We start from the raw sequence: 115,343 nt of genomic DNA, 5'->3' as shown, positions 1-115,343 counted from the left end.
TGCGCGAAGTCGGTGAAGGTGAAGTAGTCGGCGATGGCCTCGGGGTCCGTGGGGACCTTGGAGTCGGGGTGCCGGGAGGCGAGTTCGGCCACGATGCGGGGGGAGGCCGAGCCGACGTGGTGGACGTGCAGTTCGGCCTTGGGCAGCCCCGCGATGAAGGGGTGCAGGTCGGTCATGAGGGTGCCTCCGAGGGGCGCGGTGCGGATGGAACGGGCTTCATCGTAGGCAGGACCCGCACCGCGGAAGGGGCTTGTCGCAGGCAGCGCTTAGCATGGGCCGTACGAGAGGGGGGCGCCGTATGACCGATCAGAGCCCCGAGTCGCGAGACCCCTGGGCGCCGCCGGAGCAGCCCGCGGTCGATCTGGGCAAACAGCAGGGCGGGCCGGGGGCGTCGGGGGCGCCGTCGGCACCGGGGGTGCACGACCAGCAGACCGTCACGGGGATGCCGGGGGCGGGCGGATACCCGGGCGGCTACCCGGGCGCGCCGCTGCCGGGGCAGACGCCGCCGGCCGGGACCGGGCCGATATCCGCCGGGGCGCCCGCGCCCCAGCCGGGGCAGACGCCCGCCTACGGGTACCCGGCCGAGCCGGATCCCGCGGGGTACGGATACCCCACCGCGCAGCAGCCGGTCCAGCAGCCCGGATACCAGGGCTACCCCGGTGACACGGGCTATCCCGGATACCAGGGCCATCCCGGATACCCGGGCGGCGGCGGATACCCGGCGTACCCGCCCAGGAGCAACGGCTTCGGGGTCACGGCGCTCGTGCTCGGGATCCTCGCCGTGGTCACGTGCTACTTCGGCCTGCTGTTCGGCGTTCCTGCCGTCATCTTCGGCGTGCTGGCACGTGGCAAGGCCAAGCGCGGCGAGGCGGACAACGGGGGCATGGCGCTGGCGGGCATCATCACGGGCGCGGTCGGCATCGTGCTCAGCGCCCTGTTCATCGCGCTCATCATCCTCGGCGTCATGTACGGGGACAGCAGCTCCGACACCGACTCGGACTACTTCTCCCCGTACGAGAACACACAGGTCCTCCACCGGGGTTGAGCCGCGCTCGGCGGGCACGGCGGAGGGCCGGACGGGGACGGTACGCGTCCCTGCCCGGCCCTCCGCCGTGCCGTCAGGCCAGGCGGCCGTGTCCGGCTGCCCCTGACCGAAGCCTCCAACCCTGCCCCGGTCCGAGCCCCTATCCCTATCCCTGCCCCTGCCCGGTCTCCCAGGGCCACCTGGCGTCCCGGCCGTCCTCGATCAGGGACACCATGCGGAAGGCCGCGTCGGTGAGACCGCCGAAGGTGTGCCGGTTCGAGGCTCCGGAGGGCGCGTGGCCCACCTGGTAGCCGGCGAGGTTCCAGGTGTAGACGGGGACCGTGTCCGGCACCAGGGCCGTGGGGTCGCCGCCGTAGGAGTACGTGGTCTGCTCGTCGGTGACGATCAGCACCCGGTCGTGCCCCGCGTAGTGCGCGGCCACCGCCTTCGCCGTGCAGGTGCCGCCGAGGTCCTCGAACCGTTCGAGGACCTTCAGCACCGACTCGCCCCGCCGGAAGCCGACCGCCTTGCTGGTGGAGCCGAACTGCACCAGGTCCGCGTCCTCGGCTCGCAGCGCCAGCGCCGTTCCGAAGACGGCCGCCGCGTCGGCCCGGTTGAGCTGCGAGCGGTCCGACAGCGGCGACCACATCGACCCGGACCGGTCCACCAGGACCAGCGTCCGCCCGGGCAGTGCCGGTACGTGGGCCAGGGAGTGGCCCAGCGCCCGCTCCAGCGGGTACGCCCAGCGCAGCGAGGGCGCGTGCTGGTGGGCGGCCAGGTAGCGGAAGGGGAACTGCCGGGCCCGGGCGACGGTCTCCGGGTCGGAGATCTTCGCCGCGACCCGCTCGGCCACCGCGTCCGACACCCCGGCCCCGTCGAAGTTGCGCAGGTTGCGCAGCAGCGCCATGGCGCCCATGGACGGGATGACCGCCTCCCAGGCGGCCGCGTCCGTCGGCCCCTGCAGCCAGCCGGCCAGCGCCTCCCAGGTCATGCCCGCAGTCGCGAGCCGCTCGGCGCCGTCCGCGGCGGTGACCACGGCCCGGCGCTCCGCCACCGGCAGCTCCATCAGGGCCCGGTGCGCGAGCAGGGTGCGGTTGCCCGCCGGGACCTCGGCGGTCTCGGGGTTGTGCCGGCGGTCGAGGGCGTACCGGAACAGCTCGCCCTGCCAGGGCTTGTCCGGGTCGGGGGAGGCGTGCACGAGGTTGAGCACGTCGCCGAAGCGGTAACCCCGGGAGGCGGTGTCGTACTTCAGCAGCGAGGTGCCGGAGTAGAGGCGGCGCACGGCGTCGGCGATCCCGCGCTTGACGGGCTTGGGCACGTTGCGCCCGCACGTGGCGGTCCAGTAGCCCAGCAGCTCGCCGGGCTCGTCCGCGCGCAGCAGTACGGAGTCCACGACCTGCCGGTTCGAGGGCCCCCCGGTCGCTCCGGCGTCGAGCCGCGCCTTGACGTATTCGGCGGCTCCGACGAGCGAGGCCGTCCGCATGTTGCCGTCGCGTCGCAGCCAGCCGAGCAGGCCCGCGGTCCACGCGGGGTCCTCCACGGCGAGGCCGCGCACGAGCGCGGCGAAGCGGTCGTCGCGGTCGTCGCGGGCGCCGCCGGACTCGTAAGCGGTCCGCTGCGTCACGAAGTTGGCGACGGCGAGCAGGAACAGCTCGGAGGACAGGGCGGCACCGGCCGCCCCGACGGGTGCGGCCGGTCTGCCCGATCTGTGGATGTGAGAGCTGACGGGCTCCATCCGTGATGGCCGCAGGTTGAAGCGAGCCATGTTGAATCCTCCCCCGCCCGAAGAACGGGGGATTCCTGGCTCACGCTGCCTGACGCCCCGGCGGGACGAAAGGTCTTCTGCGATCAGCGCCAGCCGGGTTGAAACCAGCCCGGAACAGCGGAAATGCGAAAAGAGGATGTGCGTGCTTGGTTCTCGTACGCACCTTCCACCCCAAGCCGTACTCCGGTGGTGAGAGGAATGTGCCGGAACCCAGAGAACGCTGGAAGCCATGCCTGGTTGTCACAGCCCCTTGGTCCGGAAGCAAGCTGGACGCGGGGTGCCGATGACGGGACTCGAACCCGCGGCCGCCCCATTAACAGTGGAAGTAAGTCTCACCTGCGCACCTGGACAAGGACACGCTAGACGCACACCCTCGCGGGCCGCGAGCGATTAAAGCCCCGCCCGCAGCCGCTCGCGCGCCTCCATGAGCGCGAACCCCAGCAGGTTCAGGCCGCGCCAGCGCGCCGGGTCCAGCGCGCGCTCGTCGTCGGCGGCCAGTCCGATGCCCCAGATCCGGTCCATCGGGCTCGCCTCCACCAGGACCCGCTCCCCGGTCGAGAGCAGGTACGAGGTCAGCGCGGGGTCCGAGCCGAACTTGTGCACGCTGCCCTCCACCACCAGCGCGAACCGCTCCCGCTCCCACACCACGTCGTCGAAGCCGCGCACCAGCCGCCCGGCCTTCTTCGCCTCGGCCGGAGTCCTGGCCTCCAGCGCCGCCCGCTCGGCTTCGGGATCTTCGAACAGGCGCGCCTTTCCAGCCATCATCCAGTGCTCGGCGGTGGCGTACCGCACGTCACCCACGGTGAACTCGGACGGCCACCACTGGCTGAAGCAGCTCGGTCCGAGCGTCCCGTCGGGCCGCGGGCGATGTCCCCAGAACGGCAGGAACTTCAGCCTTTCACCCCGGCTGACCTGCCCGATCAGTTCCTCGATCTTCTCCATGCATGCGAGTCTCGCAGGAGCACCGGACACTTCGTACGGGATTTCGGGCGCGCCTCGACACATGGTCGACCGATTCCGTCGCGTAATCAAAAGGCAACAACGGAATCACTTGGCCGAGGGGTGTACCTCTGCCAGGATCGGCACTCAATTCGAGCTGTAGCTCGAACTGTAGCTACGGAGAGCGTGAGAGCGTGATGGGCAACCGCTTCCAGGTCAAGGTCCAGGTCAAGGACCGATTCGCCGAAGGCGCGCAGTACATCGACGGGCAGCTGCGGCCCGGCACGTCAGGACGGTCACACACCGTGATCGACCCCGCCACGGGCGAGGAGGTGCTCACCTACGAGCTGGCCTCCACCGCCGACGTGGACGCCGCCGTCGCCGCCGCCAAGCGGGCCTTCCCCGGCTGGTCCGGGGCCACCCCCGGGGAGCGCTCCGACGCGCTGCACCGGCTGGCCGGCGTGCTGGCCGAGCGGGCCGAGGAGTTCGCGTACGCGGAGTCCCTCCAGTGCGGCAAGCCGGTCAAGCTGTCGACGGAGTTCGACGTACCGGGGACCATCGACAACACCGCCTTCTTCGCGGGGGCCGCACGCCACCTCCAGGGGCAGGCCGCCGGGGAGTACTCCGGGGACCACACCTCGTACGTGCGCCGCGAGGCGATCGGGGTCGTGGGCTCCATCGCGCCGTGGAACTATCCGCTGCAGATGGCCGCCTGGAAGATCCTTCCGGCGATCGCCGCGGGCAACACCATCGTCCTCAAGCCCGCCGAGCTCACCCCGCTGACCTCCCTGATGTTCGCCCAGGCGGCCAAGGAGGCGGGCCTGCCCGACGGCGTGGTCAACATCGTCACCGGCGCCGGCCGGGACGCGGGCGAGCACCTGGTCGGCCACCCGGACGTGGTCATGACCTCCTTCACCGGGTCCACCGCCATCGGCAAGCGGGTCGCGGAGATCGCCACCGCCACCGTCAAGCGGCTCCACCTGGAGCTCGGCGGCAAGGCCCCCTTCCTCGTCTTCGACGACGCCGACCTGGAGGCCGCCGCCAACGGCGCCGTCGCCGCCTCCCTGATCAACACCGGCCAGGACTGCACGGCCGCCACCCGTGCCTACGTCCAGCGCCCCCTGCACGACGCCTTCGTCGCCCGGGTCGCCGAGCTGATGGAGACCGTCCGCGTCGGAGACCCCTTCGACCCGTCGACCGACCTCGGCCCGCTGGTCTCGCACGCGCACCGCGACCGGGTCGCCGGTTTCGTCGAGCGGGCCCGTGCGTACGCCACCGTCGTCACCGGCGGTGAGATCCCGGGCGGAGAGCTCGCGGACGGCGCGTACTACCGGCCCACCCTCATCTCCGGCGCCGCCCAGGACAGCGAGGTGGTCCAGTCCGAGATCTTCGGCCCGGTCCTCGTGGTCCTGCCCTTCGACACCGACGACGAGGGCATCGCGCTGGCCAACGACACCCCGTACGGTCTCGCCGCCTCCGCCTGGAGCCGTGACGTGTACCGGGCGAACCGCGCCACCCGCGAGATCCAGGCGGGCTGCGTCTGGGTCAACGACCACATCCCGATCATCAGCGAGATGCCGCACGGGGGCTACAAGGCCAGTGGCTTCGGAAAGGACATGAGCACCTACTCCTTCGAGGAGTACACGCAGGTCAAGCACGTGATGTACGACAACACCGCGGTGGCGGCGAAGGACTGGCACCGCACGATCTTCGGGGACAGAACCTAACACTTCGCGGCTCCCGCCGCGGGGCAGTTGCCGCCCGACCAGCGGCCCGCACCCATCCCGAAAGGGCACCTCCCATGGAGCAGTTCGAGCCCGACCGCCTCTCGGCGGCGCAACTCGCCGCGATGCGGCGCAGCCTCACCACCGGGCGCGGCGCCCTCACCCGCCGCTCCGTGCTGCGCGCCTCCGGAGTCGGGGCGCTCACCCTCGGCGGCCTGTCCGCGCTCGCCGGCTGCGGCATCCCGCCGGCCAAGCGCGCGGAGGGCAACGCCGCGGCCTCCGACGACCACTCGGCGCAGGAGAAGGAGATCAACTTCTCCAACTGGACCGAGTACATGGACACCAGCGAGGACGAGAAGTCCCGTCCCACGCTGGAGGAGTTCACCAAGCGGACCGGTATCAAGGTCAAGTACACCGAGGACATCAACGACAACGTCGAGTTCTTCGGCAAGATCAAGCCCCAGCTCGCGGCCGGCCAGGACACCGGCCGCGACCTGATCGTCGTCACCGACTGGCTCGCCGCGCGCATCATCCGGCTCGGCTGGGCCCAGAAGCTGGACCCCTCCCAGCTCCCGCACGCCTACGCCAACCTGATCCCGCAGTTCCGCAGCCCCGACTGGGACCCGGGCCGCGCGTACAGCTACCCGTGGACCGGCATCAACACCGTCATCGCCTACAACACCAAGGCGACCGGCGGGAAGAAGGTCGACTCCGTCACGCAGATGCTGGACGACCCCTCCCTCAAGGGCCGCGTCGGCTTCCTCACCGAGATGCGCGACAGCGTCGGCATGACCCTGCTCGACCAGGGCAAGGACCCGGCGAACTTCACCGACGCCGACTACGACGCGGCGATCGGCCGGCTCCAGAAGGGCGTGGACAAGAAGCAGATCCGCCGCTTCACCGGAAACGACTACACCGCGGACCTCGACAAGGGCGACCTCGCAGCCTGCCTGGCCTGGGCCGGCGACGTCATCCAGCTCCAGGCCGGCAACCCGGACATCCAGTACGCGATCCCGGCGCCCGGCTACATCACCTCCAGCGACAACCTGCTGGTCCCCGTGAAGGCCCGGCACAAGGCCAACGCCGAGCGGCTCATCGACTACTACTACGAGCCCCCGGTCGCCGCCCAACTGGCCGCGTACATCAGCTACGTCTGCCCCGTCGAGGGCGTCAAGGACGAGCTGGCCAAGATCGACCCGGAGCTCGCGGACAACGTCCTGATCGTTCCCGACAAGGCGATGGCCGCCAAGTCGCACGCCTTCCGCTCCCTCACCGGTGAGGAAGAGACGGCGTACGAGGAGAAGTTCGCCAAGCTCATCGGAGCCTGACGGGTCCCGCCGCGTCCCCCGCCGGCGATGACACCCGTACCGGCACCTGCCCCTTCCACGACACACCACCGAAGGCCCAGGCCCATGACTGACAAGACCGAAGGCGGCGACGTCCGCCTCGCCGGGATCAGCAAGCACTACGGATCCTTCACCGCCGTGCACCCGCTGGATCTCACCATCCCCCAGGGGTCCTTCTTCGCCCTGCTCGGCGCCTCGGGCTGCGGGAAGACCACGACCCTGCGCATGATCGCCGGCCTGGAGGAGCCCTCCACCGGCACCGTCAGCCTCGGCGACCGCGAGGTCACGCACCTGCCGCCGTACAAGCGCCCGGTCAACACGGTCTTCCAGAGCTACGCCCTCTTCCCGCACCTCGACGTCTCGGAGAACATCGCCTTCGGGCTGCGCCGCCGCGGCATCAAGTCGGTCAAGAAGCAGGTCGACGACATGCTGGAACTGGTCCAGCTCGGCCAGTTCGCCCGGCGCAAGCCGCACCAGCTCTCCGGCGGCCAGCAGCAGCGCGTCGCAGTCGCCCGCGCGCTCATCAACCACCCGCAGGTCCTGCTCCTCGACGAGCCGCTCGGCGCCCTCGACCTCAAGCTGCGCCGCCAGATGCAGCTGGAGCTCAAGCGGATCCAGACCGAGGTCGGCATCACCTTCGTGCACGTCACGCACGACCAGGAGGAGGCCATGACCATGGCCGACACGGTCGCCGTGATGAACGGCGGCCGCGTCGAGCAGCTCGGCGCCCCCGCCGAGCTCTACGAGAACCCGAAGACGACCTTCGTGGCGAACTTCCTCGGCACCTCCAACCTCATCGAGGCCGAGGTCCTGGAAGCCGGCGCCTCCGACGTCGTCGTCTCCTCGGCCGGTACGAAGCTGCGCGTCCCGGCGGCGCGATGTTCGACCACGCCCCGCGCCGGCGGCAAGCTGCTGGTCGGGGTGCGCCCGGAGAAGATCTCCCTGGTCCACGCGGACGCCGAGGACACCATCGAGACCGGCCGCAACAAGGTCGCCGGCAAGATCGTGGCCTCCTCCTTCATCGGAGTCTCCACCCAGTTCGTCATCGACAGCCCGGTCTGCCCCGAGCTGGAGGTGTACGTCCAGAACATCGAGCGCGACGCCCGCCTCACCCCCGGCGCCGACGTGATACTGCACTGGAACCCGGACCACACGTTCGGCCTCGACGCCGCCCAGGACATCGACGCGGGCATCGAGACGGTGGGAGAGTCCGCGTGAGCACGACCGTCGCGCCGCCCCAGGCGCCCGCCCCGGCCGAGCCCCCGGTCCACAAGCCGTCCCTGAAGAAGCGCCTGATCCCGTACTGGCTGCTGCTCCCGGGCATCCTGTGGCTGCTCGTCTTCTTCGTGCTGCCGATGATCTACCAGGCCTCGACCTCGGTGCAGACCGGCTCCCTCGAAGAGGGATTCAAGGTCACCTGGCACTTCCAGACGTACTGGGACGCCTTCACCGAGTACTACCCGCAGTTCCTGCGCTCCCTGCTCTACGCCGGCACCGCGACCGCGCTCTGCCTGCTGCTGGGCTACCCGCTGGCCTACCTGATCGCCTTCAAGGCGGGCCGCTGGCGCAACCTGCTCCTGGTGCTGGTCATCGCGCCGTTCTTCACCAGCTTCCTGATCCGCACCCTCGCCTGGAAGACGATCCTGGCCGACGGCGGCCCGGTGGTCGACGTCCTCAACACGGTCGGCTTCCTGGACGTCACCAGCTGGCTCGGCATGACCGAGGGCGACCGCGTCCTCGCCACGCCGCTCGCGGTCGTCTGCGGTCTGACGTACAACTTCCTCCCCTTCATGATCCTTCCGCTCTACACCTCGCTGGAGCGCATCGACACCCGCCTCCACGAGGCGGCCGGGGACCTGTACGCCCGTCCCGCCACGGTCTTCCGCAAGGTGACCTTCCCGCTGTCCATGCCGGGCGTGGTCTCCGGGACGCTGCTCACCTTCATCCCGGCGAGCGGCGACTACGTCAACGCCGAACTGCTCGGCTCCACGGACACCCGCATGATCGGAAACGTCATCCAGTCGCAGTACCTGCGCATCCTCGACTATCCGACGGCGGCCGCGCTGTCCTTCATCCTCATGGCCATCGTGCTGGTCATGGTCACCATCTACATCCGCCGAGCGGGGACGGAGGACCTGGTCTGATGAAGAGCGCCACCACCTGGCTGCGCCGCAATCTCGTCGTGATCGCGGGGCTCGGCACGCTCGCGTACCTGATCCTGCCGAACGTCGTCGTCACGGTCTTCTCCTTCAACAACCCCACCGGGCGGTTCAACTACGCCTGGCAGGAGTTCTCCCTCGACGCGTGGAAGGACCCCTGCGGGGTCGCCGACATGTGCGGGTCCCTGTCCCTGTCGCTGCAGATCGCCCTGTGGGCCACCATCGGCGCGACCGTGCTGGGCACCGCGATCGCCTTCGCGATGGTCCGCTACCGCTTCCGCGGGCGCGGCGCGGTCAACTCGCTGATCTTCCTGCCGATGGCCATGCCCGAGATCGTGATGGCCGCGTCCCTGCTGGCCCTCTTCCTCAACATGGGCATCCAGCTCGGCTTCTGGACGATCCTGATCGCCCACGTCATGTTCTGCCTCAGCTTCGTCGTCGCCGCCGTCAAGGCCCGGGTGCTCTCCATGGACCCCCGCCTGGAGGAAGCGGCCCGCGATCTCTACGCCGGACCCGTGCAGACCTTCCTGCGCGTCACCCTGCCGATCGCGGCCCCCGGCATCGCGGCGGGCGCGCTGCTCTCCTTCGCGCTCTCCTTCGACGACTTCATCATCACCAACTTCAACTCGGGCAACACCGTCACCTTCCCCATGTTCGTGTGGGGATCGGCCCAGCGCGGTACGCCTGTACAGATCAACGTCATCGGCACCGCGATGTTCGTCATCGCGGTCCTGGTGGTGCTGGCCGGCCAGATGGTCGCCAACCGCCGCAAGAAAGCACAGCCCAAGTAACACCTGTAGGGAGTTGGAAGACATGGCCCCAGACGCCATGCGCACCGCTGCACGATCTCTTTCCGAAGCGAAGCCGGTCTCGTACTGGCTGGACGACCCCGGCAAGCCCGCCGCCGAGCCCGCCCTCACCGGGGACGAGCACTGCGACCTGCTCGTCATCGGCGGCGGCTACAGCGGCCTGTGGACCGCGCTGCTCGCCAAGGAGCGCGACCCCGCCCGGGACGTCGTACTGATCGAGGGCCACGAGGCGGGCTGGGCCGCCTCGGGCCGCAACGGCGGGTTCTGCGCCGCCTCGCTCACCCACGGCCTCGCCAACGGGATGGCCCGCTGGCCGGACGAGCTCGCCAAGCTGGAAGACCTCGGAGCGCAGAACCTCGACGCCATCGAGGAGGCGGTCGCCCGCTACGGCATCGACTGCGACTTCGAGCGCAGCGGCGAGATCGACGTGGCCACCGAGCCGCACCAGGTCGCGGAGCTCCGCGAGTTCCACGCGGAGGCCGAGCGGCTCGGCCTCGCCGGCCGCTCCGAATGGCTGGATGCGGACGCCGTACGGGCCGAGGTCGACTCCCCGACCTTCCTCGGCGGGATCTGGGACCGCGACGGCGTCGCCATGCTCAACCCGGCGAAGCTCGCCTGGGGCCTGAAGCGGGCCTGCCTCGAGCTGGGCGTACGGATCTACGAGAACACGCGCGGGCTGGACCTGACCGGCTCGGGGGAGGGGATGGCCGTGCGGACCCCGTACGGGCGGGTCTTCGCCCGCCGGGTGGCGCTGGGCACCAACATCTTCCCGTCGCTGGTCAAGCGGGTGCGCCCGCTGACCGTCCCGGTCTACGACTACGCGCTGATGACGGAGCAGCTCACCGAGGAGCAGCTCGCCTCGATCGGCTGGAAGAACCGGCAGGGCCTCGGCGACAGCGCCAACCAGTTCCACTACTTCCGGATCACCCCGGACCGGCGGATCCTGTGGGGCGGCTACGACGCGATCTACCCCTACGGCGGCAAGCTCGACGCCGAGCACGACCACCGGCCCGAGACGTACCTCAAGCTCGCCGAGCACTTCTTCACCTGCTTCCCGCAGCTGGAAGGGCTGAAATTCAGCCATGCGTGGGGCGGGGCGATCGACACCTGCTCGCGCTTCTCCGCCTTCTTCGGCACCGCCCACGCGGGCAAGGTCGCCTACGCGGCCGGCTACACCGGGCTGGGCGTCGGGGCCACCCGCTTCGGCGCCGACGTGATGCTCGACCTGCTCTCCGGGGAGAAGACCGAGCGCACCGAGCTGGAGATGGTCCGCTCCAAGCCGATGCCCTTCCCGCCCGAGCCCTTCGCCTGGACCGGCATCACGATGACGAAGTGGTCGCTGGCCCGGGCCGACCGGATGGGCGGGCACCGCAACCTGTGGCTGAAGACGCTGGACCGCTTCGGTCTCGGCTTCGACAGCTGAGGCCGCGCGGCCGGCGCCGCACCGGTGCACGGCTGCACCGGTGCACCCGCCGCACCGGTGTGCTGATCAGGTAAGCGACCTCCGCACGCCCCGGGCGTACATCGCCACCGGCAGTGTGACCTGCTTCACTGCCAAGGAGTAACGAAACCCGCGTCATACCTGCGCCCGGCCCCGCTCTCTCCTGTGAGAACGCTTCACCTCATCACAGAGAGCGGAGGCCGGGCGATGGCGATCCCGGGGGACAAGACGGCAGTGGAATGGCTGGTCTCGGTGGCGCCCGATCCGGACGCCTGCCGGTGGGAGTGGGAGCGCAACCCCCTCGGGGTCGCCCTGCTGCCCGCCGGCCGCCGGTGGGACGTGCTGATCCTGCCGGGGGAGCTGGGACACACCACCCTCGAAGTGCTGGACTCGCTGCTGGAGCGGCCCGGCCCGGTGCTCGCCGATTTCGGCGACTCCAGGCTGGGCTTTTTCGTGCCCCCGGGCACGGCGTCCCGCTGGGTCGGGACGGGCGTACGGGGAGCCGGTCACGGGACCTGGATCGTCGTCCCGTACCCCGGCCGGGCCACGGGCGGGGTCCGCTGGCTCGTGGTCCCGGACGGGCAGGGCACGCTCACCGATCCGGTGGTGCTGGAGCTCGCGATGCACGAGGCGGCGGCGCGCGTCGTGGGGCGGGGAGGCGGCACGTCTTGACAAGGGCATTGGTCTGGACCATCTTGGGCGCCGCTGTGCCTTCCCCCACCGCTTCCCCACCAGCGGCCCGGCTCCATCCCCCCATGCACCGGAGGCAGTTGTGCGCCCCACTCGTCCTGCCGGCACCACCCGCCCCGCCAGACCCACCGTCATACGCTCCGTGCTGTCCCTCCTTACCGCCGCCGCCCTCGCGGCGGCCGGCCTCCTCGCCACCGGCCAGAGCGCCGCGGCGGCGGACGCCGATCTCGTCCGCAACGGCGGCTTCGAAGCCGGCCTCGACGGCTGGAGCTGCTCGGCCGGCAGCGGAGCCGCCGTCAGCGCCCCCGTGCACGGCGGCACTTCCGCCCTCAAGGGCACCCCGGCCGGGCAGGACAACGCCCGCTGCTCCCAGACCGTCACCGTCAAGCCCGACTCCGCGTACACGCTGAGCGCCTGGGTGCAGGGTGCGTACGTCTACCTCGGCGCCACCGGCACCGGGACCACGGACCCGCAGACCTGGACGCAGACCCCGGGTGCCTGGAAGCAGCTGAGCACGAGCTTCCGTACCGGCGCGAGCACCACCTCGGTGACCGTGTACACGCAGGGCTGGTACGGCCAGCCGCCGCAGTTCACCGACGACGTGACCCTCGTCGGCCCCGACCCCGGCGGCTCCGGACCCGGCCCCCAGATCCCGGCCGCCCCCACCGGGCTCACCGCGTCGGCCTCCTCCTCCACCACCGTCGGCCTCTCCTGGGCGTCTGCCACCGGGGCCACCTCGTACAAGGTCTACCGGGACGGCGCGAACCCGACCACCGTCAGCGCCACCTCGGCGACGGTCACCGGGCTCACCGCCTCCACGACCTACTCCTTCCAGGTCAGCGCGGTCAACGCGGCCGGCGAATCCCCCAAGAGCGCGGCCGTCCCCGTGACCACGCCCAGCGGCGGCGGCAACCCCGGCAACCCGGGCCTGCCCGCCCACGCCCTGGTCGGCTACCTGCACGCCAGCTTCGCCAACGGCTCCGGCTACGTCCGGATGGCCGACGTACCCGCCTCGTGGGACGTCATCAACCTGGCCTTCGGCGAGCCCACCTCGGTCACCTCCGGTGACATCCGCTTCCAGCTCTGCCCGGTCAGCGAGTGCCCGACCGTCGAATCGGCCGCGGAGTTCAAGGCGGCCATCAAGGCCAAGCAGGCCGCCGGCAAGAAGGTCCTGATCTCCATCGGCGGCCAGAACGGCCAGGTCCAGCTGGGCACCACGGCGGCCCGCGACACCTTCGTCGCCTCCGTCGGCAAGATCATCGACGAGTACGGGCTCAACGGCCTCGACATCGACTTCGAGGGCCACTCGCTCTCCCTGGCCACGGGCGACACCGACTTCCGCGCCCCCACCACCCCGGTGATCGTCAACCTGATCTCGGCCGTGAAGACCCTGAAGGCCAAGTACGGCCCGGACTTCATCCTGACGATGGCCCCCGAGACCTTCTTCGTCCAGCTCGGCTACCAGTACTACGGATCCGGCCCCTGGGGCGGCCAGGACCCGCGCGCCGGCGCCTACCTCCCGGTCATCCACGCCCTGCGCGACGACCTCACCCTGCTCCACGTCCAGGACTACAACTCGGGCTCGATCATGGGCCTCGACAACCAGTACCACTCCATGGGCGGAGCCGACTTCCACATCGCCATGACGGACATGCTGCTCACCGGCTTCCCGGTGGCAGGCAACACCGCCCGCGTCTTCCCGGCGCTGCGCGCCGACCAGGTCGCCATCGGCCTCCCGGCCACGACCAACGCGGGCAACGGCCACACCTCCCCGGCGGAGGTCAACAAGGCACTGGACTGCCTGACGAAGAAGACGAACTGCGGGACCTACCAGACCCACGGCACCTGGCCCGCCCTGCGCGGCCTGATGACCTGGTCGATCAACTGGGACCGCTTCGGCAGCTGGGAGTTCTCGAAGAACTTCGACGCCTACTTCGGCGGCTGACCAGCGGCTGAGCGACCGTCGGACGCGGCAGGGCCGGGGCGTGCACGCCCCGGCCCTGCCGTGCTCCGCACCGCGAGCAGCAGCGGCGTGCACATCAGGAGGCTGGCCAGGACGTCCAGGGGCCAGTGGTAGCCGCGCAGGATCAGCCCCGTCGCCGTCAGGGCGGTGAGGGCGGCCGCGAGGGGGAGGGGCCAGCGGCCCCGGATGTACGGGCGCACGAGCAGGGCCGCGCCCACGTACGCCACGTACGCGGTGGCCGTGTGGCCCGAGGGGTAGTAGCCGGAGGCCCAGGGCTCCAGGGGGCCCGGCCGGCCGGTCCACTCCTTGAGCGGGACCACCAGGGCCGGCACCAGGGCCATGGCCAGCGCCGCGGTTGCCGCGCCCCGGCGGTTGCCGCGCCACGCGGCGTAGCCGGCCGCGAGGAGCAGGACGGGGACCGCGACCGGGACGTTGCCGAAGTCGGAGAGGCGCTGGGTGACCGCGTCGGGGACGGTGCGCACGAGGGCCCGGCTGAGGGCGGCGTCCGGGACCAGCAGGGGCCCGGACACGAGGACCTGCCAGGTGATCAGGGCGAAGAGCGCGACGCAGAGCGCGCCGAGGCCGTAGGGGAGAGTGGCCGGCCGCCCCGGAACAGGGGGGGTGGTTCCGGGGCGGCCGCCCGGATCGGGTTGCCGGGCGCCCCGGGGGGTTTGGGGCGAGCGGCCGTCCGATCGGTGAAGAGTGTGCGCGAACGCATGCCCAGTGCGGCGCTGGGGAAGCCCGGTACTGGTGTCGCTTCCGGTTTCCCGGGAGCGGGGTGTCTCACTCATCTGCAGAAACCGTACGGCAGCGGAAGGGGGACCGACAGCGGGAAAACGCTCCCGCCATCGGCCCCCCACACCTTCTTCACAGTGCCCGACCGTTACCCGCGGTAGTGATCGCTTGGTGATCGAGGATCGCGCCTCCGCGTTCTACCGGGCGTGTCAGACGTTCGACCGGAGTGTCGGTCGGTACGTCGATCAGAGGGTCGCGAACGCGGCCTCGATGACGTCCAGGCCCTCGTTCAGCAGGTCCTCGCCGATGACGAGCGGCGGCAGGAAGCGGAGCACGTTGCCGTAGGTGCCGCAGGTGAGGACGAGCACGCCCTCGGCGTGGCAGGCCTTGGCGAGCGCGCCGGCCGCCTCCGGGTTCGGGGTCTTGGACGCGACGTTTTCAGGAGTGTCGGTCTTGACGAGCTCGATCGCGATCATGGCGCCGCGGCCGCGGATGTCGCCGACGATGTCGTACTTCTCCTGGATCGCCGTCAGGCGGGCCTTCATGATGGACTCGATCTTCTTCGCCGCGGCGTTGAGGTCGAGCTCCTTCATGGTCTCGATGGAGCCGAGCGCACCGGCGCAGGCCACCGGGTTGCCGCCGTAGGTGCCGCCCAGGCCGCCGCCGTGCACGGAGTCCATCATCTCGGCGCGGCCGGTCACGGCGGCGAGCGGCAGGCCGCCCGCGATGCCCTTGGCGGTGGTGATGAGGTCGGGGACGATGCCCTCGTCCTCGCACGCGAACCACTGGCCGGTGCGGCAGAAGCCGGACTGGATCTCGTCGGCGACGAAGACGATGCCGTTGTCGTTGGCGAACTTCACGATCGCCGGGAGGAAGCCCTTGGCCGGCTCGATGAAGCCGCCCTCGCCGAGGACCGGCTCGATGATGATCGCGGCGACGTTCTCGGCGCCGATCTGCTTCACGATGTTGTCGATCGCCTGGGCGGCGGCCTCGGGGCCGCAGTTCTCGGCGCCGGTCGGCCAGCGGTAGCCGTAGGCGACCGGGACGCGGTAGACCTCGGGGGCGAACGGCCCGAAGCCCTGCTTGTACGGCATGTTCTTCGAGGTCAGGGCCATCGTGAGGTTCGTACGGCCGTGGTAGCCGTGGTCGAAGACGACGACGGCCTGGCGCTTGGTGTACGAACGGGCGATCTTGACGGCGTTCTCGACGGCTTCGGCGCCGGAGTTGAACAGCGCCGACTTCTTGGCGTGGTCACCCGGGGTGAGCTCGGCGAGGGCCTCGCAGACCTCCACGTAGCCCTCGTAGGGGGTGACCATGAAACAGGTGTGGGTGAAGTCGGCGAGCTGCGCGGCGGCACGGCGCACGACGGCCTCGGCGGAGGCGCCGACCGAGGTCACGGCGATGCCGGAACCGAAGTCGATCATGCGGTTGCCGTCGACGTCCTCGATGATGCCGCCACCCGCGCGGGCCGTGAAGACGGGAAGCACGGAGCCCACGCCACCGGCCACCGTCGACAGACGGCGGGCCTGCAGCTCCTGCGACTTGGGGCCGGGGATCGCGGTGACGATGCGGCGCTCCTGCGGGACAGCGGTCATAGGGGGCTCCTGGGGGGTGGGGGTGTTTTCGGACGCACTTGTGTCTTTGTCCGCAGGCTAGGCCCGGGAGGCGTGGTCCTGCATGCTCCGTTCGGGAGTGGTGCCCGCGTGTCCTTGTCCGTGACGGCCATAGGAAGGAATCCGCGCCTGTCTTGTGGATCACGACCGGGTACGGGCCGCGCGGCGGCGACGGCCACTAGATTGAGCGCGCAGCGTGGTGCAGGGCATCGCAGGGCAGTGCGGTAACGGGCAGGGGGCAGGGGTTACATGGACACCGACGGTACGCACGGCGGGGGCCGCGGCAGTTGCGGCGGCTCGCCCGGCGTGGGGGCCGGCGGGCCCCAGATCCCCCGGCCGACCGGACCGCCGCCCTCGCCGCCGCGACCGGTGATGGCCCCGCCGCCGCCCGCGTACGCACCGGGGAGCCCCGGCGCGGGCGTGGCCGGCGCTTTGCAAGGGTCTCCCTTCACCGCTTGGCTGAGCGTGCCGCGGCCGGAGGCGAAGCCCGGCATCTGGCGCTACGCCTACACCCCGGCCGCGCCGAAGCCCGAGACCACCGAGCGGGCGCTGATCGTGCGGGTCGTGGTCTCCTTCCTCGTCTTCTTCGTGTGCTGGCAAGCCTTCCTCGACGGGAACCTCCCCTTCGTCGGGTCCCCGCTCTACTACTTCACCCCGGACAGCTGGTGGGGCGGCGGCCTGGCCAACGAGCCGATCGACCACCGGGGCCAGGCGGCCCGGGAGGTCTACGTACTGCTGGTCACCGTGGGACTGCTCCTCGGCTTTGCCAAGATGGGCGGCTGGCGGACCGCCTTCGACCGGCTGATCGCCGCCCGCGGCCCCTGGTACCGCGCGCTGGGCGCCGCGGCAGGAGCCTTCACCGTCGGGCTGCTCATCGAGAGCGAGACCCTCGTGGTCTATCCGCTGGTCTTCTCGCACCTGCCGTACGCGGAGCTCGGCACGGCAGGCGGTGCGGTGATCACCTACGTCCTCTACGTACTGATCTACGCACCTGTGGTCCTCGTCTTCGCCCGCCTCGGCGGCTGGGCCACCCTGCTGGCCGGCCTCCGGGCTCCCGCCCTTCCCGCCGGTGCCCCGCACGCAGTGAGCCCGGACGGCCCGGACTCCCCGGCCGGCTGGCCACAGCTGCGGGCCGCCGGGCTGTCGGCGTCCGCGGACCGGCTGGCCGCGGAGGCCCGGGCGGGGCGCATGAACGACGTCGACCACGCGCGGATCGGTCGGGCCTGGGAGTCCGTGAAGGCCGACCCCTCGCGCCGCCCCGCCTTCGTGGAAGCCGTACAGGACAAGGGCGCGGCCGCCTGCGGCCACCCGTCGGGCGCCCGGGACCTGCCGGGCCGCACCGCCTCCCACGACCTGACCGTCGGGCAGGTCAGGCTCGGCCGGGTCACCGATGCCGAGCCCAACCCCCAAGAACGCCGCGGGACCGGGCTGGCCCTCGACCCCGGGGTGCTGGGCACCTCGGTCCTCGCCGTCGGCCCCTCGGGCTCGGGCAAGACCCACCGGCTGGTCAGGCCGGTCGTGGAGTCGCTGGCCCTCCAGGCGCTGGCCGGGAGGGCCGCCGTGATCGCTGTCGGAGCCGCAGGAGCCCAGCTCGGGCCCGACGACGCCTACGACATCGTGGTGCGCCCGGGTGACCCCGGATCCGTTCACGACCTCGACCTCTACGGCGGGACCGGGGACTCCGACGAGGCGGCCTCCTTCCTCGCCGAAGCATTCGTGGGAGACCTGCCGGGCGTCGACGTACGCCGGTCGGCAACGGCCCTCGCCCAGATCCTCGGCCCGTTCCGTGCTGCGTACGGCCGCTTTCCGGCCGTGCCCGAGCTGCGCGCGCTGCTCGAACAACTGCCTGAGGCGCTCGGGGCGCTGCGTCACGAGCTGGAGCGTTCCGGGCAGCAGGCCATGCTGCGCGAGCTCGATGCCCGGGCGCGGCAGCACGCCGCCCACGGCGACCCGGGACCCGTGCTCGCGGACAGGGTGGCGCTGCTCGACCGGCCGGCGTTCCACGGCTTCTTCGACACCGCCGGCGGTGGACGGCCCTTCTCCCTCCGCGCTCTGGGACACCCTGTGCGGGTCCGCGTGGATCTTCCGGAGCGTGGCCACCCGGATGCCTCCCGGCTGCTCGCGCGGCTGCTCCTCGCCCAGTTCAACGCGGCGGCCGCGGCCCGTGCCGACCGTTCCCTCTTCGCCTTCCTGGTTCTCGACGACGCCTCGCACACCCTCACCGCCGAGGCCGTGCGCAGCATGCAGGGGCTCCGCTCGGCCAACGCGGGAGTCCTGCTGGCGCTGCGCACCCTGGACGACGTACCCGAAGCGCTGCGTACCCCGCTCCTCGGAGCGGTCGGCTGCCGGATGGTCTTCTCCGGAATCACCACGTGGGACGGCAAGTGGTTCGCCGACGCCTGGGGAACCGAGCTGGTCGAGACGCGGGACGTCACGAGCCGTACGGTCTACGCCGACCAGCCCTTCACCCGGGCCGTGCACGCGGTGCGCAAGGTGATCACCGGCAAGGCGGTCACCACGGACGCGGTCACCGTGCGGAAGGTGGAGCGGGAACGCTGGTCGGCCTCTGCTCTCGCCAACACCGTGCCCCCCGGCCACGCCGTGCTCTCCCTCACCTCCGTCCGCGGCGAGCGGGCCGCCCCGCTGCTGGTGCGGCTCGGGGGTCAGGGCTGAGGGGGAGGACATCGCCGGGACGGGGTGAACCCGTACGGGGTGGCAGAATCAAGAGAGCCGTTCGTACGACACGGCGAAATCCGCGGTGGTGGTCCACGGCGAGAATCCTCCGTCGGCACCTCGCCGCCGCCGCACCCTCCTCCCTCTTCCTAAGGCGCCCCGGTACCCATGCCGCTCACCCTCGCCTCGCTCGTCCAGCACTCGGCGCTCAAGCTCAGCGTCCGGGCCGGGGAGGGCCGCCTCGACACCCCCGTGCGCTGGGCCCACGTCAGTGAGCTCGCCGACCCCGTCCCCTACATGGAGGGCGGGGAGCTCCTCCTCATCACCGCGATGAAGCTGGACGCGGAGGACCCCGAGGAGATGCGGCGCTACGTCCGCAGGCTCGCGGCGGCCGGGGTCGTCGGCATCGGCTTCGCCATCGGCGTGAACTACGACGCCGTGCCCGAGGCGCTCGTGGAAGCCGCCACTGCCGAGGACCTGCCGCTGCTGGAGGTGCCCCGGCGCACCCCGTTCCTCGCCATCAGCAAGGCCGTCTCCGCCGCCCTCGCCGCCGACCAGTACCGGGCCGTGACCGCGGGCTTCGAGGCGCAGCGCGAGCTGACCCGGGCCGCGCTGTCCGCCGACGGGCCCGCCGAACTGCTGACGAAGCTGGCGGCGCACGTGCACGGCTGGGCCGCCCTGTACGACACCTCGGGCGCCGTCGTCGCGGCCGCGCCCGACTGGGCCGCGCGCCGGGCCGCCCGGCTCACCCCCGACGTGGAACGCCTGCGGGAGCGCCCGGCGCCGGCCAGCGCCGTGGTCGGCGGCTCCGAGGACCGCGTCGAACTCCAGTCGCTGGGCACCGGGCGGCGGGCCCGCGGAGCCCTCGCGGTCGGCACCGGGGCCCCGCTCGGCACGGCGGAGCGGTACGCCGTGCACTCCGCGGTCGCCCTGCTGACCCTCACCACCGAACGCTCCCGCTCCCTGCACGACGCGGAGTCCCGGCTCGGCGCCGCCGTGCTGCGCATGCTGCTCGCCGGCCAGGCGGAGCACGCCCAGGCCGTGGCCGGGGACCTGTACGGGGCCCTGCTCGACGCGCCGTTCCGGATCCTCGTGGCGGAACCCGCCCTGGCCGGCACGGCCCAGCCGGAGGGCCTGGCGCTGCTGGCCGACGCCGTGGAGTCGGCGGCGGCGCGCACGGGGGAGACCCTGCTGGTGGTGTCGGAGCCGGGCCGCCTCGTGGTCCTGGCGTCCGATGGCGGATCGGCGGTCCAGGCGTGTGGGGAACACGCGGAGGCCCTGGAATCCCGGCGCGGCCGGGAAACGGGCGAGCCGGAGCCGGACGAGCTGGTCCTCGGCCTGTCGGCGCCCGCGGTGGCCTCCGGCGTGGCGGCGGCCTTCAAACAGGCCGACCAGGCCCTGGCCGTGGCCCGGCGGCGCGGCCGCCCCATGGTCGAACACGAGGACCTGGCGGCGGGCTCGGTCCTGCCGCTGCTCGCCGACGACGCGGTACGGGCCTTCGCGGACGGCACGCTGCGGGCGCTGCGCGAGCACGACGAGAAGGGCCGGGGCGACCTGGTGGCCTCCCTCCAGGCCTGGCTCTCCCGCCACGGGCAGTGGGACGCGGCGGCGGCCGACCTGGGCGTCCATCGCCACACGCTGCGCTACCGGATGCGGCGGGTGGAGGAGATCCTCGGCCGTTCCCTGGACGACCCGGACGTCCGCATGGAGCTGTGGCTCGCCCTGAAGGCCACCTCGGCCCCGACGTAACCCCGACCGGGCGCTCGGACCGGCCGCTGCGCGGGGCGGGAGCCCCTACCAGCCCTTCCACCGTTCCCCGGGCTCCGCCCGGACCCTTGCCGCGTGCGGCGCCGTTCCCGGGGGCGGAGCCCCAGGGGGTCCGGGGCGCAGCCCCGGGGAACGGGCGAAGGGCTGGTAGGGGACTCCGCCCCGCGCAGCGGGTGCCCGCACCCGCGCAGCCGGGCCGCCCGGGGCCCCGTACGAGCCCCCGGCGGGGCCCCGCACGGGCGGCGGCCGCCCCGACACTGACAAAGCGGCGCGCCGCGCCACGCACGTACTCCACGCCGGACAAACGCCGAAACCCCGGCGGAGTCCTACGGTGGAGGGGACAAGGACCCACCGCACACACTCCGAAGGGCCGGGATCAGCATGACTTCCACCCACGCCTTCTGGCTCGCCGGCCGCCAGGCCACGGGCGACGACAGCTTCGACGTCCACTCCCCGTGGGACGGCCGCCTCGTCGGTACCGTGAGCGTCCCGACCGACGCCCAGGTCGAAGAGGCCGTGGCCGCCGCGTACGCCGTGACCGCGGAGTTCTCCGCGACCCCGGCCCACGTACGCGCCGAGGCCCTGGCCCACGTCGCCCGCCGGCTCGCCGAGCGCACCGAGGAGATCGCGCTGCTGATCTCCGCCGAGAACGGCAAGCCGATCAAGTGGGCCCGCGGTGAGGTCGGCCGTGCGGTGTCCGTGTTCCGCTTCGCTTCGGAAGAGGCCCGCCGCTTCAACGGCGGAGAGGCCCAGCGCCTGGACACCGACGCCGGCGGCGTCGGCCGTCTGGCCCTGACCCGCCGCTTCGTCAAGGGTCCGGTCCTGGGCATCGCGCCCTTCAACTTCCCGCTGAACCTGTGCGCCCACAAGGTGGCCCCCGCCATCGCCGTCGGCGCGCCGATCATCCTGAAGCCGGCCCCGGCCACCCCGCTCTCCGGTCTGATCCTCGGCGAGCTGCTCGCCGAGACCGACCTGCCGGCCGGTTCCTGGTCCGTGCTGCCCGTCGCCAACGACAAGATGCCGGAGCTGGTCAAGGACGAGCGCCTGCCTGTCATCTCCTTCACCGGTTCGGACAAGGTCGGCTACGCCATCCAGCAGGCCGTGCCCCACAAGCACTGCACCCTGGAGCTCGGCGGCAACGCCGCGGCCGTGGTCCTGGAGGACTGGTCCTCGGAGGCCGACCTCGACTGGGCCGCGACCCGCATCGCGACCTTCTCGAACTATCAGGCCGGCCAGTCCTGCATCGGCGTGCAGCGCGTGATCGCCGACGCGACGGTCTACGACCGCCTCGTCGAGAAGGTCGTCGCCAAGGTCCGCGAGCAGGTCACCGGCGACCCGAACGACTCCGCCACCGACGTCGGGCCCCTCGTCTCCGAGGACGCCGCCAAGCGGGTCGAGTCCTGGGTCGACGAGGCCGTGGCCGCCGGAGCCAAGCTGCTCACGGGCGGCAAGCGCGAGGGTGCCTCGTACGAGCCCACCGTCGTCGCGGAGGTGCCCGCGGGCGTGACCCTGGCCACCGAGGAGGTCTTCGGACCGGTCCTCACCCTGCGCCGGGTCGAGAACACCGACGAGGCCTTCGCCGCCGTCAACGACTCGAAGTTCGGTCTGCAGGCCGGCGTCTTCACGCGGAACATCCAGACCGCGTTCCGCGCCCACCGCGAGCTGGAGGTCGGCGGCGTGATCGTCGGCGACGTCCCGTCCTACCGCGCCGACCAGATGCCGTACGGCGGCGTCAAGCAGTCCGGTGTGGGCCGCGAGGGCGTGCGCTACGCGATGGACGACTACACCTACGAGCGGGTCCTGGTCCTCAGCGGCCTCGACATCTGACCGAACTCGTACGGCCACCAAGCCGACGGCCGGAGCCTACTGTGCGGGGGCTCCGGCCGTCTCCTTTTGCCGCGGGGACCGCGGGACCTGTCACCCCGGGGCCCCCGGAGCCGCAGGCCGCGGACGCCGTGTGGCAGGGTCGTGAGCGCCCGCGTGCGCAGCTCCACGCCGCCGGGCGAGACGATCCCCGGCCGACGAATCGAGTCGCACGTGTCCTACCTGGTCCGCCACCGCGCCGTTGCAGACCCCGCCCTGCGCCTGGTGTGCTTCCCGCACGCGGGAGGCGGCGCGGGGTTCTTCCGCGACTGGCCCCGGCACCTGGATCCTTCGGTCGAAGTCGTGGCAGTGCGGTACCCGGGACGCGAAACCCGCATGGGCGAAGCGCTGATCCCGACGATGGACGCGCTGGTACCGCAGGTCGCCGTGGAACTCCTGGCCGAGACTCCCGTGCCCACGGTGCTGCTGGGCCACAGCATGGGCGCGGCCGTGGCGTACGAGAGCCTCCTGCGCCTCGAAGCCGCCGGGGCGGACCACGTCACGCGTCTGTGCGTCTCGGGTCGCGGACTCCCCGCTCCCACTGCCGTGCTCCCTCCGCGCACGGACGAAGAGCTGATCGCGGCCGTCACCGACCTGGGCGGTCCCCACGTGGAGGTCTGGAGCCACCCGGAACTGCGCGAGCTGTTCCTGCCGGTCATCCGCAACGACTTCCGCCTGATCGACACCTACCGCCGCCGCGAGGACGCTCCACTGCTGCGCGCGGACGTCGTGGCCCTCACGGGTGACCGCGATCCCCGCGTCACCCCGCTCGGCGCCCGGGCCTGGTCGACGGTCACCACGGGCGCCTTCGCCTCCCACGTCTTCGAGGGCGACCACTTCTACCTCGTCCCCCACGCGGAGCAGGTCGCCCACCTGGCCGTGGCCCGTCACGGCGCCTGAGCGCGCCCTGGCGTCCGAGCGCGCCCGAAGCCGAGCGCGCCCGAAGCCGTGTGCGCCGATGGGGGGACGCTCCGGACGTCCCCCTTTTACCGCCGCTTCCCCGCCGCCCGAAACGGGTACGACTCACTGGTAGCACCCACCGGTAAGCACCCCCTCTCTCGGCGGCGAGGTGAGCCCCCTCATGTCCGCAACACAGCCCGGCGACAGCGAGACCCAGCCCGCACGGCCCGTACCGCCCGCACAGCCCAAGGTGACCGAGCGCGAGGCACGGCAGGTCGCGGAAGCGGCCCGGGAACAGAACTGGCAGCGGCCGAGCTTCGCCAAGGAGCTGTTCCTCGGACGGTTCCGGCTCGACCTGATCCACCCCCACCCGCTCCCCGCCGAGGAGGACGTCCGGCGCGGGGAGGCCTTCCTGGCCAGGCTGCGGGAGTTCTGCGAGACCTCCATCGACGGGGCGCGCATCGAGCGCGAGGCGAAGATCCCCGACGAGACCGTGCGCGGGCTGAAGGAGCTCGGCGCGCTCGGCATGAAGATCGACCCGAAGTACGGGGGCCTCGGCCTCACCCAGGTGTACTACAACAAGGCGCTCGCCCTCGTCGGCTCCGTCAGCCCGGCCATCGGCGCCCTGCTCTCCGCCCACCAGTCGATCGGCGTACCGCAGCCGCTGAAGATGTTCGGCACCCAGGAGCAGAAGGACGCCTACCTGCCGCGCTGCGCGACCACCGCCATCAGCGCCTTCCTCCTCACCGAGCCGGACGTCGGCTCCGACCCGGCGCGCCTGGCCACCACGGCGGTCCCGGACGGGGAGGACGCGTACGTCCTGGACGGCGTGAAGCTCTGGACCACCAACGGGGTCGTCGCCGACCTGCTCGTCGTCATGGCCCGGGTTCCCAAGAGCGAGAACCACCGCGGCGGGATCACCGCCTTCGTCGTCGAGGCCGACTCGCCGGGCATCACCGTCGAGCACCGCAACGCCTTCATGGGCCTGCGCGGCCTGGAGAACGGCGTCACCCGCTTCCACCGGGTCAGGGTCCCCGCGGCCCAGCTCATCGGCGCCGAGGGCGCCGGCCTGAAGATCGCGCTGACCACGCTGAACACCGGCCGGCTGTCGCTGCCCGCCATGTGCGTGGGCGCGGGGAAGTGGTGCCTGAAGATCGCCCGCGAATGGTCCGGCGTACGCGAGCAGTGGGGACGTCCGGTCGGCCTGCACGAGGCCGTCGGCGCCAAGATCTCCTTCATCGCGGCCACCACCTTCGCCCTGGAGGCCGTGGTCGACCTGGCCTCCCAGATGGCCGACGAGGACCGCAACGACATCCGCATCGAGGCCGCCCTCGCCAAGCTCTACGGCTCCGAGATGGCCTGCCTGATGGCCGACGAGCTGGTCCAGATCCGCGGCGGGCGCGGCTTCGAGACCGCCGAGTCCCTCGCCGCCCGCGGCGAGCGGGCCGTGCCGGCCGAGCAGATGCTCCGCGACCTGCGCATCAACCGGATCTTCGAGGGATCCACCGAGATCATGCACCTGCTGATCGCCCGCGAGGCCGTGGACGCCCACCTGTCGGTGGCCGGCGACCTCATCGACCCGGAGAAGGCCCTGGGAGACAAGGCGAAGGCGGGCGCCCGCGCCGCCGGGTTCTACGCCCGCTGGCTGCCGCAGCTCGCCACCGGCGCCGGGCAGGTCCCCGGCTCCTACCGGGCCTTCCACCCGAGCGGCCACCCCGACCTCGCCACCCATCTGCGCTACGTCGAACGCGGGTCGCGCAAACTCGCCCGGTCGACCTTCTACGCCATGTCCCGCTGGCAGGGCCGGATGGAGACCAAGCAGGGGTTCCTCGGCCGGATCGTCGACATCGGCGCCGAGCTCTTCGCGATGAGCGCGGCCTGCGTGCGCGCCGAGCACCTGCGGGCCTCCGGCGAGCACGGCCGCGAGGCCTACCAGCTGGCCGACGCCTTCTGCCGGCAGTCCCGGCTCCGCGTGGAGGAGCTCTTCGGGCGGCTCTGGGACAACACCGACGACCTGGACCGCAAGGTCGTCGCCGGGGTCCTGAACGGCGCCTACACCTGGCTGGAGGAGGGAATCCTGGACCCCTCAGGCGACGGACCGTGGATCGCCGACGCCACCCCCGGCCCCTCCACCCGCGAAAACGTCCACCGGCCGCTGCGCTGACCTGAAATCATCGCCGGACATCGGACAGATGTACGAGGATGAGTGGGGGTACCGGTACGGGTACGGGTACCCCCACCAGCACAGCGCGAGGCGGACGAGGACGATGCCGACGGCCGAGGAAGACCGCACCAGCCGACGGCTGGCCTGGTGCGTGGCGCACGTCCTGCGCCACGCACCGGACCACGTCGTCACCGACATGATCGGGCGGCTCGATGAGCCCGCCTTCAAGTACCTGTGCCGGGACGAATGGCTGGCGGCCTCGACCGTCACCCTGCTGCTCCGCCACGGGAGCGAGACCGACCGCAGCTACGTAGCTCGCAACCCCCGCGTCGTGGGCCGGCCGCTGTCCGGCCTGCCCGGGCCCGCCCGGTACGCCCGCCGCCGGACCCCGCCCGAACTCCTGCCGGTGCTCCGCGCCGAGCTCGGCCGGGACCCCGGCGAGGGGCCGCTCACCGCGGCCGAGCTCACCGGCCTGCTGCGCCGGCACGGCCGCCGGCCACGGGTCGCGCTGGACATCCTGGCGCTGCGCCACGACCCGGACCCGGAGCCGCTGCTCGCCGAACACCTCCGCGAGCCGCTGCCGGCCGGCTCCGTCGAAGCCCTGCTGCTCGCCCTGGACCTGCCCCGGGACGCCGTCCAGGGGCTGCTCGCCTCCGCGGCGCCGGACGGGCGCTTCTGGTACCGGCCCGCCGTCCGCGCCGTGCGGATGGGCCGGGTCACGCACGAGGAGCTCGTCGCCCACGTGGCCCCCGCGCACCGCACCCTGCGGCTCACCGACCTGACCGGGGCCCGCGGCCTGCGCTGGACCCTGCCCGAGCGGACGGGGATGCGCACGGCCGTCGCCCGGGCGCTGCGCCCCCTGCGCGACGACCCCCGGCTCTGGGCGGAGCTGCTGCGCCACGCGCCCGCCTTCCCGGGCACCCTGCCGGTCCTGGTGGCCCGGATCGTGCGCGGCACCCTGGCGGAGCCCGCCGAAGCGCCACGACCGGTCCCCGGGCTCGCCGAGGCGGTGCGTTCCGTGGCGCCCCGGCCCGCCGAGCCCGTCGCGGGCGTGGACCGCGAACTGGCCCTGGCGAGCCTCGCGGTGCCCATGGAGTCCGTCCAGGAGGACATCCGGTGGGTGCGCGACTGCCTCGCCCGGGGGCTGCTCACCGGCGAGGACGTGATCCGGCACAAGGCGCCCGCCTGCTGGGCCCTGGACGAGGACCACTGGCTGGGTGAGGTGGACCATCCCGACCGCCACGAACCGGCCGCCCCCGTGCTCGCCGCGCGGTCCGAGGCCGACAGGCTGTTCGCGCTGGCCCTCGGCTCCGATCCGGACGCCTGGTGGCGGGTGGCCAGTACGCTCCCGGACTTCGCCGGGACGCTGCCGCACCTTCTCCTTCGGGTCACGGATGGGGGCTCAGTGTCCGGGCGCCCCTGAGTTGCGGCAACAATGGGTCCATGAGCGACCGCCCATCCCCCCTCGCCGATCCGCACCTCCTCTTCGACCCCGCGGCCGGCCGTCGGGACATCGTCATCCTCGGCTCCACCGGGTCCATCGGGACCCAGGCCATCGACCTCGCCCTGCGCAACCCGGACCGGTTCCGGGTCACGGCCCTGTCCGCCGCCGGCGGCCGGGTCGCGCTGCTGGCCGAGCAGGCCCGGCTGCTGCGCGTGAAGACGGTGGCCGTCGCGCGCGAAGACGTCGTACCGGCCCTCAAGGAGGCGCTGGACGCCGAGTACGGCGCCGGTGAGCCGCTGCCCGAGATCCTCGCCGGACCGGACGCGGCGACCGAGCTCGCCGCCTCCGAGTGCCACACCGTGCTCAACGGCATCACCGGTTCCATCGGCCTCGCGCCCACCCTCGCCGCGCTGAAGGCCGGGCGGACGCTGGCCCTCGCCAACAAGGAGTCGCTGATCGTCGGCGGCCCGCTGGTGAAGGCCCTGGCGAAGCCGGGCCAGATCATCCCGGTCGACTCCGAGCACGCGGCGCTCTTCCAGGCCCTCGCCGCCGGCACCCGCGCCGAGGTGCGCAAGCTCGTGGTCACCGCCTCCGGCGGGCCCTTCCGCGGCCGCACCCGCGCCGAGCTGGCCTCGGTCACGGTGCAGGACGCGCTGGCCCACCCGACCTGGGCGATGGGCCCGGTGATCACCGTCAACTCGGCGACCCTGGTCAACAAGGGGCTGGAGGTCATCGAGGCGCACCTGCTCTACGACATCCCCTTCGAGCGGATCGAGGTCGTGGTCCACCCGCAGTCGTACGTGCACTCCATGGTGGAGTTCACGGACGGCTCCACGCTGGCCCAGGCCACCCCGCCGGACATGCGCGGCCCGATCGCGATCGGCCTCGGCTGGCCCCAGCGGGTCCCGGACGCGTCCACCGCCTTCGACTGGACCAAGGCGTCCACCTGGGAGTTCTTCCCGCTGGACACGGAGGCCTTCCCGGCGGTGGGCCTGGCCCGGCACGTCGGCGCCCTGGGCGGTACCGCGCCCGCCGTGTTCAATGCGGCGAACGAGGAGTGCGTAGAGGCCTTCCTGGCCGGTCGGCTCCCGTTCACAGCAATCATGGATACGGTCTCTGCCGTGGTCGATGAGCACGGGACGCCGGCCGGGGGAACTTCCCTCACGGTCACGGACGTCCTTCAAGCGGAGGCCTGGGCCCGGGCCCGGGCACAGGAGATGGCGGCGCGGGCCGCCGTGGAGGCGCGCGCATGACCGTACTGCTGACCCTGATCGGCGTGCTCGTATTCGTCGTCGGGCTGCTCTTCTCGATCGCCTGGCACGAGCTCGGCCACCTCTCCACGGCCAAGCTCTTCGGCATCCGCGTGCCCCAGTACATGGTCGGCTTCGGCCGGACCATCTGGTCGCGCAAGAAGGGCGACACCGAGTACGGGCTCAAGGCCATCCCGATGGGCGGCTACATCCGCATGATCGGGATGTTCCCGCCGGGCGAGGACGGCAAGATCACCGCCCGCTCCACGTCGCCGTTCCGCTCGATGATCGAGGACGCGCGCTCGGCGGCGTACGAGGAGCTGCAGCCGGGCGACGAATCGCGGCTCTTCTACACGCGCAAGCCGTGGAAGCGCGTGATCGTGATGTTCGCGGGCCCGTTCATGAACCTGGTCCTGGCGATGGCGCTCTTCTTCGGCGTGTGGATGACCTTCGGGGTGCAGCAGACGACCACCCAGGTCCAGACCGTCACCGATTGCGTCATCAAGCAGAGCGAGAACCGCGACACCTGCCGGGCCGGCGACCCGGCGGCCCCGGCGAAGGCCGCGGGCGTGAAGGCCGGCGACAAGATCGTGGCCTTCCAGGGCAAGCCGGTCGAGGACTGGGCCACCCTGCAGAAGAACATCCGCGACACCATCGGACCTGCCACCCTCACCGTCCTGCGCGACGGGCAGGAGGTGACCCTCCGGGCGAGCCTCGTGGAGAACCGGGTGGGCAAGACCGACGGCCACGGCGGCTACGTCAAGGGCGAGTACGTCTCGGCCGGCTATCTCGGCGTCGGCCCGAAGTCCGTGATCGCCCCGCTCAGCTTCACCCAGTCCGCGGACCGGGTCGGCGAGGTCGTCCAGAGCAGCGTGCAGGGCCTGGCCGAGCTTCCGGGCAAGATCCCGGCCCTGTGGAACTCGGTCTTCAACGGAGCCGAGCGCGAGGCCGACTCCCCGATGGGCATCGTCGGCGCGGCCCGGATCAACGGGGAGATCGCCACCCTGGACATTCCGAGCGAGCAGCGGGTGTCGATCATGCTGAACGTCCTGGGCATGTTCAACCTCTCCCTCTTCCTGTTCAACATGCTGCCCCTGCTGCCCCTGGACGGCGGGCACATCGCGGGCGCCCTGTGGGAGTCGGTGCGGCGGGCCTTCGCCCGGGTCTTCCGGCGCGCCGACCCGGGCCCGTTCGACGTGGCGAGGCTGATGCCCGCGGCGTACGTGGTGGCCGGGGTCTTCCTCTGCTTCACCTTGCTGGTGCTGGCCGCAGATGTGGTCAACCCCATCAAAATCACCTGATCGAAAGATCGTCGGATCGTCGTACGGGGCACCCGTACAGCATGCGGACCGGAGCCGGGCACGCATCGTGCCCGGCTCCCTACGTTCGGGTGGCACACCCCCTGCGATGCGCGGGAGACGTGCCGGTTGGCGTAATCTCGGACGCTGGGGCCCGCCGATCCCGGCACCTATATCCACACCTTGGGGTTGCACAGCAGATGACTGCCATCTCTCTCGGAATGCCGGCCGTGCCGACGAAGCTCGCCGACCGCAGGGTCAGCCGAAAGATCCAGGTCGGCTCGGTGGCCGTCGGCGGCGACGCGCAGATCTCCGTGCAGTCGATGACCACCACCAGGACCTCCGACATCGGGGCCACGCTCCAGCAGATCGCGGAGCTGACCGCTTCCGGCTGCGACATCGTCCGCGTGGCCTGCCCGACGCAGGACGACGCCGACGCGCTCGCCGTGATCGCGAAGAAGTCGAACATCCCGGTCATCGCCGACATCCACTTCCAGCCGAAGTACGTGTTCGCCGCGATCGATGCCGGCTGCGCCGCCGTCCGCGTGAACCCCGGCAACATCAAGCAGTTCGACGACAAGGTCAAGGAGATCGCGCGCGCCGCCAAGGACGCCGGTACCCCGATCCGCATCGGCGTCAACGCCGGCTCGCTCGACGCGCGACTGCTGAAGAAGTACGGCAAGGCCACGCCCGAGGCGCTGGTCGAGTCCGCGCTGTGGGAGGCCTCCCTCTTCGAGGAGCACGGCTTCAGCGACATCAAGATCTCGGTCAAGCACAACGACCCGGTGGTCATGGTCAACGCCTACCGCCAGCTGGCCGCCCAGTGCACCTACCCGCTGCACCTCGGCGTCACCGAGGCCGGACCGGCGTTCCAGGGCACGATCAAGTCCGCCGTCGCCTTCGGCGCACTGCTCTCCGAGGGCATCGGCGACACGATCCGCGTCTCGCTGTCCGCCCCGCCGGTCGAGGAGATCAAGGTCGGCATCCAGATCCTGGAGTCGCTGAACCTCAAGCCGCGCCGCCTGGAGATCGTCTCCTGCCCGTCCTGCGGGCGTGCCCAGGTGGACGTCTACAAGCTGGCCGAGGAGGTCACGGCGGGCCTGGAGGGCATGGAGGTCCCGCTGCGCGTCGCGGTCATGGGCTGCGTCGTCAACGGCCCCGGCGAGGCCCGTGAGGCCGACCTGGGCGTCGCCTCCGGCAACGGCAAGGGCCAGATCTTCGTCAAGGGCGAGGTCATCAAGACCGTCCCCGAGTCGAAGATCGTCGAGACCCTCATCGAAGAGGCGATGAAGATCGCCGAGCAGATGGAGAAGGACGGCGTGATGTCGGGCGAGCCGACGGTCGCCATCGGCGTCTAGTTCCCGCTGGTTCCCGCTGCTTTCCCGCAGCAGGTGACGGGCCCGGAGCCGCAGGTGCGGCTCCGGGCCCGTCGGCGTGCGGGCCTGCGGGCGGACCCCGCCCCGCAGGCGCCCCCGAGGGGCCTCGGGGGCATCTCGGAGCCGCTCCGGGTACAGTGCGGAGATCAGCAGACTTGCATGGTGAGGCCCCAGTGTTGACGCAGACCACCACCCGGGTCCTTGAGCCCAGTGATCTCGACGCCGCGCTCGACATCCTCGGACGCGACCCGGTCCAGAACGCCTTCGTCACCTCCCGGGTCCAGGTCGCCGGGCTCGACCCGTGGCGCCTGGGCGGCGAGATGTGGGGCTGGTACGCCGACGGCGAGCTCCGCTCGCTCTGCTACGCCGGCGCCAACCTGGTGCCCGTCTGCGCCGAACCCGACGCGGTACGGGCCTTCGCCGACCGCGCCCGGCGCACCGGCCGCCGCTGCTCCTCCATCGTCGGCCCCGCCGAGGCCACCGGCCTGCTCTGGCAGCTCCTGGAGCCGAGCTGGGGCCCGGCCCGCGACGTCCGCTCCTGCCAGCCGCTCATGATCATGGAGCAGCCGTCCACCGCGGTGGCCGCCGACCCCCGGGTCCGCCGGATCCGCAAGGACGAGATGGACCTGATCATGCCCGCGTGCGTGGCCATGTTCACCGAAGAGGTCGGCATCTCCCCGATGACCGGCGACGGCGGCCTGCTCTACCAGGCCCGGGTCGCCGAGCTGGTCGCGAGCGGCCGTTCCTTCGCCCGCGTCCAGGACGGCAAGGTCGTCTTCAAGGCCGAGATCGGCGCCGCGACCTCCCGCGCCTGCCAGATCCAGGGCGTCTGGGTGGCCCCCGAGTTCCGCGGCCGCGGGCACTCCGAGACCGGGATGGCCGCCGTCGTCGCCTACGCGCTCCGGGACGTGGCCCCCGTGGTCAGCCTGTACGTCAACGACTTCAACACCGCCGCGCGCGCCTCCTACCGCCGGGTCGGCTTCCGCGAGGTCGGCGCGTTCATGAGCGTGCTGTTCTGAGCGCGTCGCCGCCCCGTGCGTGCCGGTCCGACCGTCCTGTTCCGATCTTCCCGCTCCGATCTTCCTGTCCCACCCCGCGGTCGGCCAGTAAGGTCGCCGCATGATGCCAACCCCCGCGGGAGACGACCCCGGCCGGCCCGCCGGACTGCGCATCGGGCCCCTCGACCTCGCCGCCCGGGTCGACGAGGCCCTGCGCGTGCAGGCCATGGCCTTCGGGCTCAGCGAGGAGGAGGTCGGCATCCGGCGCTACATCGTCCAGCGCCACATGACCTGCCGCGGCGCCCGCGCGCTCGGCGCCTTCACCGACGACGGGGTGCTCGCCGGGTTCGTCTACGGCATGCCCAACGACCGCTCGCACTGGTGGTCCGGAATCGTCGAGCCCTACCTGCGCACCGGCGGCCACGAGGGCTGGCTCGACGGCTCCTTCGTGATCACCGAGCTCCACGTGCACCCCGGGTTCCAGGGCAACGGAGTCGGCCGCGCCCTCATCACCGAGATCACCGACACCGCCGCCGAGGAGCGCTCGATCCTCTCCGCGATCGACACCGAAAGCCCCGCCCGCGGGCTCTACCGCTCGCTGGGCTACACGGACCTCGCCCGCCAGGTCCTCTTCCCGAGCGCGAGCCTCCCGTACGCCGTCATGGGCGCCCCGCTGCCGCTGCGCAGGCCCTGACCCCCGCCTGCCCCGCCCGCGCCCCGGCCACCCCGGCCCCCGTGGCCCTCAAAGCATTTCCGCGGCCCCCGCGGGCCCCGATAGCCTCCCGTCATGTCAACGCAACACGTGCAGCGCATGTCCCGCCTCATGGCCAAGACCCTCCGCGAGGACCCCGCCGACGCGGAAACCCTCAGCCACCGCCTGCTGGTCCGGGCCGGCTACGTCCGGCGCAGCTCCGCCGGAGTGTGGAGCTGGCTGCCGCTCGGCAAGCGGGTCCTGGACAACGTCTCGCGCATCGTCCGCGAGGAGATGGACGGGATCGGGGCGCAGGAAGTGCTGCTCCCGGCGCTGCTGCCGAAGGAGCCGTACGAGGTCAGCGGGCGCTGGTCGGAGTACGGGGACCTGCTCTTCCGGCTCAAGGACCGCAAGGGCGCGGACTACCTGCTCGGCCCCACCCACGAGGAGATCTTCACCCTGCTGGTCAAGGACCAGTGCACGTCCTACAAGGACCTGCCGGTCATGCTGTACCAGATCCAGACCAAGTACCGGGACGAGGCGCGGCCCCGCTCGGGCGTCCTGCGCGGCCGCGAGTTCCAGATGAAGGACTCGTACTCCTTCGACGTGTCCGACGAGGGTCTCGCGGAGTCCTACCGGCTCCACCGCGAGGCCTACGTACGCATCTTCGAGCGGCTCGGCCTCGACCACCGGGTCGTGTCGGCGGTCTCGGGCGCGATGGGCGGCTCGGCGTCGGAGGAGTTCCTGGCCCCGGCCCCGGCCGGTGAGGACACCTTCGCCGACTGCCCCTCCTGCGGCTACGCGGCCAACACGGAGGCGGTCACCTTCGCCCTGGCCCCGGCCGCGGGGGAGCACGGCCCGCTGGAGGAGATCCCGACCCCCGACACCCCCACCATCGAGACCCTGGCGGCGCACCTGGGCGTCCCCGCCTCCGCGACGCTGAAGAACCTCCTCGTGAAGGTGGACGGCGAGATCACCGCCGTCGGCGTACCGGGCGACCGGGAGGTCGACCTGGGCAAGCTCGGGGAGCACCTGGCCCCGGCGGTCGTGGAGCTGGTGACGGCGGAGGACTTCACCGGCCGGCCCGACCTCGTACGCGGCTACGTGGGCCCGCAGGGCCTGGAAAAGGTCCGCTACCTCGCCGACCCCCGCATCGCGCCGGGCACCTCCTGGGTGACGGGCGCCAACAAGCCCGATACGCACGCGCGGAACGTGGTCTGCGGGCGCGACTTCGAGGTGGACCGGTACCTGGACGTGGTCGTCGTCGAGGAGGGCGACCCCTGCCCCTCCTGCGGCGCCGGGCTGCGGCTCGACCGGGCCATCGAGATCGGGCACATCTTCCAGCTCGGCCGGAAGTACGCCGACGCGTTCGGGCTCGACGTCCTCGGCAAGGAGGGCAAGCCGGTCCGGGTCACGATGGGCTCGTACGGAATCGGCGTCTCCCGTGCGGTGGCCGCGCTCGCCGAGCAGACGGCGGACGAGCGGGGCCTGTGCTGGCCCGCCTCCGTCGCGCCGGCCGACGTGCACGTGGTGGCGGCGGGCAAGGCGGTGCCGCTCGCGCTGGCGGAGTCGGCGGCCCGGTCCCTGGCCGGGGCGGGTCTCCGTGTCCTGCTGGACGACCGGCCCGGCCTGTCGCCCGGCGTGAAGCTCACCGACGCGGAGCTCATCGGCGTCCCGTGGATCCTGGTGGCGGGCCGCCGGTCGGCGGACGAGGTGGTCGAGCTCCAGGACCGCCGCGCCGGCACCCGCGAGGAACTCCCCTTGGCCGAGGCCCTGGCCAGGCTGACCGCCGGAGCGTAGCCCTGCGGGGCCTTCCCCCACCCCGCCCCTTCCCGAAACCGGGCGCTGCCCGGACCCGGTCCTCAAACGCCGGACGGGCTGGATACATCCAGCCTCGCCGGCGTTTGAGGCGCGGGCTCTGGGGCGGAGCCCCAGGGGGTCCGGGCGGAGCCCGGGGAACGGGCGAAGGGCGGGTAGGGGACGGCTCCGCGCAGCGCCTAGCCACGCCCGTCCGGCTCTGCCGGGGGCGGCGGCGGGGATCCGTCCAGGCAGGGCTCCGCGACCGCCCCGGGGCCGAGCCCCGCAGCGGCGTCCGGAGGCGCCGCTGCAGGAGCGGGCGCGGCGGTAACCGGCGGCATCGCCGCAGGAGGGGCCGGGGTACCCGGAGGTGCGGCCGCAGGCGCAGGCGCCGCGCGTTCCAGGAAGCGCAGCAGTTCCACCGGGAACGGGAGGACCAGGGTGGAGTTCTTCTCCGCCGCCACGGCGACCACCGTCTGGAGCAGGCGCAGCTGAAGCGCAGCGGGCTGGTCGGACATGACCGCCGCCGCCTCGGCCAGCTTGTGCGAGGCCTGGAGCTCCGCGTCCGCGTTGATGACCCGGGCCCGGCGCTCACGGTCGGCCTCCGCCTGCCGGGCCATCGACCGCTTCATCGTCTCCGGCAAGGACACGTCCTTGATCTCGACCCGGTCGACCCCGACGCCCCAGCCCACTGCCGGGCTGTCGATCATCAGCTCCAGGCCCTGGTTGAGCATCTCCCGGTTGGACAGCAGGTCGTCGAGGTCGGACTTGCCGATGATCGACCTGAGCGAGGTCTGCGCCATCTGTGAGACGGCGAAGCGGTAGTCCTCGACCGCGATGATCGCGCTGGCGGGGTCGACGACCTTGAAATACACGACCGCGTCCACCCGCACCGTGACGTTGTCCCGCGTGATGCCCTCCTGCGCGGGCACCGGCATCGTCACGATCTGCATGTTCACTTTCCGCATCCGGTCGATCACGGGAACGACCACCGTGAAGCCGGGCGGCCGGATCTCCTCGCGCAGCCTGCCCAAGCGGAAGACCAGGCCCCGCTCGTACTGCTTCACCACCCGGGCCGCGGCGCCCACGTAGACCACGACGCCCACACCGGCGGCGATTGCCGCTGTCAGCAGTTCTTCGACCATGACGGCCCCCTGCCGGACACACCTATGTACTTACGGTATGCCCTACAACCAGCCCGCGAACTCCAGCAGCAGCTCCGCATCCCGCCGCCGGCCGGCGGCCAGCGCCCGGTTGCCCGATTCGATGGCCCGGAACAGCGTCCAGCCCCGCAGCCGGTCCCGGTCCACCTCCAGGGCGTCGGCCAGCTTGTTCACCCGCCGCCGGGCGCCCGAGGCCCCCGCCGAGGAGGCCATCTGGTCCTCCAGCCGGTCCCGTACCAGCCGGGCCAGGTCGTAGGCCCGCTCGCCGACCATCGGGTCCGGGCCCACCGCCAGCCACGGGGCGCGCTCGCCGGAGAGGACCTTGCCCTGCCGGAAGTTCCCGTGCAGCAGCAGCTCCTCGGCCGGCGCCGCCGTCAGCTCCTCGCGGGCCGCCAGCGCCGCCGAGGCCAGCTCCGCAGCCTCCGGGGGAGCCTTGCGGAGCACCTCGGCCTGCTCGGCGGTCCGCTCGGTGACGGTCTCCCAGCCGTGCCCCTGCGCCGGGGCCACCCACAGCCTGCGCAGCGTGCCGCAGGCCTCCAGCAGCGCCTTCGCCTCCGGCAGCGAGCGCAGCGAGACCTCGGGGTGCAGCCGCTCCAGCAGCAGCGCCCCGTCCTCCTCGTGGTGGCGCGTGTCGAGGACCCGGACCGCCCCGAAGCCGCCCCAGTGAGCCAGCGCGGCCAGTTCCCGGTCGGGCCGGAGCCCCGGCGGGGCCAGCTTCAGCGCGGCCGGGGTCCCGTCGGCGTACCGGACGAGGACGACCAGGCTGCTGCGGCCGCCGGGGGCCTGGACCCGCTGGGCGTGCACCCCGCGCCGGGCCAGCGCCCCCTCCGCCAGCTGGGGGAGCTGCCCCAGCCAGTCCGAGACGTGCGCCGATTCCGGCAGCTCGCCGAGCGCCCGTACGAGCCGCTGCGGCGGTTCGAAAGCCATGCGTGCGTGGTCCCTTTCAGCTGTGCCCGGGCTCGTCGCGCATGCTTGCGCGCTAGGTCCGCGGTGTGTCCGCGCGTTCCGTGAGCCCAGGGAAGGCTACGCCGACACCGCGCCAGCGTGCCGCGCGCACGGCCGCGGCGGTGAGCGCGTCAGCCGCCTCGCGGCGCAACTGGCCCTCGGCGGCGCGCACCAGATCGGAGTACGCGCCCGCCACCCGGTCCTCGATCCCGGCGGCCAGCCGCTCGGCGTCGGCGGGCGTGCGCACGGTGAACGGCAGGGTGTACGCGGCCTCCGAGGGGCGGGGGGAACCGCCCAGCTCACGCACGGTGCGGGCGAGCGCGTCGCGGCGCGCGAGGTGGCCGCCGTACGCCTCGCGGGCCTCGGCGGAGCGGGCGGCGCCGGCCCGGGCCCCGATCACGCCGTAGCCGTACGCGGCCGCGTGCTCGGCGGCGAGGGCGGCCTGCGCCGCCTCCAGGACCCGGCCGGCGGGGGAGGCGGAGGGAGTGGGGGCGGAGGTCACGAGGAGGCTCCCGGGTTCGAGGTCAGCAGGTACGCGTGCACGTGGCCGCACGCCGCCACCGAGGCGAGCATCCTGGCCAGCTCCCCGGGGGCGCCGGCCAGGGAGATCGTCCGGGCCTCGGCCAGGCTCCGCTCGGCGTCCGCGAGGGCGGTCAGCGCGTCGGCGGGCGCGGGGGGCACCGCCGCGGCGGAAGCGTCCGGAGCGGCGGCCGCGGCGCCGGACGGGACGGCGGAGGAGGGAGCCGAGGCGGAGGCGGAGGAGGCCGGGGCCGCGGACCGGGAAGGCGAGGACGACGGAGCCGGGGACCGGGACCCCTCGTCGGCGAGGGCCGCCGTGTGGGCCGCGACCGAGGCGCGCAGCGGTGCGAGGCGCACGGCGAGGGCCGGATGGGCCGCGGCCGTCGCGTCGTAACGTTCCAGCAGTCGCTCGCTCTCACGAACGGCCGTCTCACGCATCCGCCGTTCGAGTGGAACCTCGGGGGCCGCGGCGGGCGGCCCGTCGTCGGAGCAACCGCTGAGCAGCGCGGCTCCGGCGATGCCCGCGGCACCGGCGAGCAGGCCTCTTCGCGACGGCAGGATCGAGGGCACGGGGACGTCCTTCGGTGTTGGCCGGGCTGATGGCCGGCAGGGTGTGATCACGGTACCCGGGGCCCCGTCCACAGCGCGGACGGCAACACCCCCCGCGACCGGATACCCTTTGACCTGACGCACGACGGAAACCACAACAGCACACGCGGCCGAGGAGTCACCCGGATGAGCACCACCCAGAGCGACAGGCTGCGCGCATTGCTGGAGCCGCTCGTCGCCGCCAAGGGCCTGGACCTCGAGGAGATCGAGACGTCCAAGGCGGGCAAGCGCCGGATGCTGCGCATCATCGTGGACTCCGACGAAGGCGTGGAGCTGGACGCGTGCGCCGAGCTGAGCCGCGAGGTCTCGGACCTGCTGGACGAGACCGACGCGATGGGTGAGGACGAGTACGTCCTCGAAGTGAGCTCGCCGGGCGCGGACCGCCCGCTGACCGAGCACCGTCACTACATCCGGGCGATCGGCCGGCTCGTGAAGTTCCAGACGTCGGACGGCGGGGAAGTGATCGCCCGCATCCTCGACGTCGACGACGAGGGCATGGACCTCGAAGTCCCGGGCGTGAAGGGCCGCAAGGCGACCGCCCGCCGCATCGTATTCACCGACATCGCCAAGGCGCGTGTCGAGATCGAGTTCAACCGCAAGGACAAGAAGGAAGAGGAGGCGTAGTCGTGGACATCGACATGAGTGCCCTGCGGGGTCTGGTTCGGGAGAAGGAGATTTCCTTCGACCTGCTCGTCGAAGCGATCGAGTCGGCCCTCCTCATCGCGTACCACCGCACCGAGGGAAGCTTCCGGCGCGCACGCGTCGTGCTCGACCGCACCAACGGTCACGTGATCGTGTGGGCGACCGAGGACCCGAGGGACCTGGAAGAGGGCCAGGAGGCCAAAGATTTCGACGACACCCCGTCGGACTTCGGCCGCATCGCCGCGACGACCGCCAAGCAGGTGATCCTCCAGCGTCTGCGCGACGCCGAGGACGACCTGACCTTCGGCGAGTTCCTGGGCCGCGAGGGTGATGTCATCACCGGCGTGGTGCAGCAGGGCAAGGACCCGAAGAACGTCCTCGTCGACATCGGCAAGATGGAGGCCATGCTGCCGGTGCAGGAGCAGGTCCCCGGCGAGGAGTACACGCACGGACTGCGCCTGAAGTCGTACGTCGTGCGGGTGGCGAAGGGTGTCCGCGGTCCGTCCGTGACCCTGTCGCGCACCCACCCGAACCTGGTGAAGAAGCTGTTCTCGCTCGAGGTCCCGGAGATCGCCGACGGCAGCGTCGAGATCTGCGCGATCGCCCGTGAGGCCGGTCACCGCACCAAGATCGCCGTCCGCGCCAACCGCTCCGGCCTCAACCCGAAGGGCGCCTGCATCGGCCCGATGGGCAGCCGCGTGCGCAACGTGATGGCCGAGCTGCACGGTGAGAAGATCGACATCGTCGACTGGTCGGACGACCCGGCGGAGATGGTCGCCAACGCGCTGTCACCCGCCCGGGTGAGCAAGGTCGAGGTCGTGGACTGGGACACCCGGTCCGCGCGGGTGACCGTGCCCGACTACCAGCTGTCGCTGGCCATCGGCAAGGAGGGCCAGAACGCCCGCCTCGCCGCTCGCCTGACCGGCTGGCGCATCGACATCCGTCCCGACACCGAGCAGCCCTCGGACGGGGAGGACCGCGACCGTGGCGGCGACCGCGGCGAGCGCCGCGACGACCGGGGCGACCGCGGCGACCAGGGCAACGACCGCCGGGACGAGCGCCGCGACGACCGTCGCGACGAGCGCCGCGGGGAATAAAACCGCTACCGCCCGGAGCTGTCCGGGCGGTACACAAGAACGGCGGGGGTCGAACAAGGGCCCTGCCCGACGTGCACGGCTGTCCGCCGCCGAGGTTTCGGCGGCCGGACCCGGCACCGGTGATCACGACAACATCCGTTCGATTTTTCGCCCGAAGGGGTGAGGTCGGTGCGGGGAGGTAGACTTAAGCGTGTCTGGCCGGACGCAAGCCCGCGCATGCCCCGAACGCACCTGTGTGGGGTGTCGGGAGCGAGCGGCCAAGAGCGATCTGCTGCGCATCGTGGCGGTCGGTGACAAATGTGTCTCCGATCCTCGCGGTACGCTGCCCGGCCGGGGTGCCTACGTGCACCCCGCCGTGGTCTGCCTCGACCAGGCTGTCCGCCGTAGGGCGTTCTCCCGGGCCTTCAAGTCCGCAGGACCGTTCGACGCGGCGGAGCTGCACAAAGCCCTGGCCGATGAGGCCGAGGCGACACCGTAAGCACGTAGTACGGCACGGATCACCGTGCGGTCAGGTACCTCGCGAGTTGGAAGTAGGTCGAGATTGCGATGAGCACCCCTCGATGAGTACGCGATGAGTACGAGCATGAAGTAGAGACGGTCCGGCGTAACCCGGACCTAAAAGGAGCGAAGTGGCTAAGGTCCGGGTATACGAACTCGCCAAGGAGTTCGGAGTTGAGAGTAAGGTCGTCATGGCCAAGCTCCAGGAACTCGGTGAGTTCGTCCGTTCGGCGTCCTCGACTATCGAGGCGCCGGTCGTACGCAAGTTGACCGATGCTTTGCAGGGCCCCGGCGGCAACGCCGGCAAGTCCGCTGCGAAGCCGGGTGAGCCCCGCAAGGCCGCCCCCGCCAAGCCCGGGGTTCCCACCCCGGGTGCTGTTGCACGTCCCGCTGCCCCGAAGCCCGGCGCCCCGGCCCCCAAGCCGGTCGTTGCCGAGGCCCCGGCCGTCAGCGCCCCCGCCCCGGTGACCCCGACCGCCGCCCCCGGCGGCCCGCGTCCCGGTCCCAAGGCTCCGGCCGCCCCGAAGCCCGCTCCGGCGGCTCCCGTGGCGACCGAGTTCTCCGCGCCCCCGGCGGCTCCGGCCGCCGCGGCCCCGGCGCGCACCGACCGTCCCGCCGGTCCCGGCGCGACCCCCGGTCCGCGTCCGGCGCAGCAGCGCCCCGAGCGTCCGGCGGCCCAGGGCGGCCAGCCCGGCGCCCGTCCCGGCGCCCCGCGTCCGGCCGGTGCCGCTCCGGCGCGCACCGAGCGTCCCGCAGGTCCCGGTGCCTCGGCCCCGCGTCCGCAGGGCGCCCGTCCGGCCGGTCCCCGTCCGGGCAACAACCCGTTCACCTCTGGTGGCTCCACCGGCATGGCGCGCCCGCAGGCGCCCCGTCCGGCCGGCGCTCCCCGTCCCGGTGCCCCCGGCGCCGGTGACCGCCAGGGTGGCGCTCCCCGTCCGCAGGGCGGCCCCGGTGGCGCTCCGCGTCCGCAGGGTGCCGGTGCTGGTCGTCCGACCCCGGGCGGCATGCCGCGTCCGCAGGGCGGCGCCCCGCGTCCCGGTGGTGCTCCCGGTGGTAACCGTCCCAACCCGGGCATGATGCCGCAGCGTCCCGCTGCCGGTGGTCCCGGTCCCCGTCCCGGTGGCGGCCCCGGTGGCCGTGGTCCCGGTGCCGGTGGTCCCCGTCCCGGCGGCGCCGGTGGCGCGGGTCGTCCCGCGGGCGGCGGCTTCGCCGGTCGTCCGGCCGGTCCGGGCTCGCGTCCGGGTGGTGGCGGCGGCTTCGGCGGTCCCCGTCCCGGTGGTGGCGGCTTCGGCGGCGGTCCGGCTGGTGCCGGTGGCGGCGGTCGTCCCGGCTTCGCCGGGCGTCCCGGTGGTCCCAATGCCCGTGGTGGCACGCAGGGTGCCTTCGGCCGTCCCGGTGGTCCCGCGCGTCGTGGACGCAAGTCCAAGCGCCAGCGTCGCCAGGAGTACGAGGCCATGCAGGCCCCGTCGGTCGGCGGCATCATGCTGCCGCGCGGTCACGGCGAGACCGTTCGCCTGTCGCGCGGTGCCTCCCTCACCGACTTCGCGGAGAAGATCAACGCCAACCCGGCGTCGCTCGTCGCCGTGATGATGAACCTCGGCGAGATGGTCACCGCCACGCAGTCCGTCTCCGACGAGACCCTCGAAATGCTGGCCGGCGAGATGAACTACGTCGTTCAGATCGTCAGCCCGGAGGAAGAGGACCGCGAGCTCCTCGAGGGCTTCGACATCGAGTTCGGCGAGGACGAGGGCGGCGAGGAATTCCTCATGCCGCGTCCGCCGGTCGTGACCGTCATGGGTCACGTCGACCACGGTAAGACCCGACTGCTCGACGCCATCCGCAAGACGAACGTCGTTGCGGGCGAGGCCGGTGGCATCACGCAGCACATCGGTGCGTACCAGGTCGGTACCGAGGTCAACGGTGAAGAGCGCAAGATCACCTTCATCGACACCCCGGGTCACGAGGCGTTCACCGCCATGCGTGCCCGTGGTGCCAAGTCGACCGACATCGCGATCCTCGTGGTCGCGGCCAACGACGGCGTGATGCCGCAGACGATCGAGGCGCTCAACCACGCCCAGGCCGCCGGCGTTCCGATCGTCGTCGCGGTCAACAAGATCGACGTCGAGGGTGCGGACCCGGTCAAGGTGCGCGGTCAGCTCACCGAGTTCGGTCTGGTCGCCGAGGAGTACGGCGGCGACACGATGTTCGTCGACATCTCCGCCAAGCAGGGTCTGAACATCGACTCCCTGCTCGAGGCCGTCGTCCTCACCGCCGACGCCTCGCTCGACCTGCGCGCCAACCCGGAGCAGGACGCTCAGGGTATTGCGATCGAGTCCCACCTCGACCGCGGCCGCGGTGCCGTTGCCACCGTCCTCGTCCAGCGCGGTACCCTCCGCGTCGGCGACACGATGGTCGTGGGCGACGCCTACGGCCGAGTGCGCGCCATGCTCGACGACAAGGGCAACAACGTCGAGGAAGCGGGTCCCGCGACCCCCGTCCTGGTCCTGGGTCTCACCAACGTCCCCGGCGCCGGCGACAACTTCCTCGTCGTCGACGAGGACCGCACCGCCCGTCAGATCGCCGAGAAGCGTGCTGCGCGTGAGCGCAACGCCAACTTCGCCAAGCGCGTCCGCCGGGTGTCCCTGGAAGACCTCGACTCGGTCCTCAAGGCCGGTCTGGTCCAGGAACTCAACCTCATCATCAAGGGCGACGCGTCCGGTGCGGTCGAGGCTCTCGAGTCCTCGCTGCTCCAGCTCGACGTCGGTGAAGAGGTCGACATCCGTGTCCTGCACCGCGGTGTGGGTGCGGTCACCGAGTCCGACATCAACCTGGCGATGGGCTCCGACGCCATCGTCATCGGCTACAACGTCCGTGCGGCCGGCCGTGCCGCGCAGATGGCGGAGCGCGAGGGTGTCGACGTCCGCTACTACTCGGTGATCTACCAGGCCATCGAGGAGATCGAGGCGGCTCTCAAGGGCCTCCTCAAGCCGGAGTACGAAGAGGTCGAGCTCGGTACGGCGGAGGTCCGCGAGGTCTTCCGCTCGTCCAAGCTGGGCAACATCGCCGGTGTCCTCATCCGGTCCGGCGAGGTCAAGCGCAACACCAAGGCGCGGCTCCTGCGCGATGGCAAGGTCATCGCCGAGAGCCTCACCATCTCCGGTCTGCGCCGCTTCAAGGACGACGTCACCGAGATCCGCGAAGGCTTCGAGGGCGGTATCAACCTCGGTAACTTCAACGACATCAAGATCGACGACGTCATCGCGACGTACGAGATGCGCGAGAAGCCCCGCGCGTAAGCGCGAGGCGGTTCGCACCGTGTCGTAGGCAGCTGTAACACCGGGGCCGGTCGGCGGAATATCCGTCGATCGGCCCCGGCCGTTGCGTGTACGGTTCTGATGACCCTGCCGCGCGACGGCCGGCAGGCCACCGAACCCGCACCGGCGGGATATCCGGAACTGCATGTACGTGGGGACTCTGTCCTTCGATCTGCTCCTCGGCGACGTTCACTCGCTGAAGGAGAAACGCTCCGTCGTCCGGCCCATCGTGGCCGAGCTCCAGCGCAAGTTCTCTGTGAGCGCGGCTGAAGTGGGCGACCAGGACCTGCACCGCAGGGCCCTCATAGGGGTCGCTCTGGTGAGTGGGGACACGGGGTTCCTCTCGGATGTACTGGACCGCTGCGAGCGGCTGGTCGCGGCACGTCCGGAAGTGGAGCTGCTGTCGGTACGGCGACGGCTCCACGGTGATGAAGACTGACCGCAAGACTTGAGAAGGAGACGGACCAGTGGCCGACAATGCGCGGGCGAAGAAGCTGGCGGACCTCATCCGGGAGGTGGTGGCCGAGAAGCTGCAGCGCGGCGTCAAGGACCCCCGCCTCGGTACGCACGTGACCATCACGGACACCAGGGTCACCGGCGACCTGCGGGAGGCCACGGTCTTCTACACGGTGTACGGCGACGACGAGGCGCGGGTCAGCGCGGCAGCGGGCCTGGAGAGCGCCAAGGGCGTACTGCGCTCCGCGGTCGGCCGGGCGGCGCAGACCAAGTTCACGCCGACCCTGACGTTCGTGGCGGACGCCCTTCCGGAGACCGCCAAGAGCATCGAGGACCTCCTCGAGAAGGCGCGGACCTCCGACGCCCAGGTGCGCGAGGTCTCCTCGGGCGCTCAGTACGCCGGCGAAGCCGACCCGTACAAGAAGCCCGACGAGGACGAAGACGACGCCGACGGCTCTGACGAAGACGGGGACGCATCCGCGTAATGAGCACCAACGCAGGGAAGGCTCCGGACGGCCTGATCATCGTCGACAAGCCGTCCGGATTCACTTCGCACGACGTGGTCGCCAAGATGCGCGGGATCGCCAAGACCCGCCGCGTCGGCCACGCCGGCACGCTCGACCCGATGGCGACGGGCGTGCTGGTCCTGGGCGTCGAGAAGGCCACCAAGCTCCTCGGCCACCTCGCGCTCACGGAGAAGGAGTACCTCGGCACCATCCGGCTGGGCCAGAACACCCTGACGGACGACGCCGAGGGCGAGATCACCTCGTCCACGGACGCCTCCGGGGTCACCCGCGAGGGCGTGGACGCCGGTATCGCCAAGTTGTCCGGCCCGATCATGCAGGTCCCGTCCAAGGTCAGCGCCATCAAGATCAAGGGCGTGCGCTCCTACAAGCGCGCCCGCGACGGCGAGGACTTCGAGATCCCGGCCCGCCCGGTGACGATCTCCTCGTTCCAGGTGTACGACATGCGGGAGGCGGAGGCCGAGGACGGCACCAAGGTCGTCGACCTCGTCGTCTCCGTGGTCTGCTCCAGCGGTACGTACATCCGCGCGATCGCGCGGGACCTCGGCGCCGACCTCGGCGTCGGCGGGCACCTCACGGCGCTGCGGCGCACGCGGGTGGGCCCGTACAAGATCGACCGGGCGCGCACGCTCGACCAGCTCCAGGAGGAGCTGACCGTCATGCCGATCGGCGACGCGGCGGCTGCCGCGTTCCCGCGCTGGGAGCTCGACGCCCGGCGGGCGTCGCTGCTGGCGAACGGCGTGCGGATCGACATGCCGGACGAGTACGAGCCCGGCAAGGCGGTCGCGGTCTACGGGCCGGGCGGGCAGCTGCTCGGGCTCGTGGAGAGCAAGGGCGGCAAGGCGAAATCGCTCGCCGTCTTCGCGTGATCCGTTCCCTCGGTGCTGTTGACCGGCCGGCCTTCGGGCCGGCCGGTTTTCGTTCGACGTGGAGCGGTGAGCGCACACGGACTGCTGCTCACCGCTCCACGACCCCCCTCGGGTAGCTCTCTATCCATCCGGACCCCCTTATTCACCCGTCCGAGCAGGCGCTCGGAGTGAATGGAGGGAGCGTAAGGGGGCGCTTTCGCCACGCGTGCTGTTCCCGCTGATCTTCACCTGCCTACGGTCGTGCCTACGGGGCACGCGCGGCGGGGAGTGGTGCGGTGACGGCGGAACTGATCAGGATCTGCGATCTCGCCGGGCGGCCGCGGGGGAGCGGGTTCGTCGCGGACGACCGCGGGACGGTGCTCACCAGCCACGAGGCCGTGGACGGACTGGCCCGGGTGGCCCTGCACGGGCCGGCGCCGGGGGAGCGGACCTGGCTGGCGGGTGCCTCGGACGTGACCGCCCTGCCGGAGCTGGGGCTGGCGCTCGTACGCAGTGACGGGCTCGGGGTACGGCCGCTGCCGGTCGCTCCGCGGGGGGTGATCGATCCCGGGACGTACGTACGGCTGTCCGCACGGGGCTGGCGCCAGGCACGGGTGCTCGGCGCCGCCGAGGCCACCTACACGGCGACGGACCGCTTCCACCAGCTCCCGGCCGCGCTGGAACTGGCCATCGGGACCGACGGGCGCGACGCGCTGCGGCTCGGCGGGGAAGCCTGCGGGGGCCCGGTGCTGGATGCCGCGACCGGAGCGGTGCTCGCGGTCCTGTGCACCGCTCTGCAGGCGGAGCACCGCTCCGGGGGCTTCGCCGTGCCCCTCGCGGCCGCGGCCGCCGCCGATCCGGGCGGGCCCCTCGCCGCGCTGCTGGAACGCAACGCCGCCACCGTGCCGGGCTACGGAACCGACCTGAACCTCGCCGGAGCCCTGCAGCTCACCGGCACCACACGGGGCGCGGCCCTCGCCGCCGCCGGCGGACCGGAGCCGGTGGACCGCCCGGCGATCGCCGCCGAACTCGACGCCTTCACCGCCGGGGACCGCCCGGTCCTCGCCCTCGTCGGCCGACCCGGCACCGGCCGCAGCACCGCCCTCGCCGCCCTGGCGGTCCGCCGCGCCCGCGGCCCCCGCCCGGCCCCGACCCTCTGGCTGCGCGGCGCCGACCTGCGGGCCGAGGACACCTCGCTGGCCGACGCCGTGGCGCGGGCGCTGACGGAGGCGGCCCGGATCCTGGAGGTGCCCGCCGCCGCTCCGGGGCCGCACCCGGCGTCGGCGCTGCCCGCGCTCGTGGCTTCGGCCGGGCGGGCGCTGCTCGTGGTCCTGGACGGGCCCGAGGAGATGCCGCCGCGGCTCGCGGGGCGGGCCGGGCCGTGGAGCGGGGCCACCGCCGCCTGGCTCGCCGCGAGCGGGGCCCGGCTGGTCGTGGCGGCCCGCCCCGAGCACTGGGAGGCGGCCGGGCGGCTCTTCCCACCGCGGATGCTCCATACCCCGGCCCGGCCGGCCCGGCGGCTGCCGCCCGCGGTCCCGGTCGGCGACCTGACCCCGGAGGAAGCGGAGGCGGCCCGGGCCCGGCTGGGGATCCCGGCCGGGGCCGTCGCCGCAGCGGACGCCCGGCACCCGCTCACGCTGCGGCTGCTCGCGGAACTCCGCGCGGCCGGGGTCACCGCGGGCCGTCCGTCGCGCGACGAGGTGTTCGCCGCGCACCTGGACCTGCTGTGCCTGCGCGTGGCCGTCCGGGTGTCGGCCGCGCTCCCGCAGCCCCGTGGACCGGGCGGGGCCGCGGACCCGGGCGGGGCCGGCGGGGTGGACGCGGCCGGGGTGGACAGGGCGGTGGTGGCCATGGCGGGGCCGGACACGGCCGGGCCCGACACGGCCGCGGTGTACGGGCCCGGGGTGCACGGGCCCGGGGCGGGCCGGCTGGCCGCGCGGGTGGCCGGGCGGGTGCACGAAGCGGCCCGGCGGTGTCTGGGGCCGGGCCGGGGACAGGTGGACCGGGCCTCCTTCGAGGAACTGTTCCCCTGGCGGTCGGGGTGGGCCTCCGCGGTGCTCGCCGAGGGGTTGCTGGTGCCCGCCGGGGAGGGCTACCGCTTCGCCCACGAGGAGTTCGCCGACTGGGTGCAGGCCGCCCACCTGGACCTCCCCGCCGCCCTGGACACCCTGGGCCGGGACGTGCCCCGCCACCGCATCGGGCCCGTCCTGGAGGCCCTGCGCCTGCTTCCGCCCGGGGAGCGGGCCGCGGTACTGGAACGGCTCGTGGCCCTGCTCGGCGAGGACACCGGCCCCGAAACCCGCTGGTGGGCCGCCCGCCTCGTCGGTGAAACCCTGCTCGGGGTTCCCGACGCCACGCCCTTCCTCCCGGTCCTGCACGCCCTGACCGAGCACCTGGCCCGGCCCGCGCCGGGTGGGGCGCCCGAACCGGGGCCGTCCCCGGCCGCCCCGACGCCGGCGGCACCGCCACCCGCGGCCCCGGCGCCGGCCGGTTCCGCTACCTACGCCGGCGCCCTGGGGCGCACGGGCCCGGCGGACACCACCGCGTGGGTGAGTCCCTCTGGGCACCCGCGGATCCCCGCCCAGGGCGGAGCGCCGGCGGCCGGTGGGCCCGGCAGGCAGGCCGGCCGGCTCTGCCCCGAGGCGGCTGCCGGTGCCCCCGCCAGCGTCGGCGGCACGGGGACCGGCGGCCCGCCCGAGCCCGGTCAGGGCCGGGAGGACGAGGGGGAGGAGGGGGAGTTCGGGGCGTGGTTCTGGACCCGGGTGCGGGTAGCCGAGGAGGACCGGTTCGAGTTGCTGCGGCGGCTGGTGCCCCACGACCACCGCCTCCTCGACGCCGCCGCCCGGCGGCTGGTCCGGGCGCCGCAGCTCGTGCAGCCGCTTCTCTGCGGCTGGTTCCGCGACGAGCGGCGGCTCCTCGGGCGGCCCGGGGCCACCGTCGCCACCGCCGCGCAGGCGCTGCTGCACACCCACCGCGGCCTCGCCGTCGACGACCTCGCCGAGGCGCTCGTCACCGCCGCGCACCCCCGCGCCGACGAGCTGCTCGCCGTACTCGCCGAGGACGAGCCCTCCGCCCTCAGCCGGGCCGTGGACCGCTGGGCCCACGACGAGCGGCCCGGCCGCCGGGTCGCGGCCGCCGCGTACGGGCCGCTCACCGCCCCGCACGTGCGGACCCCCGCCGACCGAGAGCTGCTGCGCTACGCCGCGCAGGCCCTCCTCGCCCGCCCCGCGGACGCCTCCCTGCACGGCAGCGCCCTCGGGATCCTGCTCCGCGACCCCCAGGTACGGGCCCGCTACCTCCCCGACGCCCTCGCTTGCTTCCGCGACCCCGAGCGAAGCGCACGGCTGCCCGCCACCGCGCTGGTCGGCGCGCTCCCCGTGCTGCCCGACCCGGACGCGGTGTTCGCCGTCCTGCGGGAGCGGGCCGACGGGGAGGTGGTGCGCGCGCTGGCCGCGCTGACCACGCCTGGCCTGGCCCGGCGCGCGGCCGAGCTCGTACGGGACCACCTGGCGCGGCACCCGCAGGATGCAGCGCACGCGGCCGAGTTCGTGGACCGGCGGCTCGAACAGGGGCTGGCCGCCGCCCCCGTGCTCCGCCCGCTCGTACGGGACCTCCTGGGCTCCGGTCCGCCCCCGGTACGGGCCGCGCTGGCCGGCGTACTGGCCGCCCCGGGCACGGAGTGCTCGTACACGCTCCGCGGCGAGCTGGCCGAGGCGCTGCTCCGCGAGGAGCTCGACCCGTCGGTGCTCGACACCTTCCTCGGCGCCCTGGCGGCGGGGGCGGCCGCCGGCGCGCCGCCGGACCGTACCCGGGAGCTGCTGCGGCGCACCGGCCGGCAACTGCTGCGGGCACCGGGCGGCCCGGCGGTCTTCGAGCGGCGCACGGTCGAGCTGGCGCGGGCCGTACCGGCCTTCGGCGCACTCGTGGCCTCCTGGCTGGAGCGGGCGCCGCAGGAGGCGGCGGCGCTGCTGGGGCCGAGCGCGCGCCGGACCGTGGAGACCCTCGCTCACAGCGCGTCCCCGCCGCAAGACGCCGATGATGGGCAGCGGGCACGGGCATGGCAGTCTTAGACCTGCAATCGGCAACCAGGACAGGGCCTACAGGGTTCGGGCGAGGAGCGGTCACAGTGCAGCGCTGGCGTGGCTTGGAGGACATCCCCCAGGACTGGGGACGCGGCGTCGTCACCATCGGCTCCTACGACGGCGTCCACCGGGGTCATCAGCTGATCATCGGTCGCGCCGTGGCCAAGGCCCGCGAGCTCGGCGTGCCCTCCGTCGTCGTCACCTTCAGCCCGCACCCGAGCGAGGTCGTCCGCCCCGGCAGCCACCCGCCGATCCTGGCCCCCTACGACCGGCGCGCCGAGCTGATGGCGGGGCTGGGCGTGGACGCGCTGCTGATCCTGCCCTTCACGGCGGAGTTCTCGCAGCTGTCCCCGGCCGACTTCATCGTGAAGGTGCTCGTCGACAAGCTGCACGCGCTGGCGGTCATCGAGGGCCCGAACTTCCGCTTCGGCCACAGGGCCGCCGGGAACGTCGAGTTCCTGCGGCAGCTCGGCGCGACCTACGACTACGAGGTCGAGGTCGTGGACCTGGTGGAGCGCGGCGAGGCGGGCGGCGGCGTGCCGTTCTCCTCCACGCTGGCGCGCAGGCTCGTGGCGCAGGGCGACATGGACGGCGCGGCCGAGATCCTCGGGCGCCCGCACCGGCTCGAGGGCGTCGTGGTGCGCGGTGCGCAGCGCGGGCGCGAGCTCGGCTACCCGACGGCGAACGTGGAGACGCAGCCGCACACCGCGATCCCGGCCGACGGGGTGTACGCGGGCTGGCTGACGGCGGACGGCGAGCGGATGCCGGCGGCGATCTCGGTCGGCACGAACGTGCAGTTCGACGCGACCGAGCGGACCGTGGAGGCGTACGCGATCGACCGGGTCGGCCTCGACCTGTACGGCATGCACGTGGCCGTCGACTTCCTCGCCTACGTGCGCGGGATGGCGAAGTTCGAGTCGCTGGACGGGCTGCTGGAAGCCATCGCGGACGACGTGAAGCGCGCGCGGGTGCTGACGGACGCGTACGACGCGGAGCGCTGACCGGGCTCACGGGCCTGCCGGCTTACGGGCTTACGGACTGACGAGCGGTTGGACAACGGGCGAGGGCCCGTACCGTCCCGGGGATTCCGGGGGCGGTACGGGCCCTCGTGCGCGTGCGGGCTCCGTCAGCCCAGGCGCGGGTCGCGCGGGGGCCCGCCGGGCTGGGGCTGACCGGGCTGCTGGGGCCAGGGCTGACCGGGGGTGGGGTAGGGCTGCTGCCCGTACGGGGCCTGCGGCTGCTGGTGCTGCTGAGGCAGCGGCGGCTGCTGCTGCGGGTAGGGCTGTTGGGGCGGCTGCGGCTGGCCCCAGTGGTTCTGGGGTGCCTGCTGCTGGGCACGGATGAAGTCCTCGGCGACCAGGGCGGAGAGGTTGAAGTAGGCCTCGCGCGTCTTGGGCCGGAGCATGTCGAGGTCGACCTCGGCGCCCGCCGCGAGGTGGTCGTCGAACGGGACCACGACGACACCGCGGCAGCGGGTCTCGAAGTGCCGCACGATGTCCTCGACCTTGATCATCTTGGCGGTCTCGCGGACCCCGGAGATGACGGTGAGGGAGCGCGAGACGAGGTCGGCGTAGCCGTGCGCGGAGAGCCAGTCGAGGGTGGTGCTGGCGCTGCTCGCACCGTCCACCGACGGGGTCGAGATGATGATCAGCTGATCGGCCAGGTCCAGGACCCCGCGCATGGCGGAGTAGAGGAGGCCGGTGCCCGAGTCGGTGAGGATGATCGGGTACTGGCGGCCGAGCGTCTCGATGACGCGGCGGTAGTCCTCGTCGTTGAAGGCCGTCGAGACGGCCGGGTCCACGTCGTTGGCGATGATCTCCAGACCGGAGGGCGCCTGGGAGGTGAACCGGCGGATGTCCATGTACGAGTTCAGGTACGGGATCGCCTGGACCAGGTCCCGGATCGTGGCCCCGGTCTCGCGGCGCACGCGGCGGCCGAGGGTGCCGGCGTCGGGGTTCGCGTCGATGGCCAGGATCTTGTCCTGGCGCTCGGTGGCGAGGGTGGCGCCGAGGGCGGTGGTGGTCGTGGTCTTGCCGACGCCGCCCTTGAGGCTGATGACGGCGATGCGGTAGCAGGACATCACCGGGGTGCGGATCAGCTCCAGCTTGCGGCGCCGTTCCGCTTCGGCCGCCTTGCCGCCGAAGCGGAACAGGCCGCCGCCTCCGGAGGCGTTGTTGCCGCTCTTCGCCTTCTGCTTGCCGCGGAGCAGGCGGTCGGATGACAGCTCGACGGCGGCGGTGTAGCCGAGGGGGGCGCCGCCGGAGGGCTGGGGGGAGCCGTAGCGGGGGTCGTGTCCCTGGGGGCCCTGAGGTCCCTGAGGCCCGTGGGGGCCCGCGGGGCCTTGCTGCCACTGGCCGCCGCGGGGGTCGGCGTATTGCTGCTGTTGCTGCGGTGCGGGCGGGGGGAACCCGTGACCGGGGTCCGGCTGCGGGGGCTGCGGGGCCTGCTGCGCGGGCGGGAATCCGTACCCGGCGTCCGGCGTCCGGGGCTGGGACGGGGGCTGGGGCTGGGGCTGCGCGGGCGGCAGGATGTCGTACCCGGCCCGGGGATCCGCGGATCCGGACAACTCCGATTGCCACTGCGGGAGTTCGGCGCCGGGCGCCGAGCCGGATCCGGTGGATCCCTCGAACGTGTTCGCCGCGCGCGGCGTCGGGACGGCCGTCCCCGCGGGGGGAGTGGGCGTGCGCACGGCAGTGGGCGGGGTGCCGTGCTCCGCGCCGGTCGGCGCGGACGCGTATGGGTCGCTCAACGGGCCCTGATCGGCCGGGGACTCGATGGGCAGGGCGCCGCTCGGATGAGCCGCCGGTGCGGAACCTTCCGTAGCCTCCGCGCCAGAGGGCACCGGTACGTACGACTCGCCGGGGGAGCCCTGCGTGCCCGTCGCGTACGCCGGCTCGGCGGCTGCGGCGGCCTGCGGGGCGGCACCTTCGGCGCGGCCCGGCGCGATGCCGGCCGAGGCCGACGGGGCGGCAGCGTCAGGGGCGGCGTACGACGGCAGTCCGCTGTCGGGGCCGGGCGTGCGGGGCGGGAGGGGGCTGTCCGGGACCGACGGCTGCGCGGCGTCCGGGGCCGGGCTGTAGGCGGGAGCGGGGGTTTGGTGCGCCGACGGGGTCGACGGCTGTGCGGCGTCCGGAGCCGACGTCCGGGGAGCGGAGGTGCCGTCCGGAGCCGACGGGTAGGGCGGCAGGGCGGTGCCCGGGAACGGCGTGTGCGGGGCGGCGCTGTCGGGGGCCGCCGGGTGCGACGGCTGCGCCACGTCCGAGGTCGGCGCGGGGAGCGGGGCGGCGCTCTCCGGTGCCGACGGGTACGAAGGCGGGGCGGTGCTCGGGGCCGACGGGGAGGACGGGGCCGACGGGGAGGACGGGGCCGCAGTGCCCTGGGCCGACGGGTACGCCGGGGCGGGGGTGCCTGCCGCCGGAACGTGCGGGGCGGCCGCGGAGTCCGCGGTCAGGGCCGTGGGTGCGTCGGGGGTGCCCGCGTACGGCACGGACGGCGCCGGGGCCGGTGCGTTCGACGCCGCCCGCGGGGCCGGCGGGGCGATGCGCATCGTCGGAGGGGTCTCCAGGTCCGACGCCGGCGGTCGGTGGGGCTCGAAGCCACTGCCCTCGGGCAGGCCCGGGATCGCGGCTGCCGCCGGAGCCGCGCCCTGCGTGTACCAGGCCGGCGGGGTGTAGTCGATGGTGAACTCGCCCGTCAGCTCGGGCTCCGCGTCGGACTGATCGTCCGTCGGGACGTCCCACGTCCCGCCGCGCCTCTCGTTCCGATCGCCGCTCACTGGTCCTCCTGATCTGTCGAACACTGGTCCGGCGTCCCACCGCGCCACGCCGGCGCCCAGCCTAATCGTGTCCCGTAGCCGGCATCCGCCCCCGTCCGCCCGTACCCGAGGTCGACCACGGGCCGGGAGGCGCCTCCATCCTGCCCATACGGCCGGGCCCCCGGCCAATCCCCGCCTCCCCGGCCACGTCCTCAGGCGGGTCCGGCGGGCCTGCCGGCCGGGGGCTGCGCGTTGAGGGCCGCCGGCGCGTACGGGCCGCCCCAACCCACCCGTTCCCGCTCTGCGGGGCCCCAACCGTCCGCGCTTCCCGGGCTGTTCGGCTCGGTCTGCGAGTGCCAGGTGCGCCGCCCGCATGGCGCGGGTGGGTCGGCCCTGCGGGGCTGAGGTCCCCTACCCACCCTTCCACCGTTCCCTGGGCTCTGCCCGGACCCGGTCCTCAAACGCCGGACGGGCTGAAAGATCCAGCCTCGCCGGCGTTTGAGGCGCGGGGTCTGGGGCGGAGCCCCAGGGGGTCCGGGCGCAGCCCGGGGAACGGTGGAAGGGCGGGTAGGGGACAGCCCCGCAGGGCTCCGCAGCCACAGCCCTGCAGGGCTCCGTGCGGCGGCTACCCGCCCGTCAGCTCCGGATGCCGCCGCCGCAAAACCGCCGGTGGGCGCGGACCCACGCCTCCAGCCCGGTTCGGGCTGTCGGTTCCGGTCCCGTCGGGCCCCGCACTTCCGCTTCTCGCACCGCCGTTACCCGGCCTGGGGGTTCTCGGCTTGCCCGCCGGTGACCTGCTCGATCCCCCGGACCATCAGCAGGCCGGGGCATCCGGCCGCGGAAGCCCCGACTGCCCCGCACGCCCAGACCCGCCCACCCGGCACCCCCGAGCCACGCCCCTCGAACCGGTACCTCCCGAGTGTCCACCCCGCGACCCGGGGTCCCCCGTGAGGCTGAACCTCGCGGCACCCCGAGTCCCGCCGCCCGGCCAGGGCAAGGCAAGGCAAAGCAAGGCCCCCGCTCAGTCGATGCGCCGCGCCGGCCCCAGCAGGCCCGTCTCCCCGTCCGTCGGCTGCGTCATCACGAACTGCCGGTCCCGCTCGGTGCACCACAGCGTGACCCCGTCGCCCAGCGTCGGCAGCGATTCCACCGCCGCCGCGGGCAGCCGCATCAGCCGGCCGAGCTGCTCCGCCTCGTCCGGGGAGACGCGCTGGATGCCGATCAGGGAGGCGTTGCTCACCAGTCGGGGTGCCGCCGGGCTCAGGTACGGGAGCAGGGTCAGGACCGACTGCCAGGGTCCCGCCGCCACCCGGCCCCGCGGCGGTCGCATGCCGCAGTCGCGGATCACCAGCACCGGACTGCCCGCCGACGCGCCCTGCGGAGGCACCCGGCCCACGTCGTGCAGGGTGACGCACTGCTGGCCGCCGCCCGCGGCCTGCGCCAGGCCGGACCACACCTGGCCGCGCCCGGTCTCCACCGTCACCCGCGCGCCCGTGGCGGCCGCTCGCAGGGCCAGGACCTGCGCCGTCCACAGGCCGCCGATCAGCGTGACCTCGTACGGTGTCGGCCGGTTGACGCCGAGGACCGCCGGGCGGCCCGCCGAGTCCACGCCGATGACGACTCCGTCGTCCCCGACGGGCAGTGCGAGCGCGTCCAGCTCCGCCGCCTGGACCACGTGCCGCTCCCGGCGCGGTCCGACCAGCCCGAAGCCGCCCCGCACCGAGCCCGTTCCCGAGCCCGATCCGGATCCCGATCGAGAGCCCCTCATCGTGCTCCTCCCAGCGGCAGCGACGCCAGCAGCCCCGGCACCTGCTCCCGGTCCAGCCGAACCAGCCCGGCCTTGATTCCCCGAGCCGTCTGTTCCAGTCCGCGCCGTGCGGTGACCAGTTCCTCGTCGCTGCGCCCGGTGACCCGTACGTGCCCGGTCAGCGTCACCTCGTGCCGCGCGGCCGGGGTCATCGTCAGGCTGAAGTTCGTCGCCAGCGCCGGCAGTGAGGTCAACAGCGCGACGAACTGCGGCAGTCCGGCCCCGCTCCCGCCCAACTGGGGCCAGCGGCTGATCCAGTACGTGGTGTGCTGCCGGTCGTCGCAGCGCCAGGTCCGTGAAGTCTCCTCGGTGCGGCGCCCCGTGGCCGCCGACCGCCCCGCCTGGGTGATCGCCATCGGGTTCGCACACGAGGAAGTGGCCAGCGCGCCCGTCAGCTCCTGCTCCGTGAGGACCGTCGCACGGAACCCGGCCCCCGCGAGCCTGCTCGCCAACTGGTCCGCGACCCGCACCAGACACCGCTGCGCCCCCGGCAGCCCGCCCCCGCGCGCGGTGACCGCGTCGGGGCACAGCTCCGGATCCAGCTTGAGCGCGATCCACGTGAGGCGCACCGCCGGGCTCCCGGTCAGGGCCTGGAGCGGGGCGTAGTTGCGCGCGGCCATCGACTGGGCCGGCAGGTGCGGCGCCGGCGCCGGCTGGGTGTGCTGCACGAGCTGCGCCGACTCCAGCCGGATGCCGTCCACTTCGAGGACGTCCCGTACGAGGGCCAGCGGCAGCGGCCGCGCCGCCCGGTCGGGCCGCAGCGCGGTGGCGTCCATGTCGACCTGGACCACCGCGGTCAGGAAGGTGCCGTCGCCGACCATCCCGACGGGCCGCCGGTCACGGTCCCGCTCCCGTTCGCTGAACGTGAGCGTTCGCAACGCCGAATCGGCCTCGACGAGGGGAGCCAGCCCGGGCTCCGTGCCGGCCGGTACCGCGGTGGCGGCGGCCCGGCGGCGGCGTGCGCGCAGTGCCAGCGCGCCGCCGATCCACTCGGGCAGCGAGCGCCGGTGCCTGCGTACGACCGCGAGCAGGACGAGGATCAGGGCGAGCGCACCGGCCGGCGCCAGCAGGAGCGGCTCCACGACCCAGGCGGCCAACAGGGCCGCCGCGGCGACCTGGAGGAGTACGAGCTGTTGCAATCGGAACGGTCCGAAGCGGCCCGGACCGGACTTCGGGTGCGGCGTCACTCCGGCGCGCTCGGGTGCGGGCGCCCCGGTCCGCGGCCTCACGGCAGTGGCCATCACTCGCGCACCTCATCTTTCCGGGGTTCGTACCCCTGAGCCCCGGCAGCACGCGCGACAGCCGGCCGCTCGCTCCCGGAATCTCCCCAATCCGCCCCAACACCCCTGTTTCCCCCGGCCCGGAAGGCGTGGAGCGGCTGCCTCAGCCTACCCGGCCCCCATCCACCCTCCGTCAAGAGGCATAGTAGGTGGCCGGTCGGACAACAGAGGCCCGGAGACCGTACCCGGCGACCGGGCCGTGCGGGGAGAATCAGGCGGCCATGGCCTCACGACGTGACGAGCTCAACGCGTACACCTTTGCGAAGCGACGCACGGTGGCCGCGTTCCTTCAGCCTTCCGCGAGCGGGTCCGAGGAAGGCGCTCCGAGACCGCTGCGCGCCGTCCTGCCCAGTGTCATCACCGCGGCGCTCGTCCTCGCGGCCTTCGGCGCGTGGGGGATGTTCAAGCCGACGGCCCCCAAGGGGTGGGACGCCCCCGGCGACCACGTCATCGTCGGCAAGGACTCGACGACCCGCTACGTCGTCCTGACCACCAAGGTCGACGGCAAGGACCAGACCCGTCTGCACCCGGTGCTCAACCTCGCCTCCGCGCGATTGTTGCTCGACCCGAACAAGGCCAAGGTCGTCCAGGTCGCGGACAAGGTGCTGGACGCGGGCAAGATCCCGCGCGGCCCCATCATCGGCATCCCGTACGCCCCCGACCGGCTGCCCTCACCGGCGGATGCGGGCAAGGCCAAGCGCTGGGCGGTCTGCCAGCAGCCCGGCGGCAACGGCAAGGGCGTGCAGACGGCCGCCTTCGTCCTCGCCGACCGCGAGGCGAAGCTGATGGACGACGGGCGCCGGCTCTCCGAAACCCAGGCGCTGTACGTCCAGAGCACCGGCCCGGGCAGGGCCCGCTACCTCGTCGACTCGGCGGGCTCGAAGTACAAGTTCCCCGAGGGCACCGCGGACGCGCGCACGATGACCAACGCGCTCGTCGGCGGCAGCGCCGTCCCGCAGCCGGTCACCGAGGAGTGGCTGGCCACCCTGCGCTCCGGCGACGACCTGGCCTTCCCCGAGCTGCCGGGCGGCAAGGCCGGGGCGGCCGCCGGGGTCAAGGGCCTCGCCAGCAGGGACGACAAGGTCGGCATGGTCCTGAAGGCCGTGACCGGTTCCGGTACGCAGCACTACGTGGTGCTGCCCGGCAAGGTCGTCCAGGTGTCCGACTTCACCGCCTGGCTGATGATCTCCTCGCCCGCGACCGACCGGCTCGACATGCACGGCAAGGCCCACGAGGTGGACCTCCAGTCCATCAACCCGGAGCGCACCCCCTTCAAGGGCGGCACGAAGTGGCCGCAGAAGAAGACCGACCGGATCAACGCGGTCCGCGGCGGCGCCTCCACGTCCGGTGCGGACGGCCGCCGCGACACCGTCTGCAGCGTGCTGCGCTCGGTCGACGCCCAGGGCGGCCAGACCCTGAGCACCTGGGCCGGCACCGGATTCCCCGTCGACATCACCGCGAGCGGCACGAGCGCCTACGTCACCCCCGGCACCGGCCTGCTCTACACCCAGACGCAGGGCCGCCAGACCACCGCGGGCGGCGCGCTCTTCCTGGTCACCGACACCGGCCTGCGGTACGCCGTCCAGGCCAACGGCGACAGCGACGCGGACCAGCCCTCACCCGGAGCGAGCGCGAGCACCGACCCGGGCGGAAGCACCGGCCAGAGCGGGCCGGTCACCTCCGACGGCCGCCCCGCGCCGAGCCAGGCCCAGGCCCGGCTCGGATACGAGAAGGTGGTCCCGGTGACGGTGCCCATCGCGTGGTCGGAGTTCCTCTCCAAGGGGCCCCGCCTCGACAGCAACTCCGCCCGCCAGCCCCAGGGTTCGTAGTGCGGAGCGCAACGGGCAAGCCCGCCCTCGCCGCCCTGCTCGCGGCCGCCGCCCTCACGCTGGGGGCCGCGCCGCAGCCCTCGTACGCCCAGCCCTCGTACCCGCAGCCCTCGTACCCGCAGCTCCCGGCCCCCCAGCCCTCATACGCGCTGGGTCTCGCGGGCGCCGGCGAGTGCACCTTCCCGATGAAGAAGCAGATAGAGGACCGCCCCTGGGCGCTCCAGCGGCTGCTGCTCGACGAGCTCTGGGCGGATACCAAGGGCCGCTCCAAGGACGGCAAGAGCGTCCGCGTGGCCGTCATCGACACCGGCGTCGACCGGGTCAACCCGCAGCTCAGCGACGCCCTCGACATCGGGGCCGGCCGCGACTTCCTCGACGCCAAGGGCGACGGCACCGGGGACACCGTCGGGCACGGCACCAAGGTCGCCGGGCTGATCGCGGCCCGCCCGAAGGCCGGTACCGGCTTCGTCGGGCTCGCCCCCGAGGCCACGATCATCCCCATCCGGCAGAACGACGGGCAGGGCAACGGCAACGCCGAGACCCTGAGCGAGGCCATCACGCACGCCGTGGCCAAGGGCGCCCAGGTCATCAACATCTCGCAGGACACCGAGGCGCCGATGACCCGGAACTCCAAGCTCGGCCAGGCCGTCGAGAAGGCCGTGGAGGCCAACGTGGTCGTCGTCGCCTCGGCGGGCAACGACGGCCTGACCGGGAAGAAGCGCGCCACCTACCCGGCGGCCTTTCCCGGCGTCCTCGCCGTGGGCTCCTCGGACCGCAACAACGAGCGCGCCGCCTTCTCCCAGCCCGGCACCTTCGTAGGCATCGCGGCGCCCGGGGTCGACATGGTCTCCACCGTCCCCGGCTTCGGCCAGTGCGTGGACAACGGCACCAGCTTCTCCGCCCCCTACGTCGCAGGGGTCGCCGCCCTGCTGCGCGCCAAACATCCCGAGTGGACCGCGCAGGAGGTGATCTGGCAGCTCCAGAACACCGCCGAGCGATCCGTGAAGGGCCACGACGACTTCGTGGGCTGGGGCGTGGTCGACCCGGTCCGCGCGCTCACCCAGTCCGCCGTGGGCGCCGAGCCCCCCAAGGCTCCGGTGGCGGACCCCGGACCGCCCCCCGCGGCGGCCCCGGAGGCGGCCGTGATGCACACGAGCGAGACGGCGCGCGAACGCGACGAGCGGCTCGGCACGTACGCGCTGGGGATCGGCGGCGTGCTCATCGCCGTGATCGCCGGGACCGCGACGGTGGTCCGGGATGCCCGGAACAGAAGGCGCCGTTTGCAGTGAACGGTCACGGTTCATCAACAGATCCCAAAGGGCTGTGTTGGGTCGGGCCGATCAACTGACTACAGTGTTCGGAGGCTTCACGACTGTGATCGGGGATTGTGCGTGAAGCGGAGGGGGATCCGGGGGCGCGTGGCTGAAAACCGCCCTCTCGTAGCACCGCTCCGCCGCGCGATCCGCCGGTTCTGTCTGGCGAATTGAGAGATGAGGAGCTTCGGATGACCAACAATTTCGGACTCGCTGATGACCCGGTAAAGCAGGCACTGAACAAGATTTCGGAGACGGCCGACAGCGTCACGCGGCAGTCCCGGGAGCTGGCGGACATCCTCGCCACCGTCAGCGCGGGCTGGACCGGTGTGGGTGCGTCGGGGTTCACCTCCGCGCAGACGGTCGTCAACGAGGACCACGACGAGATCCGCCGGCTGCTCGGCGTCCTGCACAACGCGGTCGGTCAGACCAAGAACCTGAGCAACGCGCAGGACGACGACGTCGTCACGGCGTTCCAGTCGGTCAAGGCCGGCAGCGGCGGGGGCAACACCTCGGCCCTGAACGGGATCTGACCCGCTTCCCCACCCACCTGCACAGCCCCGTGCGAAGGAGACGAGCATGACCGCGAACAACGGGCACACCAAGGTCCAGTACGAGAGCGTCCAGGTGATGGCGGACCGCATCCGCATCGTCTCGGACAACATCAAGAAGGACCTCGACGAGATGGGTGCGGCCCTGACGGTCGTCACCGACACCTGGGACGGCGAGGCGCACGCCCAGTACGTCGAGCTGCAGCGCAAGTACAACGCCAAGGCCGACCACATGCGCGCCCAGCTGCGCCTCGTCGCGGACCTCATCGAGCGCGGCAAGAACGACTACCGCGCCACCGACGTGAAGGCCTCGCGCCTGTTCACCGAGGCCTACTGAGCCGGACGGCGTGCCACGCGGCACGTGACATGAGGAAGGGGCGCGCCCGCACCGGGCGCGCCCCTTCCTCTGTCCGCGGAGGCCGTACGGTCCCTAGGGCCTGTCGTCACACTCACGCCTGCCGCGCGGCGCCTGGCACGCGCTCTCGCCGCACCGGGCGAAAGCCCACGTACGTCCAGTACGGGGGCTTCCGCCCGGCACGCCGAGAGCACGCACCAGACGCCGCGCGGCCGCCCTTCGGGCGACGACGGGAGTGTGACGACAGGCCCTAGCGCGGACCCCGGTCGAGATCGAACTCCCCGTCCCTGGCGCCGAGTACGAACGCCTCCCACTCGGCCGCGGTGTAGCGCAGCACCGTGTCCCGGTCCAGCGAGGACCGCATCGCCACCGCGCCCTCGGGCAGCCGGGCGATCTCGACCCGCTCCTCGTCGGGAGAGGTGCCGGGCGGGCCCTCCCACTCGACGCCGCTGATGTCGAGCCCGTACAGCTCGTCCTTCTCCTGCTGAGTGCCCATGCGCGGCCTCTCCCTCGGTGGTGCGGTCCCTGCCGATTATCGATGCCGGCCGGCCGGGCGCGGGAGGCTTTCCGGAACCCTCCCGGATCCCCGGCCTCCGCGCGCCCGTCGGCGTCCCGCCCTACAGCCCCGGCATCCGCCCGATCTGGATCAGCGAGGTCCCGCGCTTGCGCGAGACGAAGGAGGCCCGGCCCGGGGGCATGGGGCGCGGCCGCGCGTTGCCGACCAGATCGCCCTCGGACGGGTCGCCGGACAGGACGACGCCCTGTGCGCCCAGCTCCTTGATCCGCTGCATGAACGGCTCGTACAGCGAGCGTGAGGCACCCGCCGAGCTGCGCGCGATGATGAAGCGCACGCCCGTGTCCCGGGCGAACGGCAGGAACTCCACCAGCTGCGCCAGCGGATTGCCCTGACTCGTGGCCACCAGGTCGAAGTCGTCGATGATGATGAACACGTCCGGGCCCGTCCACCAGCTGCGGTCGCGCAGCTGCTGCGGAGTGACGTCCTGCGGCGGCTGACGGCGGGCGAACACCCCGGCCAGCGCCTCCATGTGCATCTGCAGGGAGCTCGCCATCGGCGCGTACTCCAGCAGGTGCTCCTCGGGCAGTGCGCCGAGCAGGCCGCGCCGGTAGTCGCCGACCACCAGCCGTGCCCGGTCAGGGCCGTAGCGCTCCGCGATCCGCTGCGAGATGAGCCGCAGCAGGTTGGTCTTGCCCGACTCGCTCTCGCCGAACACCAGCAGGAAGGGGTCGGTCTCGAAGTCGACGAACACCGGCTCCAGCTCGGTCTCGTCGATGCCGATCGCGATCCCGCGCTCCGGGTACTCCCCGCCCTTGGGGAGCTGGTCCGCGTGGAGCAGCCGCGGCAGCAGCCGTACGCCGGGGGCCGCCTGGCCCGTCCAGTTCTGCTTCACGGCGTCCACGAAGGCGGTCGTGGCCTCCGAGAGGTCGTCCGCCGCGTGCGAGCCGTCGACCCGCGGCAGCGCGCCCAGGAAGTGCAGCTTCTCCGCGACCTGGCCGCGGCCCGGCATCCCCGTCGGGACGTTCGCCGCGACCTTGCGGTCGAACTCGGAGTCCATGACATCGCCGAGGCGCAGCTCCAGCCGGCTGAGGATCTGGTCCTTCAGCGCAGCCCGGACCTCCATGTACCGGGCGACCGTGATCACCACGTGGATGCCGTATCCCAGTCCGCGGGACGCGATGTCCGTGACGACCTGCTCCAGGGCCTCGTACTCGCCCCGGAAGCCGCCCCAGCCGTCGACGACCAGGAACACGTCGCCCCAGGCCTCCCCGGGCAGCTCGCCCGCGGCCCGCCGGCGCCGGTAGGTGCCGATCGAGTCGATGTTGTTCGCGCGGAAGAACTCCTCGCGCCGGCGCAGCACCCCGGCCACCTCCGCGACCGTGCGCCGCACCCGCTCCGGGTCCAGCCGGGAGGCGATCCCGCCCACGTGCGGCAGTTCGGCCAGCGAGGACAGACCGCCGCCGCCGAAGTCCAGCCCGTAGAACTGCACCTCGCGCGGGGTGTGCGTCAGCGCGAAGGAGGAGATCAGCGTCCGCATCAGCGTGGACTTGCCCGACTGGGGACCGCCGACCACCATCATGTGGCCCGCCGCACCCGAGAAGTCCCGGTACAGCACCTCGCGCCGCTGCTCGAACGGCTTGTCGATGAGCCCGAGCGGCACGACCAGCCCGCCCGGCCGCGTGTACCCCTCCGCGTGCAGCCCGCGCTCCGCCGAAGGCGCCAGCGCCGGCAGCAGCTGGTCCAGCGGCGGAGCCTGGTCCAGCGGCGGCAGCCACACCTGGTGCGCCGGCACCCCCTGACCCTCCAGCCGTCCCACGATCACGTCCAGCACCGTGTCCGCCAGCGCGTCGTCCCCCGCCCGCGCCTCCTGCTCCGCCCGCGCCGACAGGTACGCCGGGTCCGGAGCCGCGTACACCACCGGCACCGGCGCCGCCGTGAACAGCACGGGCCGCCGCTCCACCGGGAACAGCCCGACCGACAGGTCCGGCCCGCCGGAGCGGTAGGTCCCCGAGACGTACGCCGCCTTGAAGCGCGTCATCTCGTCCGTACCGAACTTCAGGTAGCCCGAACCGGGCACCGACGGCAGGTGATAGGCGTCCGGCACGCCGATCGCGGTGCGCGACTCCGCCGCCGAGAAGGTCCGCAGACCGATCCGGTACGACAGGTACGTTTCCAGCCCGCGCAGCTTGCCCTCCTCCAGCCGCTGCGAGGCCAGCAGCAGGTGCACGCCCAGCGACCGGCCGATGCGGCCGATCTGGATGAACATGTCGATGAAGTCCGGCTTCGCGGTCAGCAGCTCGGAGAACTCGTCGATGACCAGCACCAGCGAGGCCAGCGGCTCCAGCGGAGCACCCGCCGCGCGGGCCTTCTCGTAGTCGTGGACGTTCGCGTAATTGCCCGCCGACCGCAGCAGCTCCTGACGGCGCTGCAGCTCACCGCGGATCGAGTCGCCCATGCGGTCCACGAGCGTGAGGTCGTCCGCCAGGTTGGTGATGACCGCCGCGACGTGCGGCATCTGCCCCATCCCGGTGAAGGTCGCACCGCCCTTGAAGTCGGCGAGTACGAAGTTCAGCGTCTCCGAGGTGTGCGTGACGGCCAGCCCCAGCACCAGCGTGCGCAGCAGCTCCGACTTGCCCGAACCGGTCGCGCCCACGCACAGCCCGTGCGGGCCCATGCCCTCCTGCGCGGCCTCCTTCAGGTCCAGCATCACGGGGGAGCCGTCCTCGCCCACCCCGATCGGCACGCGCAGCCGCTCGCCGGCCGAGCGCGGCCGCCAGGTCCGGGCCACGTCCACGGCGGCCGCGTCGCCCAGGTTCAGCAGGTCGGTGAAGTCCAGATTGGCCAGCAGCGGCTCGTCCTCGTCCCCGCCGCCCGTGCGCAGCGGCGCCAGCTGCCGGGCCAGCGCCTCGGCCGCCGGCAGCGACAGGACGTCCGGCAGACCCTCGTAGGCGATGCCCGCACCCGACTCCAGCCGCAGCCGGCCCGGCCGCACCACGACCGACAGCCCGCCGCGCGCCTCGTCCAGCTCGCCCGCCACCACCTCGACGACGGTGACCCCCTGCAGACCCTCGGCCGCGGCGAACACCGAGTCCGGCGGCACCAGACCGCCGCGGGAACCCGAGTCCAGTACGAGGACCACGTGCGGCTGGTCCAGCACCGGGGAGCCCTCCCGGCTGAACCGGGGCCGCCCCTCCAGCCGGGAACCGAGCAGCCCTTCCAGCTCGGCGAGGTCGTCGCCGAACAGCCGCTTCGTGCCGGCCCCGTCGATCTGACCCGGAACCTGGGTGTGCGGCAGCCACTTCACCCAGTCCCACTCCGCCACCGCGCCCGGCGCCGCCACCACGGCCACCATCAGGTCCTCGGGGGAGTGCAGCGTCGCCAGTTGCGCCACCAGAGCCCGCGCGGTGCCCCGCGCCGACTCCGGCTCGCCGGAGACCGTCACGTGGTAGAACGCCCGCAACGACACCGCCATCGGCAGCCCGTCCAGCGAGGAATGCACCCGCAGGAACCGCTGCATGGCGCCGGCCGCCAGCGGCTCCAGCTCGTCCACCGGAGCGGTGTCCGGAGCCACCAGCGGGGTCGCCAGACGCTGCGCGCCCAGCCCCAGCCGGGCCTGCCCGAAGTCCGCGTCGCCGACCCGCCGCTCCCACAGGCGCGAGCCCTCGGCCACCACCGACCACAACTGCTCCGGAGCCGGGTGCAGATACAGCTGCGCGTCACGCTGGGCCCGCGCGGTCCTGCGTACCTGACGGCGGGTTTGAGCCAGGTACTTGAGGTAGTCCCGCCGGATATCGGCCATTTGCCCCTGCGTACCGCGCCGGTGCCGCATCAACTGGGCCACCAGCATGCCCACCGTCGACACCATCATCAGCACGCCCATGATGCGCATGAACGGCGCGGCACCCGGCATGAAGAAGAAGACGGCGGACGAGCCCATCCCGAGCATCGGGAGGAGCTGCATCAGCACGCCCTCCTGCTGCCCCCGGGGGAGTTCCGGCGGTGCCTCCAGGCGCAGTTCGTCCGAAGGCACTTCGGGCGGCAGCGACCGGGGCGGACGTTTGACGACGATCTGGCTCACCGGAGCATCAATCCCTCGAAAACAGACGGGACGTCGCAACCGGCGCCCTCAAGTCCCGGGCGCGAAGGGGGTCTCCTCCGCAGAGAGGTGATCCTACTTGCCGACTGTCATCGGCACTCCCGGTAGGGTGGCGCGCGCGGCATGCGCATCCGCGAATCGGCTGCGCACCGGCAGGCGGACCACCGCCGCCGGCGCACCCATACGCACACCAGCGCACACACCCACCGGGGGGCATCAGGTGAACACCGCCGAGGCGACCGGCTTCCGCAGGGTCACGGTCGTGGCTCCCGACAGCCGCATAGACGTCGCCCTCCCCGAGGACATCGCCGTCGCCGACATCTACCCCGAGCTGCTGCGCCTCACCGGCCAGACCCAGCCCGTCGGCGCACCCACCGGCTTCCACCTGGTCCTGCGCTCCGGCACCGTCCTCGACGGCGCCCGCACCCTCGCGGCCCAGCAGGTCCTCGACGGCGAAGTACTGAGCCTGCGCCCCTTCGCGGAGTCCCTGCCGCCCGCCGTCTTCGACGACGTCTCCGACGCCGTCGCCGCCGCCGTGGTGCGCGACCGCCACCGCTGGAGCGACGACATGCTGCGCGGAGCGGGCCTGACCGGCGCCGCCGTCCTCTTCGTCCTGCTCGGCTTCGTCCTCTGGTACGCCGACCCCGTCCTGCACGACATGCACGGACTGCCCGGCATCATCGCCGGCTCCGTCGGCCTGCTCCTCACCGCCGCCGCGGGCGTCCGCGCCCGGGTCTACCGCGACCGCGGCTCCGCCGTCGCCCTCGGCCTCGCCGCCGTACCGCACCTGCTGATCGCCGGCTCCGGCATCATCGCCCCCGCCACGGGCGAGGGCCCCGGCCGGCTCCAGTTCCTCCTCGGCTGCGTCTGCGTGCTCGTCGCCTCCGTCGCCCTCGTCGCCCTCACCCCGGACGGCGACGCCCCCTTCGTCGCGACCACCTTCCTCGCCGCCACCGGGACCCTGGCCACCTTCGCCGCCATCACCGCCGACGCCGGCGCGACCTCCGCGGCGGCCGTCTGCGCCCCCGCCGCCATCGGCCTCGTCGCCTTCCTGCCCGGCCTCTCCGCCCGCTTCGCCCGGCTCCCCATCGGCTACGCCGCCCCGCAGAGCGCCACCGCCGAGTACGAGAGCCCGGACCGCTACGAGAGCGACCCGTACAACGAGCACGGCGACCGCCCCGCCGAGGGACACGACTCCGGAGCCCCGCTCGACGCCGAGGCCATCGCCGCCCAGGCCCGCCGCGGCCACGAGATGCTCCTCGGCCTCGTCGGCGGCTGCGCGGCCGTCGCCGTCGGCTCCGCCGCCGTCCTCGGCTTCTCGGACAACACCTGGGCCCGGCTCCTGGCCCTGGCCACCGGGCTCGCCATGCTGCTGCGCGCCCGGCTCTTCCGCTACACCTCCCAGGTCGCCTGCACCCTCGTGGCCGGCTTCGCCGCCCTCGGCCTGCTCGTCCTGGGGCTCGCCATGCACCCGCCGGCCGCCCTGCTCAAGGACCTCGTCCTGTACGGGGACCACAGCGGCCTGGAGATCCGTACGCTCTGGCTCTCCGCCTCCGTCGCCGCCGGCGCGGCCCTCCTCGCCGGAATTGCATTGGTCATTCCCCGCAAGGGTCTGTCACCCTTCTGGGGGCGGCTGCTCGACCTCACCGAGGCGGCGGTCCTGCTCAGCCTGGTCCCGCTGACCCTGGCCGTGCTCGACGTCTACTCCAAGGCCCGGGCTCTCACCAGCTGAGACGAGGGCCTGCGGCAGCCTGGTACGCTGTGTGACGGCCGTTTGTGTACGCGCCCCCGGAGTTTTGCCGGAGGCTGCGCTCAGCGGATCCCGCCTCCCGAGTTACGGAAGATCCCCAGAGAATTCGACCTGGGGCACTCGGTGGCTATGTAGACCTATTACAAGGAGTACGCGTGCCGCTCGACGCCGCAGTCAAGAAGCAGCTCATCGCAGAGTTTGGTGCCAAGGAGGGCGACACCGGCTCCCCCGAGGTCCAGGTCGCGATGCTGTCCCGCCGCATCTCGGACCTGACCGAGCACCTGAAGCTCCACAAGCACGACCACCACTCCCGTCGTGGTCTGCTGATCCTGGTCGGCCAGCGTCGCCGCCTGCTGCAGTACCTGGCCAAGAAGGACATCCAGCGCTTCCGTACGCTGGTCGAGCGCCTCGGCATCCGCCGCGGTGCGGCCGGCGCCAAGTAAAGACGCTGTGAAGGGAGCGGTTCCCACATTGAGGGGGCCGCTCCCTTTGCTGTACGTGCGCGACGTACCGGACGCTTTGTAGTCTGGAAGCGTTCGCTTCGTAAGACGCGCACAACTGAAGAGGAGGAGCGCCCTCCCACGCCGCCGGTCCTCGGTAGTGGCATCCGGAAAGCCCGTACGCGGCTTCGCCCGGCTGCTTCGATCGAAGACCGGCCCGCACGCCAGGAGCGCTTCTCCGCAACCGTCCACCACCACACGGGTGGCGGACGGAGACGACGAAAATGGAGAAAACGCTAGTGGAGAACGAGACCCACTACGCCGAGGCCGTCATTGACAACGGTTCCTTCGGCACCCGCACCATCCGCTTCGAGACGGGCCGTCTGGCCCGCCAGGCCGCCGGCTCCGCCGTTGCCTACCTGGACGACGACACGATGGTGCTTTCCGCCACCACCGCGTCGAAGAAGCCCAAGGACCAGCTCGACTTCTTCCCCCTCACGGTGGACGTCGAGGAGCGCCAGTACGCGGCCGGCAAGATCCCCGGCTCGTTCTTCCGCCGCGAGGGTCGCCCCTCCGAGGACGCGATCCTCACCTGTCGCCTGATCGACCGCCCGCTGCGCCCGTCCTTCAAGAAGGGCCTGCGCAACGAGATCCAGGTCGTCGCGACGATCATGGCGCTCAACCCCGACCACCTGTACGACGTCGTGGCGATCAACGCCGCCTCCGCGTCCACGCAGCTGGCCGGCCTGCCCTTCTCCGGCCCGATCGGCGGCGTCCGCGTCGCGCTGATCCGCGGCCAGTGGGTGGCCTTCCCGACGCACACCGAGCTTGAGGACGCCGTCTTCGACATGGTCGTCGCGGGCCGCGTCCTGGACGACGGCGACGTCGCGATCATGATGGTCGAGGCCGAGGCCACCGAGAAGACCATCGCCCTGATCAAGGGCGGCGCCGAGGCGCCGACCGAGGAGGTCGTGGCCGCCGGCCTCGACGCCTCGAAGCCCTTCATCAAGGCCCTCTGCAAGGCCCAGGCCGACCTGGCCGCCAAGGCCGCCAAGCCCGAGGGCGAGTTCCCGGTCTTCCTGGACTACCAGGACGACGTCTACGAGGCCCTCTCGGCCGCGGTGAAGGGCGAGCTCTCCCAGGCGCTGACCATCGCGGGCAAGCAGGACCGCGAGGCCGAGCTGGACCGCGTCAAGGAGATCGCCGCCGAGAAGCTCCTCCCGGCCTTCGAAGGCCGCGAGAAGGAGATCTCCGCCGCGTACCGGGGACTGACCAAGGCCCTGGTCCGCGAGCGCGTCATCAAGGACAAGGTCCGCATCGACGGCCGCGGGCTCACGGACATCCGTACCCTCGCCGCCGAGGTCGAGGCCATCCCGCGCGTGCACGGCTCGGCGCTGTTCGAGCGTGGCGAGACCCAGATCCTGGGCGTCACCACCCTGAACATGCTCCGTATGGAGCAGCAGCTGGACACCCTCTCCCCGGTGACCCGCAAGCGCTACATGCACAACTACAACTTCCCGCCGTACTCGGTCGGCGAGACCGGCCGCGTCGGTTCGCCGAAGCGCCGCGAGATCGGCCACGGCGCGCTCGCCGAGCGCGCGATCGTGCCGGTCCTCCCGACGCGCGAGGAGTTCCCCTACGCGATCCGCCAGGTGTCCGAGGCTCTCGGCTCCAACGGCTCGACGTCCATGGGCTCGGTCTGCGCCTCCACCATGTCGCTGCTGAACGCCGGTGTGCCCCTCAAGGCCGCCGTCGCCGGTATCGCCATGGGCCTGATCTCGCAGGAGATCGACGGCAAGACGCACTACGTCGCCCTCACCGACATCCTCGGTGCGGAGGACGCGTTCGGCGACATGGACTTCAAGGTCGCCGGCACCAAGGAGTTCGTCACCGCGCTCCAGCTGGACACCAAGCTCGACGGCATCCCGGCCTCGGTTCTGGCCGCCGCCCTCAAGCAGGCCCGCGACGCCCGCCTCCACATCCTCGACGTGATGATGGAAGCGATCGACACGCCGGACGCCATGTCCCCGTTCGCCCCCCGGATCATCACCGTCAAGATCCCGGTGGACAAGATCGGTGAGGTCATCGGCCCCAAGGGCAAGATGATCAACCAGATCCAGGAGGACACCGGCGCCGAGATCACGATCGAGGACGACGGCACCATCTACATCGGTGCCTCCGACGGCCCGGCCGCCGAGGCCGCCCGCGCCACGATCAACCAGATCGCCAACCCGACCATGCCGGAGGTCGGCGAGCGCTACCTGGGTACGGTCGTCAAGACCACCACCTTCGGTGCCTTCGTCTCCCTCATGCCCGGCAAGGACGGCCTGCTGCACATCTCGCAGATCCGCAAGCTCGCCGGTGGCAAGCGCGTGGAGAACGTCGAGGACGTGCTCGCGGTCGGCACCAAGGTCCAGGTCGAGATCGCCGAGATCGACTCCCGCGGCAAGCTCTCCCTGGTCCCCGTGATCGACGGCGAGGCCGCCGGCGACGACGCTGACAAGGACGACTCCGACAAGTGACGTCGCGTAGTTCCCGTGTGACGGCCCGCCCCTCTTCGGAGGGGCGGGCCGTCGCCCGTACCCAAACACTGCTCAAGGGCGCGAACGGCATCGGCACCGTCCGGCGCACGGTCCTCCCCGGCGGACTGCGCGTGGTCACGGAGACCCTGCCGTCCGTCCGCTCCGCCACCTTCGGGATCTGGGCGCACGTCGGCTCCCGGGACGAGACGCCTTCGCTGAACGGCGCCACGCACTACCTGGAGCACCTCCTCTTCAAGGGCACCGAGAAGCGCAGTGCCCTCGACATCTCCTCCGCGATCGACGCGGTCGGCGGAGAGATGAACGCCTTCACGGCGAAGGAGTACACCTGCTACTACGCGCGGGTGCTCGACACCGACCTGCCGCTGGCCATCGACGTCGTGTGCGACATGCTCACCGGCTCGCTGATCCTCGAATCCGATGTCGACGCCGAGCGTGGAGTCATCCTCGAAGAGATCGCGATGACCGAGGACGACCCGGGCGACATGGTCCACGACCTGTTCGCCCAGACCATGTACGGGGACACCCCGCTCGGGCGCCCCGTCCTCGGCACCGTCGACACGATCAACGCGCTCACCGCCGACCGGATCCGCCGCTTCTACAAGAAGCACTACGACCCCACCCACCTGGTCGTGGCGGCAGCGGGCAACGTCGACCACAACAAGGTCGTGCGCCAGGTCCGCGCGGCCTTCGAGAAGGCCGGCGCCCTGACCCGCACCGACGCCGAACCGGTCGGTCCGCGCTCCGGCACCAAGCGGATCCGTACCTCCGGCCGCGTCGAGCTGGTCAACCGCAAGACCGAGCAGGCCCACGTGGTCCTCGGCATGCCGGCCCTGGCCCGCACCGACGAGCGCCGCTGGGCGCTCGGCGTACTGAACACCGCGCTCGGCGGCGGCATGTCCTCCCGCCTCTTCCAGGAGGTCCGGGAGAAGCGCGGCCTCGCCTACAGCGTGTACTCGTACACCTCGGGCTTCGCCGACACCGGCCTCTTCGGCGTCTACGCCGGCTGCCGCCCCAACCAGGTCCACGACGTACTGCGGATCTGCCGGGACGAGCTGGACAAGGTCGCCGCCGACGGGCTCACCGACGAGGAGATCCGCCGGGCCGTCGGCCAGCTGTCCGGCTCCACCGTCCTCGGCCTGGAGGACACCGGCGCGATCATGAACCGCATCGGCAAGAGCGAGCTGTGCTGGGGCGACCAGATGTCGGTCGACGACCTGCTGGCCCGGATCGCGGCCGTCACCCCGGACGAAGTGCGCTCGGTCGCGCAGGACGTCCTGGCGCAGCGGCCCTCGCTCGCGGTGATCGGCCCGCTGAAGGAGAAGCAGGCGGCCCGTCTCGACGAGGCCGTCGCCTAGCCAGGCCCCTCTCAGGAGCACGTCGCCCGGGCCCCGGGACAGGGCCCGGGCCCGTACGCACTTTAAGGAATGACATGAGCAAGCTGCGCGTGGCAGTTCTCGGCGCCCAGGGCCGCATCGGCTCCGAGGCGGTCAAGGCCATCGAGGCCGCCGAGGACATGGAACTGGTGGCCGCCCTCGGCCGCGGAGACAAGCTGGAGACGCTGGCCGAAGCCGGCGCCCAGGTCGCGGTCGAGCTGACCACCCCCGCCTCGGTGATGGAGAACCTGGAGTTCCTCGTCCGCCACGGCATCCACGGAGTGGTCGGCACCACCGGCTGGACCGAGGACCGCCTCGCCCGGCTGAACACCTGGCTCGCCGCTTCCCCGGCGACCGGTGTCCTCATCGCGCCGAACTTCTCCATCGGCGCGGTCCTCACCATGAAGTTCGCCGCGCAGGCCGCGCGCTACTTCGAGTCCGTCGAGGTCATCGAGCTGCACCACCCGAACAAGGTCGACGCCCCCTCCGGCACGGCGACCCGTACGGCGCAGCTCATCGCGGCCGCCCGCGCCGAGGCCGGCCTCGGCGCGCAGCCCGACGCCACCGCCACCGCGCTCGACGGCGCGCGCGGCGCGGACGTCGACGGCGTCCCGGTGCACGCGATCCGCCTCCGCGGGCTGCTGGCCCACCAGGAGGTGCTCCTCGGCGGCGAGGGCGAGACCCTGACGATCCGTCACGACTCCCTGCACCACAGCAGCTTCATGCCGGGCATCCTGCTCGGCGCGCGCCGCGTGACGCAGACTCCGGGCCTCACCTTCGGCCTGGAAAACTTCCTCGAACTCGGCTGACGAGCAGGCGGCGGCACCCATGCGCGCGAAGATCCTCTACTTCATCACGGCCGCGGTCCTGGTCGTGTACTTCGTCCTGGTCGGCAGCAGGGGCCTGATGCTGATCCGGCACGGGACCTGGCTCACCGTCACCTTCGGGGTGGCGGTGCTGATCCTGCCGGTCATCGGCGTCTGGTTCCTCTGGAAGAACACCCAGTTCGTCACCAGGGCCAACCAGCTCGGAGCCGAGCTGGAGGCCGAGGGCGGACTGCCCGTGGACGAGCTGGAGCGGGACAAGTACGGCCGGATCCTGCGGGACTCGGCCGACGAGGTCTTCGCGCGCCGCAGGGCCGAGACGGAGGACGCGCCGGGGGACTGGCGCAGCTGGTTCCGCCTCGCCATCGCCTACCACGACGCCCGCGACACCCCGCGGGCCCGCAAGGCCATGCAGCGGGCCATCTCCCTGCACGACGGAAAGCCCGTACAAGCCTGAGCCTGTACGGGCTTCCCGTGCGCGCTGCGCCCGCTCAGGGGCGCGCGTGGGGGTGTTCTCAGGCCGGTACGGCCCGGTATTCGTCGGCCCAGGCCCCGACCGAGTCGGCGGCCCGGTCGAAGGCTTCGGTCCGCGACAGGAAATCGGCGCTGTGGTCGGTCAGCAGCACCGGCAGCTCGGAGCCGCCGCGCGCCGCCACCGTCAGGGCCTGGCCCTGCACGGTCCTCGGCAGCCCGAGCCAGCGCACGGGCTGCTGCACCGTGCGGACTTCGCCGACCTGGTTCCAGGGGATCGAGCGGGTGATGAAGAATCCCGCCACGCGCAGCCCCTTGGGGCTCACCCAGACGCCCGTGCGCAGCAGCCGCAGGGCGGAGCCGACCACGGCCAGCGAGGCGAGCAGACCGCCCAGGGCGCCCGCCCAGGTGCCGGCGGCCACGATGATCACCGTGGCGAACAGCATGAACGAGCCGAGCAGCAGCATCACCGCGGCGATGGCCACCCGCCAGGGCCCCGGACGGTAGGGGCGACGCCACCGGTCCGGGTCTTCGTAGGGGAGCGTCTCCCCGTTGTCGTGCGCGTCGAATGCGCTGTCGGCCGTCAGGAAGGGCAGGGGCACGGCAGGACCTCACTCACATGCACGTTCGGTTGGGCTGTGCCCGTGAGGCTACCGTCCCTCGGATGCCTCCGACTGCTGCGACTTCGCCGGTGCGTGGCTCGGCTGCAGTGCGGGGATGCCGAAGAGCAGCGATCCGACGAGCCCCGCCACGACGGTCAGTCCGACCAGACTACGGGCGGCGATCTGGGTCTTGCCCAGACTCTCGCGCGGCGGCGGAGTGACGTTGCTGCGGAATCGGTCGGCCTCGGCGACGAAGGCGAACGGGACGGGTTCGCGCCGGCGGAACATGGGAACGACTCTCCTCACGGTCGGGGCCCTGGGGCGGTGGGGGCAGGATGGACGGGCGTTCTACCGGGTAGGACGTGCGAAAGGCCCGATCGGTGCCGATTTTCGGGACATTAACCAAATTTTATGGCGCCGCGTCAGCTCAGCCGGCCGCGAGCCGACGGTGCCCGGTACGGCCCGATCATCCGGCTCCGCACGGATGTGCGGAACAAGTCCGAAGTGTCCGTATTGCCACGTTTCGTAAAGTTCATCTAGGCTGATCAAACGGACCCGGCACTGCTTGAACCCCCGAGCAGGCAGTGCCGGGCTCCAACACCCTCATCACGTCCCCCGAGGGGACACCGCGAGCATGGCAGCGAGTAGCGTGTTACCCATGGCTCCGATCTCGACTCCGCAGACCCCCTTCGGGCGGGTCCTCACCGCCATGATCACGCCGTTTACGGCGGATGGCGCACTTGACCTCGATGGCGCGCAGCAGCTCGCCGTCCACCTGGTGGACGCAGGCAACGACGGCCTGATCATCAACGGCACCACCGGTGAGTCGCCGACCACCACTGACGCGGAGAAAAACGACCTCGTACGAGCCGTACTCGAAGCGGTCGGAGACCGGGCGCACGTGGTCGCCGGCATCGGCACCAATGACACCCGTCACACCCTCGAACTGGCCCGCCAGGCCGAGCGCACCGGCGCCCACGGCCTGCTCGCGGTCACCCCGTACTACAGCAAGCCGCCGCAGGAGGGCCTCTTCCGGCACTTCACGGCGATCGCCGACGCCACCGAGCTCCCGGTCATGCTCTACGACATCCCGGGCCGCAGCGGTGTCCCGATCAATACCGAAACACTCGTCCGGCTGGCCGAGCACCCCCGTATCGTTGCCAACAAGGACGCCAAGGGCGACCTCGGACGCGCCAGCTGGGCCATCGCACAGAGCGGCCTGGCGTGGTACTCCGGTGACGACATGCTGAACCTGCCTCTCCTGTCGGTCGGCGCGGTCGGCTTCGTCTCCGTGGTCGGTCACGTGGTCTCTCCCGAGCTCCGCGAGATGCTCGAGGCCCACCTGGGCGGCGACGTCCAGAAGGCCACCGAGATCCACCAGAAGCTGCTCCCCGTCTTCACCGGCATGTTCCGCACCCAGGGTGTGATCACCACCAAGGGCGCACTGAACCTGCAGGGCCTGCCCGCGGGCCCGCTGCGGCTCCCGCTGGTCGAGCTGACCGCCGAAGAGACGGCGCAGCTCAAGATCGATCTTGCCGCCGGCGGGGTACAGCTCTGACATCAGACTTCACAACTGAATAAGCAGAACCACACAAGACAACAGCAAGTGCACGAATGACATGCGCGCCACGTGCCTCGACGGGTACGTGGCCGCGCGTGGTGAAGGAGAACCTTTTGAGCCATCCGCATCCTGAACTCGGTCCGCCGCCGAAGCTCCCCAAGGGCGGCCTTCGGGTCACCCCCCTGGGCGGTCTCGGTGAGATCGGCCGCAACATGACCGTCTTCGAGTTCGACGGCCGCCTGCTCATCGTCGACTGCGGTGTCCTCTTCCCCGAAGAGGAGCAGCCGGGCATCGACCTGATCCTGCCGGACTTCTCGTCCATCAGGGACCGGCTCGACGACATCGAGGGCATCGTCCTCACGCACGGCCACGAAGACCACATCGGCGCCGTCCCCTACCTCCTCCGGGAGAAGCCGGACATCCCGCTGATCGGCTCCAAGCTGACGCTGGCGCTCATCGAGGCCAAGCTCCAGGAGCACCGCATCCGCCCCTACACCCTCGAGGTGAAGGAAGGCGAGCGCGAGAACCTCGGGCCCTTCGACTGCGAGTTCATCGCGGTCAACCACTCCATCCCGGACGCCCTGGCCGTGGCCATCCGCACCGGCGCCGGCATGGTCGTGTGCACCGGTGACTTCAAGATGGACCAGCTCCCGCTGGACAACCGCCTCACCGACCTGCACGCCTTCGCGCGCCTGAGCGAAGAGGGCATCGACCTTCTCCTCTCGGACTCGACGAACGCCGAGGTCCCGGGCTTCGTCCCGCCCGAGCGCGAGATCTCGAACGTCCTGCGCACGGTTTTCGCGAACGCCAACAACCGGATCATCGTGGCGAGCTTCGCGAGCCACGTGCACCGCATCCAGCAGATCCTCGACGCCGCTCACGAGTACGGCCGCAGGGTCGCCTTCGTCGGCCGCTCGATGGTCCGCAACATGGGCATCGCCCGTGACCTGGGCTACCTGAAGGTTCCGGCCGGTCTGGTCGTGGACGTCAAGACCCTCGACGACCTGCCGGCCCACGAGGTCGTCCTGGTCTGCACGGGTTCGCAGGGCGAGCCGATGGCGGCCCTGTCCCGCATGGCGAACCGCGACCACCAGATCCGGATCGTCCCGGGCGACACGGTCATCCTGGCCTCGTCGCTCATCCCGGGCAACGAGAACGCGGTCTACCGCGTGATCAACGGCCTGACCCGCTGGGGCGCCAACGTCGTGCACAAGGGCAATGCCAAGGTGCACGTCTCCGGCCACGCCTCCGCCGGCGAGCTGCTGTACTTCTACAACATCTGCAAGCCGCGGAACCTGATGCCGGTCCACGGCGAATGGCGCCACCTGCGCGCCAACGCAGAGCTCGGCGCCCTGACGGGCGTACCGAAGGACCGCATCGTCATCGCCGAGGACGGCGTCGTCGTCGACCTCATCGACGGCAAGGCCCGCATCTCGGGCAAGGTCCAGGCCGGCTACGTCTACGTGGACGGCCTCTCGGTCGGCGACGTCACCGAAGCCCACCTCAAGGACCGCAAGATCCTCGGTGACGAGGGCATCATCTCGGTCTACGTCGTGGTGGACAGCACCACCGGCAAGATCGTCAGCGGCCCGAACATCCAGGCCCGCGGCTCCGGCATCGAGGACTCGGCGTTCTCGTCCGTCCTGCCGAAGATCGAGGAAGCCATCGCCCGAGCCGCAGCGGACGGTGTGGCCGAGCCGCACCAGATCCAGCAGCTCATCCGCCGCACGATGGGCAAGTGGGTCTCGGACGGCTACCGCCGGCGCCCGATGATCCTCCCGGTCGTCGTCGAGGTCTGAGCCTCGCCGTAGCGACCACACCGGAGCGGGGCAACCGGATTTGCATCCGGGGGCCCCGCTCCAGTACGTTTACGTCTCCACCTCGCACGGCCCCCCGGTACACACGTGTGCCCGGCCATGTCGATGCGGGCGGGTGGGATTCCAGAGCAGGGAAACCTGATAAAGTCTGGCTCGCCCGAAAGGGAATGGCTCTCCAATGGCCGTCCAATTCAAATCCAAGTCGGAAACGACACGGAAATGATCTGGTAGAGTTGGAATCGCCGGAAAGGGAAACGCGAAAGCGAAGAACTGGAAAGCGAAACCCGCTTCGACCGGGAATCGGACACGAGAGAGTCTGATAGAGTCGGAAACGCAAGAACAGAACGAAAGCCCGGAGGAAAGCCCCAGTAATTGTTACTGAGGGTGAGTACAAAGGAAGCGTCCGTTCCTTGAGAACTCAACAGCGTGCCAAAAATCAACGCCAAAAAGTTGATACCCCGTCCATTTCGGTGGATGAGGTTCCTTTGAAAAAGACCTGTGAGGTCACTGGCTTCGGCCACGACACTTGCAGGCAATTACACAGCGAGGACGCAGTGGACGGTCGGTCTTATTCCGACATGACTGTCCCGCTCTAAGTGCGTGTGCACCGGATTACCGGTAAACATTCATGGAGAGTTTGATCCTGGCTCAGGACGAACGCTGGCGGCGTGCTTAACACATGCAAGTCGAACGATGAAGCCCTTCGGGGTGGATTAGTGGCGAACGGGTGAGTAACACGTGGGCAATCTGCCCTTCACTCTGGGACAAGCCCTGGAAACGGGGTCTAATACCGGATAACACTCCTGCCTGCATGGGCGGGGGTTAAAAGCTCCGGCGGTGAAGGATGAGCCCGCGGCCTATCAGCTTGTTGGTGGGGTAATGGCCCACCAAGGCGACGACGGGTAGCCGGCCTGAGAGGGCGACCGGCCACACTGGGACTGAGACACGGCCCAGACTCCTACGGGAGGCAGCAGTGGGGAATATTGCACAATGGGCGAAAGCCTGATGCAGCGACGCCGCGTGAGGGATGACGGCCTTCGGGTTGTAAACCTCTTTCAGCAGGGAAGAAGCGAAAGTGACGGTACCTGCAGAAGAAGCGCCGGCTAACTACGTGCCAGCAGCCGCGGTAATACGTAGGGCGCAAGCGTTGTCCGGAATTATTGGGCGTAAAGAGCTCGTAGGCGGCTTGTCACGTCGGATGTGAAAGCCCGAGGCTTAACCTCGGGTCTGCATTCGATACGGGCTAGCTAGAGTGTGGTAGGGGAGATCGGAATTCCTGGTGTAGCGGTGAAATGCGCAGATATCAGGAGGAACACCGGTGGCGAAGGCGGATCTCTGGGCCATTACTGACGCTGAGGAGCGAAAGCGTGGGGAGCGAACAGGATTAGATACCCTGGTAGTCCACGCCGTAAACGTTGGGAACTAGGTGTTGGCGACATTCCACGTCGTCGGTGCCGCAGCTAACGCATTAAGTTCCCCGCCTGGGGAGTACGGCCGCAAGGCTAAAACTCAAAGGAATTGACGGGGGCCCGCACAAGCAGCGGAGCATGTGGCTTAATTCGACGCAACGCGAAGAACCTTACCAAGGCTTGACATATACCGGAAAGCATTAGAGATAGTGCCCCCCTTGTGGTCGGTATACAGGTGGTGCATGGCTGTCGTCAGCTCGTGTCGTGAGATGTTGGGTTAAGTCCCGCAACGAGCGCAACCCTTGTCCTGTGTTGCCAGCATGCCCTTCGGGGTGATGGGGACTCACAGGAGACCGCCGGGGTCAACTCGGAGGAAGGTGGGGACGACGTCAAGTCATCATGCCCCTTATGTCTTGGGCTGCACACGTGCTACAATGGCCGGTACAATGAGCTGCGATACCGTGAGGTGGAGCGAATCTCAAAAAGCCGGTCTCAGTTCGGATTGGGGTCTGCAACTCGACCCCATGAAGTCGGAGTTGCTAGTAATCGCAGATCAGCATTGCTGCGGTGAATACGTTCCCGGGCCTTGTACACACCGCCCGTCACGTCACGAAAGTCGGTAACACCCGAAGCCGGTGGCCCAACCCGTAAGGGAGGGAGCTGTCGAAGGTGGGACTGGCGATTGGGACGAAGTCGTAACAAGGTAGCCGTACCGGAAGGTGCGGCTGGATCACCTCCTTTCTAAGGAGCACAGTACCGATTGCAGACAAACGTTCTGCACGGTCAGCTCAGGGTGGAACGTTGATTAGTTGGCACGGTTTCCAAAACCTTCTGTAAGTACTGCTTCGGCGTGGAAAACAGGAAGAGTGGCGGGGATCGTGCTTGGCACGTTGTTGGGTATCTGAGGGTACGGCCGAAAGGCTTTATCTTCGTGATGCCGGCCCCAGTGAACTTCGTCTGCGGATGAGGGTGATGGGTGACTGGTCGTTGCTTGAGAACTACACAGTGGACGCGAGCATCTGTAGGCCAAGTTTTTAAGGGCGCACGGTGGATGCCTTGGCACCAGGAACCGATGAAGGACGTGAGAGGCCGCGATAGGCCCCGGGGAGCTGCCAACTGAGCTTTGATCCGGGGGTGTCCGAATGGGGAAACCCGGCAGTCGTCATGGGCTGTCACCCACTGCTGAACACATAGGCAGTGTGGAGGGAACGCGGGGAAGTGAAACATCTCAGTACCCGCAGGAAGAGAAAACAACCGTGATTCCGGGAGTAGTGGCGAGCGAAACCGGATGAGGCCAAACCGTATGCGTGTGATACCCGGCAGGGGTTGCGCATGCGGGGTTGTGGGAATTCTTTTGATCGGTCTGCCGGCCGGTCGGCGAGTCAGAAACCGTTGATGTAGTCGAAGGACATGCGAAAGGTCCGGCGTAGAGGGTAAGACCCCCGTAGACGAAACATCAGCGGCTTGCTTAAGAATCTCCCAAGTAGCACGGGGCCCGAGAAATCCCGTGTGAATCTGGCGGGACCACCCGCTAAGCCTAAATATTCCCTGGTGACCGATAGCGGATAGTACCGTGAGGGAATGGTGAAAAGTACCGCGGGAGCGGAGTGAAATAGTACCTGAAACCGTGTGCCTACAAGCCGTGGGAGCGTCGCCGTTATTCTTCGGAATAACGGTCGTGACTGCGTGCCTTTTGAAGAATGAGCCTGCGAGTTAGCGGTGTGTAGCGAGGTTAACCCGTGTGGGGAAGCCGTAGCGAAAGCGAGTCCGAATAGGGCGATTGAGTTGCACGCTCTAGACCCGAAGCGGAGTGATCTAGCCATGGGCAGGTTGAAGCGGAGGTAAGACTTCGTGGAGGACCGAACCCACCAGGGTTGAAAACCTGGGGGATGACCTGTGGTTAGGGGTGAAAGGCCAATCAAACTCCGTGATAGCTGGTTCTCCCCGAAATGCATTTAGGTGCAGCGTCACGTGTTTCTTGCCGGAGGTAGAGCACTGGATAGGCGATGGGCCCTACCGGGTTACTGACCTTAGCCAAACTCCGAATGCCGGTAAGTGAGAGCGTGGCAGTGAGACTGTGGGGGATAAGCTCCATGGTCGAGAGGGAAACAGCCCAGAGCATCGACTAAGGCCCCTAAGCGTACGCTAAGTGGGAAAGGATGTGGAGTCGCAGAGACAACCAGGAGGTTGGCTTAGAAGCAGCCACCCTTGAAAGAGTGCGTAATAGCTCACTGGTCAAGTGATTCCGCGCCGACAATGTAGCGGGGCTCAAGCGTACCGCCGAAGTCGTGTCATTGCAGCAATAGGGCCAACGCCCGCTGTGATGGGTAGGGGAGCGTCGTGTGCCGGGTGAAGCAGCAGCGGAAGCTAGTTGTGGACGGTTCACGAGTGAGAATGCAGGCATGAGTAGCGATACACACGTGAGAAACGTGTGCGCCGATTGACTAAGGGTTCCTGGGTCAAGCTGATCTGCCCAGGGTAAGTCGGGACCTAAGGCGAGGCCGACAGGCGTAGTCGATGGACAACCGGTTGATATTCCGGTACCCGCTTTGAAACGCCCAATATCGAATCAGGCGATGCTAAGCCCGTGAAGCCGTTCCGGACCCTTCGGGGAAAGGAAAGTGGTGGAGCCGGTGACCCAGACTTGTAGTAGGTAAGCGATGGGGTGACGCAGGAAGGTAGTCCAGCCCGGGCGGTGGTAGTCCCGGGGTAAGGGTGTAGGCCGAGGGGTAGGCAAATCCGTCCCTCATATAAGGCTGAGACCTGATGCCGAGCCGATTGTGGTGAAGTGGATGATCCTATGCTGTCGAGAAAAGCCTCTAGCGAGTTTCATAGCGGCCCGTACCCTAAACCGACTCAGGTGGTCAGGTAGAGAATACCGAGGCGTTCGGGTGAACTATGGTTAAGGAACTCGGCAAAATGCCCCCGTAACTTCGGGAGAAGGGGGGCCATCACTGGTGATCGGATTTACTCCGTGAGCTGGGGGTGGCCGCAGAGACCAGCGAGAAGCGACTGTTTACTAAAAACACAGGTCCGTGCGAAGCCGTAAGGCGATGTATACGGACTGACGCCTGCCCGGTGCTGGAACGTTAAGGGGACCGGTTAGTCACATTTCGGTGTGGCGAAGCTGAGAACTTAAGCGCCAGTAAACGGCGGTGGTAACTATAACCATCCTAAGGTAGCGAAATTCCTTGTCGGGTAAGTTCCGACCTGCACGAATGGCGTAACGACTTCTCGACTGTCTCAACCATAGGCCCGGTGAAATTGCACTACGAGTAAAGATGCTCGTTTCGCGCAGCAGGACGGAAAGACCCCGGGACCTTTACTATAGTTTGATATTGGTGTTCGGTTCGGCTTGTGTAGGATAGGTGGGAGACTTTGAAGCGGCCACGCCAGTGGTTGTGGAGTCGTCGTTGAAATACCACTCTGGTCGTGCTGGATGTCTAACCTCGGTCCGTGATCCGGATCAGGGACAGTGTCTGATGGGTAGTTTAACTGGGGCGGTTGCCTCCCAAAAAGTAACGGAGGCGCCCAAAGGTTCCCTCAGCCTGGTTGGCAATCAGGTGTTGAGTGTAAGTGCACAAGGGAGCTTGACTGTGAGACCGACGGGTCGAGCAGGGACGAAAGTCGGGACTAGTGATCCGGCGGTGGCTTGTGGAAGCGCCGTCGCTCAACGGATAAAAGGTACCCCGGGGATAACAGGCTGATCTTCCCCAAGAGTCCATATCGACGGGATGGTTTGGCACCTCGATGTCGGCTCGTCGCATCCTGGGGCTGGAGTCGGTCCCAAGGGTTGGGCTGTTCGCCCATTAAAGCGGTACGCGAGCTGGGTTTAGAACGTCGTGAGACAGTTCGGTCCCTATCCGCTGTGCGCGTAGGAATATTGAGAAGGGCTGTCCCTAGTACGAGAGGACCGGGACGGACGAACCTCTGGTGTGCCAGTTGTCCTGCCAAGGGCATGGCTGGTTGGCTACGTTCGGGAGGGATAACCGCTGAAAGCATCTAAGCGGGAAGCCTGCTTCAAGATGAGTATTCCCACCTCCTTGAGAGGGTAAGGCTCCCAGTAGACGACTGGGTTGATAGGCCAGATGTGGAAGCCCGGTAACGGGTGGAGCTGACTGGTACTAATAGGCCGAGGGCTTGTCCTCAGTTGCTCGCGTCCACTGTGTTAGTTCTGAAGTAACGAACTGTGTCATATCCGGTTTGGTTAACTTCATAGTGTTTCGGTGGTCATAGCGTTAGGGAAACGCCCGGTTTACATTCCGAACCCGGAAGCTAAGCCTTTCAGCGCCGATGGTACTGCAGGGGGGACCCTGTGGGAGAGTAGGACGCCGCCGAACAACCCGCCCTTTTAGCTCAGTCGGTAGAGCGTCTCCATGGTAAGGAGAAGGTCAACGGTTCGATTCCGTTAAAGGGCTCCAAAACGAGAAGGCCCCCGCCAATGGCGGGGGCCTTTTTGCGTTTCCGTGAGTATTCTTCGAGTTGATCTTGAGAATCTTGTTCATGGGGAGGAATGCGTGATGTCGGATCAGACTCCGGCCGAGGCCGAGTTCGAACAGGCCTGGGCCGACGAGAGGTACACCCGGGTGGTTCTGCCGGCCGTGGACGTGAACCGGATCCTGGGGGAGCGGTACGTCACTGGCGAGCCGGTGGCCCTGGACCGGGCGGGGCTCTGGGACATGGAAGTCCGGAAAGCCGGCAACCCGGGTGCCTTCATTCCGCACGTCATCGAGGAGGGCTCCGCTTCCGCCTGGGTGCCGGGCCGGGAGGGTGCGGAGCTGGGGGACGCGTTCGTCCGGCAGTCGCGGCAGAGACTGTGGCTCGAGCCGGGCGAGTACGGACTCGTGCTCGAAGAGACGTATCTGGACCATGACCGGCAGGTGGTGACCTTCCTCGGGCGGGAGGCCTTCTCCGACGTGCACGGCGGTCCTTTGCGTGCGGATGGCCGCCAGCCCCTGTTCCACGTACAGCACGGGGTCGCGGGTACGGATGAGCGCCCGGTCAATACCTGGCGGATCGTCCTGCTGACCGAGGAGCCGGACGACCGGCTGGTGAAGGTCTTCGACCGGATGGCCGGTGATCCTTGGCTGCCCGAGTTCGTCGAGCTGTACGTGACGGACGTGCTCGGGATCGCGCTGACGCGCCGGGACGACGTCTGAGGGACGGTGTGAAAGGGCCTCCGCCTTGTGGTGGGGGCCCTGTGCGTGAGGGGAGTCCGGGGCCGCTCGTCAAGTCCCGAATCTTCGGGCCATGACCGGGGGCGGGGTTCGGGGCGCAATGGGATCAGCAGGAGTTCCAAGGCCCTCGATCCACGGGAGGAACCTCATGAGCAACGAACGGATTCGACACCTCGCCCACACGGTCAGGACGGCCCTGGCCGGCGACGGCGCCTCCCCGTCCCCGTCCGTGTCTTCTTCCCGCTTCGATACCGGCCGCGACGCCGCCGTCGAGACGGGCCGGGCGCCCTGGACCGGGGAAATGGCGGCCCCGTCGTTCATGATCCTGGTGGCCGGGCCCCGACGGTAGGGCGAGTGGCGCGGCGGTGGTCAGTCGCCGTCGCGCTGCTGGGGGATGCGGAAGGCCAGGATGGCCATGTCGTCGGAGGCGGGTTCGGCGGCGAAGCGTTCCACCGCGCGCAGGACGCGGGAGGCGACGGCGCCGGCGGTGAGGCCCGTACAGGTGGTGAGGACCTCGGTGAGGCCGTCGTCGCCGAGCATGCGGGTGCCCTCGCGGCGTTCGGTGACTCCGTCGGTGACGCAGAGCAGGACGTCGCCCGGGTCCAGGGTGAGGGTCTGCTCGTAGAGGTCCAGGTCGTCCAGGACGCCGAGGAGGGGCTGCGGGTCGGCGGCGGGGGTGACCTCGCCGTTCGGGCGCAGGCGCAGCGGCAGGGGGTGGCCTGCGCAGACGACCTTCATGTGGGCGCCGCCGTCGGGCTGGGGGTGCAGCTCGCCGTAGAGGAGCGTCAGGAAGCGGCTGCGGTCGCCCTCGTCGAGGATCGCCGCGTTGAGGCGCTCCAGTACGGCCGGGCCGCCGAGGCCCTCGCGGGCCAGGAGGCGCAGGGCGTGGCGGGCCAGGCCGGTGACGGCGGCTGCTTCCGGGCCGGTACCGCAGACGTCGCCGATGGCGAACCCGTAGACGCCGGGGCGGATCGGGAAGACGTCGTAGAAGTCGCCGCCCACCTCGTTGCCCTCGCCGGCGGCGCGGTAGATGACCTCGACCTCGATGCCGGGGATGGTCGGGGAGCCGGGCGGCAGCAGGCTGCGCTGGAGGGAGCGGCTGATGGCGGTGCGCTCGGAGTACAGGCGGGCGTTGTCCAGGGCGAGTGCGGCGCGGCGGGAGAGGTCCTCGGCGAGTTCGAGGATCTCCTGCCGGAAGTGCTCCTCGGAGGGCTTGCCGAGGGTCAGCATGCCGATGACGCGGTTGCGGGCGAGGAGCGGGAGGACCACGGTCTCGCCGCCGACCGCCAGGGAGGTCTCGGGCCAGGGACGGGCGCCGGACTCGCGGACCGGCTCGGGCGGGCTGACCTGGGCGAGCAGGGCCTTGAGGCCGTCGATGCGTTCCTCGTCCTCGTGCAGGACGTACGAGAGGAACGGGTCGGAGGACTGGTCGGCGATCGTGTAGACGGCGCACCAGGTGGCGAGGGTGGGGACGGTCATCTGGGCCATGAGGGCCAGGGTCTGGTCCCGGTCCAGGGTTCCGGCGAGCAGGTCGGAGGCCTCTACGAGGAAGGAGAGGGAGCCGCGGCGCAGCCGTTCGAGCTCGCCGAGGCGGGCCGATTCCACGGCGAGGGCGATGCGGTCCGCGGCGAACTGCAGGCGCAGGGCGTCGTCGTTGGAGTAGCGGCCGGGGATCTCGGCGGCGACGCCGAGGGAGCCGGTGAGGCGGCCCTCGACCTTGAGGGGGACGGTGATGGCGGAGCGCATGCCGGTGGCTTCCAGGAGGGGCACCGCGCCGGGGACGACGACGAGGTCCTCGTGGACGGCGGGCATGCGGGCGCTGCCGTACCGGTTGGTGCCGGCTTCGACGGGGACGCGGGCGAAGCGCTGGCGGGTGGAGGGCAGTCCGGTGGTGGCGCGGACTTCGAGCTCGGTCTCGTCGTCGGTGGCGAGGAGGAGGAAGGCGGAGTCGGCGTCGAGGAGGTCGCGGGCGCGCTCCACGGTGCGCTGGAGGAGGCCGTCGAGGTCGTCGGGGGCGGGGGAGCCGATGAAGATCTCGAAGGGGTCCGTGGGGCGGGCCTCGGTCAGGTGGCCGCCGTCCATGGGGACGCGTACGGGGCTCTGCAGCAGGGCGCGCTCGTCGTCGTGCACGAGCAGGCAGACGATGGAGGGCTCGCCGTGGGCATCGCGGACCCGCAGGTGGGAGGCGTAGATCGGGATGACGCGGCCGTCGGCGCCGCGGATGCCGTAGCTGCCCTCCCAGCGGGACAGGCGCAGGGCCTCGGCGATGCCGGTGCCGGTGCCGGGGGTCTGCGGCCAGGCGGCGAGCTCGGCGAGCGGGCGGCCGACCGCCTTCGCGGCGAGGTGGCCGAAGATGATCTCGGCGTCCTCGTTCCAGGCGGAGACGGCGCCGGCGGAGTCGATCTGCAGGACGGCGACACGGACCCGGCTGTCGGCCAGGGGCAGGAGCTGGTCGGGGACGACGGGTCCCGCGGAACGGGTACCGACCGGACGGTCCGGCATGTCGAGCCGGAACCACACGTGCTTGTGGGTGGCGGTGTACTCGACGCCCCAGCGGGTGGCGAGGGCGGCGCAGAGCATGAGCCCGCGGCCGTTCTCGCGGTCGGGATCGGCGTACGGGCGCTCGCCGGGGTGCTGGAGCGGGAGCTCGCGCTCCGGGTAGCGATCGGCCACCTCGACCCGTACGCCGTCCTCGGTGCGCAGGCACAGGACTTCGGCGCGGGTGCCGGCGTGGACCACGGCGTTGGTGACGAGCTCGCTGGTGAGGACGACCGCGTCGTCGGTGATGTCCGAGAAACCCCAGCCCTGGAGGGTGTCGCGGACGAATGCGCGGGCAGCAGCGACCGAACGCCCCTGTGGATCGAAACTGGCAGCCGCCCGTGCCGTGATCACAAGTCTCCTTCGACGCGGTGGACAACGGATGCCAGGTTACTTACCTTCACGGTCGCCATGGTGCCGTCGTCGGGGAATCCACCCACAGGGTGTGGCCGGTGTGCGATGGTGCCGGAGTGTTATGGCCGGGTTCGGCCGGGGTGAAACACTGGGCAGGCTTGGAGCCGGGTAGTTAGTGGGCGCGGCGCAAATGGGCACGGCGTAGATGGGCACGGCGTAAGTGGACGCAGTCTGATGAACAAGATGCCCGGTGGAACAGTGGTCGACCCTTTCGGGAGGGACACGGTGGAGGCTGGCGCGGCGGTGCGGCGTACGGGAACGCGCCCGAAGGGAGGACGCTCCCGGCGGGGCGTGACGACGGAAGTCGATACCGCGGCCCTGAACAGGCTGCTCACGGCCCTGGTGTCGATGCGGGACGGGAACTTCCGCAAGCGCCTGACGGTGTCCGGCGACGGGGTGATGGCGGAGATCGCCGCCGTCTACAACGAGGTGGCCGACCGCAATCTCCACCTGACCGGGGAACTGTCCCGGGTGCGGCGGATGGTGGGCCGCGAGGGCAAGCTCAGCGAACGGCTGGAAACAGGCGCCTGCGAGGGCTCCTGGGCGGCCGCGATCGATGCCTCGAACCAGCTGGTGGACGATCTGGCCCGGCCGGTGTCCGAGGTGGGCCGGGTGCTGTCGGCGGTCGCCGAGGGTGACCTCGACCAGCGCATGGACCTGCGGACCCAGGCCGCGGAGGGTGCCGGGCACCCGCTGCGCGGGGAGTTCCTGAAGGTCGGGCGGACGGTCAACAACCTGGTCGACCAGCTCTCCGCGTTCACCGACGAGGTGACGCGGGTGGCGCTGGAGGTCGGTACCGAGGGCAAGCTCGGCGGCCAGGCGCAGGTGCGCGGAATGTCCGGATCCTGGAAGGATCTGACCGACTCCGTCAACACGATGGCGTACCGGCTCACCGCCCAGGTGCGTGACATTGCTCTCGTGACGACGGCGGTGGCCAAGGGCGATCTGTCGCGCAAGGTCACCGTGCACGTGGCCGGCGAGATGCTGCAGCTGAAGAACACCGTGAACACGATGGTGGACCAGCTCTCCTCGTTCTCCTCCGAGGTGACCCGCGTGGCCCGCGAGGTGGGTACGGAGGGCGAGCTCGGCGGCCAGGCGAAGGTGCCCGGGGTCGCGGGCGTGTGGAAGGACCTGACCGACTCGGTCAACACGATGGCCGGCAACCTGACGGCCCAGGTGCGCGGCATCGCCCAGGTGACGACGGCGGTGGCCAACGGCGACCTGTCGCAGAAGGTCCGGGTCAGCGCGCGCGGCGAGGTCGCGCAGCTGGCCGAAACGATCAACCAGATGACCGAGACGCTACGGACCTTCGCGGACGAGGTCACCCGCGTGGCCAGCGAGGTCGGGGCGAAGGGCCTGCTCGGCGGGCAGGCGCAGGTGCCGGGCGCGGCGGGGACGTGGAAGGACCTCACCGACTCGGTGAACACGGTCTTCCGCAACCTCACCACGCAGGTGCGCGACATCGCCCAGGTGACGACGGCGGTGGCCAACGGCGACCTGTCGCAGAAGGTCACGGTGAACGTGGCCGGCGAGATGCTGGAGCTGAAGAACACCGTCAACACGATGGTGGACCAGCTCCAGTCCTTCGGTGCAGAAGTGACGCGGGTGGCCCGTGAGGTCGGCGTCGAGGGTGAACTGGGCGGCCAGGCGCAGGTGCCGGGCGCGGCGGGGACGTGGAAGGACCTCACCGACTCGGTGAACACCGCCTTCCGCAACCTCACCGGGCAGGTCCGCAACATCGCCCAGGTGACGACGGCGGTGGCCAACGGCGACCTGTCGCAGAAGGTCACGGTCGACGTCTCCGGCGAGATGCTCCAGCTGAAGAACACCGTGAACACGATGGTGGACCAGCTGTCCTCCTTCGCCGACCAGGTCACGCGGATGGCGCGGGACGTGGGCACGGAGGGCCGGCTCGGCGGCCAGGCACGGGTCGAGGGGGTGTCCGGCACCTGGAAGGAGCTCACCGACTCCGTCAACTTCATGGCCGGGAACCTGACCTCCCAGGTGCGCCAGATCGCCCAGGTGACCACGGCCGTGGCACGCGGCGACCTCTCCCAGAAGATCGACGTGGACGCGCGCGGCGAGATCCTGGAGCTCAAGAACACGATCAACACGATGGTCGACCAGCTCTCGGCCTTCGCCGAGCAGGTGACCCGGGTGGCCCGGGACGTGGGTACGGAAGGCCGGCTCGGCGGTCAGGCGCAGGTGCCCGGTGTGGCCGGCGTGTGGCGCGACCTGACGGATTCCGTCAACGGCATGGCCGGGAACCTGACCTCGCAGGTGCGCAACATCGCGCAGGTCGCCACCGCGGTGGCGCGCGGCGACCTGTCGCAGAAGATCGAGGTCGACGCCCGGGGCGAGATCCTGGAGCTGAAGAACACCCTCAACACGATGGTCGACCAGCTCTCGAACTTCGCGGAGCAGGTGACCCGGGTGGCCCGCGAGGTGGGCACCGAGGGCATCCTGGGCGGCCAGGCCGAGGTGAAGGGCGTCTCCGGCACCTGGAAGGACCTCACCCAGTCCGTCAACTTCATGGCGAACAACCTGACCTCGCAGGTGCGCAACATCGCCGAGGTGACCACGGCGGTCGCCATGGGCGACCTCTCCAAGAAGATCACCGTCGATGCCAAGGGCGAGATCCTGGAGCTCGTCACCACCGTGAACACGATGGTGGACCAGCTGTCGTCCTTCGCCGAGCAGGTGACGCGGGTGGCCCGCGAGGTGGGTACCGAGGGCATCCTCGGCGGCCAGGCCCGGGTGCGGGGGGTGACCGGCATCTGGAAGGACCTCAGCGACAACGTCAACACGATGGCCGGCAATCTGACCGCCCAGGTGCGCGGGATCGCGCAGGTGTCGACCGCGGTGGCCAACGGCGACCTGACCAAGACGGTCACCGTCGAGGCGCGCGGCGAGGTCGCGCAGCTCGCCGACACCGTCAACACGATGGTCAAGACCCTGTCGTCCTTCGCCGACGAGGTCACGCGCGTGGCCCGCGAGGTGGGTACGGAGGGCCGTCTGGGCGGCCAGGCGCACGTGCCCGGGGTCTCCGGGACGTGGAAGGACCTCACCGACTCGGTGAACTTCATGGCCTCCAACCTCACCGGCCAGGTGCGGCAGATCGCCATGGTCACGACCGCCATCGCCAAGGGCGACATGACCAAGAAGATCGACATCGACGCGCGCGGGGAGATCCTGGAGCTCAAGACCACGATCAACACGATGGTCGACCAGCTCTCCTCCTTCGCCGACCAGGTGACCCGGGTGGCCCGCGAGGTGGGTACCGAGGGCATCCTCGGCGGCCAGGCGCGGGTGCGGGACGTGGACGGCACCTGGCGGGACCTGACCGAGTCCGTGAACGAGATGGCCGGGAACCTCACCCGGCAGGTGCGGGCCATCGCGGCCGTCGCCACGGCGGTGACCCGGGGCGATCTCAACCTGAAGATCGACGTGGACGCGGCCGGCGAGATCCAGGTGCTCCAGGACAACCTCAACACGATGATCGCCAACCTGCGCGACACCACCTTGGCCAACAAGGAGCAGGACTGGCTCAAGGGCAACCTCGCCCGCATCTCCGCCCTGATGCAGGGCCGCCGCGAGCTGGACGACGTGGCTTCGCTGATCATGAGCGAGCTGACCCCGGTGGTCTCCGCGCAGCACGGGGCGTTCTTCCTGGCGCTGCCGACCGGGGGCACCACCGAGATCGGGACCGACGGGGGCGCGGACGGCTCGTACGAGCTGCGGATGCGCGGGAGTTACGCGTACGCCGGCGGGCAGATGCCCATCTCCTTCCGGCCGGGGGAGGGACTGATCGGGATGGTCGCCGAGGAGAAGCGGATGGTGCTCATCGAGAACACCCCGCCCGGCTACCTGAAGATCTCCTCGGGGCTCGGCGAGGCACCGCCGGCGCACGTGATCGTGCTGCCCGTGCTCTTCGAGGGGAAGGTGCTCGGCGTCATCGAGCTGGCCTCCTTCCAGCCCTTCACGCAGATCCAGAAGGACTTCCTCAGCCAGATCGCCGAGATGATCGGTACGAGCGTCAACACCATCTCCGTCAACTCCAAGACGGAGATGCTGCTCAAGCAGTCGCAGGAGATGACCGAGCAGCTGCGCGAGCGCTCCGACGAGCTGGAGAACCGGCAGAAGGCCCTCCAGGCGGCCAACGCCGAGCTGGAGGAGAAGGCCGAGCTGCTGGCCCAGCAGAACCGGGACATCGAGGTGAAGAACACCGAGATCGAGGAGGCCCGGCAGGTCCTGGAGGAGCGCGCCGAGCAGCTCGCGGTCTCGATGCGGTACAAGAGCGAGTTCCTGGCGAACATGTCGCACGAGCTGCGGACCCCGCTCAACTCCCTGCTGATCCTGGCCAAGCTGCTCGCCGACAACGCGGACGAGAACCTCTCGCCCAAGCAGGTGGAGTTCGCCGAGACCATCCACGGGGCCGGCTCCGACCTGCTCCAGCTGATCAACGACATCCTCGACCTGTCGAAGGTCGAGGCCGGGAAGATGGACGTCTCCCCGACGCGGATCGCGCTGGTCCAGCTCGTCGACTACGTGGAGGCCACCTTCCGGCCGCTGACCGCGGAGAAGGGGCTCGACTTCTCGGTACGGGTCTCCCCGGAGCTCCCGGCGACCCTGCACACCGACGAGCAGCGGCTGCTGCAGGTGCTGCGCAACCTGCTGTCGAACGCGGTGAAGTTCACCGACACCGGGGCGGTGGAGCTGGTGATCCGGCCCGCCGGGGCCGATGTGCCCATCGCGATCCGCGAGCAGCTCCTGGAGGCCGGTTCGCTGCGGGAGGCCGACGCCGACCTGATCGCCTTCTCGGTGACGGACACCGGGATCGGGATCGCCGCGAGCAAGATGCTGGTGATCTTCGAGGCGTTCAAGCAGGCCGACGGGACCACCAGCCGCAAGTACGGCGGCACCGGCCTGGGCCTCTCCATCAGCCGGGAGATCGCCCGGCTGCTGGGCGGGGAGATCCACGCGGCGAGCGAGCCCGGCCGCGGGTCCACCTTCACCCTGTACCTGCCGCTGCACCCGAGCGAGCTGCCCCCGCAGGGGTACGCGCCGCCGACGCCCGGCGGGGCGCGCGGGGAGCTGTACCGCCGCCCGGCCGCCGAGGAGGTGCGGCCCGAGCTGCCGGCGGCGCCGGTGGCGCAGGGCCCCGTAGCGCCCGTGGGGCCGATGTCGCTGCCGCGGGCCGGGGAACCGGTCGGGCAGGGGTCCTCCGCGTTGTTCCGGCGGCGCCGCAAGGCGATGGCCGAGCCGCCGCTGCGGGCCGAGGTGCCCGGACAGGGCGACGCGGACGCGTGGGCCGTCGAGGAGCCGCTGCCCCAGGCGCCGCGGACGTACGACTTCCACGGCGAGCGGGTGCTGATCGTGGACGACGACGTGCGCAACGTCTTCGCGCTGACCAGCGTGCTCGAGCAGCACGGGCTGGCGGTGCTGTACGCGGAGAACGGCCGGGAGGGCATCGAGGTCCTGGAGCAGCACGACGACGTGGCGCTCGTGCTGATGGACATCATGATGCCGGAGATGGACGGGTACGCGACGACCTCGGCGATCCGGCGGATGCCGCAGTTCGAGGGGCTGCCGATCATCGCGCTGACGGCGAAGGCCATGAAGGGGGACCGGGAGAAGGCGATCGAGTCCGGTGCCTCGGACTACGTGACCAAGCCGGTCGAGCCCGACTACCTACTGTCGGTCATGGAAGGGCACATGCGCGGGGCCGGGGCGTGACCGGGCGGGCGGAGGACAACTCCCGTGGGAACCTTCTGCCCTTCCACCACGTTTCCGCTTCGTGCGCTGTGACATCTTGGTGACAGGGTGTGGCGATCTCGGGACTGGGGCTACGATGACCGGCACAAGGACGGACGGCGCAAGGATGCCGTCCTCTGGGGCGGGGCCCGGCGTACAGGCCGGAGCCAGGAGCCGGGGAGGCCCCATGCCGGGGCGAGGAGGACAGGGCATGGTGCAGAAGGCCAAGATCCTCCTGGTCGACGACCGGCCGGAGAATCTGCTGGCGCTGGAGGCCATCCTCTCCGCGCTCGATCAGACACTGGTCCGGGCGTCGTCGGGGGAGGAAGCGCTCAAGGCGCTGCTGACGGACGACTTCGCGGTCATCCTGCTCGACGTGCAGATGCCGGGCATGGACGGGTTCGAGACGGCCGCGCACATCAAGCGGCGGGAGCGGACCCGGGACATCCCGATCATCTTCCTGACGGCGATCAACCACGGTCCGCACCACACCTTCCGTGGGTACGCGGCGGGCGCGGTGGACTACATTTCCAAGCCCTTCGACCCGTGGGTGCTGCGGGCCAAGGTCTCGGTGTTCGTCGAGCTGTATACGAAGAACTGCCAACTGCGCGAGCAGGCTGCGCTGCTGAGGCTCCAGCTGGAGGGCGGCAGCTCCAACGGCGCGGTGGACGGCTCCAAGGAGACGGCCGGCCTGCTGGCCGAGCTCTCCGCGCGGCTCGCCGCGGTGGAGGAGCAGGCGGAGGCGCTGACCAAGCAGCTCGGCGAAGAGGCCGCCGATCCCTCGGTGGTGGCCACCGCGGCCCACCTGGAGCGCAAGCTCACCGGACTGCGGCGGGCGCTCGACGCGCTGGAGCCGGGGACCGGCGGGGGGAGTCCCGTACTGCCCGCTCAGGGCTGAGGTCCGGGCGGGCCCCTCGCCGACGGGCACGCGGGCCCGTTTGCCGGGCCGGTGGCGGTCCGTCGGGGGTCTGCCGGGCGTCTGTTGTCGTTCTGCCGGGGGCCTGTTGGCGGTCCGTCAGGTCTGGCGGGGCGTCATGGGGAGCCTCCGGTACGGGCCGAGGGCGCGGGCGTCTGCCTTCCGGGACTCGGAACGACACGAACGGGTGAAGGGGTGGGCACGCGTGTCCACCGGCGCGCGCACCGGTAACCTCGGGCGCATGGCCTCAAGTACGTCCGGTAAGGGTTCCCAGAGCACGGCGGGCACCGCGAAGGGCCGCACCGGCCGTACGACGGCGCCGGCGAAGAAAGCTGCCCCAGCACGCAAGCCGCCCGCCAAGAAGGCGGCGCCCGCCGCCAAGCGCGCCACCGTCAAGAAGGTCGCGCCCAAGCCCGCGCCGTCTCCCACCGGGGGAGTGCTGCGGTTGGTGCGCGCCTTCTGGCTCGGCATCGCGCACGCGGTCGGCGCCATCTTCCGCGGCATCGGCCAGGGCGCCAAGAACCTCGACCCGGCCCACCGCAAGGACGGCCTCGCCCTGCTGCTGCTCGCGCTCGCGCTGATCGTCGCCGCCGGGACCTGGTCGAACCTGAGCGGGCCCGTCGGAGACCTGGTGACCATGCTGGTCACCGGCGCCTTCGGGCGGCTCGACCTGCTCGTGCCGATCCTGCTCGGCGTCATGGCGGTACGTTTCATCCGCCATCCCGAACAGGCCGACGCCAACGGCCGCATCGGCATCGGGCTCTCCGCGCTGGTCATCGGAGTCCTGGGGCTCGTGCACATCGCCTGCGGAGCCCCCGGGCGCGACGAGGGCACCACCGCCATGCAGAACGCCGGCGGGCTGATCGGCTGGGGCGCGTCGAAGCCGCTGATCTTCACGATGGGCGCGCCGCTGGCCGTGCCGATGCTGGTGCTGCTCACCGTCTTCGGGCTGCTGGTGGTCACCGCCACCCCCGTCAACGCGATCCCGCAGCGGCTGCGGAGCGCGGGGATCCGGCTGGGGGTCATCGCTCCGAACGAGCACGACGCCGAGTACGCCGAGTACGCGGAGCGCGGGGACGCCGGGAGCGCGGCCTCGGCCGCCGCGGACCGGCACGATGCCGAGCAGTGGCGGGCCCGCTCCGGCGCCGCCGGGCCGGGAGACCCGGCGGAGGCCGCCGAGGAGGAGGCGCTCGCCCGGCGGCGCCCCAGGCGGTCCGCGGGCCGGCCGGCCATGGGCCGCGGGATGGACGCCGTCGACGTGGCCGCCGCGGCCGCGGCCGCGCTGGACGGGGTGGTGTACGGCGGGATGCCGCCCTCCCCGCTGGTCGCCGACCTCACGCAGGGCATCTCGGTGGAGCGCGAGGGCGCGGAGGTCACCGCTCCGGTCCCGGCGGCCCGGGAGGAGGGGCCCGCCGGGGAAGAGGGGGCCGCCCTCGAGGAGCGGCCGGCCCGCGAGGAGAAGCCCGCCGCCGCGGCCCCGCCGCACGACACCACCGCGGCGGCCTCCGGGACGCTGTCGGTTCCCGACCTGACCAAGGCCCCGCCCGAGACCCAGGCGCTGCCGCCCCGCGCCGAGCAGCTCCAGCTGCGCGGGGACATCACGTACTCCCTGCCCTCGCTGGACCTGCTGGAGAAGGGCGGGCCGGGCAAGACCCGCAGCGCCGCGAACGACGCGGTCGTGGCCTCGCTGACGAACGTGTTCATGGAGTTCAAGGTCGACGCGAAGGTCACCGGTTTCACCCGGGGGCCGACGGTGACCCGCTACGAGGTGGAGCTGGGCCCGGCCGTGAAGGTCGAGCGGATCACGGCGCTGGCGAAGAACATCGCCTACGCCGTGGCCTCCCCCGACGTGCGCATCATCAGCCCGATCCCGGGCAAGTCGGCGGTCGGCATCGAGATCCCGAACACCGACCGCGAGATGGTCAACCTGGGGGACGTGCTCCGGCTGGCGGACGCCGCCGAGGACGACCACCCGATGCTCGTCGCGCTCGGCAAGGACGTCGAGGGCGGCTACGTCATGGCCAACCTGGCGAAGATGCCGCACGTGCTGGTCGCCGGAGCCACTGGTTCCGGTAAATCCTCCTGCATCAACTGCCTGATCACCTCGGTGATGGTGCGGGCCACCCCGGAGGACGTCCGGATGGTGCTCGTGGACCCCAAGCGGGTGGAGCTGACGGCGTACGAGGGCATCCCGCACCTGATCACGCCGATCATCACCAACCCCAAGCGGGCCGCCGAGGCCCTCCAGTGGGTCGTGCGCGAGATGGACCTGCGCTACGACGACCTGGCGGCCTTCGGGTACCGGCACATCGACGACTTCAACAAGGCGATCCGCGACGGCAAGATCAAACTGCCGCCGGGCAGCGAGCGGGAGCTCAGCCCGTACCCGTACCTGCTGGTGATCGTCGACGAGCTCGCCGACCTGATGATGGTGGCCCCGCGCGACGTGGAGGACTCGATCGTCCGCATCACCCAGCTGGCCCGCGCGGCCGGCATCCACCTGGTGCTCGCCACGCAGCGGCCCTCGGTGGACGTGGTGACCGGTCTGATCAAGGCGAACGTGCCCTCGCGGCTCGCCTTCGCCACCTCCTCGCTCGCCGACAGCCGGGTCATCCTGGACCAGCCGGGCGCGGAGAAGCTGATCGGCAAGGGCGACGGGCTGTTCCTGCCGATGGGCGCGAACAAGCCCGTGCGGCTCCAGGGCGCCTTCGTCACCGAGGACGAGATCGCCGGGATCGTGCAGCACTGCAAGGACCAGATGGCGCCGGTCTTCCGCAACGACGTCACCGTCGGGCAGAAGCAGAAGAAGGAGATCGACGAGGACATCGGCGACGACCTGGACCTGCTGTGCCAGGCGGCCGAGCTGGTCGTCTCGACGCAGTTCGGGTCCACCTCGATGCTCCAGCGCAAGCTGCGGGTCGGCTTCGCGAAGGCCGGGCGGCTGATGGACCTGATGGAGTCGCGGGGGATCGTCGGGCCGAGCGAGGGGTCCAAGGCGCGCGACGTGCTGCTGAAGGCCGACGAACTGGACGGGGTGCTCGCGGTGATCCGGGGGGAGACTCCTCCCGAGTAATGCGCAAAGGATCGGGGGCAACCGTTTCCCCGGGTCGCGTGTCTAGTTGAGGGAGGTGGCGGCCCGTTCCGGGTCGCCGCACCGGGCGGGAGCCCTCTGGCCATTCGTATGGCGTAGGGAGGCACCCCTCCGGTTGCCTCACCCTTTCGTCACCCCCCTAGACTGGACTTCCAGCAGGTGGCTACACGCTCGAAAGGCGCCCTCGTGTCCATCGGCAACGCCAACTCCCCCGAAGATGAGCAGCCTTCGACCGACGACCGGTCCGAGGACCGCCTCGTCGAACGTTCCGTCGAAGAGCCGTCCATCGGGACGGCCCTCAAGAAGGCCCGGATCGCCGCCGGGCTGACTGTCGACGAGGTCAGTTCCACCACCCGCGTGCGCATTCCGATCGTGCACGCGATCGAATCCGACGATTTCACGCGCTGCGGCGGCGATGTCTATGCCCGCGGCCACATCCGTACGCTCGCCCGTGCCGTACGACTCGATCCGGAACCCCTGATCGACAGCTACGACGCGGCCCACGGCGGCCGGCCGGCACCCACCCCCGCCGCGCCGATGTTCGAAGCCGAGCGGATCCGCCCCGAACGGCAGCGGCCCAACTGGACCGCCGCCATGGTCGCCGCCATCGTCGCCGTGATCGGCTTCGTCGGCTTCACGGCCTTCGGCGGCGCCGACGAGAAGGCCAAGCGGCCGGTGGCGGAAGGCTCCGCCGCGCCGAAGCCCGCTCCCACCCCCAACGCCTCCAAGCCCTCGGTCCAGGCGACGCCGGCGCCTACGGCTCCCAAGCCGGAGCCCTCGGACAGCGCCATCGCCGCTGCGCCCAAGGACCTCGTCACGGTCGTCCTGACGGCCAACGACGGGGAGAGCTGGATCTCGGCCAAGGACCACAGCGGCCGCCTCCTCTTCGACGGCACCCTTGAACAGGGTCAGTCGAAGACGTTCACGGACAAGGAGTCCATCGACCTGGTGCTCGGCGACGCCGGGGTCGTGAAGCTCTTCGTGAACGGCAAGGAGATCAAGGACGAGTTCCAGCCCGGGCAGGTGGAACGTCTCACATACACCAAGGACGACCCCCGTGAGGGCCAGGCCCAGGCGGGCTGACCAGCAGGGAATAAAACGTTCCGGATCCCCGGGGTGCCACGTGGCACCCCGGGGATCTTGTCGTCCGGGACGGGAGGCGGGGGCCGGTGCCGGGACGAAGTAGTCTTGAGTCCATGCCCGAACGCCGTACCGTCGCCCTTGTCACTCTTGGCTGCGCCCGTAACGAGGTGGACTCGGAGGAGCTCGCAGGCCGCTTGGCGGCGGATGGCTGGGAGCTCGTCGAGGACGCCGCCGATGCGGACGTAGCCGTCGTCAACACCTGCGGCTTTGTCGAAGCCGCCAAGAAGGACTCCGTAGACGCCCTGCTGGAGGCCAATGATCTCAAGGATCACGGCCGCACGCAGGCCGTCGTAGCCGTCGGCTGTATGGCCGAGCGCTACGGCAAGGAACTTGCCGAAGCGCTCCCCGAGGCCGACGGCGTGCTCGGCTTCGACGACTACGCCGACATCTCCGACCGCCTCCAGACCATCCTCAACGGCGGCATCCACGCCTCCCACACCCCGCGCGACCGGCGCAAGCTGCTGCCGATCAGCCCGGCCGAGCGCCAGGACGCCGACGTGGCCCTCCCGGGACACGCGCAGGAGCCGGAAGCCGCCCCCGCGGACCTTCCGGAGGGCGTCGCGCCCGCCTCCGGTCCGCGTGCGCCGCTGCGCCGCCGGCTGGACAAGAGCCCGGTCGCCTCGGTCAAGCTCGCCTCCGGCTGCGACCGGCGCTGCTCCTTCTGCGCCATCCCGTCCTTCCGCGGCTCCTTCATCTCCCGCCGCCCCAGCGACGTGCTGGGCGAGACGCGCTGGCTCGCGGAGCAGGGCGTCAAGGAGATCATGCTGGTCTCCGAGAACAACACCTCGTACGGCAAGGACCTGGGCGACATCCGCCTGCTGGAGACCCTGCTGCCCGAGCTGGCCGAGGTGGACGGCATCGAGCGCGTCCGCGTCAGCTACCTCCAGCCCGCCGAGATGCGGCCCGGCCTGATCGACGTACTCACCTCGACCCCCAAGGTCGTCCCGTACTTCGACCTCTCCTTCCAGCACTCGGCCCCCGACGTGTTGCGCGCCATGCGCCGCTTCGGTGACACCGACCGGTTCCTGGAGCTGCTGGACACCATCCGCTCCAAGGCCCCGACGGCCGGCGTCCGGTCCAACTTCATCGTCGGCTTCCCCGGCGAGAAGGAGTCGGACTTCGCCGAGCTGGAGCGTTTCCTTAACCGAGCGCGGCTCGACGCCATCGGCGTCTTCGGTTACTCCGACGAGGACGGCACCGAGGCCGTCACGTACGAGAACAAGCTGGACGCCGACACCATCGCCGAGCGCCTCGCCCACATGCAGCGCCTCGCCGAGGAGCTCACCTCGCAGCGCGCGGAGGAGCGGATCGGAGAGACCCTGGAGGTGCTCGTCGAGACGGTCGTCCCGATCGACGAGGCCGAGGACGGAGAGGGTGCCTACGGGCGCGCCGCCCACCAGGCACCCGAGACCGACGGCCAGGTCGTCTTCACGGACGGCGCGGGCCTGGTCCCGGGGCGTATCGTCACGGCGAAGGTGGTCGGCACCCTGGGTGTGGACCTGGTGGCGGAGCCCCTGGGCGTGGATCTTGAGGAGGCGGCCGGATGACCGGAGCCCCGGCATCTGCGGCGGGCGGGACCGGCCGCCGGCCCGCGCCCGGCGCGAAGCTGGGCGCCGCGGCGGTCAATCAGGCCAGCCTGTGGAACATCGCCAACATCCTGACGATGATCCGGCTGGTCCTGGTGCCGGGATTCGTGATGCTGCTGCTCGCCGACGGGGGCTACGACCCCGTCTGGCGGGCGCTGGCGTGGGCGGCGTTCGCCGTCGCCATGATCACCGACATCTTCGACGGACACCTGGCCCGTACGTACAACCTGGTCACGGACTTCGGGAAGATCGCCGACCCCATCGCCGACAAGGCGATCATGGGGTCGGCATTGGTGTGTCTGTCCTGGCTCGGAGATCTGCCCTGGTGGGTCACCGGGGTGATCCTCGGCCGGGAACTCGGGATCACGCTCATGCGTTTCTGGGTCATCAGGTACGGAGTGATTCCCGCGAGCCGGGGCGGGAAGCTGAAGACCCTGACCCAGGGCGTGGCGGTGGGCATGTACGTGCTCGCGCTGACCGGGCCGCTGGCGACGCTGCGGTTCTGGGTGATGGCGGCCGCCGTCGTCCTGACCGTCGTCACGGGTCTGGACTACGTCCGCCAGGCCGTCGTGCTCCGGCGCAAGGGGCTCGCCGCGGAGCGTGCCGCGCGGTGAACCTGCCGGAGGACGACGCGGCGGTGCAAGAAGCGGGCGGATCTCAGGTGCCTGCTGAAGCGGTGCGGAATGTCGCCGGTGCTGCTGGGGACACTGGGGCGGTTGCGGCTGATGTGCTGCGACTCCTTGCGGAGAGTAACGGTACGGTCGCTGTCGCGGAGTCGCTGACCGGCGGAATGGTGGCCGCGGAGCTGACGGCCGTCCCGGGCGCCTCCAAGTCCTTCCGCGGGTCCGTGACGGCGTACGCGACCGAGCTCAAGCATCAGGTGCTGGGTGTGGACGCCGGGCTGCTCGCGGCGGAAGGCGCGGTGAACGCGCAGGTCGCGGAGGAGATGGCGGCCGGGGTGCGGCGCCTGCTCGGTGCGTCCTGGGGCATCGCGACCACCGGAGTGGCCGGTCCCGACCCTCAGGACGGACAGCCGGTGGGCACCGTTTTCATCGCCGTCGCAGGTCCCGGGGGCAGGAAAACGGCCCGGCTGCGGTTGAAAGGCTCCCGCGCGGAAATCCGTAGGGAGAGCACACGGACAGTGCTCGAGCTGTTCTCGAGCGAACTCCGCGAGAATCTGCGGGGGCAGGATACGGAACAGGACGGGGGGATTTGATGTTTGCAGCCCTGAGTGAACACGACATCGCTCCCCGCACGGCCGCCGCCCGAGGCGGTACGGTGGGGCGTGAAGGTTACGGCTACACGGTCAGAGGAGGGAGCCACCGATGATTCTGCTCCGTCGCCTGCTGGGTGACGTGCTGCGTCGGCAGCGCCAGCGCCAGGGCCGTACTCTGCGCGAAGTCTCCTCGTCCGCCCGAGTTTCGCTCGGCTATCTCTCCGAGGTGGAGCGGGGGCAGAAGGAGGCATCCTCCGAGCTGCTCTCCGCGATCTGCGACGCGCTTGACGTACGGATGTCAGAGCTGATGCGGGAAGTCAGCGACGAGCTTTCGCTCGCCGAGCTGGCCCAGTCCGCCGCGGCGAGCGAACCGGTGTCCGCACCGGTCCGCCCGATGCTCAATTCGGTATCCGTGGCCTCGGTCACGGGTGGCCCGGAACGGGTGACCATCAAGGCACCCGTGGAAGCGGTGAACGTCGTAGCCGCGTGATGCGTGCGTGCGTGTAGAGCGTATGAGTGTGGCCGGAGCCCCGGCCGGTGCCCTTCGGGCGTCGGCCGGGGCTCCTTGCCGTTCCGGGGGCGGATGTGGCGAGGGCGCCGTTCCGGTGCGGCGTGGAGGGGGAGCGGGCGGGGTGCGGGTCCGGGCGGGGTGCGGGAGGATGAGCCCGTTCGGGACTCCGGCCCCTGGAGGTGGCCGTGCGGCGGTTGCTGGGTATACCCGTGGGTCTGGCCCTCGCGCTGTCGGTGGGCGTCCTGTGGTGGTGGGCCGTGCTGCGGATCGTGCTGGCGCCGGCCGAGGCCGGGCCGGTGGAGGGTGCGGTCGCCGTCGGGGGATGGGGACTGGGACTGCTGCCGGTGCACTGCGTGCCGGGGCCTGTTGGCCGCCGTCGCCGAGGGGCTGCGGGCGGCGGGCGTGGTGACGGGGACGGCGGTGGAGGCGCCGCGGGCAACGGCGGCGTCCCGGGGAGCGGTGGGGAGCGGGCTGCTGCTGGGTCGGTGGGGGTCGGGGAGTCGGGGGCGGTGTCGCCGGGAGGCGGGGAGCAGGGGTCCGGCAATCGGGGCCCGGGGTAACGGGCGGTCCGGATGACCGGGTGCCCTGCGGTGGGAGCCGGGCGGGTGGTCACCAGGGCATGGCGACTCCACCGTTCGGGCGAAGGATCTGGCCCGTCATGAAGGACGAGGCGTCCGAGGCGAGGTAGAGCACCGCCTGGGCTATGTCCTCGGGCTCGCCCACGCGGCGCAGCGGGGACATCCGCGTCATCATCGCTTCGGTCTGCTCCTGGACCTCGGGGCTGTGCCGGCCGGTCATCGGGGTGCGGATCCAGCCGGGCGCGACGGCGTTGACGCGGATGCCGTGCGGGCCGGCCTCGGTGGCGAGGGTCTTGGTCAGCTGGACGACGGCGGCCTTGGCGGCGCTGTAGCAGAGCAGGCCGGGCTGGGCGGCGTCCACGGCGCCGGAGGCCATGGTGATGATCGAACCGGGCCGACCGGCCGCGATCATGGCGCGGGCGGCCTCCTGGCAGGTGCGGAGCACCCCCTTGAAATTGATGTCCAGGACCCGGTCGAGGTCCTCGTCGGACGTCTCCAGGACGCTGCTGCTGTGCATGATCCCGGCGATCGCGGCGGTGATGTCGAGCGGGCCGGCCTGCGCGATCGCCGCCTTGATCGCGGCGCGATCGGTCACGTCGAGGGGGTGGGCGGTGGCCCGGCCGCCGGCCTTGGTGACCAGTTCGACGGTTTCCTCCAGGCCCTGGTCGTCGCGGTCCGCGCAATGGACGGCGGCTCCGGCCTCGGCGAGGAGTACGGCGGTGGCCCGGCCGATGCCGCTGGCGGCGCCGGTGATCAGGGCGGTCCGGCCGGTGAGTTCGTACGCGCTGGGTGTAGGCATGCGGGGACGGTACGACCGGATCTGACGAAGCGTCAACTAAGGCGTCGGGCCGGATTGGCAACGGGGGCACCAGTAGGTGGGGCGGTCGTCCTGGGGGGCCTCGCGGACGAGGGTGCCGCAGCGCAGGCAGGGGCGGCGGGCGCGGCCGTAGACGAACAGGTCCTGGCCGGGGCGGCGGCTGCCGGTGGTGTTGCGGTGGCGGTCCTTGTTCGCGTCGAGGAGCCGGTGCGCGGCGGCGGCGAGGCGGGGGAGGGTGCCGGCCGGCAGGTCGCCCACCGGGGTCCAGGGTGTGACCTGGGCGAGGAAGCAGAGCTCGGCCTTGTAGATGTTGCCGATGCCGGCCAGGTTGCGCTGGTCGAGGAGGGCCTCGCCTAGGGGGCGGGCGGGGGCGGTGCGGAGGTTCGAGGCGGCGGCCTCCTCGTTCCAGTCGGGACCCAGGAGGTCGGGGCCGAGGTGGCCGACGGCGCGGTGTTCGTCGGCCGTGCGGAGCAGTTCCACGACGGGGAGGCGGTATCCGAAGGCGGTGTGGGTGGTGGTGCCGAGGATGACGCGGAGCTCGTGGGCGGGGGTGTGGGCGCCCCCGGGGGCGCCGGTGGTGGCGGGGAGGATGCGCCAGGTCCCGTCCATGCGGAGGTGGGTGTGGAGGGTGAGGAGGGGGTGACGGGGGTGGCAGGGGTGGCGGGTGGCACCTTCGGTGCCTTCGGTGGGGGCCGGGTCGCCGAAGCGGATGAGGAGGTGCTTGCCCCGGGGGACGACGGCGAGGGTGGTGAAGCCGGTGAGGTCGGCGGTGGCGAAGCGGGGGACGCGGAGGTCGGAGCGGGTGAGTTCCTTGCCCGCGAGGGCTTCGCGGAGCCGGGCCGCGGTGCGGTAGACGCTGTCTCCTTCGGGCATGCGGCCATTCTCCCGTGGGGGCGGGCCGGTGGGGTGCGGTCGGCCGGGGCGCCGCCGTCTGGTGCTTGTTCCCCGCCCCGCCCTTCCTCCGTTCCCCGGGGCTGCGCCCCGGACCCCGGTTCTGGGCTGCGCCCCGGACCCCGGTTCTGGGCTGCGCCCCGGACCCCGGTTCTGGGCTGTGCCTCGGACCCCGGTTCTGGGCTGTGCCCTGTACTCCGGTTCTGGGCTGAGTCTCGGGCCCTGGTTCTGGGCTGTGTCTCGGAGCGGTGGCTGCGTCCGCCTGTGCGCGGCAGTGTTTGTCAGTAGGAGGGTGTGCAGCGATGAGTTTGGGCGGCGTGGAGAGTCTCATCTCTGTTGTCGCGATCACAGGAGGAATGCGTGACTCAGCTACTGAGGGTCCAGAACTTCAACGTCTCGAGTGACGGCATCGGTGCCGGCGAGGACCAGACCCTGGAGAGGCCGTTCGGCCATGTCGATCCCGGGAGGCTGTTCGCATGGGCCGGTGCCACGGCGAGCTGGCCCATGCGCACCGACCCCGGGGGCAGCCGGGGCCTCGACGACCACTTCACGCGGGACTACGCACGCAACATCGGTGCCGAGATCATGGGCCGCAACAAGTTCGGGCCTCAGCGCGGGCCCTGGCAGGACCACGAGTGGCAGGGCTGGTGGGGTGACGAGCCCCCGTTCCACACCCCGGTGTTCGTCGTGACCCACCACGAGCGACCGTCGTTCACGCTCTCCGACACCACGTTCCACTTCGTCGCCGGCGACCCTGCCGCGGTCCTCGAGCAGGCCCGGGAGGCTGCGCAGGGCAAGGACGTCCGGCTCGGCGGCGGGGCCACCACCATCAGGCAGTTTCTCGACGCCGATCTCGTCGACACCCTGCACGTGGTGGTCTCGCCGCTGAAGCTCGGGTCCGGAGTCCGGCTCTGGGAGTCGCCCGACGAGCTGCTCGACCGGTTCCACCTGGAGGTCGTGCCCAGCCCGAGCGGGGTGGCGCACCTCCTGTTCTGGCGAAAGTGACGGCAGGCCCTGGCAGGCCCTAGGGGCGCAGGCGCAGGCCCTGGGGGGTGGCGTGGAAGCCGGCGGCTTCCACGGGTGGGGCGTAGGGGGAGGTGAGGGCGGGCGCGGCGTTGATGCGTTCCAGCGTGAGGGTGGGGAGGGTGCCCTTGCGGGAGGCGGCGGTGAGGGCGGTGAGGGCGGCCGTGAGGTGGGGGGCGTCCGGGGCGGGCCACGCCAGGAGGGTCTTGCCGCCGCGCTCCAGGTAGAGGGTGAGCTCGCCGTCGACCAGGACCACCAGGGAGCCGGCCTTGCGGCCCGGTTTGTGGGTGGCTCCGGACGGGGGCTCCGGCCAGGGGAGGGCCGCGCCGTAGGCGTTCGCCGGGTCGGCGGCCGCCAGGACCACCGCGGCCAGCGGGGGCGGGGTCCGCTCGGCGGCGCGGAGGCGGTCGACCGCGCCGTCCATGGCGAACTGGGCCGCGCCCAGGCCTTCGACCACGTAGCCCCTGCGGGCCTGGCCGCTGTCCTCGAAGGCGGACAGGACCCGGTAGACCGCGCTGAAGCCGCCCTCCACGCCTTCCGCGGCCACCGCGCCCCGGGTCACCACCCCGTGGCGGTCCAGCAGGGTGCGGGCCAGGGCGTGTGCGCGGTGGGTCGGGTCCGCGGCGTGGACCGGGAGCAGGGACCAGCGGCCCGACACCGTGGGCGGGCCCGTACGGGAGGCAGGGGTGGTGAGGCTGCCGTAGCGGCCGCGGGGGATCGTACGGCGGGCGCGGTGGGCGGTGGCGCCCGCCGTGCGGCCCGAGCCGAGGAGGGAGCGCAGGGGGGCCAGGGTGTCGTTCGTCAGGCGGCCCGACCACGCCAGGTCCCAGACGGCGGAGGAGAGGTCCGCGTCGGAGGCGTCCGGGTGCAGTGCGCGGACCCTGTCCGTGAGCTGGCGGAAGAACAGGCCGTACCCGCCGGAGAGGGCGGAGAGGACCGCTTCGTGGAGCGGGGTGAGCTCCAGGGGGTGGGCGGGGGGCAGGAGGAGGGGGGCCGCTTCCGCGAGGTAGAGGGAGATCCAGCCGTCCTTGCCCGGCAGGGCGCCCGCGCCGGCCCAGAGCACTTCGCCCGTGGTGGTGAGCTCGTCCAGGAGGGTGGGGGAGTAGTCCGCCACGCGGGAGGGGAGGATCAGGCGCTCGAGGGCGGAGGCGGGAACCGCGGCGCCCTGGAGCTGCTCGATCGCGCGGGCCAGGCCGTCCACGCCGCGCAGGGCTCCGCCCAGGTGCTGCCACTGGGGGAGGAACGTGGCGAGGGAGGCCGGAGGGACCGGCTCCAGTTCCTGGCGCAGGGCGGCGAGGGAACGGCGCCGCAGCCGTCGCAGAACGGTCGCGTCGCACCATTCCTGGCCGATGCCCGCCGGGTGGAACTCGCCCTGGACCACCCGCCCGGCCGCCGCGAGCCGGTGCAGCGCGCCGTCCGTCACGGCCGTGCCCAGCCCGAAGCGGGCAGCGGCGGTGACCGTGGTGAAAGGGCCGTGGGTACGGGCGTACCGGGCCAGGAGGTCGCCGAGCGGATCCTTCACCGGCTCGGTGAACGCCTCCGGGACACCGACCGGGAGCGCCGTGCCCAGCGCGTCGCGCAGCCGGCCCGCGTCCTCGATGGCCGCCCAGTGGTCCTCGCCGGCGATCCGGACCCGGATCGCCCGGCGGGAGGCGGCCAGGGATTGCGCCCACTCCGGTTCCGCGCCGCGGGCGGCCAGGTCCGCCGGGGTGAGCGGGCCCAGCAGGCGCAGCAGGTCGGCCACCGACTCGGCGTCCTTGGCCCGCCGGTCCTCGGTCAGCCACTGGAGCTCCCGCTCCAGCTCCGTCAGCACCTCCGCGTCGAGCAGCTCGCGGAGCTCCGCCTGGCCGAGCAGCTCGGCCAGCAGCCGGGAGTCCAGCGACAGCGCGGCCGCCCTGCGCTCGGCGAGCGGCGAGTCGCCCTCGTAGAGGAACTGGGCGACGTACCCGAAGAGGAGGGAGCGGGCGAAGGGGGAGGGCTCGACGGTGGTGACCTCGACCAGGCGGACCCGGCGCGCCTCGATGTCCCCCATCAGCTCGGTGAGGCCGGGTACGTCGAAGACGTCCTGCAGGCATTCCCGTACGGCCTCCAGCACGATCGGGAACGAACCGAACTCGGAGGCCACCTGGAGCAGTTGGGAGGCGCGCTGGCGCTGCTGCCACAGGGGGGTGCGCTTGCCCGGGTTGCGGCGCGGCAGCAGCAGGGCGCGCGCCGCGCACTCGCGGAAGCGGGAGGCGAACAGTGCGGAGCCGCCCACCTGGTCGGTGACGATCTGCTGGACGTCCCCGTGGTCGAAGGCGACGTCGGCCGCGCCCAGCGGGGGCTTGTCGTCGTCGAAGTCGAAGGAGGCGGAGGAGCCGGAGGAGCCGGAGGATGGGCCTCGCGCCGGGTCGTGGTCCAGTAGATCCAGGTCCATGTTCAGCAGGTCCGCGTCCGGGAGGCGGAGCACGATGCCGTCGTCGGCGTGCATGACCTGCGCGTCCATCCCGTACCGCTCGGAGAGGCGGGCGCCGAGCGCCAGCGCCCACGGGGCGTGCACCTGGGCGCCGAAGGGGGAGTGGACGACGACCCGCCAGTCGCCGAGCTCGTCGCGGAACCGCTCGACGACGATGGTCCGGTCGTCCGGTACGTGGCCGCAGGCCTCGCGCTGTTCGGCGAGGTAGGACAGGACGTTCTCCGCGGCCCAGGCGTCCAGGCCCGCAGCCAGCAGGCGCAGGCGGGCGTCCTGCGCCGTGAGGCCGCCGAGCTCGCGCAGGAACGCGCCGACCGCGCGGCCCAGTTCGAGAGGGCGGCCCAGCTGGTCGCCCTTCCAGAACGGGAGCCGGCCCGGGACCCCGGGGGCGGGGGTGACCAGGACGCGGTCGCGGGTGATGTCCACGATCCGCCAGGAGGTGGTGCCGAGGGTGAAGACGTCGCCGACGCGGGACTCGTAGACCATCTCCTCGTCGAGCTCGCCGACCCGGCCGCCGCCCTTCTTGGGGTCGGAGCCGGCCAGGAAGACGCCGAAGAGGCCGCGGTCCGGGATGGTCCCGCCGGAGGTGACCGCGAGGCGCTGGGCGCCGGGCCGGCCGGTGATCGTACCGGCGACGCGGTCCCATACGACGCGAGGTCTGAGCTCGGCGAACGCGTCCGAGGGGTAGCGGCCGGCCAGCATGTCCAGGACCGCGGTGAAGGCCGAGTCCGGCAGGGCTGCGAAGGGGGCCGCCCGCCGCACCAGGGCGAGCAGGTCGTCCAGCTGCCAGGTGTCCATCGCGGTCATCGCGACGAGCTGCTGGGCGAGGACGTCCAGCGGGTTGGAGGGGATCCGCAGGGACTCGATCGAGCCCGTGCGCATCCGCTCGGTGACCACGGCGGCCTGGACGAGGTCGCCCCGGTACTTGGGGAAGACGACCCCGGTGGAGACCGCGCCCACCTGGTGCCCGGCCCGGCCCACCCGCTGCAGCCCGGAGGCCACCGAGGGCGGGGACTCCACCTGGATGACCAGGTCGACCGCGCCCATGTCGATGCCGAGCTCCAGACTGGAGGTGGCGACCACGGCGGGCAGCCGGCCCGCCTTCAAGTCCTCCTCCACCAGCGCCCGCTGCTCCTTGGACACCGAGCCGTGGTGCGCGCGGGCCATCAGCGGGGGAGCGCCCTGCGCGGCGCCCGACTGGGCCATGATCTCGGCCGGGGGCGGGCCCTCGGGAAGGGGGCTGCCCATGGCGCGCTCGTACGCGATCTCGTTGAGCCGGTTGCACAGGCGCTCGGCGAGGCGGCGGGAGTTGGCGAACACGATGGTGGACCGGTGGGCCTGGACCAGATCGGCGATCCGCTCCTCCACGTGCGGCCAGATGGAGGGCTTGTCGCCGCCCTCCTTGCCCTCGGTGGCGGGGGAGCCGCCCAACTCGCCCATGTCCTCGACCGGGACGACCACCGACAGGTCGAACTCCTTGGTGGAGGGTGGCTGGACGATCTCCACCTTGCCGCGCGGAGCGAGGTAGCGTGCCACCTCCTCCACCGGGCGGACCGTCGCCGACAGGCCGATCCGGCGCGCGGGGCGGGGCAGTAGCTCGTCCAACCGCTCCAGGGACAGCGCGAGATGGGCTCCGCGCTTGGTCCCGGCGACCGCGTGCACCTCGTCCAGGATCACCGTCTCGATCCCGGCCAGGGCCTCGCGGGCCGCCGAGGTCAGCATCAGGAACAGCGACTCGGGCGTCGTGATCAGGATGTCCGGCGGCCGGGTCACCAGCGCGCGCCGCTCGGCCGGCGGGGTGTCGCCGGAGCGGATCCCGACCCGGATCTCCGGCTCGGGCAGGCCCAGGCGCACCGATTCCTGCCGGATGCCGGTGAGCGGGCTGCGGAGATTGCGCTCCACGTCCACCGCCAGGGCCTTCAGCGGCGAGATGTACAGCACCCGGCAGCGCCTCTTTAGCTCGGCCGGGGGCGGGGGCGGGGTCGAGGCGAGCTGGTCGAGGGCGGCGAGGAAGGCCGCCAGGGTCTTGCCGGAGCCGGTGGGGGCCACCACCAGCACGTCCGAGCCCGCCCCGATGGCCCGCCAGGCGCCCTCCTGGGCGGGGGTGGGCGAGACGAAGGCCCCCGTGAACCAGGAACGGGTCGCGGGGGAGAACGAGTCGAGCGCGGTACCGGACATGCCCCCATCGTGCACCCGCCCACTGACAACGGGCCGGACCTGTGGAAACACCCCGGCCGGGCCGGGCGCAGAATGGGGGAATGGGCACGGGGACGACCGGAGCGGACGAGGGCCGCCGGGAGTGGGCGCGGCACTGGCAGTACGCGGAACTGCCCGGGCTGGACCTCCTGCGCGCCCACTACGTACGCCACACCTTCCCCCGCCACGCCCACGACGGGTACGTCATCGCGGCCGTCACCGGCGGCGTCGAGGAGATCGGCCTGCCGGGCGACACCCTGCGCGCCGGGCCCGGCAGCGTGGTCCTGATCAACCCCGAGGTCCCGCACACCGCCCGCGCCGGAGTCCCCGAGGGCTGGGCCTACGCCACCCTCTACCCCTCCCGCGCGCTGATCACCGAGGTCGCCACCGAGATCGGGACCCTGCGCGGGACCCCCGGCTTCACCGCCGACATGGTCGCCGACCCGCAGGCCTCGCGGGCCATCACCGAGGTCCACCGGGCCGCCGAGGCCGGCAACGCGCTGGCCGCCGACACCCTGCTGCGCGGGGTGGTGGCCCGGATGCTGACCCGGCACGCCGGGCCGCTGCCCGCCCGTACGGCCGGCCGCGCGGGGGCCGCCGACGCGGAGCGGGCCCGGGCCGTACTGGAGGAGCGCATGGGGGAGCCCCCTGCGCTGGAGCAGCTCGCGGCGGAGCTGGGCACCAGCCCCTTCGCCCTGCTGCGGGCCTTCCGGGACCGGTACGGCATGCCCCCGCACACCTGGCTGACCGACGCCCGGGTCCGGCGGGCACGGCGGCTGCTCGACGCGGGGATCCCGCCGGCGGAGGCGGCCGTCGCGGTCGGCTTCACCGACCAGCCGCACCTGAACCGGCACTTCACCCGCATCGTGGGGGTGCCGCCGGGCGCGTACCGGCGGGGGCGGGCGGCCGGTTAGGGTCCCGATCATGGACCGGTCGGAGCAGGCGAGGGTGTGGGGCGCGTACGCGGAGCAGGTGCGCGGGCGCGTGCCCGAGTGGGCGCCGCCGGGCGCGGTGGTGGAGCAGGAGGGGCCCCTCGTACGGACCCACTACGGCACGCACGGCACGGTCGGCCACCGGCCGCTGACGGCCATCGGGCGCGGGGAGCTCGCGGAGCTGGTGCGGCGGCAGCAGGCGGCCTTCGGGGCGCGGAGCGAGCCGGTGGAGTGGAAGGCGTACGGGGCGGATCCGCCGGGCCTGGCGGAGGAGCTGGAGGCGGCCGGGTTCACGGCGGATCCGGAGCGGTCGCTGTTGGTGGCGGGCTTCGAGGATCTCACTCCGGCGGAGGACGGCCGGGTTCGCTCCCTCAACGGCGGCGCGCAGGATCCCGAGTGGTGGCCGAGGGCCCGTGAGCTGGCGGCTTCGTCCGGGCCGCACGAGAGCGCGCTCGCGGAGTTCGAGGCCGACGGCGGCTGCTTCTACGGCCGGGCCGAGGCGAGCGTACTGCTCCACCGCGGCCGAGTCGTTGCCGCGGGGTGGGCACGTCGTGACCCGCGCACGGAGTTCGTGGTCATCGGCGGGCTGACCGGGGAGCACACCGAGCTCCTGAGCGTATGGGGGGTGCTGGCGCTGCCGAGTCACCCGAAGCCTCGGGAGGCCACGCACTGTGTGATCGAGGCCGGGGGGAAGCTGCTCGTGGCGGCCCGGGCCGCCGGATTCGGTGAGCTGACCACCGTACGGACCTACCGCTGGGCGCCGCCGGGAAATCCGGCGCGGAGCCGGCCGGCACGGTGGATGAGCATGGCTGAGGAGTCCCTGCTGTGGGACCGACTGGAGAACGGGTTCGGCTTTCCCGACGTCGAACCGCCGGCCCCGTCCGTCACCTGGCGGCTCGCGGACGCGGCGCCCGAGGACCTGGACCGGATCGTGCGCCCCGCGCTGCGGGCCCTCACCCGGCCCGGGCAGCGGTTGCACTGGCTCGACTGGCAGCACGTCTGCCACGACTTCGACCCGCACCGGGTCGGTGGTTCCGGCGAACCGCGATGGCCCGGGCAGGTCTACCCGAACGGCGACTACTACCTCTACGTCCACCCCGACCTGCGCTTCGGCACCTTCGGCCACCCCTGGGAGCAGACCCTGTGCGTCTGGGGCGCCGGGCTGCTTGCCTCCGTCGAGGCGGAGCTCACCGAGTTGCTCGGTGAGCCGCTGCGGCGGCGGGACGGCTAGGCCGTCTCTTTCGGATCTTGTCGGTCAGGTCCGCGTCGTCCGGTGCCGTGCCTCGCCGCACTGCCGGGGCTCCCGCGTACTGGACGTACTCGGGTGCCCCGGCAGTGCGGCGAGGTGCGGTGCCGGGCGGCGCGGGCCCGGCAAGATCCGAAAGAGACGGCCTAGGACGCCAGGCCCGCGCGGGTCTCCTCGATCAGGGTGCGGGCCTCGGTCACCGTGGCCGTCAGGGACTCGGGCGTCGTGCCCTGCGCGCCCAGCAGGGTGCGGACGCGGTCGCCGAAGGCGGGCGGAGCCGACGGCAGGAGCTCGGCCGCGGCCAGGGCGCCCTTCTCGTTGAGGCACCAGCGGCGGTCCGCCGCGTACAGGGCCTGGACGAGGATGCCGAAGGCCTTGGACAGGCAGAGGGAGACGTAGAGGGCGTCCCCGCGGGCCGCGCCCTTCGCGGCGCCCGCGGCGAGGAACCCCGCCTCCCAGGCACCGGCCAGCAGGGCCTCCCGGAGCGGCTCCGGGTAGGACGAGGTCGAGGTGCGCAGGGCCGTCAGCTCGCCCGTCGGGTCCGCCAGGACCTGGCCGAGGGCGACCTCGCCCGGGTAGCAGGGGGACCAGAAACCGAGGGGGTGGCCCGGCTGCACGCCCACCTCGTAGCGGCCCTCGCGGCATTCCTGCCACACCCGCTCCACCCGGTCCAGGTCGCGCAGGATCCAGTCCACCGCCACGCCGTCCACCTGCAGCCAGGCTCCGCCGTTGACCCAAGGGCCCCAGCCGCCCGGTCCGGCGACTTCCACGTCCGGTCCCGCCAGTGCGCCGAGCGCCGCGAGGTCGAGGGCGCCGCGGTAGTAGACGCCGAGGTCCCAGTCCGATTCGGGGCGGTGCTCGCCGCGGGCCCGGCTGCCGCCGAGCATGACTCCGCGGACGCCGGGCACCTCGGCCAGCCGGTCCGCCATTTCCTTGATCACTTCGTGCATGGTGCAAGAACGTACAAGACCCGGACGTCGTGGCCTGCGTATTTTCGGGGCGTGGGAGAACATCGGATGGTCATACAAGAAGAACCCGGGCACGAGGTGCCCGGCCGAGAGGTCCCCGGCGGAGCGGCTCTTGGCGCGCCCGCGGTGGAGAAGCCGCGTGCCGCCGTCGTACGCGACGCGCTCGGCGTCGGGGTGGCGGTAGGGCTGTCCGGCTTCGCCTTCGGGGTGACCGCCGCCGGGTCCGGGGTCAGCACCCTCCAGGCGTGCGTGCTGAGCCTGCTGGTGTTCACCGGGGCCTCGCAGTTCGCGCTGGTCGGGGCACTGGCCGCCGGCGGGAATCCGTTCACGGCCGCCGCCGGGGCCTTCTTCCTCGGGACCCGCAACGCCTTCTACGGGCTGCGGCTGTCCCAGCTGCTCGCGCTGCCCAAGGGCGTGCGCCCCTTCGCCGCGCACTGGGTGATCGACGAGACCACCGCCGTGGCCCTGGCCCAGCCCGACCGGAAGTCGGCACGGCTCGGCTTCACCGTGACCGGGCTGAGCCTCTACGTCCTGTGGAACCTCACCACCCTGCTCGGCGCGCTCGGCGCCGAGGCCATCGGGGACACCAGGGCGTGGGGCCTGGACGCCGCCGGGCCCGCCGTGTTCCTCGCGCTGCTCGCGCCGATGCTGAAGACCGGCACCGAGCGGGCCGTCGCCGCGCTCGCCCTCGTCCTCGGGCTGGGCCTGCTGCCCGTACTGCCCGCCGGGGTGCCCGTGCTGATCGCGGCGCTGGCCGCGCCGATCGTGCTGTGGATGAAGGGAAGCCGCTCGTGAACGTCTGGATCGCCATCGGACTCACCGTCGTCGGCTGCTACGCCGTGAAGCTCGCCGGACTGCTCGTCCCCGCCGGAGCCCTGGAGCGGCCCGCGGTGCGCAAGCTCGCAGCCCTCCTGCCGGTCGCGCTGCTGGCCGCGCTCACCGCGCAGCAGACCTTCGCCACCGGGCAGGAGCTCGTGCTCGACGCCCGTGCCGCCGGGCTCGCGGCCGCCGCGGTCGCGCTGCTGCTGCGGGCCCCGTTCCTCGTCGTGGTCGCGGCGGCCGTCGCCGTCACCGCGGGGCTGCGGGCCCTGGGAGGCTAGCGCCCGCCTGGGCCGCGCCGGTGAGCCGGCCGTACGCGCGCAGGGTCAGCAGCGCCTCCAGCGTGGCGATCGGGCGCCGCTCCAGCGAGCTGCCCGGCGCCCACGCCCCGCGGGCCACCGGCCAGCCGCCGTCCGGCTGTTGCAGGCCGGCCAGGAAGCGCAGCGAGCCGTACAGCTCCGCGTCCGTGAACCAGCCCCGGGCGAGGGACTCCGGGCGGCGGGCGAAGTCGTACGGGTACAGGTGCTCGCCCGGCGCGTGGCCGGGGACCTGCGGGTACGCGTCCTGCCGCGCGGGGTCCAGTACGACGAGCCGCTGCTCGCGGACGAGGCGCCCCAGCCGGTCGGCTGCCGCCGCGGCCCGGGACCGGTCGGGGACCCCGTCGAGGAAGGCCACCGCGCTCTGGACTTCGTACGGGTGCCAGTGGCGCAGGTTCTCCACCCGGTCCCAGCAGAAGTCCGTCGCCCGGAACAGCCACGCGTGCCACACCCGGTTGCGGTGCAGGATCCCGACGACGGGGCCGGTGGCCAGCAGGTCGCCCGGCGGATCGTCGTGCAGCGGGTGGTAGGGGGCCGCCGGGTAGCCGCCGGAGGCCGGAGCCGTCGCCGGAAGCGCCCCGTCCGGAGTGGAGACCCGGATCAGGTGGGCGCAGAGCCGCTCGATGCGCTGTCCGGCGCAGCGGCCCAGGCCGTCCAGGACGTGCAGGGCGTGGGCGGTGTGCAGCGGGTGGCTCAGCGGACCGCGCAGGTCGGGGTCGAGGGCGTGGCCGTAGCCGCCGTCGCTGCCGAGGTAGGCGCCGAGGGCGGCATCGACCGGGTCGGCGTCCCCGCCGAGGAAGTGGAACGCGAACCGCCGCTGCTCCAGCACGCGGGCCGTGAGCCAGATGAACTGCTCGGCGCGGGCCGGCGCACTCGTCGCCGTCGGCGCCGCCGGGGCGCAAGCTTCGTCTCCAGGCATGCCAGGAACCGTAGGGGCCCGGGCGGCGCCGAGGTGGCCCGAACGGGGAGGGTGCACTCTCCGGGGCGGGATACTGGAGGCATGCGGTTGACGATTTTCTGGGAGCGGATGGCCGAGCACTTCGGCGCGGGCTACGCGGACTCCTTCGCGCGGGACCACGTCATGACGGAGCTCGGGGGACGCACGGTCCACGAGGCGCTGGACGCGGGCTGGGAGACCAAGGACGTGTGGCGCGCGGTGTGTTCGGCGGTGGACGTACCCGCTTCGCTGCGCTAGCGCGGCGGGCCCGGCCGGTTGGGCCCGCCGCTCTGCCCGCCAGCAGGTCCGCAGGCAGGTCCGGCGGCCGTTCCGCCGACCGTTCCGGCGGCCGTTCCGGCGGCCGGTCTCCCCGGCCGGGGAGCGGCCGCGGCGATTGCTTCGTGGTTCGCGGCGCCGGTGGGACAGACTGGTCGGCGTGGCAGCCAGTGATGAGACGACCGACCGGCCCGAAAACCTCCGGACCGTGCCGCCGGCCCGCCCCGCGGACCTGGCGGACTCCGCCGACCCGGCGGACCCCTCGGCCGCGGGCCCCGTGACGGGAGCCCCCCGAGCGCCGGGTCCTCCCCGGCGGCCGGCCACCGGGGAACCGGCTCCGGCGGATGCGCGGATGCCGCGCTGGCTGCCGCGCGCCGTGGTCCTCGTACTGGCCCTGGTGGCCTGTTTCCAGCTCGGCAGCTGGGCCTTCCACCAGCTCATCGGCCTGCTCGTCAACATCCTGATCGCGTTCTTCCTCGCGCTCGCGATCGAACCGGCCGTGGCCCGGATGGCGGCCCGCGGCGTGCGCCGCGGGCTCGCCACCTTCCTGGTGTTCCTCGGGGTGTTCGGTGCGGCCGTCGGATTCGTCGTCCTGCTCGGCTCGGTGCTCGCCGGGCAGATCGTCGACCTGGTGGAGGGCTTCCCCGGCTATCTCGACTCGCTGATCGGATCGATCAACGACACCTTCCACACGGAACTGTCCCGGCTGGAGATCCAGGACAGCCTGCTGCACTCGGACTGGCTGCAGAAGTACGTGCAGAACAGCGCGACCGGCGTGCTCGACGTGTCCGCCACCGTGCTCGGCGGACTGTTCAAGCTGCTGACGATCGGTCTGTTCTCCTTCTACTTCGCCGCCGACGGGCCGCGGCTGCGCCGCGCGCTGTGCTCCGTACTGCCTCCGAGGAAGCAGGCGGAGGTGCTGCGGGCGTGGGAGATCGCCGTCACCAAGACGGGCGGGTACCTCTACTCGCGCGGGCTGATGGCGCTGATCTCCGGGATCGCGCACTACATCCTCTTCGCGGTGCTCGGAGTGCCGTACGCGCCCGCGCTCGCGGTGTGGGTGGGGCTGGTGTCGCAGTTCATCCCCACCATCGGCACCTACCTGGCGGGCGCGCTGCCGATGCTGATCGCCTTCACGGTCCACCCCTGGTACGCGCTGTACGTCCTCGGATTCGTGGTGGTGTACCAGCAGTTCGAGAACTACGTGCTCCAGCCGAAGCTGACCTCGAAGACGGTGGACATCCACCCGGCGGTGGCCTTCGGATCCGTCATCGCGGGCACCGCCCTGCTGGGCGCGGTCGGGGCGCTCATCGCGATCCCGGCCGTCGCCACGATGCAGGCCTTCCTCGGCGCGTACGTGAAGCGGTACGCGCTGACCGGAGACGCGGACGCCTCTACTTCCCGGGACCGTCCGAGGCGCCGAGTACGGATTCCAGGGCGTCGTTGACCCAGTTCTCGACGATGTCCTTGTCCACGCCGAGGCCGCTGAGCGCCCCCGTACCGTTCTCCAGCTCCAGGAGCGCGAGCAGGATGTGCTCGGTGCCCACGTAGTTGTGGCCCAGGCGCAGGGCCTCGCGGAAGGTGAGCTCCAGGGCCTTCTTCGACGAGGCGTCGAAGGGGACCAGTTCGGGGACGTCCTCCACGGCCGGGGGCAGGGCGGCGGTCGCGGCGGCGCGCACGTCGTCGGCCGCGATCCCCTGGGCGGCGACGGCGTGGGCGGCGAGGCCGTCGGGCTCGGCGAGGAGTCCGAGGACGAGGTGCTCGGTGCGGATCTCGGTGTTGCCGGCGGCGCGGGCCTCGTTCTGCGCGGTGACCACCACGTTGCGGGCGCGGGGGGTGAAGCGGCCGAAGCCCTGGCTGGGGTCGAGTCCCGCGTCGCCCTCCTTGTCGGCCTTGGGCACGAAGCGCTTCTGGGCGGCCTGGCGGGTGACGCCCATGCTGCGGCCGATGTCGGTCCAGGAGGCGCCGGAGCGGCGGGCCTGGTCGACGAAGTGGCCGATGAGGTGGTCGGCGACGTCCCCGAGGGCCTCGGCGGCGACGACCGCACCGCTGAGCTGCTCCAGGGTGTCGGTGTGGACCTTCTTGATGGCCTCGATGAGGTCGTCGAGGCGTACCGGATTGGTCATG

At 71.5% G+C, this 115,343-nt stretch carries 82 protein-coding genes, 2 tRNA genes and 3 rRNA genes (2 of these 87 only partly in view); 63 read left to right on the top strand and 24 right to left on the bottom strand.

The features are described 5' to 3' along the window. Positions 1-176, bottom strand: the 5' portion of a protein-coding gene (locus ACODT5_RS14280; protein WP_422519522.1) for an adenosine deaminase. The gene continues 850 nt to the left of window position 1, outside the view; only the first 176 of its 1,026 coding nucleotides appear in the window; the start codon lies at positions 174-176; its stop codon lies off the left edge, out of view. 122 nt (positions 177-298) lie between these two features. Here ACODT5_RS14280 and ACODT5_RS14275 point away from each other — a divergent pair, with 122 nt between their 5' ends. Then, positions 299-1,045 (top strand): DUF4190 domain-containing protein, encoded by a 747-nt coding sequence (locus tag ACODT5_RS14275; RefSeq protein ID WP_422519521.1) that lies wholly within the window; start codon positions 299-301, stop codon positions 1,043-1,045. Positions 1,046-1,190: 145 nt separating this feature from the next. Here ACODT5_RS14275 and ACODT5_RS14270 read toward each other — a convergent pair whose 3' ends face one another. The 3 genes from ACODT5_RS14270 to ACODT5_RS14260 form a co-directional block, all read right to left on the bottom strand. Further along, a complete protein-coding gene (locus ACODT5_RS14270; protein ID WP_422519520.1) occupies positions 1,191-2,789 on the bottom strand; it encodes a TROVE domain-containing protein in 1,599 nt (532 codons plus the stop codon). 278 nt (positions 2,790-3,067) lie between these two features. Beyond that, positions 3,068-3,129, bottom strand: a tRNA-Ser gene (locus ACODT5_RS14265). Positions 3,130-3,179: 50 nt separating this feature from the next. After that, a complete protein-coding gene (locus ACODT5_RS14260; protein WP_422519519.1) occupies positions 3,180-3,731 on the bottom strand; it encodes an NADAR family protein in 552 nt (183 codons plus the stop codon). Positions 3,732-3,925: 194 nt separating this feature from the next. Between ACODT5_RS14260 and ACODT5_RS14255 the strand changes: the two genes are divergently transcribed. The 8 genes from ACODT5_RS14255 (at position 3,926) to ACODT5_RS14220 (ending at position 13,842) form a co-directional block, all read left to right on the top strand. Beyond that, positions 3,926-5,455 (top strand): gamma-aminobutyraldehyde dehydrogenase, encoded by a 1,530-nt coding sequence (locus tag ACODT5_RS14255; RefSeq protein WP_422519658.1) that lies wholly within the window; start codon positions 3,926-3,928, stop codon positions 5,453-5,455. A gap of 74 nt (positions 5,456-5,529) precedes the next feature. After that, the gene (locus ACODT5_RS14250) at positions 5,530-6,780 is read left to right on the top strand and encodes a polyamine ABC transporter substrate-binding protein (protein WP_422519518.1); all 1,251 of its coding nucleotides are present in this window, start codon (positions 5,530-5,532) and stop codon (positions 6,778-6,780) included. Between the two features lie 84 nt (positions 6,781-6,864). Further along, positions 6,865-8,016 carry an ABC transporter ATP-binding protein gene (locus tag ACODT5_RS14245; protein WP_422519517.1) on the top strand — a complete coding sequence of 384 codons (1,152 nt, stop codon included), beginning with the start codon at positions 6,865-6,867 and terminating at the stop codon, positions 8,014-8,016. Then, positions 8,013-8,942 carry an ABC transporter permease gene (locus tag ACODT5_RS14240; protein WP_422519516.1) on the top strand — a complete coding sequence of 310 codons (930 nt, stop codon included), beginning with the start codon at positions 8,013-8,015 and terminating at the stop codon, positions 8,940-8,942. The genes ACODT5_RS14245 and ACODT5_RS14240 overlap by 4 nt, the downstream gene beginning before the upstream one ends. Beyond that, positions 8,942-9,748 (top strand): ABC transporter permease, encoded by an 807-nt coding sequence (locus tag ACODT5_RS14235; protein WP_243337599.1) that lies wholly within the window; start codon positions 8,942-8,944, stop codon positions 9,746-9,748. Before ACODT5_RS14240 ends, ACODT5_RS14235 begins: the two co-directional genes overlap by 1 nt. A 22-nt stretch (positions 9,749-9,770) precedes the next feature. After that, positions 9,771-11,189, top strand: coding sequence for an NAD(P)/FAD-dependent oxidoreductase (locus ACODT5_RS14230; protein ID WP_422519515.1), 1,419 nt, complete (start codon positions 9,771-9,773; stop codon positions 11,187-11,189). A 225-nt stretch (positions 11,190-11,414) separates the two neighbouring features. Beyond that, positions 11,415-11,879 (top strand): hypothetical protein, encoded by a 465-nt coding sequence (locus ACODT5_RS14225; RefSeq protein ID WP_422519514.1) that lies wholly within the window; start codon positions 11,415-11,417, stop codon positions 11,877-11,879. A 160-nt stretch (positions 11,880-12,039) separates the two neighbouring features. Further along, a complete protein-coding gene (locus ACODT5_RS14220; RefSeq protein WP_422519513.1) occupies positions 12,040-13,842 on the top strand; it encodes a chitinase in 1,803 nt (600 codons plus the stop codon). Here the strand turns inward: ACODT5_RS14220 and ACODT5_RS14215 are convergent. After that, the gene (locus tag ACODT5_RS14215) at positions 13,827-14,651 is read right to left on the bottom strand and encodes a phosphatase PAP2 family protein (protein WP_422519512.1); all 825 of its coding nucleotides are present in this window, start codon (positions 14,649-14,651) and stop codon (positions 13,827-13,829) included. The genes ACODT5_RS14220 and ACODT5_RS14215 overlap by 16 nt on opposite strands. Positions 14,652-14,840: 189 nt before the next feature. Then, on the bottom strand, positions 14,841-16,190 hold the full coding sequence (gene gabT, locus ACODT5_RS14210; RefSeq protein WP_422519511.1) for a 4-aminobutyrate--2-oxoglutarate transaminase: 1,350 nt from the start codon (positions 16,188-16,190) through the stop codon (positions 14,841-14,843). A 267-nt stretch (positions 16,191-16,457) separates the two neighbouring features. Between gabT and ACODT5_RS14205 the strand changes: the two genes are divergently transcribed. The 12 genes from ACODT5_RS14205 (at position 16,458) to ACODT5_RS14150 (ending at position 34,432) form a co-directional block, all read left to right on the top strand. After that, the gene (locus tag ACODT5_RS14205; protein WP_422519510.1) at positions 16,458-18,881 is read left to right on the top strand and encodes an ATP/GTP-binding protein; all 2,424 of its coding nucleotides are present in this window, start codon (positions 16,458-16,460) and stop codon (positions 18,879-18,881) included. A gap of 168 nt (positions 18,882-19,049) precedes the next feature. Continuing rightward, positions 19,050-20,630, top strand: coding sequence for a PucR family transcriptional regulator (locus ACODT5_RS14200; protein ID WP_422519509.1), 1,581 nt, complete (start codon positions 19,050-19,052; stop codon positions 20,628-20,630). A 399-nt stretch (positions 20,631-21,029) separates the two neighbouring features. Further along, entirely contained in the window at positions 21,030-22,475 is a 1,446-nt protein-coding gene (locus ACODT5_RS14195) for an aldehyde dehydrogenase family protein (protein ID WP_327255191.1), read from the top strand. Positions 22,476-22,628: 153 nt separating this feature from the next. Next, complete coding sequence (locus ACODT5_RS14190) at positions 22,629-23,411, top strand: thioesterase II family protein (RefSeq protein ID WP_422519508.1); 783 nt, start codon at positions 22,629-22,631, stop codon at positions 23,409-23,411. A gap of 181 nt (positions 23,412-23,592) precedes the next feature. Next, positions 23,593-25,575, top strand: a complete 1,983-nt coding sequence (locus ACODT5_RS14185; protein ID WP_422519507.1) for an acyl-CoA dehydrogenase family protein — start codon at positions 23,593-23,595, stop codon at positions 25,573-25,575. A gap of 103 nt (positions 25,576-25,678) precedes the next feature. After that, positions 25,679-26,998: a serine/threonine-protein kinase gene (locus ACODT5_RS14180; protein ID WP_422519506.1), complete on the top strand. Its 1,320-nt coding sequence runs from the start codon at positions 25,679-25,681 to the stop codon at positions 26,996-26,998. Positions 26,999-27,018: 20 nt separating this feature from the next. Continuing rightward, positions 27,019-28,272: a 1-deoxy-D-xylulose-5-phosphate reductoisomerase gene (gene dxr, locus ACODT5_RS14175; protein ID WP_422519505.1), complete on the top strand. Its 1,254-nt coding sequence runs from the start codon at positions 27,019-27,021 to the stop codon at positions 28,270-28,272. After that, entirely contained in the window at positions 28,269-29,570 is a 1,302-nt protein-coding gene (locus tag ACODT5_RS14170) for a M50 family metallopeptidase (protein WP_422519504.1), read from the top strand. The genes dxr and ACODT5_RS14170 overlap by 4 nt, the downstream gene beginning before the upstream one ends. Before the next feature lie 197 nt (positions 29,571-29,767). After that, positions 29,768-30,925, top strand: coding sequence for a flavodoxin-dependent (E)-4-hydroxy-3-methylbut-2-enyl-diphosphate synthase (ispG, locus tag ACODT5_RS14165; protein WP_243337575.1), 1,158 nt, complete (start codon positions 29,768-29,770; stop codon positions 30,923-30,925). A gap of 191 nt (positions 30,926-31,116) precedes the next feature. After that, on the top strand, positions 31,117-31,962 hold the full coding sequence (locus tag ACODT5_RS14160) for a GNAT family N-acetyltransferase (protein ID WP_422519503.1): 846 nt from the start codon (positions 31,117-31,119) through the stop codon (positions 31,960-31,962). 103 nt (positions 31,963-32,065) lie between these two features. Beyond that, the gene (locus ACODT5_RS14155; RefSeq protein WP_422519657.1) at positions 32,066-32,635 is read left to right on the top strand and encodes a GNAT family N-acetyltransferase; all 570 of its coding nucleotides are present in this window, start codon (positions 32,066-32,068) and stop codon (positions 32,633-32,635) included. Between the two features lie 93 nt (positions 32,636-32,728). Continuing rightward, on the top strand, positions 32,729-34,432 hold the full coding sequence (locus ACODT5_RS14150; protein ID WP_422519502.1) for a proline--tRNA ligase: 1,704 nt from the start codon (positions 32,729-32,731) through the stop codon (positions 34,430-34,432). A 197-nt stretch (positions 34,433-34,629) separates the two neighbouring features. On the opposite strand, the gene ACODT5_RS14145 is transcribed toward ACODT5_RS14150, so the two are convergent. Genes ACODT5_RS14145 through ACODT5_RS14130 form a run of 4 tightly spaced genes read right to left on the bottom strand, consistent with a single transcriptional unit; the run spans position 34,630 to position 37,626 of the window. Beyond that, the gene (locus ACODT5_RS14145) at positions 34,630-35,574 is read right to left on the bottom strand and encodes a slipin family protein (RefSeq protein ID WP_422519501.1); all 945 of its coding nucleotides are present in this window, start codon (positions 35,572-35,574) and stop codon (positions 34,630-34,632) included. Positions 35,575-35,616: 42 nt separating this feature from the next. Beyond that, positions 35,617-36,519, bottom strand: coding sequence for an aminoglycoside phosphotransferase family protein (locus ACODT5_RS14140; protein ID WP_422519500.1), 903 nt, complete (start codon positions 36,517-36,519; stop codon positions 35,617-35,619). Positions 36,520-36,571: 52 nt separating this feature from the next. Beyond that, a complete protein-coding gene (locus tag ACODT5_RS14135) occupies positions 36,572-37,039 on the bottom strand; it encodes a ferritin-like domain-containing protein (protein ID WP_422519499.1) in 468 nt (155 codons plus the stop codon). After that, positions 37,036-37,626 (bottom strand): hypothetical protein, encoded by a 591-nt coding sequence (locus ACODT5_RS14130; protein ID WP_422519498.1) that lies wholly within the window; start codon positions 37,624-37,626, stop codon positions 37,036-37,038. Before ACODT5_RS14130 ends, ACODT5_RS14135 begins: the two co-directional genes overlap by 4 nt. Positions 37,627-37,791: 165 nt before the next feature. Between ACODT5_RS14130 and rimP the strand changes: the two genes are divergently transcribed. The 9 genes from rimP (at position 37,792) to ACODT5_RS14085 (ending at position 50,127) form a co-directional block, all read left to right on the top strand. Beyond that, positions 37,792-38,289, top strand: a complete 498-nt coding sequence (gene rimP, locus ACODT5_RS14125; protein WP_266904030.1) for a ribosome maturation factor RimP — start codon at positions 37,792-37,794, stop codon at positions 38,287-38,289. 2 nt (positions 38,290-38,291) lie between these two features. Then, on the top strand, positions 38,292-39,404 hold the full coding sequence (nusA, locus tag ACODT5_RS14120; protein WP_422519497.1) for a transcription termination factor NusA: 1,113 nt from the start codon (positions 38,292-38,294) through the stop codon (positions 39,402-39,404). Between the two features lie 190 nt (positions 39,405-39,594). Continuing rightward, complete coding sequence (locus ACODT5_RS14115; protein ID WP_422519496.1) at positions 39,595-39,882, top strand: YlxR family protein; 288 nt, start codon at positions 39,595-39,597, stop codon at positions 39,880-39,882. A gap of 151 nt (positions 39,883-40,033) precedes the next feature. Continuing rightward, entirely contained in the window at positions 40,034-43,198 is a 3,165-nt protein-coding gene (gene infB / locus ACODT5_RS14110; RefSeq protein ID WP_422519495.1) for a translation initiation factor IF-2, read from the top strand. Positions 43,199-43,361: 163 nt separating this feature from the next. Further along, on the top strand, positions 43,362-43,655 hold the full coding sequence (locus ACODT5_RS14105; RefSeq protein ID WP_330298868.1) for a DUF503 domain-containing protein: 294 nt from the start codon (positions 43,362-43,364) through the stop codon (positions 43,653-43,655). A 28-nt stretch (positions 43,656-43,683) separates the two neighbouring features. Continuing rightward, positions 43,684-44,157: a 30S ribosome-binding factor RbfA gene (rbfA, locus tag ACODT5_RS14100; protein ID WP_422519494.1), complete on the top strand. Its 474-nt coding sequence runs from the start codon at positions 43,684-43,686 to the stop codon at positions 44,155-44,157. Further along, entirely contained in the window at positions 44,157-45,065 is a 909-nt protein-coding gene (gene truB / locus ACODT5_RS14095; RefSeq protein ID WP_422519493.1) for a tRNA pseudouridine(55) synthase TruB, read from the top strand. The genes rbfA and truB overlap by 1 nt, the downstream gene beginning before the upstream one ends. Positions 45,066-45,340: 275 nt before the next feature. Further along, positions 45,341-49,114 (top strand): trypsin-like peptidase domain-containing protein, encoded by a 3,774-nt coding sequence (locus ACODT5_RS14090; protein WP_422519492.1) that lies wholly within the window; start codon positions 45,341-45,343, stop codon positions 49,112-49,114. A gap of 56 nt (positions 49,115-49,170) precedes the next feature. Then, positions 49,171-50,127: a bifunctional riboflavin kinase/FAD synthetase gene (locus ACODT5_RS14085; protein WP_422519491.1), complete on the top strand. Its 957-nt coding sequence runs from the start codon at positions 49,171-49,173 to the stop codon at positions 50,125-50,127. Between the two features lie 125 nt (positions 50,128-50,252). Here the strand turns inward: ACODT5_RS14085 and ACODT5_RS14080 are convergent, their stop codons facing one another. The 3 genes from ACODT5_RS14080 to eccE all read right to left on the bottom strand — a co-directional run bounded on the left by ACODT5_RS14080 (position 50,253) and on the right by eccE (position 55,928). Continuing rightward, a complete protein-coding gene (locus ACODT5_RS14080; RefSeq protein ID WP_422519490.1) occupies positions 50,253-52,901 on the bottom strand; it encodes an SCO5717 family growth-regulating ATPase in 2,649 nt (882 codons plus the stop codon). A gap of 1,000 nt (positions 52,902-53,901) precedes the next feature. After that, the gene (locus ACODT5_RS14075; RefSeq protein ID WP_422519489.1) at positions 53,902-54,648 is read right to left on the bottom strand and encodes a hypothetical protein; all 747 of its coding nucleotides are present in this window, start codon (positions 54,646-54,648) and stop codon (positions 53,902-53,904) included. Next, entirely contained in the window at positions 54,645-55,928 is a 1,284-nt protein-coding gene (gene eccE, locus ACODT5_RS14070) for a type VII secretion protein EccE (RefSeq protein WP_422519488.1), read from the bottom strand. The genes ACODT5_RS14075 and eccE overlap by 4 nt, the downstream gene beginning before the upstream one ends. Before the next feature lie 260 nt (positions 55,929-56,188). Here eccE and eccB point away from each other — a divergent pair, with 260 nt between their 5' ends. From eccB to ACODT5_RS14050, 4 genes are all read left to right on the top strand, one after another. Next, positions 56,189-57,796 carry a type VII secretion protein EccB gene (gene eccB, locus ACODT5_RS14065; protein ID WP_422519487.1) on the top strand — a complete coding sequence of 536 codons (1,608 nt, stop codon included), beginning with the start codon at positions 56,189-56,191 and terminating at the stop codon, positions 57,794-57,796. Continuing rightward, a complete protein-coding gene (mycP, locus tag ACODT5_RS14060) occupies positions 57,796-59,085 on the top strand; it encodes a type VII secretion-associated serine protease mycosin (protein ID WP_422519486.1) in 1,290 nt (429 codons plus the stop codon). The genes eccB and mycP overlap by 1 nt, the downstream gene beginning before the upstream one ends. Before the next feature lie 215 nt (positions 59,086-59,300). Beyond that, positions 59,301-59,642, top strand: a complete 342-nt coding sequence (locus ACODT5_RS14055) for a WXG100 family type VII secretion target (protein ID WP_422519485.1) — start codon at positions 59,301-59,303, stop codon at positions 59,640-59,642. A 46-nt stretch (positions 59,643-59,688) separates the two neighbouring features. Beyond that, on the top strand, positions 59,689-59,997 hold the full coding sequence (locus ACODT5_RS14050) for a WXG100 family type VII secretion target (RefSeq protein WP_385370522.1): 309 nt from the start codon (positions 59,689-59,691) through the stop codon (positions 59,995-59,997). Between the two features lie 268 nt (positions 59,998-60,265). On the opposite strand, the gene ACODT5_RS14045 is transcribed toward ACODT5_RS14050, so the two are convergent. Beyond that, positions 60,266-60,511, bottom strand: a complete 246-nt coding sequence (locus ACODT5_RS14045; RefSeq protein WP_243337515.1) for a DUF397 domain-containing protein — start codon at positions 60,509-60,511, stop codon at positions 60,266-60,268. Positions 60,512-60,632: 121 nt separating this feature from the next. After that, the gene (eccCa, locus tag ACODT5_RS14040) at positions 60,633-64,610 is read right to left on the bottom strand and encodes a type VII secretion protein EccCa (RefSeq protein ID WP_422519484.1); all 3,978 of its coding nucleotides are present in this window, start codon (positions 64,608-64,610) and stop codon (positions 60,633-60,635) included. 238 nt (positions 64,611-64,848) lie between these two features. Here eccCa and eccD point away from each other — a divergent pair, with 238 nt between their 5' ends. The 6 genes from eccD (at position 64,849) to ACODT5_RS14010 (ending at position 72,015) form a co-directional block, all read left to right on the top strand. After that, complete coding sequence (eccD, locus tag ACODT5_RS14035; RefSeq protein ID WP_422519483.1) at positions 64,849-66,360, top strand: type VII secretion integral membrane protein EccD; 1,512 nt, start codon at positions 64,849-64,851, stop codon at positions 66,358-66,360. Positions 66,361-66,533: 173 nt separating this feature from the next. Then, positions 66,534-66,821, top strand: coding sequence for a 30S ribosomal protein S15 (gene rpsO, locus ACODT5_RS14030; RefSeq protein ID WP_267758433.1), 288 nt, complete (start codon positions 66,534-66,536; stop codon positions 66,819-66,821). 296 nt (positions 66,822-67,117) lie between these two features. Continuing rightward, on the top strand, positions 67,118-69,340 hold the full coding sequence (locus ACODT5_RS14025) for a polyribonucleotide nucleotidyltransferase (RefSeq protein WP_422519656.1): 2,223 nt from the start codon (positions 67,118-67,120) through the stop codon (positions 69,338-69,340). Further along, positions 69,337-70,716: a M16 family metallopeptidase gene (locus tag ACODT5_RS14020; protein WP_422519482.1), complete on the top strand. Its 1,380-nt coding sequence runs from the start codon at positions 69,337-69,339 to the stop codon at positions 70,714-70,716. The genes ACODT5_RS14025 and ACODT5_RS14020 overlap by 4 nt, the downstream gene beginning before the upstream one ends. 74 nt (positions 70,717-70,790) lie before the next feature. Next, entirely contained in the window at positions 70,791-71,543 is a 753-nt protein-coding gene (gene dapB / locus ACODT5_RS14015) for a 4-hydroxy-tetrahydrodipicolinate reductase (RefSeq protein ID WP_422519481.1), read from the top strand. Positions 71,544-71,562: 19 nt separating this feature from the next. Further along, positions 71,563-72,015, top strand: coding sequence for a tetratricopeptide repeat protein (locus ACODT5_RS14010; protein ID WP_356514819.1), 453 nt, complete (start codon positions 71,563-71,565; stop codon positions 72,013-72,015). Between the two features lie 58 nt (positions 72,016-72,073). Here ACODT5_RS14010 and ACODT5_RS14005 read toward each other — a convergent pair whose 3' ends face one another. Both ACODT5_RS14005 and ACODT5_RS14000 read right to left on the bottom strand, forming a co-directional pair. Beyond that, positions 72,074-72,631, bottom strand: a complete 558-nt coding sequence (locus ACODT5_RS14005) for a YdbT family protein (protein WP_422519480.1) — start codon at positions 72,629-72,631, stop codon at positions 72,074-72,076. A 48-nt stretch (positions 72,632-72,679) separates the two neighbouring features. Then, positions 72,680-72,919 carry a hypothetical protein gene (locus tag ACODT5_RS14000; RefSeq protein WP_266904009.1) on the bottom strand — a complete coding sequence of 80 codons (240 nt, stop codon included), beginning with the start codon at positions 72,917-72,919 and terminating at the stop codon, positions 72,680-72,682. A 370-nt stretch (positions 72,920-73,289) separates the two neighbouring features. On the opposite strand from ACODT5_RS14000, the gene dapA reads away from it, so the two are divergent. The 8 genes from dapA to ACODT5_RS13960 all read left to right on the top strand — a co-directional run bounded on the left by dapA (position 73,290) and on the right by ACODT5_RS13960 (position 82,944). Further along, positions 73,290-74,189 carry a 4-hydroxy-tetrahydrodipicolinate synthase gene (dapA, locus tag ACODT5_RS13995; RefSeq protein ID WP_266904008.1) on the top strand — a complete coding sequence of 300 codons (900 nt, stop codon included), beginning with the start codon at positions 73,290-73,292 and terminating at the stop codon, positions 74,187-74,189. Positions 74,190-74,305: 116 nt separating this feature from the next. Beyond that, complete coding sequence (locus tag ACODT5_RS13990; RefSeq protein ID WP_327255224.1) at positions 74,306-75,991, top strand: ribonuclease J; 1,686 nt, start codon at positions 74,306-74,308, stop codon at positions 75,989-75,991. A gap of 643 nt (positions 75,992-76,634) precedes the next feature. Further along, positions 76,635-78,159: ribosomal RNA gene (locus ACODT5_RS13985) — 16S ribosomal RNA — on the top strand. A gap of 283 nt (positions 78,160-78,442) precedes the next feature. Next, a 23S ribosomal RNA gene (locus ACODT5_RS13980) occupies positions 78,443-81,566 on the top strand. 74 nt (positions 81,567-81,640) lie between these two features. Further along, a 5S ribosomal RNA gene (gene rrf / locus ACODT5_RS13975) occupies positions 81,641-81,758 on the top strand. The 16S, 23S and 5S rRNA genes sit together here with 1 tRNA gene alongside, the layout of an rRNA operon. Before the next feature lie 5 nt (positions 81,759-81,763). After that, positions 81,764-81,839: transfer RNA gene (locus ACODT5_RS13970), tRNA-Thr, on the top strand. A 99-nt stretch (positions 81,840-81,938) separates the two neighbouring features. Next, positions 81,939-82,577, top strand: coding sequence for a hypothetical protein (locus tag ACODT5_RS13965; RefSeq protein WP_422519479.1), 639 nt, complete (start codon positions 81,939-81,941; stop codon positions 82,575-82,577). Between the two features lie 166 nt (positions 82,578-82,743). Continuing rightward, complete coding sequence (locus tag ACODT5_RS13960; protein WP_422519478.1) at positions 82,744-82,944, top strand: hypothetical protein; 201 nt, start codon at positions 82,744-82,746, stop codon at positions 82,942-82,944. 20 nt (positions 82,945-82,964) lie between these two features. Here the strand turns inward: ACODT5_RS13960 and ACODT5_RS13955 are convergent, their stop codons facing one another. Next, a complete protein-coding gene (locus tag ACODT5_RS13955) occupies positions 82,965-85,487 on the bottom strand; it encodes a SpoIIE family protein phosphatase (protein ID WP_422519477.1) in 2,523 nt (840 codons plus the stop codon). Positions 85,488-85,772: 285 nt separating this feature from the next. On the opposite strand from ACODT5_RS13955, the gene ACODT5_RS13950 reads away from it, so the two are divergent. The 8 genes from ACODT5_RS13950 (at position 85,773) to ACODT5_RS13915 (ending at position 99,743) form a co-directional block, all read left to right on the top strand. Next, positions 85,773-91,283 carry a HAMP domain-containing protein gene (locus ACODT5_RS13950; RefSeq protein WP_422519476.1) on the top strand — a complete coding sequence of 1,837 codons (5,511 nt, stop codon included), beginning with the start codon at positions 85,773-85,775 and terminating at the stop codon, positions 91,281-91,283. Positions 91,284-91,512: 229 nt separating this feature from the next. Continuing rightward, complete coding sequence (locus ACODT5_RS13945; protein ID WP_422519475.1) at positions 91,513-92,199, top strand: response regulator; 687 nt, start codon at positions 91,513-91,515, stop codon at positions 92,197-92,199. A gap of 259 nt (positions 92,200-92,458) precedes the next feature. Then, entirely contained in the window at positions 92,459-95,290 is a 2,832-nt protein-coding gene (locus ACODT5_RS13940) for an FtsK/SpoIIIE family DNA translocase (RefSeq protein ID WP_422519474.1), read from the top strand. Positions 95,291-95,494: 204 nt separating this feature from the next. Beyond that, complete coding sequence (locus ACODT5_RS13935) at positions 95,495-96,391, top strand: helix-turn-helix domain-containing protein (protein WP_422519473.1); 897 nt, start codon at positions 95,495-95,497, stop codon at positions 96,389-96,391. 113 nt (positions 96,392-96,504) lie between these two features. Then, entirely contained in the window at positions 96,505-97,998 is a 1,494-nt protein-coding gene (gene rimO / locus ACODT5_RS13930; RefSeq protein ID WP_422519472.1) for a 30S ribosomal protein S12 methylthiotransferase RimO, read from the top strand. Further along, a complete protein-coding gene (gene pgsA / locus ACODT5_RS13925) occupies positions 97,995-98,651 on the top strand; it encodes a CDP-diacylglycerol--glycerol-3-phosphate 3-phosphatidyltransferase (protein ID WP_327255230.1) in 657 nt (218 codons plus the stop codon). The genes rimO and pgsA overlap by 4 nt, the downstream gene beginning before the upstream one ends. A 47-nt stretch (positions 98,652-98,698) precedes the next feature. Beyond that, entirely contained in the window at positions 98,699-99,253 is a 555-nt protein-coding gene (locus ACODT5_RS13920; protein ID WP_422519655.1) for a CinA family protein, read from the top strand. A 109-nt stretch (positions 99,254-99,362) separates the two neighbouring features. Further along, complete coding sequence (locus tag ACODT5_RS13915) at positions 99,363-99,743, top strand: helix-turn-helix domain-containing protein (protein WP_112451800.1); 381 nt, start codon at positions 99,363-99,365, stop codon at positions 99,741-99,743. 630 nt (positions 99,744-100,373) lie between these two features. Here ACODT5_RS13915 and ACODT5_RS13910 read toward each other — a convergent pair. Together ACODT5_RS13910 and ACODT5_RS13905 are read right to left on the bottom strand one after the other, a co-directional pair. Continuing rightward, a complete protein-coding gene (locus ACODT5_RS13910; RefSeq protein ID WP_422519471.1) occupies positions 100,374-101,141 on the bottom strand; it encodes an SDR family NAD(P)-dependent oxidoreductase in 768 nt (255 codons plus the stop codon). Between the two features lie 36 nt (positions 101,142-101,177). Then, the gene (locus tag ACODT5_RS13905) at positions 101,178-102,032 is read right to left on the bottom strand and encodes an Fpg/Nei family DNA glycosylase (protein ID WP_422519470.1); all 855 of its coding nucleotides are present in this window, start codon (positions 102,030-102,032) and stop codon (positions 101,178-101,180) included. Between the two features lie 378 nt (positions 102,033-102,410). Between ACODT5_RS13905 and ACODT5_RS13900 the strand changes: the two genes are divergently transcribed. Further along, the gene (locus ACODT5_RS13900; protein WP_422519469.1) at positions 102,411-103,055 is read left to right on the top strand and encodes a dihydrofolate reductase family protein; all 645 of its coding nucleotides are present in this window, start codon (positions 102,411-102,413) and stop codon (positions 103,053-103,055) included. Positions 103,056-103,074: 19 nt separating this feature from the next. On the opposite strand, the gene ACODT5_RS13895 is transcribed toward ACODT5_RS13900, so the two are convergent. Then, on the bottom strand, positions 103,075-107,703 hold the full coding sequence (locus ACODT5_RS13895) for an Lhr family ATP-dependent helicase (RefSeq protein WP_422519468.1): 4,629 nt from the start codon (positions 107,701-107,703) through the stop codon (positions 103,075-103,077). An 80-nt stretch (positions 107,704-107,783) separates the two neighbouring features. On the opposite strand from ACODT5_RS13895, the gene ACODT5_RS13890 reads away from it, so the two are divergent. Both ACODT5_RS13890 and ACODT5_RS13885 read left to right on the top strand, forming a co-directional pair. After that, a complete protein-coding gene (locus ACODT5_RS13890) occupies positions 107,784-108,635 on the top strand; it encodes an AraC family transcriptional regulator (protein WP_422519467.1) in 852 nt (283 codons plus the stop codon). 10 nt (positions 108,636-108,645) lie between these two features. Next, complete coding sequence (locus tag ACODT5_RS13885) at positions 108,646-109,884, top strand: DUF2716 domain-containing protein (RefSeq protein ID WP_422519466.1); 1,239 nt, start codon at positions 108,646-108,648, stop codon at positions 109,882-109,884. Between the two features lie 161 nt (positions 109,885-110,045). Here ACODT5_RS13885 and ACODT5_RS13880 read toward each other — a convergent pair whose 3' ends face one another. Further along, a complete protein-coding gene (locus tag ACODT5_RS13880; RefSeq protein WP_422519465.1) occupies positions 110,046-110,849 on the bottom strand; it encodes a DUF4037 domain-containing protein in 804 nt (267 codons plus the stop codon). Between the two features lie 66 nt (positions 110,850-110,915). Between ACODT5_RS13880 and ACODT5_RS13875 the strand changes: the two genes are divergently transcribed. Both ACODT5_RS13875 and ACODT5_RS13870 read left to right on the top strand, forming a co-directional pair. After that, a complete protein-coding gene (locus ACODT5_RS13875; RefSeq protein WP_422519464.1) occupies positions 110,916-111,662 on the top strand; it encodes an AzlC family ABC transporter permease in 747 nt (248 codons plus the stop codon). After that, positions 111,659-111,967: an AzlD domain-containing protein gene (locus ACODT5_RS13870; protein ID WP_327255239.1), complete on the top strand. Its 309-nt coding sequence runs from the start codon at positions 111,659-111,661 to the stop codon at positions 111,965-111,967. Before ACODT5_RS13875 ends, ACODT5_RS13870 begins: the two co-directional genes overlap by 4 nt. On the opposite strand, the gene ACODT5_RS13865 is transcribed toward ACODT5_RS13870, so the two are convergent. Beyond that, complete coding sequence (locus tag ACODT5_RS13865) at positions 111,936-112,922, bottom strand: hypothetical protein (protein ID WP_422519463.1); 987 nt, start codon at positions 112,920-112,922, stop codon at positions 111,936-111,938. The two genes, ACODT5_RS13870 and ACODT5_RS13865, sit on opposite strands and share 32 nt — an antisense overlap. A gap of 81 nt (positions 112,923-113,003) precedes the next feature. Between ACODT5_RS13865 and ACODT5_RS13860 the strand changes: the two genes are divergently transcribed. Both ACODT5_RS13860 and ACODT5_RS13855 read left to right on the top strand, forming a co-directional pair. Next, the gene (locus ACODT5_RS13860) at positions 113,004-113,198 is read left to right on the top strand and encodes a DUF3046 domain-containing protein (RefSeq protein WP_254386113.1); all 195 of its coding nucleotides are present in this window, start codon (positions 113,004-113,006) and stop codon (positions 113,196-113,198) included. A gap of 370 nt (positions 113,199-113,568) precedes the next feature. Beyond that, complete coding sequence (locus tag ACODT5_RS13855; protein ID WP_422519654.1) at positions 113,569-114,663, top strand: AI-2E family transporter; 1,095 nt, start codon at positions 113,569-113,571, stop codon at positions 114,661-114,663. On the opposite strand, the gene ACODT5_RS13850 is transcribed toward ACODT5_RS13855, so the two are convergent. Further along, positions 114,611-115,343: the 3' portion of a Clp protease N-terminal domain-containing protein gene (locus ACODT5_RS13850; RefSeq protein ID WP_422519462.1), read on the bottom strand. Its footprint extends 29 nt past the window's final position; 733 of the gene's 762 nt are visible here — the last part of the coding sequence; its start codon lies beyond the right edge, outside the window; its stop codon occupies positions 114,611-114,613. The genes ACODT5_RS13855 and ACODT5_RS13850 overlap by 53 nt on opposite strands.

The organism is Streptomyces tatrensis (genome assembly GCF_049310065.1).
Classification (GTDB): Bacteria; Actinomycetota; Actinomycetes; order Streptomycetales; family Streptomycetaceae; genus Streptomyces.
This window is presented reverse-complemented; position numbering and strand designations above follow the sequence as displayed.

Bases quoted from the DNA above. Each gene is read 5' to 3' on its own strand.
- ACODT5_RS14275 (WP_422519521.1), top strand. From the start codon at position 299: ATGACCGATCAGAGCCCCGAGTCGCGAGACCCCTGGGCGCCGCCGGAG.
- ACODT5_RS14245 (WP_422519517.1), top strand. From the start codon at position 6,865: ATGACTGACAAGACCGAAGGCGGCGACGTCCGCCTCGCCGGGATCAGC.
- ACODT5_RS14050 (WP_385370522.1), top strand. From the start codon at position 59,689: ATGACCGCGAACAACGGGCACACCAAGGTCCAGTACGAGAGCGTCCAG.
- ACODT5_RS14215 (WP_422519512.1), bottom strand. From the start codon at position 14,651: ATGAGTGAGACACCCCGCTCCCGGGAAACCGGAAGCGACACCAGTACC.
- ACODT5_RS14140 (WP_422519500.1), bottom strand. From the start codon at position 36,519: ATGGCTTTCGAACCGCCGCAGCGGCTCGTACGGGCGCTCGGCGAGCTG.
- dapA (WP_266904008.1), top strand. From the start codon at position 73,290: ATGGCTCCGATCTCGACTCCGCAGACCCCCTTCGGGCGGGTCCTCACC.
- ACODT5_RS14250 (WP_422519518.1), top strand. From the start codon at position 5,530: ATGGAGCAGTTCGAGCCCGACCGCCTCTCGGCGGCGCAACTCGCCGCG.
- eccB (WP_422519487.1), top strand. From the start codon at position 56,189: ATGGCCTCACGACGTGACGAGCTCAACGCGTACACCTTTGCGAAGCGA.
- ACODT5_RS13875 (WP_422519464.1), top strand. From the start codon at position 110,916: ATGGTCATACAAGAAGAACCCGGGCACGAGGTGCCCGGCCGAGAGGTC.
- ACODT5_RS13910 (WP_422519471.1), bottom strand. From the start codon at position 101,141: ATGCCTACACCCAGCGCGTACGAACTCACCGGCCGGACCGCCCTGATC.
- ACODT5_RS14000 (WP_266904009.1), bottom strand. From the start codon at position 72,919: ATGTTCCGCCGGCGCGAACCCGTCCCGTTCGCCTTCGTCGCCGAGGCC.
- rimP (WP_266904030.1), top strand. From the start codon at position 37,792: ATGAGCACCACCCAGAGCGACAGGCTGCGCGCATTGCTGGAGCCGCTC.
- ACODT5_RS14195 (WP_327255191.1), top strand. From the start codon at position 21,030: ATGACTTCCACCCACGCCTTCTGGCTCGCCGGCCGCCAGGCCACGGGC.
- ACODT5_RS13865 (WP_422519463.1), bottom strand. From the start codon at position 112,922: ATGCCTGGAGACGAAGCTTGCGCCCCGGCGGCGCCGACGGCGACGAGT.
- ACODT5_RS13960 (WP_422519478.1), top strand. From the start codon at position 82,744: ATGAGCAACGAACGGATTCGACACCTCGCCCACACGGTCAGGACGGCC.
- truB (WP_422519493.1), top strand. From the start codon at position 44,157: ATGAGCACCAACGCAGGGAAGGCTCCGGACGGCCTGATCATCGTCGAC.
- ACODT5_RS14145 (WP_422519501.1), bottom strand. From the start codon at position 35,574: ATGGTCGAAGAACTGCTGACAGCGGCAATCGCCGCCGGTGTGGGCGTC.
- ACODT5_RS14170 (WP_422519504.1), top strand. From the start codon at position 28,269: ATGACCGTACTGCTGACCCTGATCGGCGTGCTCGTATTCGTCGTCGGG.
- ACODT5_RS13860 (WP_254386113.1), top strand. From the start codon at position 113,004: ATGCGGTTGACGATTTTCTGGGAGCGGATGGCCGAGCACTTCGGCGCG.
- ACODT5_RS13940 (WP_422519474.1), top strand. From the start codon at position 92,459: ATGGCCTCAAGTACGTCCGGTAAGGGTTCCCAGAGCACGGCGGGCACC.
- rimO (WP_422519472.1), top strand. From the start codon at position 96,505: ATGCCCGAACGCCGTACCGTCGCCCTTGTCACTCTTGGCTGCGCCCGT.
- ACODT5_RS14045 (WP_243337515.1), bottom strand. From the start codon at position 60,511: ATGGGCACTCAGCAGGAGAAGGACGAGCTGTACGGGCTCGACATCAGC.
- ACODT5_RS14270 (WP_422519520.1), bottom strand. From the start codon at position 2,789: ATGGCTCGCTTCAACCTGCGGCCATCACGGATGGAGCCCGTCAGCTCT.
- ACODT5_RS14255 (WP_422519658.1), top strand. From the start codon at position 3,926: ATGGGCAACCGCTTCCAGGTCAAGGTCCAGGTCAAGGACCGATTCGCC.
- ACODT5_RS14230 (WP_422519515.1), top strand. From the start codon at position 9,771: ATGGCCCCAGACGCCATGCGCACCGCTGCACGATCTCTTTCCGAAGCG.
- gabT (WP_422519511.1), bottom strand. From the start codon at position 16,190: ATGACCGCTGTCCCGCAGGAGCGCCGCATCGTCACCGCGATCCCCGGC.
- ACODT5_RS14235 (WP_243337599.1), top strand. From the start codon at position 8,942: ATGAAGAGCGCCACCACCTGGCTGCGCCGCAATCTCGTCGTGATCGCG.
- ACODT5_RS13965 (WP_422519479.1), top strand. From the start codon at position 81,939: ATGTCGGATCAGACTCCGGCCGAGGCCGAGTTCGAACAGGCCTGGGCC.
- dapB (WP_422519481.1), top strand. From the start codon at position 70,791: ATGAGCAAGCTGCGCGTGGCAGTTCTCGGCGCCCAGGGCCGCATCGGC.
- ACODT5_RS13915 (WP_112451800.1), top strand. From the start codon at position 99,363: ATGATTCTGCTCCGTCGCCTGCTGGGTGACGTGCTGCGTCGGCAGCGC.
- ispG (WP_243337575.1), top strand. From the start codon at position 29,768: ATGACTGCCATCTCTCTCGGAATGCCGGCCGTGCCGACGAAGCTCGCC.
- ACODT5_RS14150 (WP_422519502.1), top strand. From the start codon at position 32,729: ATGTCAACGCAACACGTGCAGCGCATGTCCCGCCTCATGGCCAAGACC.
- ACODT5_RS14055 (WP_422519485.1), top strand. From the start codon at position 59,301: ATGACCAACAATTTCGGACTCGCTGATGACCCGGTAAAGCAGGCACTG.
- ACODT5_RS13880 (WP_422519465.1), bottom strand. From the start codon at position 110,849: ATGCACGAAGTGATCAAGGAAATGGCGGACCGGCTGGCCGAGGTGCCC.
- ACODT5_RS14075 (WP_422519489.1), bottom strand. From the start codon at position 54,648: ATGAGGGGCTCTCGATCGGGATCCGGATCGGGCTCGGGAACGGGCTCG.
- ACODT5_RS13855 (WP_422519654.1), top strand. From the start codon at position 113,569: ATGCCGCGCTGGCTGCCGCGCGCCGTGGTCCTCGTACTGGCCCTGGTG.
- ACODT5_RS13905 (WP_422519470.1), bottom strand. From the start codon at position 102,032: ATGCCCGAAGGAGACAGCGTCTACCGCACCGCGGCCCGGCTCCGCGAA.
- ACODT5_RS14180 (WP_422519506.1), top strand. From the start codon at position 25,679: ATGCCGACGGCCGAGGAAGACCGCACCAGCCGACGGCTGGCCTGGTGC.
- ACODT5_RS13895 (WP_422519468.1), bottom strand. From the start codon at position 107,703: ATGTCCGGTACCGCGCTCGACTCGTTCTCCCCCGCGACCCGTTCCTGG.
- ACODT5_RS14205 (WP_422519510.1), top strand. From the start codon at position 16,458: ATGGACACCGACGGTACGCACGGCGGGGGCCGCGGCAGTTGCGGCGGC.
- ACODT5_RS13885 (WP_422519466.1), top strand. From the start codon at position 108,646: ATGGACCGGTCGGAGCAGGCGAGGGTGTGGGGCGCGTACGCGGAGCAG.
- ACODT5_RS13890 (WP_422519467.1), top strand. From the start codon at position 107,784: ATGGGCACGGGGACGACCGGAGCGGACGAGGGCCGCCGGGAGTGGGCG.
- dxr (WP_422519505.1), top strand. From the start codon at position 27,019: ATGAGCGACCGCCCATCCCCCCTCGCCGATCCGCACCTCCTCTTCGAC.
- ACODT5_RS13945 (WP_422519475.1), top strand. From the start codon at position 91,513: ATGGTGCAGAAGGCCAAGATCCTCCTGGTCGACGACCGGCCGGAGAAT.
- pgsA (WP_327255230.1), top strand. From the start codon at position 97,995: ATGACCGGAGCCCCGGCATCTGCGGCGGGCGGGACCGGCCGCCGGCCC.
- ACODT5_RS14260 (WP_422519519.1), bottom strand. From the start codon at position 3,731: ATGGAGAAGATCGAGGAACTGATCGGGCAGGTCAGCCGGGGTGAAAGG.
- ACODT5_RS14185 (WP_422519507.1), top strand. From the start codon at position 23,593: ATGTCCGCAACACAGCCCGGCGACAGCGAGACCCAGCCCGCACGGCCC.
- ACODT5_RS14155 (WP_422519657.1), top strand. From the start codon at position 32,066: ATGCCAACCCCCGCGGGAGACGACCCCGGCCGGCCCGCCGGACTGCGC.
- ACODT5_RS14200 (WP_422519509.1), top strand. From the start codon at position 19,050: ATGCCGCTCACCCTCGCCTCGCTCGTCCAGCACTCGGCGCTCAAGCTC.
- eccE (WP_422519488.1), bottom strand. From the start codon at position 55,928: ATGGCCACTGCCGTGAGGCCGCGGACCGGGGCGCCCGCACCCGAGCGC.
- ACODT5_RS14010 (WP_356514819.1), top strand. From the start codon at position 71,563: ATGCGCGCGAAGATCCTCTACTTCATCACGGCCGCGGTCCTGGTCGTG.
- ACODT5_RS14225 (WP_422519514.1), top strand. From the start codon at position 11,415: ATGGCGATCCCGGGGGACAAGACGGCAGTGGAATGGCTGGTCTCGGTG.
- ACODT5_RS14105 (WP_330298868.1), top strand. From the start codon at position 43,362: ATGTACGTGGGGACTCTGTCCTTCGATCTGCTCCTCGGCGACGTTCAC.